Here is a 115,343-nt window from a genome sequence, read left to right as displayed (position 1 = left end):
TCTGCTCGCCATCGACGTCGGCATCGAGGCCCTCAAGGGCAAGATGAAGGTCTTCGGCGAGGTCATCACCTACCTGCCGAGCGCCGACGCGTCCTCCGACGACCGCATCGACCTCGACATCCTGCTGGGGTCCGAGCGCCCGCTCACCGAGATCTCGGATGGCGTCTCGGAGGACGGGGTCACGGTTCACGAGCTGGTGTCCTCGCCGCAGCGGCCCAGCCCCGCGCCGGCCCCCACGCCGCCGCCGGCGGTGACTCCAACGCACGCCAAGGCTCCGGCGCCCACGAAGGCTCCGCCGCGCACGAGTGCCGGTGGCATCGAGGTCCAGGCCCTCGAGGACACCGATCCCGATCCCTTCCCCGACGACCTCACGATCCCCGAGAAGTCGCGACCTTCTTCGGCCCAACCCGAGTTCGAGGACGAGGCCGAAGCCGAGGCGATGAGCCTGCGCAGCCTCAGCCAGACGGTTCGCGTGGACCTGTCGCGGCTGGACTACCTCATGAACCTCATCGGCGAGCTGGGGGTCGTGCAGGCCAACTTCGGGGGCAGCCTCGAGCAGCTGCGGCTGCGCGAGGGCAGCAGCGACGTGCTGCGCGACCTGCAAGGACACCTGCGCACGATGTCCCGCAAGCTCTCGCTGCTCCAGCAGGGTCTGCTCGACGTGCGCATGGTCCCCCTGGGCCAGGTGTTCGATCGGCTCGCGCGGGTGGTCCGCAAGCTCGGGCGCGAGTCCGGCAAGGAGATCCGCCTGGGGATCTCGGGCTCGCAGACCGAGCTCGACAAGCTCATCGTCGAGGAGCTGTCCGATCCGCTGATGCACATGATCCGCAACGCGATCGATCACGGCGTCGAGTCCCGCGAGGAGCGGATCGAGGCCGGCAAGTCGTCGGCCGGCAAGATCGACCTGCGGGCGTTCCAGCGTGGCAATCGCGTGGTCATCGAGGTCGAGGACGATGGCCGCGGCATGGACTGGCGCAAGATCCGGGAGAAGGCGATCCGCAACGGCGTCACCACGGCCGAGCAGGCCGCCGAGCTCGGGGCGAGCGACGTGATCGACTTCATCTTCCTGCCCGGCTTCAGCACCCGCGACACGGTCACCAGCACCAGCGGCCGCGGCGTGGGCATGGACGTGGTCAAGACCAACATCTCGCGCCTGTCGGGCATGATCGACGTCGACACCGTCCTGGGGCGGGGCACCAAGTTCTCCATCACGTTGCCGGTGACCCTGGCCATCATCCAGGCCCTGGTCATCGAGACCTGCGAGCAGACGTTCTGCATCCCGCTGAACTCCGTGCTCGAGTCGATCATGGTGCGCGAGGCCGACATCGTGACGGTCGAGGGGCACGAGGTCATCTCGCTGCGCGGCCGCACGCTCCCGCTGCTGCACCTGTCGCGGATGTTCGATCTCTCCACCGACACCACCTATGCCGACCCCGAGCGGATCTACGTGGTGATCGTGGGCCTGGCCCAGCACCGCGTGGGCCTGGTGGTCGACGAGCTGGTGGGTCAGCAGGACGTCGTCATCAAGCCGCTGGGGGCGGCGCTGCGCTCGGTGCCCGGGATCGCGGGTGCGACCGAGCTGGGGGCCAATCGCACCGTGCTGCTGCTCGACGTCTCGACCCTGGTGGACGAAGCCCTGACCCGCGCCGATCTGGCGGTGGCCTCCGGTCCCGCGGGCTCCGGGCCCTCGCTCCCGGGATCGGGGTCCGCGGGATCCAAGAAGGAGGCTCGCCCCTACCATGGCGCGTGAGAGCAACGACCTTTGGGGCTCGCTCGCCGGCGGCGAGACGATGGCCACCGAGGAGGACTACGAGCACGGCTACAAGCGCGAGGTTCGGCAGGACCTCGAGCAATACGTCGCGTTCAAGGTCTCGGGTGAGTGCTACGGGCTCTCCATCTCCCAGATCAGCGAGATCTCCAAGGTCTTCGACACCACGCCCGTGCCGCGCACCTCCGACTTCGTGATCGGCATCGGCAACGTGCGGGGGAGCGTCATTCCCATCATCGATCTGGCGCTGCGGCTGCGGCTGCGGCCCCGACCGCTGAGCCGCGACGCCCGCATCCTCATCGTCCGCCACGAGGACGAGCTCTATGGTCTGCGGGTCGACGAGGTGCTCTACGTGGTGACGATCGCCCCCGAGGAGCTCGAGGAAGCCCCCGGGGCGATCGCCGGCGCGCGGGGCGAGTACATCAAGGCCCTCACTCGACTCGACGACGACATCCTCATCGTGCTCGAGCTCTCCACCGTCCTGGTGGCACGAGACTTCGTGCGGGCCGAGCTGCGGCCCCGCGCCTTCACGTCGACCAAGGGAGGCCGGGTATGAGCACCATCAAGACCGGGCAGCAGTCGTCCCTGGGCCGCCGCTTGCGGGGCATGGTGGGGACGGGCGCCGACGGGCGCAGCTTCGACGACGAACGCGGCGACTCCGATCACGACGAGCTCAAGCTCGCGGGCTTCTTCGTGGGTGGGGCGCTCTATGGCATCGACATCATGCGGATCAAGGAGGTCATCCAGGCGCGGCCCTACCCGGTGCGCCCGGTGCCCCATGCGCCTCGGATCGTCGAGGGCGTCATCCAGCTCCGCGGCGTCGTGATCCCGGTCATCGATCTGCGCAAGCGCTTTCGTGCCGCCTTCGAGGAGGAGCTGACGCGGCTGAACAAGCTCATCATCGTCAGCGTGCGCGGGCGGATCGTGGGCCTGCGGGTCGACCGGATCGTGGGCGAGCTGCGGGTGCCGGCCGGGGCCCTGCGCCCCGCGCCCTCCATGCTGCGCGGCGACGTCGAGGGCGACGAGCAGGACTTCTTCAGCGGCGTGTGCCGGGTGGGCAACGAGATGGTGTTCGTGGTCAACCTCGAGACCGTCATCGATCCGACCCGGGGCACTCGGACGCCCGTCAAGCCCCCGCCCGCGCAGGAGTCCTCGCCATGAGCCAGCCGCGGATCTTGTTCGCCCACGAGCGTCGTGGGGTGGCCCGCGCCGTGCAACGCGTGCTCGAGCGCGAGGGCTTTTCGTTCGAGCACGCCGCCGACGGGGTCACCTGCGCGCGGCGGCTGGACGAGGTGCGGTGGGCGGGTCTGGTGGTCGACGTGGCGCTGCCCTTCGCCACGGGAATCGCGGGCTACGAGCTGGTCCAGCGCGCCCGCGACCAGTGGCCCGATGCCGGCGCACAGGTGGTGATCCTGGTCGCGTCGGTCTATCGCCACACCAGCTACAAGCGCCGGCCCACGCGGCTCTATGGCGCCGACGACTACGTGGAGATCCACCACCTGTGCGATCAGCTCCCGCGCAAGCTCTACGAGCAGCTGAACGTGCCGGCCATGCCTGCGGTGGAGCAGGCCGAGGCCGAGGCGCGCGAGCAGCTGAGGGTCGAGGGGGACACCCGCATGGACGACCAGCATGCCGATCAACGGCGGCTGGCATCGCTCATCGTCGCCGACATGGTGCTCTACAACGGGGATGCCATTCACGACGCCGGGGACCTGGCCGAGGCCGAGTCCGCGGTGGCCCCGGATCTCGACATCGCCCGCCAGCTGTTCGCCCAGGTGGTGCGGGCCGAGGGTACTGCGGTTCCCGGTGATCCGATCGGCGAGGCGTTTGCGTCGCTGATGGGCGCCATGGGGCGAGGAGGACCAACATGAACGCCCTTCCTGCTGCGCTCGATCGGGCGCTCGCGGAGCTGTCGGCCAAGGCCTGGCGCGAGCGCAAGGCGGCCATCGAACGCTTGCATGGCTACGTACGGAGCGAGGTCGAGCTCAACGTGCTCGAGTCGCTGGCCGAGCACTTGTTCGACCTGTTGCTCGGGGATCAGATCGATGCCCGGGCTGCGGCCCACGAGGTGCTGGTCACCATGGGGGACCGCTGCCTGCGCGTGCTGCACGAGCGCCTCGACACCGCTCCCAACGGCCCGCCGCGTCGCATGCTGGTGGATCTGCTCGGGCAGATCGGCGATCGACGGCACGTGCCGCGGCTGGTCCTCATCATGGACGACGCCAGCGCCGATCCCAACCTGCGGGCATCGGCCGCCGCGGGCTTGGGGCGGATCGGGGGCGCCGAGGCCGAGGGAGCGCTGCGCCGCTTGCTGGAGGATGGCTCGGAGATGCTGCGGGTCTACGCGCTCGATGCTCTGCGAGCGGCCAAGGCCCAGGTTCCCGTGGAGATGATCGAGCCGCTCGTCGACGCGGCCTTCACCCGCAAGGGGTCGGCTGCGCTGCTGGGCCTGTCGGGCGATGCGGGGGCGCTGCCGATCCTGCTGCCGCTGCTCGACGATCCGATGGCCGGGGTCCGGGCCGAGGCGGCTCGATCCTTGCTCGAGCTCGGCGAGGGGCTCTCTGCACGGGGCCGACCGGGGCTGGTGCGGGCGGCGGTCCGGCGGATCGGCGCCACCACCCGGGCCAACCTGCGCGATCTCATCGGCCACGACGATCGCGACGTGCGAGCGGCGGCGATCCATCTGGCGGGGCTGGCCGGCGATGCCGAGGCCGTGGCGCCCGTGCTGGCGGTCATGGACGATCCGCTGCTGCAGGAGCGCGGCTTGTCGCTGGTCGCGGAGCTCGGCGATGCGGCGGGCGAGGCGTTGGCCAAGGCGGTGGGTCAGGTCGAGCCTGCACGGCGCGAGCACCTGTTTCGCATGGTCACGGCGTTGCCCGCCGCGGCGCTCTCGCGGGCGCTGCTCGATCAAATGGTGGCCGCGCTCGAGGATCCGGCCGAGGAGGTGGCCCAGGCCGCGGCCGAGGCACTGGCCGAAGCGGGGACCCGCGCCGCGCTCGGGGGCCTCTACCGGACCATGGCCAACCCCGGTCGTCTGGGAGAGACCGCCGCCGATGCGGTGGCGGCCATCGTCATGCGTCATGGCGAGGGGCACGACGACCTCGACCTCCTCGTGGGCAGCGCGTGGCCGCAAACGGGCGCGCTGGCCCGCAACCTGTCGCGCGTGGTGGGCAAGCTGCGATCGCCCGCGCACGTGCCCCACCTGGTCTCGTTGCTCGGGTCCCCCGACGTGGGCGTGCGGGTGGCCGCGGCGGCGGCCGTGGGCCAGGTCCCGGGCGATCACGAGGGGGCCAACGCGCTGTCGTTTGCGCTGGCCGACGAAGAGGCCCAGGTGCGGGCCGCGGCGTGTCGCAGCCTTGGCCTGCTCAACGCCGGCAAGGCGGTGCAATCACTGTTGAGCGCCACGACCGATCCCTCGCCCATGGTGCGGGCGGCGGCCGTCTCGGCGCTGGTGGCCCTGGACAGCCCGGTCGCGCTGGCGCGGCTTCGCGCCATCATCGTCGAAGATCCCGTGCCCACCGTCGTGGTGCAGGCGATCGGCGGTCTGGGGCACACCGGGCTCGATCAGGATCTCACCATGCTGATGAGCCTGTGCACGTCCGAGGACCACGAGGTGGTCAAGGCCGCCGCGCGGGCGCTCCAGGGCTTCGATGCCCATCGGGCCACGGCCGCGCTGCTGGGGCTCTTGTCCCATGATCGTTGGGACGTGCGCTGGGCCGCGGCCGAGGTGCTCACCGCGCGGCGCGACCTCACCGCGCTGGGGCCTCTGCGGGCCAGCGTGCAGCGGGAGACCGATACGCTCGTGCGCGAGGTGCTCGAAGACGCCATCGCCAAGCTCGAGCAGAGCCAGGGGGATGCCGAGTGACTCGGGGCTCCGACTTCGATCCGCTGGGCCCTCGGGTCCAGATGACGGAGGAGGAGGCGCGCCTCGTCCAGGAGATCATCCACGAGTACTGTGGCCTCTCCCACGGGCTCGACTCGACGTTCTTCCTCGAGCGCCGCCTGGGGCCACGCCTGGATGCCCTGGGCCTTTCGAGCTACCGCGAGTACTACCATTATCTACGCTACGACCCCGCCGGGGCTCGCGAGCTCGAGGACCTCGTCGAGCGCATCACCACCCACGAGACCTACCTCTTCCGCGAGGACTACCAGCTCCAGGCGTTCCGCGAGGAGATCCTCCCCGACCTGCACCATCGCTTCCAGCGGCGCAAGCGCTTGCTGGTGTGGAGCGCGGGATGCTCCACCGGCGAGGAGGTCTACACCATCGCGATCCTGCTGCGCGAGTCCAAGCTCTTCGACGACTGGTTGATCCGGGTGGTCGGCTCGGACATCAGCCGACAGGTGGTCGCAGCAGCGCGCAGGGGGGCCTACGGGCTCTCGAGCTTTCGAACCACCACCGATCGCTTCCAGAGCAAGTACTTCCGCGAGCAGAATGGTAAATTCTATGTGCGGGACGACATTCGCGCGATGTGCTCATTCGGCCAGCTGAACCTCCTGGCCACCGAGCGCTTCGACGTACTGGGGCGCTGCGATGCGATCTTCTGCCGCAACGTGCTCATGTACCTGTCCCAGGACGCGCGTCATCGCATCGTGGAAGCCTTCTTCGACACCCTGAACCCCGGGGGGTACCTCCTGCTGGGGCACTCGGAGAGTCTGCTCAACGTCACGACTCGCTTCGATCTGGTGCACCTGTCCAAGGATTTGGTCTACCGTAGACCGAGCGAGTAAGCCCGGTCGCCCCGGCCTTCGTCCCGAGATGGAATCGCCCCCGCAAAAGCTCCGTGTGCTCGTCGTCGACGACTCGGCGTACAACCGCCAGACCATCACGGCGATGCTCGAGTCCTTGCCCGGTATCGAGGTGGTCGGTCGGGCCATGAATGGCAAGGAGGCCCTACAGATGGCCTTCGATCTCGAGCCCGACGCGATCACGCTCGACCTCGAGATGCCCGAGATGGACGGGTTTGCCTTCTTGCGCCTGCTGATGGCCAGACGGCCCACGCCCGTCCTCGTGGTCTCGGGGTACGCGCAGCGCGAGAACGTATTTCGTGCCCTGGAGCTTGGTGCTCTGGACTTCATCGCCAAGCCCAGTCGTGAGATCTCACCCGACCTCAAGTCGATCCGCGACGAGCTGGCCACGAAGATCGGAACCGTCAAGCGCTTGCACGCCGTCCGCCTGTACAATCGAGCAAAGGCCTTGGCCGCAGTGGATCGTCGCACCACCAGCAACACCTCGTTGCAGTCCACCAAGGCAGCACCGCGCACGCCCTCGGGCATGCCGCCGGCGCTCGTCGTGGGCATCGCGTCCTCCACCGGCGGACCGCCGGCCGTGCAGCAGATCCTGTGCGCGCTCGATGCCAAGGTTCCGATTGCGATCCTGGTCGCACAGCACATGCCCGCCCGCTTCACGCGAGCCTTCGCCAGCCGCCTCGATCGACTGGTCGACTTCCACGTGGTCGAGGCGGTCGATGGGCATCCGCTGTGCGCCGGGACCGTCTACATCGCACCGGGCTCCGCCAACATGGAGATCGAGCGTCCTGGCGACGGACGAGAGGCGCCGATGGTGCGGGTCGTGCCGCCCAACACCGCCAAGCCCGGTCCCGTGCTCACCCCCTCGGCCGATCACCTGTTCAAGTCGTTGGCGGCTCAGTACGGTCGACGCTTGCTCAGCATCGTGCTCACCGGCATGGGATCCGACGGTCGAGAGGGGGCCCGCGAGGCCCGTCGGCTGGGGGGGCGCATCATTGCCGAGGACCCCGACACCGCGGTCATGCCTGGGATGCCCTACTCGGTCATCGAGGCGGGCCTGGTCGACGAGGTGCTCCCGGTCGAGCAGATTCCCGAAGCCATTGCCCGTTTCGTTGGCGAGGCCCGGGGAGGTGGTGAGGGGGTCCGCTAGGGCACCCTCGATGGGGCCTCGGTTGGGCCCCGGTCGAACCCCGGTCGATCCGACGCTTTCCTGCGGGCTCCGCGGTCCGCTGTGGTATGGTGCAACCCGTGAGCCGGGATGAAGCCGACTCCCCGTCGCTACGGGACCAGACCCAGGCCTTCTTGCACGAGTTCTTCGTCAAGGGGCAGGAGCTGATTCGCGAGCTCATCGAGGAGAACGAGCGGCTGCGCTCGAGCATGGCTGCCGCCGATCGCGACGGCCAAGGCGGCCCCGAACTCTCGCCCACCTCGGCCGAGATGGTGGGCAAGCTGATGCGGCAGGTCGAGGCGCTCGAGAGCGAGGTCGGCGAGATCCGTCGCATGGCGGGCTCGGTGCAGAACGACGCGGGGTATCGCGAGCGCTTGCAGTCCCTCGAGGACGAGCACTACAACCTCGCGGCCATGTACGTGGCCTCGGGGCAGTTCCATGCCGCCATCACGGTCGACGAGGTCCTGCGCACCGTCACCGAGATCCTGCTGAACTTCGTGGGCGTGGGTGCCTTCACCCTGTACGTGGTCGACGAGACCCACCAGCTGCTGTTCCCGCTGTGGCGGGAAGGGGGCGACCCGGCCGAGCGCACCGAGCAGTCGCGCCCGAGCGAGGGCCCGCTCGCGGATGCGATCGGCATCGGTCGTGCGTGGCGGGCCGGCGATCCCATGGGGGCGGAGGAGGGGGTGCTGATGCACCTGCCGCTCTACTCGGGCACGCGCCTGGTCGGCGTGCTCCGCCTCGAGAGCTTCCTGCCTCAAAAGTCGGCGTTCGCCGACACCGATTTCGGCCTGCTCGAGCTCATCTCCGGTCATTCCGGCATTGGCATCGAGATGGCGTGGATCCGAGCCCACGCCAAACCGGTGCCTCTCGAGCGGCAAGCCATCGAGCATCTGGTGGGTGGATGACGCGATCCAGTGAACAGGCCAACGCCGGGGGGCGCATGAACGCGCTGGTGGTCGAAGACAGTCCACCGATGCGCAAGATGATCGTGTTTGCGCTGTCCCGGATCCGGGAGCTGTCGGTGACCGAGGCCGACGACGGCGTGGATGCGCTGCGACGCATCGCTTCCACGAAGTTCGACATCATCATCACCGACATCAACATGCCGATCCTCGACGGCCTCAAGCTCGTCAAGCGCTTGCGGGCCGACGATGCCTACAAGGACGTGCCGATCATCATCATCACGACCGAGGGGGCCGAGGAGGACCGGCAGCGGGCCCTGGCGCTGGGCGCCAACGCCTACATCACCAAGCCGATCCAGGCGCCGACGGTGATCAAGCTGGTCCGCGAGATCCTCGGCATGTCCGGTGGGTGAGCGGATGTCCGAGGTGGCGGTGGAGGTGGCGGTCGACGACTACCTCCAGCACCTGACGGTGGAGCGGGGGCTGTCGCGCAATACGCTGGCGGCCTATGGGCAGGATCTGGGGCAGCTGGTGGCCTTCTTGGCCGACAGGGGCGTCACGGAGGTCGCCGCGGTCACGCCGCTCGTGCTCCTGGGGTTTGCGACCGAGCAGCATCGACAGGGGCTGTCGGCGCGCTCCCAGGCGCGGCGCTTGGTGGCGGTGCGCGGGCTGTTTCGCTACCTGCGGCGCGAGGGCATGGTCGACCGCGATCCCGCGCAGGCGCTGCAGCTCCCCCGGTTCGGCGCCCGGCTGCCCGAGCTGCTCAATCGCAGCGAGGTCGAGGCCCTGCTGGCCGCGCCGGGCACCGACACCCCGGGGGGCTTGCGCGACACGGCGCTCCTGGAGCTGATGTACGCCACCGGCTGCCGCATCTCCGAGGCCCTCGACCTTTGCATCCCCCGGCTGCGCCTCGCCGACGGGTTGGTGCGCCTGGTCGGCAAGGGCAACAAGGAGCGCATGGTGCCCCTGGGCGTGCCGGCCCAGCTCGTGCTGACCCGCTGGCTGGAGGAGGGGCGCCCCCTGCTGCTGGCGAGGGCCCGTCGTGCGCCGCGGGAGCAGTGGGTGTTCCTCAATCAGCGGGGAGGTCGGCTCAGCCGCCAGGGATTCTGGCAGCGCTTGGTCCAGCACGCGGCCACGGCGGGCATCGACCGCGCGATCTCCCCGCACAAGCTGCGGCACAGCTTTGCCACCCACCTCTTGGAGGGAGGGGCCGACCTGCGGTCGGTGCAAACGCTGCTCGGCCACGCCGACATCTCGACCACGCAGATCTACACCCACGTGAGCGAGCGGCACGTTCGCGACGCCTACGACCGCCATCACCCACGGGCCTAGCCGGCCGCGGGCCCACGAGACCCTGGTTGGCGCTCGGCCCCGGGGTCGCTTGCCTGGGAGACAGCCGGCGGATTACGGTGAACCGTCCGAGCATGGCCGGTGTGGCGTCGGGCGGAGGCAACCATGAAATCCTCGAATCTCATGATGGGTGTGCTCGCTGCGGGCTCGATGGCGCTCCTGGGTTGTCCTGCGGACGAGCCCCCGAGCAGCGACGAGAGCACGGGGCCGGCCGGCAGCAGCAGCAGCGGCGAGCCCGAAACGAGCACGGGGCCAGGGACCACCAGCACGGATGCCACCACCGCGTCGGTGGATGACACCGCCGGTTCCAGCTCGGGCGAGCCCGAGCCGTGGCCCGAGTTCCCCTGCGAAGGGGCCGATCAGGTGCTCGACGCCAACGTGCTGATCCAGAGCGCCGACGATCTGGCCCAGCTCGATGGGGTTCGCGAGATCACGCGCAGCCTGGTGATCGACTCCACCGATCTGGTGGATCTCGACGCGCTGGGCTGCATCGACCTCGTGGGGGAGAACCTGCAGATCTTCGGCAACACCTCGCTGACCAACGTGGACGGCCTGGTCAACCTCACCGCGATCGGCGGAACCTTCATCTTCAGCGACAACACCGCCCTGACCGACTTCGACGGGCTGCAGTCGCTGACCCGCATCGATGGCAGCTTCAGCTTCACCGACAACGAAGCCGTGACCCAGATCAGCGGCTTCGACAGCCTCGTGGGGATCGAGGGCGACGTCACCATTCGCACGAACGAGTCCCTCACCAACATCGACGGGCTCAAGGGCTTGATGGTGGTGGGTGGAGTGCTCGCGATCACGGCCAACCCCATGCTGTGCATCAGCAGCGTCAATTGCGTGGGCGAGGGGATCGTGTCTCCGCCGAGCATTCCCCCCGACTGGACGACCGTCGCCAACGACGACGAGTGCTGAGGGTTGCGAGGTCCAGTGGCCGCCTCGCCTGGACCTGCCCGTCGAGCAACGGGAGCAAAGCGGACGCAAGGTGGTGTCGGGCCAACCGAGGGGGAGGCGATCGCCACGTGGCTGCGTGGTCGATCGTGCAGTCGGCTGCACGGCGCGTGGATCCTTGGAGCAAGCGCACGCAGAATCGACGCGAGCCGCTTGCTTCGGGCCCCTGCGCGGTTCTAGGGTGGGTCTGGTCAGCCGCCCGTGGGCTGACGTGGAGGGCACATTGAAACACTGGAATTCCATCATGAGCGCGCTGTTGGCTGCGCCGCTTTGCCTTGCAGGGTGTCCGAGCGACGACACTGGCGAGACGGGCGCCAACGACTCTTCCACCGGCGAGCCGGGGACCACCACCACCGAGACTCCCACGACCACGGGCGTCGACTCGAGCACGACCGACGAGCCGACCACGACCGGGGCAGAGGAACTCTACCCCAGCTGTGGCGACCCGACCTTGTCCGAGATCCCGCCGGCTCCCGTCGATTGCGCCGGGGTCGACGGCGTGCTGATGGGCAGCGTCATCATCGAGGATGGTGGCGACGATCCATCCGCCCTCGACGGCATCCGCGAGGTGACGGGAGCGGTGCGGATCAATCGAACCGACCTGACCAACCTCGACTTCATGGCGTGCCTCACGACGGTCGGCGAGGACGTCACGATCTTCGACAACGACTCGCTCACCGACGTCAGCGGGCTGTGGAGCCTCACCGACATCGGGACCGACTTCATCTTCAGCGGCAACGATGCGCTCACCGAGCTCCACGGGCCGCCGAACGTCGAGCGCATCATCGGCAACATCGTCATCCGCGACAACGCATCGCTCGAGCGGCTCCGCGGGTGGCAGACGCTCATCGGCCTCGAGGGCTACACCTTCATCAACGAAGATGGCGAGGAGGAGTTCGCGGGCGGCAACCTCACCATCCAGCTGAACCCGGTGGCGCGCGACATGGCCGGCTTCTGCGGTCTGCTGGTGGTCAACGGCGTGTTCGCCGTCACCAACAACCCCATGCTGTGCCTGGGCAGCGTCGCCGACGTGGGCGAGGGCATCGTGCAGCCCGCCGAGCCGCCCGACAGCTGGAGCATCTCGGGCAGCGACCCGAGCTGCTAGCCCCGAGCGCATCGGCGCGCGTGGCGACGGAGGGCGCCCCATCCCTTGGTTGGGCCCTCGGTTGGGCCCTGGGTTGGGGGCGCCCTTCGTTCGTGGACGACCACTCCGCGCCAGAGCGTCGAATGCGCTGCCTGCGACTGGTCGCGCCGACTTGCCCATCGCAGGCGGGCTCTCCACACTTGCGGCAGCCCTCCCGGGAGTCGGAGGCGAGACTCCGAGCGAACGCCGTGGCCAACATCCTCTTTTGCACCTACCTCGCGATGAGCACTGGGCTCGTGGTCGCCGGAGCTCCCGGGGTCGCCGAGCTCCGCTATGCGGGCATCCTCGTCATCTGCATGATCCTCGCGATCGGCGTGCACGAGTTCGCCCACGCCTACACCGCCCATCGTCTCGGCGACCCCACGCCCGAGTCGCAGGGGCGGTTAACGCTCAATCCCATCGCCCACATGGATCCGATCGGGACCCTGGCCCTGCCGATCGCGCTGGGGCTGTTCTCGAAGGGGATGCTCTTTGGCTGGGGTCGTCCGGTGGAGACGCAGTCGCGGTACTTCACCCGCAGGATCACCATGCGGGGGGGCATGGCACTGGTGGCGTTCGCCGGGCCGCTGTCCAACCTCGTGCAGGCCGCGCTCACCCTGGGGGTCCTGTGGATCCTGTTCGCGACCGGCGTGCTCGATCGGGCCGACCTCGCCGCCGAGATGCATCCGCTGGCCACGCCGCTGCTGGTGTTCTACTCCCTGAACGTGCTGCTGTTCGCGTTCAACCTGCTGCCCGTGCACCCGCTCGACGGCGGCAAGGTGCTGGCGTGGATCCTGGGGCCCAAGTACCAGCACATCGATGACTTCCTGGCCCGCTATGGCTTCGTGATCCTGCTGGTCCTCATGTTTGCGGTGCCCGTGGTGCTGCACAAGGTGTTCGGTCCGGTCATGGCCGGCGCCGAGTGGGCCCTGCATGCCGTGGTGAGCTAGGACCCGGCCGATCGGCGACACGTCCATGACCGATGTGGAGCATCGATCCGCGGCGGCGGATGCCGGCCCCTCGGTGCCGACGGCAGCGGCCGCGGCGCAAGGCGGCGAGCTGGGTACCGATGCCGGGGCCCGCGTGTGCGAGGTGGAGCTCGAGCAGTTCGAGGGACCGCTCGATCTGCTGCTGCACCTGGTGCGACGCCACGAGCTGGACATCCTCGACATCCCGATCTCGTTCGTCTGCGAGAAGTACCTCGAGTACATCCAGTTCATGCAGGCGCTCGATCTCGAGGTGGCGGGCGACTACCTGGTGATGGCGGCCACGCTGGCCTACCTCAAGAGCCGGGAGCTGGTGCCGAGCAACGAGACGGCGCTCGAGGAGGGCGGCGAGGAGGAGGGCGGCCCCGACCCACGGGAGCAGCTCATCCTGCGCCTGCTCGAGTACCAGAAGTTTCGCGATGCGGCCGATCGGCTCGATGCGCGCCCGATCGCGGGCCGCGACACGTTCAGCCGTGGAGGGACGGTGGAGCTGCCGCCGGTCGACGCTGGCCTTGCGCCCATCACCCTGTTTCGGCTGGCCGAGGCCTACCAGCGGGTGCTCGAGCGGGCGCGGATCCACAAGAGCCACGAGGTGGTCATGGAGACCGTCTCCGTGGCCGCGCGCATGGAGCAGCTGACCTCGATCCTCATCGAGCGCAACCGCTTCGACTTCGAGGCCTTGTTCCTCGAGCGCTCCTGGGTCAGCGAGGCCGAGCTTCGCTCGATGCTGGTGGTCACGCTCATGTCGATCCTCGAGCTGGTTCGGATGGGCGTGGCGAGCGTGTACCAGCCGCTGGGGGCGGACACCATCGTGGTCGAGCGCGTGGCGTCGGCCGATGATGCCCGCGAGGCCCTTCGTGGCTACGACGAGTCCTTGAGCTTCGGCGAAGGGACCAAGGCTCCCGAAGCGGCCGAAGGCGCGGTCGCGGCGGGCGAAGAGGAAGAGCAAGAGCAAGAGGAAGAAGAGGTCGCGGCGGTCGAAGAGGTCGCGGCGGTCGAAGAGGTCGCGGCGGTCGAAGAGGTCGCGGCGGTCGAAGAGGTCGCGGCGGTCGAAGAGGTCGCGGCCGACGAAGAGGTCGCGGCCGACGAAGAGGTCGCGGCCGACGAAGAGGTCGCGGCCGATGATGGGCTCGATACGGGCTTGGCCGAGCCGTCTGGGGAGGGTGGCCCGGGGGTGGGCGCGCAGGTCACGACGTTGGACGAACCCGAGGGCGAGGAGCCGGAGGCGGTGGCCCCGTTCGTGGCAGTGGGCGGCCCGGCGCCGGGAGATGCTGGCGCGCAGGCTCGATCCGTTGTATCCGAATCGCCCGCGCCGCAAGCCCCCGTCGAGGGCCTTGGCGCGGCTGCACCGGTCCTCCCGCCGGAGGATGGTGCGTCGGGATCCACGGAGGGCGATGGCCAGGAGCATGGCGAGAACGGGGAAGCTGAAGCGGTCGAAGGCTCGTAGGCCTTCGGACGCCGAGATCCGCGTCGATCCCCGGACCCGTCACGCCTCCGTTGGTGAGCTGGTCGCGGCGCTCGATGGAGAGCATCCGGCCGAGGATTCCGCCGCCATCGAGGCCGAGCCACTGGCGCTGGTGGAGGAGGCGGAGGGGGCCGAGTCGAGCGAGCCGGGTCCCACGCCGCCTGCGTCGGAGGACCCCGAGGGTGGTTCCGACGAGCCGTCCGATGACCTGTCGGACGATGATCCATCCGACGGTTTGGGCCTTCGCGGCTACGAGGACGACTTCAGCCTCGACGAGCCCGCTCCGGAGCCACGGCCCGAGCGGGGGCCCCGGGCCGATGGCGTGGAGTTGTCCGACGAGCTGCCGATGGCGCCCGAGGACGATCTCAGCCGAGTGCGTGGTCAGGCGTCGCCGCGGTTGATGTCGGTGGTCGAGAGCTTGCTGTTTGCCTCCGACAGGCCGCTGACCGTTCGCGACATTCGCCGGGTCCTCAAGGAGCCGACGGTGCGCCAGGTGCAGCTCGCGCTCAAGCAGCTCCAGATCGACACGGCCAAGCGCGGCGTGGTGCTCAGCCAGGTTGCCGGCGGGTTCCGCTTGCGGACCAATCCGAACAACGCCCAGTGGGTCCAACGCATGCTCGCGGGCAAGCCCACCCGGCTGTCGCGCTCTCAGCTCGAAGCGCTCGCCGTCATCGCCTACCGGCAGCCGATCACCAAGGCCGAGATCGATCACGTGCGCGGCGTCGACTGTGGAGCCGTGCTCCGGGTGCTGCTCGAGCGCGATCTATGCCGCATCGTGGGGCGCAAGGAGGAGCCGGGGCGTCCACACCTCTACGGCACCACCGTGGAGTTCCTCGAGTTCTTCAACCTCCGCAGCCTGCGGGACATGCCGGACCTCCACGAGTTCCGCGAGCTCACCGACGAGAGCCGCGCCACGTTGCGTGACGAATTCGGTGAGGACGCCGACGAGGTCGAGGCCGAGGTGCTCGGGCAGGAGGTGCTGCGGTTCGACGACGGCGGCACCGACGAAGCGACCGAGGAGGACGTTGGCGATCCGTCGGAGGCATCGGAAGAGCCCGAGGGATCCGAGGAGTCCGAGGCATCGGAAGAGCCCGAGGCATCCGAGGAGTCCGAGGCATCGGAAGGGCCCGGGGGATCCGAAGAGCCCGAGGCATCCGAAGAGCCCGAGGCATCCGAAGAGCCCGAGGCATCCGAAGAGCCCGAGGCATCGGAAGAGCCCGAGGGAGCCGAATTGGAAGAGCCCGAGCCATCGGACGAGTCCGAGGCATCGGACGAGCCCGAGGCATCGGAAGAGCCCGAGGGAGCCGAATTGGACGAGCCCGAGGCATCGGAAGAGCCCGAGGGAGCCGAATTGGACGAGCCCGAGGCATCGGAAGAGCCCGAGGCATCGGAAGAGCCCGAGGCATCGGAAGAGCCCGAGGGATCCGAGGAGTCCGAGGCATCGGAAGAGCCCGAGCCATCGGAAGAGCCCGAGGCATCGGAAGAGCCCGAGGCATCGGAAGAGCCCGAGCCATCCGAGGAACTCGAGGAGGTGGAATCATGAGCCCCCGCGGACGTCGTCGAGCTTCGCGCAAGGAGGTCACCGAGGCTGCACCGCCCGAGGGGGCGGTTCGGCTGCAGAAGCTGCTCGCCCGGGCGGGGGTGTCCTCGCGTCGAGGTGGCGAGGCGCTCATCACGGCCGGGCGGGTGATGGTCAACGGGCAGGTGGTCACCGAGCTCGGCATACGCGTCGATCCTTCGAAGGACGAGGTCGCCGTGGACGGCCGCGTGATCCAGCGCCAGGCGCCGGTCTACCTGGTGATGAACAAGCCCGACGGGGTGGTGTGCTCGGCCGAGACCACGGTGGACGAGCGCGGGCGACCCACGGTGGTCTCGCTGATTCGAGGGATCGACGAGCGCGTGTATCCGGTGGGGCGGCTGGACTTCCACACCCGCGGCGTGCTGCTGCTCACCAACGATGGCGACCTCGCGGCCCGGCTGACCCACCCGCGCCACAAGGTCCCCAAGACCTATCACGCCAAGTTCCAGGGTCAGCTGCAGCCCGAGGATCTGCAGGCGCTGTCGATGGGGGTCACCCTCGAGGACGGCACCCGCACGCGGCCGCTGGCCGAGATCTCGGTCATCAAGGATACCCAGACCAACACATGGGCCCAGCTCACGCTGACCCAGGGCCTGTATCGCCAGGTGCGGCGGATGGGTGACGCCATCGGCCACCCGGTGCTCAAGCTCATCCGGGTCTCGTTCGCGGGCGTCACCGCCGATGGCTTGCCCGAAGGGGACTGGCGGCTGTTGCGCGATGACGAGGTCGCTCGCCTGCGGGGCCTTGCGGCGGCTCCTTCGAGCATGTAGCTTCCCGCTCCCGCGAGGCCGGTGCCCACCCCTCGCCGCGGCGGTACCTCGGGGCCATCGCTCCCCGCTTGCCCGCCCCATCGTACGGAAAGAAGTCAATGGCCAAGCTCTCTCAGGTCCTGCGCGATCAAAAGCGCGAAAAGCTCATCGACAAGTACGCGGCCAAGCGCGCCGAGCTCCGCTCCAAGCTCAAGGATCCGGAGGTCGACCCCGACGAGAAGTTCGAGGTCATGGAGGCGCTCGGCAAGCTGCCCCGCAACTCCTGCCCCACCCGCAAGACCCGTCGCTGCATGCTCACCGGGCGCAGCAAGGCGGTCTATCGCAAGTTCGGTCTGTGCCGCGTTGCGCTGCGCGACCTGGCCCTGCGCGGTGATCTGCCGGGCGTGACCAAGTCGAGCTGGTAGCCCGACTCGTCGTTGCCACGAAGGAGCTTTGCCGCCATGAAGATGGGCGTACATCCCGAGTATCACAAGGTCCTGTTCGTCGACTCCTCCACGGGCGACGAGTGGACCTCGTTCTCCACCCTCGGCTCGTCCGAGAAGCGCGAGGTCGACGGCGAGGAGATTCCGGTCATCCGCCTGGAGATTTCGGCCCACAGCCACCCGTTCTGGACGGGTCACGCGCGCGAGGTCGACGCCGAGGGGCGCATCGATCGCTTCCGCCGACGCTACGCCGGTCGCAAGACCGGGGGCAAGAAGACCGCCGTCGCAGCCGAAGGGCAGGACTGAGCCCGACGGTGGCCCGTGCCGTCGGCAAGGGCCAAGGGCCCAACCCCAAGAGCGCCCGCCGTCCCCGCGGCGAGGCGCCGTTCGTGACGGGGCCCCAGGCCATCGATCCCGAGCTGGCGCAGCGGCTGATCGGCACCGCGCTGGAGCACGGCGGCGACTTCGCCGACCTCTACTTCGAGTACCGTCGCTCCGCCTCGCTCTCCATGGAGGACGGTCGGGTGCGCACGGCCGGCGGAGGCATCGACATGGGCGTGGGGGTTCGGGTCGTGGTCGGCTCGGCCGTCGGCTACGCCTACGCCGAGAGCCTCGAGCTCTCCGAGATGATGCGCGCGGCCCAGACCGCCAGTCAGATTGCACGGGCGGGGGCAGCCGTGGCGCCGGAGGCCGTTCGCTCCCGGCGGATCCGCAGCTGCTACCCGGTCGAGCACGAGGTGGTCGACGTGGACGGGGCCCATCGCGTGGAGCTGCTGCGGCGCGCCGACAAGGCGGCGCGGGCCCACGACCGCAAGATCAAGCGCGTGGATGCCTCGCTGGCGGCGGTGCACAAGGAAATCCTCGTCGTCACCAGCGACGGGGTGTTCGCGCACGACGTGCGCCCCATGGTCCGCCTCTCGGTGGCCGCGGTGGCGCGTCGAGGCAAGCGCACGGAGACCGGCAGCAGCGGCGGCGGCGGGCGCTTGGGCCTGTCGTACTTCGACGCGCACACGCCCGAGACCCATGGTCGGGAGGCCGCTCGCGTGGCGCTGGTCAACCTCGACAGCCGCCCCGCGCCGGCCGGGACGATGCCGGTGGTGCTCGGCCCCGGCGATTCCGGGATCTTGCTGCACGAGGCGGTGGGGCACGGGCTCGAGGCCGACTTCAACCGCAAGCGAACCTCCAACTACACCGATCAGATCGGCCGGCCGGTGGCCTCGCCGCTGGTTACCGTGGTCGACGACCCGGCCATCGCGGGCTCGCGCGGCAGCCTCAACGTGGACGACGAGGGCGTGGTCCCGCGCGCGCATCGGCTGATCGTGGGCGGCACCTTGCGCGACTACATGCACGACCGCATCAGCGCGGAGTTCTTTCGCAAGAAACCCAGCGGGAGCGGACGGCGCGAGAGCTTCCGTCACGTGACCATGCCGCGCATGACCAACACCCTGATGATGGCGGGGCAGGACGATCCGGCCGACATCATCCGCTCGGTGAAGCGGGGGATCTACGCGGTCAAGTACAGCGGCGGCCAGGTCAACATCTCCAACGGCGACTTCGTGTTCAGCCTGACCGAGGGCTACCTCATCGAGGACGGCAAGCTCACCGCGCCGCTCAAGGGCGTCAACCTCATCGGCAACGGTCCCGAGGCGCTGCGCATGGTGAGCATGGTGGGGCACGACTTCGCGCTGTCCGATGGCATGTGGACCTGCGGCAAGGATGGCCAGAGCGTGCCGGTGGGCGTGGGCATGCCCACCGTGAAGCTCGACCAGCTCACCGTGGGAGGCACGGCGGTCTGATGCCTCGCCCCCGCGCCATCGAGAAGAATCTCGACCGCCTGGCGGACATCGCCACCCGCACGCTCGAGCGGCTGCGCGGCCTGGGAGTCGATCACGCCGAGGTGGCGGTCGGCACCGGCCACGAGCTCGAGGTGAGCGTGCGGCAGGGCGAGGTCGAGCTGGTCAAGGAGGCCGGCAGCAGCGGCCTGTCGGTCCGCGTGGTCCGAGAGGGTCGCGTGGCCACCAGCGCCACCACCGACTTCCGCGACGACTCGCTGACCGCGTTCCTCGCTCGTGCGGTCGAGATGGCCGCGCTCGGCGAGCCCGACGAGATGGCCGTACCGCCGTCGCCCCGCGAGCTGTGCAAGGCCTGGCCCGAGCTCGATCTGTTCGATCCGGCCACCGATCGGATCGGCGCCGCGCGGGCGATCAAGCTGGCCACCGCGGGCGAGAAGGCGGCCCTGCGGGCCGACCGTCGCATCACCACCTCCGAGGGGGCCAGCTTCGGCCGCAGCAGCGGCTGCTCGGTGCTCGCCACCTCGGGGGGCTTCATTGGGCGCAGCGCGGGCACCTATCAGTCGCTGGTGGTGCAGGCGGTGGCCGACGACGACGGGGGCAAGAAGCGCAAGGGCGTGCACTGGACCGGCGGGCGGTTCTTCTCGGAGCTCGAGTCTCCGGCGGTGATCGGCAAGGAGGCTGCACGCCGGGCGGTGGCCTCGCTGGGGGCCGCCAAGATCCCCACTGGCCGCTACCCCGTGGTGTTCGAGCAGACCGCCGCGCGGGCGATCGTGGGACTGGTGGCCAGCTGTGTGCTGGGCGATGCCATCTACCGCCAGCGCAGCTACCTCGCGGGGCGCGTGGGGGAGGCGATCGCCAGCCCGCTGGTGACGCTGATCGACGATCCGCTGATCCCACGTGGTCCCGGATCGCGGGCCTACGACGGCGAGGGGCGCAAGGTGGCCAAGCGGGCGGTCTGCCGCAAGGGCGTGCTGCGCGGCTACCTGCTCGACACCTACAGCGCGCGCAAGCTGGGGCTGCGCCCCACGGGCAGCGCCAGCGGCGGGGGCGGGGTGCCGCACTCGAGCACCAGCAACTTCTACCTCGTACCCGGCCGGGGCACGCCGCAGAGCCTGCTGAAGGGGATCGACCGGGGTCTGTTCGTCACGCGCATGATGGGCTTTGGCTTCGACCCCACCACCGGCAACTTCAGCCGCGGGGCCGAGGGCTTCCTCATCGAGCGCGGCGAGCTGACGCGACCGGTGAGCGAGGTGACCGTCTCGCGCAACCTCGACGAGCTGCTTCGTGGGATCGACAAGATCGCCAACGACCTCGAGCACAAGACGAGCATCGCGGCGCCCAGCTTCCGGGTCGACCAGATGACGGTCGCGGGGAGCTGAGCGCGCGAGCGGCCGGACGGGCCGCATGGCGGTCGGGGCTCCGGCCGATGCGCGTCGCGAATCGGCCGGGACCCGGCGGTCAACGGCGTCGTCGCCGCAGCCCGAGCAGCCCCAGCAACCCGAGCCCCATCCACGGGGCCGGACCCGCGCCGTTGGCTCGGCAGCCGCAGCCGTCGTCGGTGCCGCCGACGCCCGCGGTGTCTCCGTCGGTCTCGGTCTCGGTCTCGCCCTCGGTGCCGTCGGCCGGACCGCTGGCGGCGGTGAGCGTCGAGGGGCCACCGCTGCCGCCCGTGCTGCCGTCGAGTCCGGTGTCGCCCGCGGTCTCGTCCACCCCACCCGGCAGCGTGCAGTCGGCCTCGCAGCCGTCGCCGGAGTCGGTGTTGCCGTCGTCGCACTCCTCGACGCCGTCCTGCACGAAGCCATCGCCGCAGGCCGCGGCCACGCAGGTGGAGATGCAGTCGTCGGTGTCGTCGTCGTTGCCGTCGTCGCACTCCTCGACGCCGTCCTGCACGAAGCCATCGCCGCAGGCCGCGGCCGCGCAGGTGGAGGGGCAGTCGTCGGTGTCGTCGTCGTTGCCGTCGTCGCACTCCTCGACGCCGTCTTGCACGAAGCCATCGCCGCAGGCCGCGGCCGCGCAGGTGGAGAGGCAGTCGTCGGTGTCGTCGTCGTTGCCGTCGTCGCAGTCCTCGAACGGGTTGACGACACCGTTGCCGCAGCACGACACCGGGAGCTCGACCATCGCCTCGGTCTGGGCCATCCCGTCGTCGAGCAGCAGCTCCGCATAGATGAACGGAGTGTCGCCGACGGGCTTGCTGTCGGTGGCGGTGCCGATGGTGACGTCGAGGATCGAGTAGTCGGCCAGGTCGTCGCCGTCCACGTCGAGGCCGTCGTCGAAGGTGGTGAGCACCGCCAGCGAGGTGCCGCCGATGTCGGCCGCGTCGCAGGCGAAGAAGATCGTCTCGCGGAAGCCGGCGGGGCCGTTGTAGGCCCAGGAATGGGTCGCCTGGTCGAAGTTGCTGATCGCGGCGAAGCGCAGCTCGGATCCGGGCGACAGCGTGACTCCGTCGAGCATGTCGCCCTCGCGCACGGCGACGGTGCCGTTGTGGGCGATGAACTCGTCCTGTCCCATGGGCCCGTTGGTGTCGCCCGTGAAGATGTAGTTGCCGGCGTTGTTGATCGAGACCAGATCGAAGGCGCTCCACCCGTCGCCGTCGCCGGTGGGATCGGCCTCGCGCGCCACCAGCACGTCGTCGACCCAGATGAAGCCGTCGCTTCCGGGGTCGCCCTCCATGTTGAGCACGTGGATGCGGTGCATGCCGTCGTCGGAGACCGCAAACGAGGCATCGATGCCGTCCACGTTGTCGTCGAGCACGAACACGTCGATCATGTCGCCGCCCGCGAGCAGCACCTCGGCCGAGGCCACGGTGCCGTCGAGGGTGCGATAGAACACGCGGAAGTCGGTCGTGCCGTCGCCGTTGCTGTCGATGCCCGCCCGCCAGTAGATCGTGCCGTTGCCGTCCATCACGGGCGTGCTGAGGAACGTATAGGTCCCCATGAACCCGACCGCCGGATCGCCGATGGCCGCGAACACCCCCATGTTGGTGTAGAGGCCATCGAGGCCGTCGATGTCGGGCGCGTAGATCCAGTTGCCCGCCCCGTCGCTGCCCACGGCGTCCTCGATGGCGCTGAGCGCGACCGTGGCGTCGTCGCTGCCCGACCACACCACGGCGTTGTCGACCCACACGAAGTGATCGCCGTCGTCGAAGTCGCCCACGAACGCCACTTGACCGGCCGCGTTGACCCATGGAGGACGCACGTTGGTCACGGTGGGGCCGCCGGTGGGGGCATCACCCGCCTGCACCACGATCCGTCCCTGGACCGGGTTGGGCGGCGTGACTCCGGCCTGGGCCGACCAGGCGGCGAGCAGGAGCGACAGGGAGGCCACGCTCGGCGTGATCACGACGAGGGCACGGGAGCCGCGGCGCAAGCGAGAAGGGAAGCGATCGAAGCCATGCATCGCGCTCGACGATACTGCTTGTGGAACCGCGAGCGCGCCCGATTCGAAGCGGAAGACCGAGCCCCCGATGCGCACCCCGCGAGTGCTGTTGGGGGCGCAAGCCGGCCCACCAAAGGAGCCGTCACGCCACGCTCGTCCCGGCTGCCCGGCATCAGAGCCAGCGGTCGACCAGGGGTCGCATGCGCTGCAGCACGTGCTCGTGCATGCGCCCGTGCGATGCAACCACGCCTCGGGGATGGGTGACGCTCGGTGCGCGAAAGTCCAGTGGATCGCCGCGGAGATCGGTGACCCGGCCGCCGGCGGCCAGGATCAGGGCCGTGGGCGCGCAGGTGTCCCACATCTTGGTGTGGCCGGGCGCCTGCACGTAGACGTGGGCGTCGCCGCGGGCCACCGCGGTCATGCGCACGCCCACGCTGCCCACGCTGCGGGCCCGCGCCTCGCTCACCCCGAGCGCCCGGCGGATCGCATGCTGGTGCGACAGCGGGAACATGCGGCCACCGATGAGGAGCAGGTCCTCGAACGAGGCCTCTTTGGGCTCGAGGGGCACCTCGCCGCCACCGGGGAGGCGACGTCGGGCCAGCGCCTGGTCCGGGCCGCGCACGGCCCAGCTGAGGTGGCCTGCGGCGGGCTCGAGCACCACCCCCAGCCGCGGCTCGCCGCCCACGCACAGGCCGATCTGGATCGTCCATCCGGTGCGCCCGCGCGCGAACTCCCGGGTGCCGTCGATGGGATCGACGTACCAGCATCGCACGGGCGCTCGCCAGCTTCCGTCGTCGGCGCTCTCCTCGGCCAGCACTCCGTCCGCGGGGAAGCGGGCGCGCAAGGCCGTGACGATCCGGTCGTTGATCTCGGTGTCGGCCCGCGTGATCGGTCCTCCCCCCATCGGCTTGTCGCGCAGCGCCATCACCTTGGCTCCGCGTCGCCAGTAGGACATGGCGATCTCGCCGCACTCGGCCACGAGCGCGAGGGTGAAGGCCAGCTCCGAATTCAGGGCGGTCATCGAGGGCGCCATGGGCCGAGGGCCGAGAGCAGCGCACTGGCCTCTGCGTCGCGCCCCTCGGCATGCAGGGCGGCCAACAGCCGCCGGGTCCCCTCATTGTAGGCGGCGCCCAGGTCCGCGGTCCACGGGTGCGCCACCGCGGGCGCGTGGTCCAACGCAGGCTCGCCATAGCGCCGCAGGGCCGCGAGATGATCCTCGATCACCTCGGCGGGATCCGGGGGAGGACGGTGCGGCGCGAGGACGCGCCACAGCACGCCCTGGGGCACCACGGGCAGGGTGGACGCCGGGCGCGAGAATACGTTGGCCAGGTAGATCGGGGTGTCCCGTAGTGCGGGATCGGCCCATAGTGCGCTCACCAGCCTCACGGGCTTGTCGACCTCGGGCAGCGCGGGGAAGCGCGTGCGCAGGTGCTGCCGGTACCACGGCTGCGAGAGCAACGAGGCATCGATGTAGATCGTGGCGGGGCCTTCGTGCTGCACGTGCTGCACGAACAGCAGCGGAAAGAGCCGGTGATCGTCGGTACCGATCACGATCGCGGCCCGATCGGGCGCGGGGGTGCGCAGCAGGTCACGGGCGTAGCGCTCGACCCCGGCGTCGTCGCTGGGCAGGCCGCGGGCATCGGTGCGCAGCAGCTGCGTGGCAACGAGCACCGCGGCGCCCGTGCCCAGCACGACGGCGCCGGCTCGGGAGGGCACGCGCTCGCGCAGGCGGGCCGCGGCCACGGCCCACGGCGGGGCCCACAGCAGGATGGTCAGTAGGTCGAAGCGCTCGAGGATCCAAGCCCCGAAGGGTCGCGTGGGATCGATGTTGTGGGCGGCGGGAAACCCGAGGGTGCATCCGAGCACGGTGATCCACAGCCCCCACCACGGACCGGGGGGGACGGTCGCGGGGCGCCGCAGGGCGAGGGCGGCGATCGCCACGAGCACGAGGGCGGCGGCCAGCGGGCTCCCGGCCAGGCCTCCGCTGTGGGCCGAGCCCACCACCTCGACCGCGCGCGCCCACTGATCGAGCACGTGGGGGTCCTCGGCATGCAGGCTCAGCTCGAGCACCCCATAGTCGGCGCGAAGCACGTGATGGAGGAGGCCACCCAGCGACTGGGTGTCACCCCAGCGCCACGGGCCACCGCTGCCGATCGCCAGCGTGGCGTAGGGCAGCAGGCCCAAGAGCCCCGCGCCCACGCCCTGGGCTGCCACCGATGCGAGGCGGCGCCACGAGAACGGGTGGGGCCAGGCCGCGCCCACCACCAGCGGGAGCATGAGCCCTGCGCTCAGGTGATGGCTCACGGCGAGGCCGAACGCGAGCCCCAGCTGCCAGGGACGGCGCCGCGACGACGCGCACAGGCGCAGCAGCAGGGCGCAGGCCAGCAGGTGCGGGCCCCAGACCTCGCTGTCGTTGACGTGCAGCACCACGGGGGATGCGGTGGCGAGCACGGCCACGGCCACGGTGGCGGCTGCACGACCGGCGAGACGAGCCAGCAGGGGCCACAGCACGAGCCATGCCGCCACGCCGGCCAGCGCGCAGGGCCACGCGGCGGCGGCCGCCGGGGTCGCCCCCAGCGCGCGCAGCAGTCGGGCCGGACCGCCCAGCGCGCGCATCCACGGGTAGCCCGAGGGGTGGGGCACGCCGCCCTCGAGCATGACGGTGGCGAATTCTCCCGCGTCACCGGCTTGCACGTGATGCGGGATCGCCAGCGCCGCGAGCAACAGCAGCAGCAGCGCGAGCGCGAGCCAGGGCCACTGCGCACGCCCCCAGTCGATCGCGGACGCGCGCTCGGACGACGGGGTGGCGGCTGGCTCGGCCGAGATGGTCACCGCGGTCGATGGTACGCCGTACGGGATCGACGGGCGATGCAGCGCGCCCCCGTACATGGGGGCCGTGTCATGCTGTGGCCCCCACGCCGCCATGCCTCGCTCGATCGACCTTCGTTCCTCGCTCCTGCTCGTCCTGGCCCCGGCCGTCGCGGCGTGTCCCCAGAGCCCTTCGGGGTTCGCCCCGCCGCCCGGCGAGGTGGGGAGCACGCCGGCCGCGGAGCCCGACAAGGCCGAGTCTCCGCCGTCGCCCGAGAACTCCAAGACCCCGCCCGAGCCGAGCGACGCGATGCTCTCCGCGCCGATCGCCTCGGCCCTGGCCCGTGTGCCGGCCTCGATCGCCGCCCACTACGTGCTGTCGCTGTCCGACGATCGCAACGCGCTGACCATCGATCCCCGCCCCGAGCCCACCCGGCGGGACGTGCGAGCGCGGGGCTTCTCCGCCAAGGACAGCGAGGCCGGCGGCAAGGTCATCACGCTCGAGGGCGGGCCGTTTCGCAACGGAGGCTGGATCGACGCCTCGTTTCGCGAGCGCGTGAGCGGGGCGGCGCAGCTTCGGCGGCTCGTCGAGGCCGGCTATGATCTCGACGAGCGCCGCGAGCTGCTGGTGGTCGATGGCGAGGTCGATCGCAGCCCGACCCTGTTCGCGTTCAGCCGGGACGCGCGCAAGCCCGGGATCGTGGGCGTGTGCTCGGACGTCACGATCCTCGACTTCGGCCAGCCCTCGCCGCCGCGGCCCATCGCGGTGCGCAAGCCCGTGATCTATCTCTACCCCACGACGACCACGCAGGTGCACGTGGGGCTCGAGCTGCGCGGTGAGCTACTGGCCGCCTATCCGGCGCTGCACGACGGCGCCTGGTCGGTCACCGCCGCGCCGGACGGCCGACTGGTGGACGAAGCGACCGGCCGCGAGCATCGCTACCTGTTTTGGGAGGGCTCGAGCACGCAGTGGGAGCTCGATCCGGCTTCGGCCCACTGCGTGCCCGGAGACGAGGCGGCGTCGTTCCTCGAGCGGGTGTGCGAGTCCCATGCGCTCACCGCCGACGAGTGTGGTGACATGGTGACCTATTGGTTGCCCACGCTGGCCCAAAATCCCTATACCGTGATCGAGCTGGTCGACGAGGACGTCTACGGTCGCTACGCGCGACTCGACGTCGAGCCCACGCCCGACACCGTGATTCGACCGTTCATGATCTTCCGGCGTAGCGAGGTCCCGGTGGAGGTGGGTGCTCCTCCGCTGCCACGGCGCCACCGCGGCGGGTTCACCGTGGTGGAGTGGGGCGGAGCGGACCTCGACGCGCCCCTGCCCAGTCCGTGGCGAGCCGAGCTGCGCTGACCCGCTGCTGCCCCGAAATGCGGGGCGTCACCGTGGTCGGCCATCGTTCGCTGGATGCGTGCGGCCCTGGGTCATGAGGAGACGTGAGTCGCAGCGATTCAGTGACAGTGGCACTTTGCGTGTCATTGCATGAATCGCAGGACGAGCGTAGGTTGCCATCGAATCACAGCCACCGTCGTACGAGGGCTGGAACGAAGACAACCCACTTCATCGTGGGAGGCCATGGGTTCATTAGGACCACCCCATGGGCTTCCCGATAGGGAGCTGTTCATGTCCGAATCCCAAGGAACCATCGAGGCCGAGGCGATCGCCAAGCGGCTGGCCACCATCGACGCCCATCGCCTGCATTCGTTGTTGATCCGCTCGACCGCGCTACGCCATCAGGATCTCCTGCGGTCGTGGTCGGCCGCGGTCACCACTCCACGCGAGGCCGAACTCGACCTCGACCTCGAGGCGTTCCTCGATTGGTGCGCAGCCGGGGTCGAGCTGTTCTTGCGAGGGGGGCTGCCTTCGCGCCGCAGCATCGACGATGCCGCTCACCGGGTGATGCTCGCGGCGGTGCTGCGGCGCCACTCGAGCATCTCGGCCGCCGCCGCTGCGCTGGAGACCTCGCGCCGGGCCCTTCGGGCCGCGATGAAGCGGCTGGGACTCTACGAGGCCTGGCAGCAATGGCGGACTCGATCGACTCAGGCCGCGTCCGCGGCCAAGTCCAGTGGCAAGAGTGGCCCATCCGAATCCACCGAGCCCCTGGAACCTTCGGGTACAGAAATACCCTCGTCGGAGCAGGGGGCTCCTACCGTGTGAGGAGATCGTCGAGGGCCAACATGCGGTCTCCCGACCCCGTCACCACCACCGATTCCGGCCGCAGTCGCCGCTCGATGGCCTCGCGCAGGGGGTCGGGGAATTCGAGGGCAGCGCTGGGGACCAGGTCACGCCATCCGACCACCGATGCGTCGAGCCCCCGGGCATCGGCCGGCCATGGGGCCAGGAGAACGGTCCGGCTGGCTCGATCTCGGTCGAGGACGGGCTGGATCCACGGGTTGGCGGTGGCGCAGAGCGCATCGATCTGGGCGGGCGACCAACTCTCGGCCACGGCGATCTCCACTCCCACCAGCAAGCCACCCGTGGTGCCCTCACTGGTCGAGCGCGATGCCGCGGCATCGGGGGCGCGGCCCAGAGTGCGCACGTCGGCCACGGGGGCGCGGAGCTGGGCGAGGGCCGCGGCAGCCGGAGGGCGGTGGGCGGGATCTTCCGCGGTCATGCGTTCGATGAGAGTCCGCTCGGCCTCGGGGATCGCAGCATCTTCGGAGGGCGTGGCGGTAGGTGGTTCCAATCGGCCCAGTAGCAGCGCATGGAACAAGATGCCCACCGCAAAGAGATCGCTGGCCGCGGTGGGCGAGCCTCCGCGTCGGAGCTCGGGAGCGGTCAGCAGCATCAGCTCTTCGAGGCCCCCCGTGCGGGTGGCGGCCAGGCCAGCCAGATGGTGGGCGCCGAACGGCGGCAGCTGCGGACGTCCGAGCGCGTCGGTGACCAGCAGGCTGGGAAGCACTCCGCCATGGACCAGGCCCCGCTCGTGGGCGGCGGCCAATCCCTCGAGCACGAAGGCCACGAGGGCGCGGGCCCGCGGGATCGCATCGCGCAGACCGGGGGGACGGATCGTGCGGCGCAGGGGAGGGCCTTCGGCTCGTGGCAGCACCAGCAAGCCCGCCTCGGACTCGATGCGCAGCACCGGGCGAATGGCGGGATGACCCACATCGGCGGCGGCCACCGCCACCGCCAAAAATCGATCGATCGCGGCGGCCACCTGAGGGTCGATGGGCTCGGGTTGATCGGCGAGCAGCAGGTGGATCTCGACCTCCTGCATGGTGACCCGATCCACGCCGACGTAGGCTGCTCCGGCGATCGCATTGTCCAAGAGCCCCGTGACTCGATAGCGCCCGGGGACGGCATCGTCCGAGGGGCTGGCGCCGTGCCGCTCCAGCACGAGCTGGGCGGCCAGGTCGTGACCCAACGAGCCCAGGGCACGGGCCAGCAGCGCGGCAAGCTCGGCCGACGGGGGACCGGTGCGCAGTGCTGCCTGGGCACGGCGGGCGGCGCCTTCGGCGTCGCCCAGGTCCCAGCCAAGGCGTGCGGCCAGGGCCAGGACCCGCGGAGAGGCGTGGCCCTCGTCCCCGAGCGCGAGGGCCTGCAGCGCGTCACGAGGACGGCCGGCCTCGGCCAGGGCCTGCGCCGCGCCCACGCGATTGCCGGCGCGCAGCAGGGCCTGCGCACGATCCTCGGGCGCGGCGTGGCGGCTCGCGAGCAGCAAGGCGACCTCCATGTCGCGTCGACGCTTGCGCAGCAGGGCGAGCGCGGCTTCGAAGGGCTCGGGCTCGGCCTTCTCCACCATGGCCAGCGCAGCATCGAGGGCCGCGGGGGTCCCGGACTCGAGCGCCACGCGAAGGGCATCCACCGGCAGAGCGGCCGCCTGGTACTCGATGCAGGCCCGCTCGAAGTCCCAGATCTGCTCGCGGACCCAGCCCGCGAGCGCATACCGGCCCGAGGCGGCCAGGTCGGCCGCGAGCGCCTCGTGATCGCCAGCCGTCAGGCGCTGCTGCTCGTGCGGCTCGAGCGAGCCGAAGCCGGGAGGAGGGGAGGGGGCGACCACGCCTCAGGCCTCGCCGAGCCCGGGCGCCGGGAAGGGCGCCAGGAATTCCCGGATCTCGCCGCGAAGCGCGGTGCAGAACGCCTCGTCGGGCTCGCCGCCCTTGGCCGCCGCCTCGGCGATCCCGCGGTCGATGAAGGCCGCCACCTGCTCCATGTGCTCGGTCTTCATGCCGCGCGAGGTCAGCGAGGCCACGCCGAGCCGTACGCCCGAGGGATCGAAGGGCTTGCGTGGATCGAACGGGATCGCGTTCCCGTTGAGCTCGATTCCACCGCGGTTCAGAGCGATGGCGGCGCGTCGACCCGAGATGCCCTGGGCGGTGAGGTCGATCAGCAAGAGGTGGTTGTCGGTGCCGCCGGTGACCAGCGAGTAGCCGCGCGCGATCAGCTGCTCGGCCAGCGCCTTGGCGTTGTGCACCACCTGGTGGGCATGAGCCGAGAACTCGGGGGTGGCCGCCTCGGCGAAGGCCACCGCCTTGGCCGCGGTGGTGTGGTTGTGGGGGCCTCCCTGCAGACCGGGGAACACCGCCTTGTCGATGGCCGCCGCGTGCTCCTTGCGGCACAGGATCAGCCCACCTCGCGGCCCTCGCAGGGTCTTGTGGGTGGTGGTGCTGACCGCCGCGCAGTGCGGCACGGGGCTCGGATGAGCGCCGCCCACGACCAGCCCGGCGACGTGCGCGATGTCGGCGACCAGGTGGGCCCCCACCTCGGCCGCAATCTCGGCGAACGCGGCGAAGTCGAGCGTGCGCGGGTAGGCCGAGTGCCCGCACCAGATGAGCGCGGGCCGGTGTTCCTTGGCCAGGTCCCGCACCTGATCCAGGTCGATGCGGTGATCGTCACGGCGCACGCCATACTGTACCGACTGGTAGTAGATGCCGGTCGCCGAGACCTTCCAGCCGTGGGTGAGGTGCCCGCCCGCGGGCAGCGACAGCCCCATGGTGGTGGCGCCGGGCTTGCACAGGGCCAGCAGCACCGCCAGGTTGGCCGGCGATCCGCTGTAGGGCTGCACGTTGGCGTGCTCGGCCCGAAACAGCGACTTGGCGCGCTCGATGGCGAGGGACTCGAGCGGATCGATGAAATCCATGCCCTCGTAGTAGCGGCGGCCCGGGTAGCCCTCGGCGTACTTGTTGGTGAAGGCGGAGGCGCTGGCCTCGAGCACGGCCCGCGAGACGTAGTTCTCACTGGCGATGAGCCGCAGGCTCTCGCGCTGGCGACGATCCTCGCCGCGGATGAGCGCGGCGACCTGGGGGTCGGCTTGCGCGAGGGACGGATCGCGTGGCGCTTGGGTCATGTCCGCGAACATTCGCGGGCCGTGCCCGGCTTGTCAAACGGCCCTCGTCCTCCCGGGCTTCGCGACCTCGTCTCTGCTCCTTCGCCCGGGCATCCTGCCGGGCTATCCTGGCGCTCGTGGAGATCCACCCTACGCGCGAGCGCTTCGTGGCCCAAGGCGACGGAGGGATCCGGCCCGTGTGGTGCGAGCTGCTCGACGACGGGGAGACCCCGGTGGCCGCGTTCGCTCGCTTGCGTCCCCACGGCGCGACCGGGCTGCTCGAGAGCGTGGTCGGGGGCGAGCGGTGGGCCCGCTACAGCTTCCTCGTGGTCGGGGCCCGGGCGTCGGTGCTGGCCCACGTGGACCACGGCGGGGGGCTCCGGGTCGAGCTTCGGCCCGGCGAGGGGTTCGAGGTGCCCGATGCGTTGCGCCATGGCGACGGCCTGCCCGCGCTGCGACGGATCCTCGCGCACTATCGAGCCGATCCGCAGCCCGAGCAGCCGCCGTTCTGGGGCGGGCTGGTGGGTGCATGGGGGCACGACATGGTGCGCTGCTTCGAGCACCTGCCCCGCCCGCCGACGCGCGGGTCCGCGGCCTTGCCCGCGCTCGATCTGGTGGTGACCGATACGGTGGTCGTGTTCGACAACCTCACCGGGCGCGTGCGCGTGGTGACGTCGGCGCATCCGGACGACGACGGCGGCCCCGGTCCGGCCTACGACGCAGCGCGGCAGCGGCTTGCGCGGGTGCTGCAGGTGCTGCGCCACGAGCCGCGGCGACTGCCCCCGCTGACGCTGCACGAGGACGTGCCGTTCGACGCCGAGCCGGCGGCGCCGTGGAGCCGCGAGGGACACCTTCGCGCGGTGGCGCGCGCCAAGGAGTACGTGGCCGCCGGTGACGTGTTCCAGGTGGTGCTGGCCCAGGGCTTCGAGGTGCCGCGCGACGGGGTGGACGAGCTCGACGTCTATCGGATCCTGCGGGTGACCAACCCCGCGCCGTACATGGTGCTCTTGCTGCTGTCGAGCGGCTCGATCACCGGGGCCTCGCCCGAGGTGCTGGTGCGGCTGCACCGCGACGACCGCACGCTGACGGTGCGACCCATCGCCGGTACGCGCCCCCGTGGCCGCACCGAGGCCGAGGACCTCGCGCTCGAGCGCGAGCTGCTCGCCGATCCCAAGGAACGCGCCGAGCACCTGATGCTCATCGACCTCGGCCGCAACGACGTGGGGCGGGTCGCGGTGGGCGGCACCGTGAGCATGGGCGATCGCTTCGGGATCGAGCGCTACAGCCGGGTGATGCACATCGTCTCCGAGGTCACCGGCACCCTGGCTCCCGGGCTCTGCGCCCTCGATGCACTGCGCGCCACGTTCCCCGCGGGGACCCTCAGCGGCGCCCCCAAGGTGCGGGCACTGCAGCTCATCGACGAGCTCGAGCCCGCCGATCGCGGGTTCTACGGGGGGGCGGTGGGCTACGTGGGGTTCGACGGTGGGGCCGACTTCGCGATCTGCATTCGCAGCGCGCTGGGACTGCCCGATCGCTTTCGCGTGCAGGCCGGCGGGGGAATCGTCTACGACTCGGATCCGAAGGCCGAGGACCTCGAGTGCCGCAACAAGGCCAGCGCGGTGCTGCGAGCGATCGCCATGGCCAAGGCGGGGAGGCAGACATGAGCGAGTCCCGGCGCGAGCCCGACCGTGAGCCCCACCACGAGCCCCACCACGAGCCCCGGATCGTGCGCTACCGGCCCCCGGGAGGGCCGCAGCCGCACGTGCTGGTGATCGACAACTACGACTCCTTCACCTTCAACCTCGTGCAGTATCTGCTCGAGCTGGGCGCCGTGGTCGACGTGGCACGCAACGATGCGATCGACGCGGACGAGGCGATCGCCGCGAGGCCGACGCACCTCTTGCTGTCGCCGGGGCCCGGGCGCCCGACCGACAGCGGCGTGTGCCAGGCGCTGTGCCGCCGGGTCTGCGACGACGTGCCGATCCCCACCTTGGGCGTGTGCCTGGGCCACCAGACCCTGTGCGAGGTCGCGGGGGCCACGGTACGTCGTGCCGATCGGATCATGCACGGCAAGGTCTGCCCCATCGAGCACGACGGCACCGGAGTGCTGCTCGGGCTGCCTTCGCCGATGACGGTGACCCGCTACCACAGCCTCGTGGTCGAAGAGGCCACCCTTCCGCCCACGCTCTTGCCGATCGCGCGCACCGCCGAGGGCGAGCTGATGGCGGTCCGGCATCGCAGCCGGAGGGTCTACGGGGTGCAGTTCCATCCCGAGTCGATCGCCAGCGAGCACGGCCATCGGCTGCTGGCCACCTTCCTCGGGGTGGGAGGCGACCTCGCGACGCGGCTCGACGCGGCCACGCGGGGCTGAGGGGGCCTTGCGCGCACTTCGCGGGATCGGTCGGCCACGATCCCCGTCGAAATTCCTTGGCGGTGGAGGGGAACCTTTCGAGTGTCGACTCCGAGCAAGGCCGGCGTGACCGCGCTGGCGCACGCCAACCCAGAGCCCACGGAGCGCGAGCTGCCGGGGGACACCCTGGCGGCGGCCCAGCGGGGCGAGCGATGGGCCCGACGAGCGCTGGTCCACACCTACCAGGGGCGCGTCCACGCGCTGGTCTGGCGGCTGCTGGCCGGCGCCGGTCGCCAGGATCAGGTGGAGGATCTCGTGCAGGACGCGTTCCTGCGGGTGTTCCAGGCGCTCCCGCGCTTCACGGTGGCCGGGCCGGCCCGCCTGTCGACGTGGATCCTCAGCATCGCCACGCGCGCGGTGATCGACGAGCTGCGTCGCCCTGGGCCGCGCAAGACCCCGCTCGAGGTGGTGGAGGACGAGCTGGCCGGAGGCGAGCGCCCCGACGTGCACAGCGAGCGACGCGCCATGGGGCGGGCGATCGAGGCCGCGGTGGCCTCGCTGTCGCCCGAGGTGCGGGCCGCGTTCGTGCTGCGGGCCTATCACGAGCTCGACTACGCAGAGATCGCGCAGGCGCTCGAGGTGGGCCTGGGCACGGTCAAGTCGCGGCTTTGGCGGGCCCGGGCCGCGCTGCAAGAGCACCTGCAAGAGGTCCGGCAGGAGGCGCGACGATGAGGATCCACGAGGACGACGACGAGCGCGACGAGGACCGCGAGCTCGAGCTCGAGGGGGCACCGCAGCTGCCGGATCGCGAGCTGTTGGCGGCGTGGACGGTGCCCGAGCCGGCGATCGATCTCGCCGAGCGGGTGATGGAGCACGTGGAGGCCGGGCTGCCTGCGAGCGAGACGAGCGAGGAAGGAGCGACGAGCATGGAAGATCGACGACGCGGTGGATATGGCTGGGCGCTGGTGGGCGTGGCAATGGTGGCCGCAGCGGCCCTGGTGCTGGGCTTGTCGCAGCTGTGGCGGAGCGAGCCACGGGTGACGGCCCCGGTGGTGGTGACGGTGCCGGTCGCGGTGCCCGTTGCATCGCCCCCGGCGAGCCATGCTCCGAGCGAGCTGCCGCCGGCTCCGGGCACGCCGGTGCAGACGCCTCCATCCCAGGCCGAGCCCGCGAGCGAGCCGCCCGAGACGACCGCGGAGGCCCCAAAGTCGCCCAAGGCGACCTCGAAGGCGCCCCGGGCCGGTCGGGGCTCGAAGGATCCCTTCGCGCCCAAGGTCGACGAGGCCAAGACCGCCACGCTGCGCATCGGGACCGGGCGTGGCTACGGTCCCGCCAAGGTCTACATCGACGGCAGGTACGTGGGCATGACCCCGATCATGAACGTCAAGGTCGCGCCGGGTCGGCACACGGTGAAGTTCGCGTGGTCCGACGGGGGATCGGAAACCTCGTCGTTCACCGTGGAGGACGGGCAGACCCGAACCCTCAAGGGGCCGATGAAGGCGCTCGAGGACCCGTACTCCCCCGAGTAGTTCGAGTGCCTCGGACGGGGTGGAATCGATGATCGTTTGCCCGCGGTGATCGACCACCGCGGGCGATGCACGTCGTGGCAATCGGCGCGGGAGGGCTCTGGCCCTGGGCTCGCCTTGGTATCCTGAGTGCGATGGGGGGACAGGACGATCGAGCGTTGCTCTTGGCGTGGCAGGGGGGAGACAAGCGGGCGGGCGGCGAGCTCATCGATCGCTACCTCGCCGCGATCCTGCGCTTCTTCCGCAACAAGGTCGGCAACGCGGGCGAGGCCGAGGAGCTGGCCCAGCGCACGTTCGAGGGCGCGGTGGAGGGCGCGCTTCGCTTTCGCGACGGGGCCTCGGTGCGCACGTGGATGTTCGCGATCGCGCGCAACATCCTGCGGCAGTGGGCCGAGGAGACGGCGCGGCGGCGAGGGCGTAGCGAGGAACTCGGGGATGCGTCGGTGGCCGATCTGGGCGCGGGCCCAAGCACGGTGATGGCCAAGCGCCGCGAGCAGCGGCTGATGCTCGAGGGGCTGCGACGCCTGCCGATCGAGTCGCAGCTGGTGCTCGAGCTGTGCTACTGGGAGCAGCTGACGGCCAGGGAGATCGGCGACGTGCTCGGCTGTCCCGAGGGGACCGCGCGCAGCCGCCTGCGCAAGGCCAAGCTCGAGCTGCGGGGCACGCTCGACGAGCTGGCACGCGATGCTGCCGAGCTGCAGTCGACCGTGCACGGGCTCGAGACCTGGGCGCGCGAGCTACGGGCGGCGTGGGGGGCATAGGGCATCATGCGGGAGGTGGGAGAGCATGGGCCCGACGTCGAGGGCGACGGCGGCGAGCCTTCGCGAGATCCGGCGATGGTGGCCGCCCCGCTGGTCTCCACGCTGGGCCACGCGGTGGCACGCCAGCGCATCCGGGCAATGCTGCTGGGCGAGCAAGCCGAGCCGGTGCGGGTCGATCGCTTCGCGCTGCGCCGCGAGCTGGGGCAGGGCGGCATGGGCACGGTGTGGCTGGCCCACGACGCGCAGCTCGATCGCGAGGTGGCGCTCAAGTTCCTGCGACGCTCGACCGAGGGCGATCGGGCCGAGCAGCGATTGCTCGAGGAGGCCAAGAGCCTGGCCAAGCTCTCGCACCCCAACGTCGTGCCCGTCTACGACGCGGGACGGCACGAGGGTCGGGTCTGGGTGGCGATGGAGTTCGTGCCCGGGCGGACGCTGCGGGCGTGGGTGGAGGGGGAGCGGCCGAGCGCGCGGCAGCGGCTCGAGGCGTGGATCGAGGCGGGGCGGGGGCTGGCCGCCGTGCATGCGGCGGGGCTGGTGCACCGCGACGTCAAGCCCGACAACGTGCTGCGCGGGGACGACGGGCGCGTGCGGCTCATCGACTTCGGGCTCGTGCGGCGGGCCGAGGTGGGCGTCGGCGAGGAGGGCATGCAGACGCTGCCGGGGAGCGGCTCGGGGGCGGCCTCGGGGGTCGACGGCGATCGGCCCGCCGCGGAGCCCCGCACGCGGACCGGGGGGTTCGTGGGCACGCCGGCCTACGCGGCGCCCGAGCAGCGCACCGCCGCGATGGCCGACGCTCGCAGCGATCAGTTCGCGTACTGCATGTCGGTGTGGGAGGCGCTGTGCGGGGTGCGGCCGGGTCGGGAGCGGCTGCCCGAGCGCAAGGGCGGGCTGGTGCCGCTGCCCTCGCGCGCACGCATGCCCGGGCGCGTGCAGCGGGCGCTGTCGCGGGGACTCAGCCGCGATCCGGCGCTGCGCTTTTCGAGCATGGACGCGCTGCTCGGCGCGCTCGCGCCCCGGCGGGGGCGGTGGCTGGCGGCCGCGGTGGCCGGGACCGGTGCGCTCGGGGTGACGCTGGGGCTGCTCGCGGCGCCGAGCGAGGCGGTGGCCGAGCCGTGTGCGAACGCGGGGCGAGCGATCGACGAGCGCTGGACGGACGAGCACCGCGGGGTGGTGGCCGCCCACGACGAGGAACTGGCCACGCTGGTCGACGACTGGTCGATGCGCTGGCGCGATGCCGCGCGCCGCGCTTGCGAGGAGGTGCACGTCGAGCAGCTCCGCCCCGAAGCCACTTTGGGCCCCCGACGCGCGTGTCTGCAGGAGCGCCTCGACGAGCTCGACGTGCTGCTGGCGGTCGAGCGCGGCGGCACGCGCGAGCGCCTGCCCGTGGAGTGGTTGGGCGTGCTCGACGAGCCCGGCCGGTGCTTGAGCCCGGCGCTGCTCGAGGCCGATGCGGGCGAGCCACCGCCCGAGCTGGGCGACGAAGTCTCTCGGATCCGACGAGAGCTCCTCGTGGCCCGGTGGGGCATGGACGACCCCAATCTCGAGCGCCGACGCGAGCGCGTGGCCGTGCTGTACGAGGCCTCACGGGGCCTGGGCTTCGAGCCGCTCGTGGGGCACGCGGCGCACATGTGCGGCCAGCTGGCAGCCAGTGCAGGAGACGTCGTCGGCGCTCGACGCTGCCTGGGCGAGGCGCTCGATGTGGGGCAGCGCCATGATCCCGCCTTGGTGATCGATGCGTGGATGGGGTTGCAGGAGCTGGCCATCGACCAACAGCTCGATGCCGAGCTGGCCCAGTGGCTGGGGGAGAGGACCGAGCCCTGGCTGAACCGGCTGCCCGAGGATCGACAACGCCGTGCAGGCGCGGTGCTGCTGCAGGGGCGCATGCACTTGCTGCGGGACGAACTCGCCCAGGCCGAGTCGGCGCTACGAGACGCGGTGGAGCGCTACGAGGCGCTCGGTCCGAGCACGCGCTGGGTCCAGGCCGCCGCGATGCGACAGCTGGCCGTCACGGTGCAGGCGCAGGGACGCAGCGAGCAGGCCGTGCAGCTGCATCAGCAGGCGCGGATGATCGAGACCCGCGAGGAGGGGGCGCAGATCGAGACGAGGGTCGGGGAAGGGATCCTCGCGGAGGGAGTGGCGCTGCAAGGGGCGGGAAAGCTCTCGGAAGCCGAGGACGCGATGCGTCGCGCGCTCGACCGGCTGATGATCGAGTACGGTCCGGGGAGCGTCGGCGTGGCCAATGCCCACGTGGCGCTTGCTGGCCTGCACGATGCCCGCGGCGAGCTCGATCGAATGCGCGAGCGGGCCGAGGCGGCCGATGGGATCCTGGCGGACATCGATCCTCGCCACCCCGATCGGCTGTACTCGCTGGCCGCGCTCGGAACGGTCGCCTATCGCGAGAAGCGCTTCTCCGAGGCGGCAGACGTCTACGAGCGGGCGTTGAGCATCGCGGAGCAGCGGCTCCCTCCCCGCTCGCAGGAGCTCGCATGGAACCGCATCAACCTGGCCGAGGCCCTGCTCGAGATCGGACAGGACCAGCGAGCCGACGGGCTCCTGCGTCGTGCGCTGCCGGTGCTCGAGTCGGAGCTCGGAACGGACCACCCCGAGCTCGCGATCCCGCTCAAGGCCCTGGGGGCGGTGACGCTGACCCAGGGGGATGGTGAGCAGAGCCTGCGCTGGCTCGGTCGGGCGCTGGCGCTGTTCGAATCCACCCCTGGCTCGGTCGTGGAGCAGGCCGAGACTCACTGGCTGTTGGCCAAGGCGCTGCGGGCGGTGGGGGATCTCGATGCGGCGCTCCTTCATGCGCGTCGGGCCGAGACCGACTTCTCCGCGCTGGGTCCTGCGTGGGCCCAGCGGACGATGGAGATCGGGCGCTGGCTCGAGCAGTAGCGAGCGCCGCCGCCGCTCGACCGTTCCACTGGCCCTCACTGGCCCTCGCTGGCCCTCACCGGTGGAAGACGACCGTCGCCGGTCGCTTGACGATGACCTTGGGGTCGTCGGTCTCCTCCCACTTGAGGTACCAGCTCGCATGGGCTTCGCTGGAATCGATGCTTCCGGACGACCCTGCCTCGATCGGGACCTTCTTGCTCGTGCCGAGCCACCAGACCTCGATTTTGCCCGCGCTGGTGGCGTTGTCCACGGTGATCTCCGAACCGCTGGCCAACAGCGGTTGCGCATCCATGGCGCCGGCCCCGGTCACGGTCACGTTCGACTGGCTGGTGTCGTAGAGGGTGATCGTGGCCGGGGTGATGGATTGGTTGCCTTGGATCCCGATGGTCACCGGTACACCGTTGGCCCCGCCGGTGGGGTACTTGTTGGTGTTGGGCAGGGGCGATACGACGGTACCGTCGATCACCACGCTCAGGGCGTCGTTGCCCGTGCGATTGATGACGTCGATGTACTGGTTGGTCGAGGCGTAGACGAAGCTCCGGTCGACCTCGACGGCGTTGCCGTCGAGGCTCGCACGGATCTCGCGATAGGCCCGGTTCGTCGTGAATTCTCCGGCGAAGTAGGCATCGCCGCTGGAGCCCGTCATCGTGGTGGAATTCAGCGCATAGGTGAGCTGCTGCGGGTCGGTGAACACCTTGACGGAGGTCACGGTGTCGTCGAGGCCGACGAAGATGTACACGTCCTCGGTCGCCTGAAGGACCTTGATCTCGTAGCTCACGGGCTTGGGGGGAGCGGAGTCATCGAACGTGAGCAGTCCGACGTGGAGCTGGCTGCCGGTGTCGTTCTCGACCACGGCCACGCAGTAGGGAGACTTGCCCGCGTCCGCGTTGGGCGTCGTGTTCAAGGTCGGCTGGCTGGCGCTGCCCTCGAGGCTTGCGTTGGGGTTGCTGAAGTTGGTCATCGTCGTCGAAGTCCTTTCGGCTGCTCGGGCCGCGTGGCGGCTGTCGGGGCGATGCCCGAATCGATCACCGATCGTCCATCGTCCCCTCCAAGTGCGCACCACCGGCGCGAGCGTGGGTCGGCTTGTCATCTTCGTACGCGCGCGCGCATGATGCCAGGGGCCACCATGCCCGAGCCGAGCCCAGGTCCCGCTTCTGCCACCCGTGCCGGCCTGGCTGCGCTCGCGGCCGGCCGCACCCTCGACTGCGCCGCCGTCGAGGCGATCTTCGACGAGCTGATGGACGGGCAGTGCGATCCCTCGCAGGTGGGTGCGCTCCTGATGGGCCTTGCGATCCGCGGCGAGACCACCGAGCAGATCGCGGGCGCGGCCGCGGCCATGCGTCGTCGCGTGGTGCCGATCGAGCACCGCCATCGGGAGGTGCTCGACACCTGCGGCACGGGCGGCAGCGGGATCCCGCGCCGCAACGTCTCCACCGCCGTCGCCCTGGCGGTGGCCGCCTGCGGGGTCCCGGTGGCCAAGCACGGCAACCGCGGCGCGAGCAGCCAAAGCGGCAGCGCCGACGTGCTCGAGGCGCTCGGGGTGAACATCGCAGCCAGCCCGGCCCAGGTCGGCCGCTGTCTCGACGAGGTCGGGGTGGGCTTCTTGTATGCGCCGGCTCTGCACCCCGCCATGAAGCACGCCATGGGCCCTCGCCGAGCGCTGGGCATCCGCACGCTGTTCAACCTCCTGGGCCCGCTGACCAACCCGGCCGGGGCCACGCGGCAGCTCCTGGGGATCTTCGACCCCCGACGCTGCGAGGACGTGGCGCGGGCCTTGGGGGCGCTGGGCAGCCGCCGGGTGCTGGTGGTGCACGGCTTTCGCCGCGTGGTCCGTGCCGGGCCCGACGCTTCACCCGGAATCGACGACCTCAGCCCCGAGGGCGAGTCCTTGGTGGTGGAGTGGCGCGACGGTGCCGTCCACACGCACGTGTTGACCCCCGAGGCGGCCGGGCTGCCGCGCGTGCCGCTCTCCGAGCTCGCCGGGGGATCCCCGCGCGACAACGCCAAGGCCCTCGTCGATCTCGTGGATGGTGCGCCCGGGCCCTATCGTACTGCCGTGCAGTACAGCGGCGCCCTGGCGCTCCTCGCCGCGGGCGACGGCGAGCTCTCGGCGCTGCCCGAGCACGCCGCCGCCATCGGCCGTGTCCTCGACGAGGGGGCGGTCCGGCGGATCCTCGATGCGCTGGTCCAGCGCAGCCACGCGGGCGGCTGACGTGCGACCGAGGGCCCGCAGCGCACCCAATGCCCGAAATTCGCGGCCTCAGCCCCGATTGGCCCTCGCCGACCGCCTCGCCGGCCGCTCCGCCGACCGCCCCCTCGTCGTCGATCGGCGGTTTGGGCTACGCTTCGACCTCGACGAGCCCAACGCGATGAGCGACGCCGAGCCCACCCACCTCGACCGGATCCTGGCGACCAAGCGCGCGCAGCTGGCCCAGCACCGCCACGATCGGCTCACCGATCGCAAGATCGAGGATGCGCTGGCTGGCCTCGGCCCCACGCGTGATTTCGAGGGTGCGCTGCGCCAGGGCATGGCCCCGCGCATCATCGCCGAGTTCAAGCGCGCCTCACCGTCGGCGGGAGTCATCCGCGAGGGCGCCTCCATCACCGAGGTGGTGCGGGGCTACGTGGAGGCGGGGGCGGCCGCGGTCAGCGTGCTGACCGACTCGCACTTCGGAGGCAGCCTCGACGATCTGGCCCGCGCCCGCGAGGTCTGCCCGGTGCCGGTTCTGTGCAAGGACTTCATCCTCGAGCGCGGCCAGCTTCTCGATGCGCGCCGGGCCGGGGCCGACGCCGTGCTGCTCATCGCCGCCGTGCTGCAGCCGCCGACGCTCAAGCAGCTCATCGAGTTCGCGCATGCGATCGAGCTGCAGGTGCTGTGCGAGGCTCACGACGATCACGAGGTGGATCGGGCCATGAGCGCGGGGGCGCGGGTGGTGGGGGTCAACGCCCGCGACCTGCGGACGTTCGAGGTCGATCCCGAGCTGCCGATTCGCCTGCGGCGCTCGGTCCCCAAGAACTTCACCTACGTGGCCGAGAGCGGCGTGCAGGGTCTCGAGGACCTGCTGCGGCTGCGCGATGCGGGGGTCGATGCGGCGCTGGTGGGTACGGCGCTGATGTCGGCCGACGATCCCGCACGGGCGCTCGCCGAGCTGCTCAACGGTCTCGACGGCGGGCACTGAGCGCCAGGCGGTGGCCCAACACGGACCGCGTCCAGCATGACCCGTTGGGGTCGTGTCGATTTCCTGCAACGAGGACCCCATGGTGGTCGAGTAATGTCCATGTGGATTCCCCCAGGCGCCTCGACCCCAAGCTCGATCTGGTCTTCAAGTTGCTGCTCACCCGCCGGGCGGAGCTGCTCGTCCACATGCTCGAGGGCGTCCTGGGGCGGCCGATCCGTACGGTGACCGTCAAGAATCCCGAGATTCCCGGGGTGTTGGCCAGCGACAAGGGCATCGTGCTCGATCTCCGCGTGGTCCTCGACGACGGTACGCGGGTCGATCTCGAGATGCAGATCCGATTGACCCCAGCGCTGACCTCGCGCTTGGTCTACTACGGTGCCAGGGACTATGTGGACCAGCTCGATCGCGGTGATGCATACGAGCGGCTTGCACCCACGGCCGTCATCGCCTGGTTGGCCGAGCCGCTATTTCCCACGCTGGAGCGTCTGCACGCGATCTTCGAGCTGCGCGAGCGACACACGCAGCTCTTGTTCGGTGACCAGCTCACCATCCATGTCCTACAGCTGTGCTCGTCGTCGACGTCGACGTGCGCGACCGGCTATGATGCCCGGGTCGAGCGGTGGGCTCGCTTCCTGATGCACTTCGACGACGACGCCGAGATCGACCGCCTCGCCGCAGAAGATCCCATGATGCACGTGGCCAAGCAGACGTTGGAGGAACTGTCGCAGGATCCCGATACCCGTCGCCAGGCGCGCGAGCGGGAGGACGCGATCAAGCTGTACCGGATCGATCTCGCAACGGTACGGGCCGAAGGGAGGACCGCAGGGCGGACCGAAGGAAAGGCCGAACTCCTGCTCAGGCAGCTCGGCAAGCGCTTCGGTCCGCTCTCGGCGAGAACTCGGGCGCTCGTGGAGGGGGCCGCGGTCGAACGGCTCGATGCCTGGGCGGACCGTGTGGTGATCGAGCCGACCCTCGAGCGGGTGCTCGAACTCGGGGCCGCGGACATGGCATAGACTCTCGCCGGTGTCCGCTCGCCCGGTCGGTCTCAAGATCTGCGGGGTTGCTCACCCCGACGACGTGGATGCGTGCCTCGCCCACGACGTGGATGCGATCGGTCTGAACCTGTGGCCGGGGAGCCAGCGAGCGCTGACGGTCGATGAGGCCGAGCCCTTGGCTCATCGGGTGCGTGAGAGGGCCTCCAGCCAACGGCGACCGCGGCTGATCGGGGTGGTCGTCGATGCCACCGACCGCGAGCTCCGTGAGGCATTCGAGCGCCTGCGCCTCGATCTCGTCCAGCCGCACGGCGATGCCCCCGTCGAGCGCTTCGCCGCGCTGGGGCTGCCCTACGTCTGGGTGATCCGCGGCACGCCCTCGCTGGCGACGCTCACGGTCCCCGACCCGGCCCCCGCCTGGATCCTCCTCGACGCCCACGTGCCGGGCTACGGAGGGCAGGGGACGAGCACCGACTGGACGTGGGCTGCCAAGGCCGTGCGCGCGCTCGCGCCGACTCCCGTGTGGCTCGCCGGCGGCATCACACCCGACAACGCCGCCCTGGCGATCGAGCGGGTCGCCCCGGCCGGCCTCGACGTGGCCTCCGGAGCCGAGCGTCCGGGCCAGCCTCGCCGCAAGGACCCCGCCGCCATTGCGGCCCTGGCCTCGATCTGCAAGAACCCTCGGGCACCATGAGCCCGCCCGTCGGACCGTCGCTGCAATTCGGCCCCTATGGCGGCCGCTACGTGGCCGAGTCGCTGATGCCAGCGGTGGAGGCCCTCGGTCGCGCGTGGCCCGAGGCCTGGGACGACCCGAGCTTTCGCGCCGAGTACGAGCGGATCCTGGCGGAGTACGTGGGCCGGCCCTCGCCGCTGACCCCGGCTCCCCGCCTCGCAGCGGCGATCGGCGCCGCGCAGGTCTTGCTCAAGCGCGAGGATCTGAACCACACCGGCTCGCACAAGATCAACAACTGCGTGGGGCAGGTGCTGCTGGCACGGCGCATGGGCAAGCGCCGCATCATCGCCGAGACCGGCGCGGGCCAGCACGGCGTGGCCACTGCCACCGTGTGCGCCTACTTCGGCCTGCCTTGCGTGGTCTACATGGGGGCGGTCGACGTCGAGCGGCAGCGCCTCAACGTGTTCCGCATGCGTCTGCTGGGCGCACGGGTGGTCCCCGTGCACTCGGGATCGGCGACCCTCAAGGACGCGATCAACGAGGCCCTGCGCGACTGGGTCGCTCATGTCGATGACACCCACTACGTGATCGGCTCGGTCATGGGCCCCGATCCCTACCCAACCATGGTCCGCGAGCTGCAACGGGTGATCGGGATCGAGGCCCGCCGGCAGGCCCTGGAACTCCTGGGAGCACTGCCCGACGTGGTGGTGGCCTGCGTGGGCGGAGGCAGCAATGCGATGGGCATCTTCAGCGGCTTCCTCGACGACGCCGAGGTCGCGCTGGTGGGGGTCGAGGCGGCGGGCGAGGGCCTGCATGGCAAGCATGCCGCCACCATGACCAAGGGGCGCCTGGGCATCTACCACGGCATGCGCAGCCTCGTGCTCCAGGACGACGACGGCCAGCTCCAGGAGGCCCACTCGATCTCGGCCGGGCTCGACTATCCCGGGGTCGGGCCCGAGCACGCGATGCTGCGCGACACGGGCCGCGCCCGCTATGTGAGCGTGACCGACGAGGATGCGCTCGAGGGGCTGCGGCTTCTGTCGCGCACCGAGGGCATCATTCCCGCGCTCGAGACGGCCCACGCCGTGGCCGCGCTGCCGCGGCTCTGCGCCGAGGATCCCTCGCGCACGCTGTTGCTCAACGTCTCGGGCCGCGGCGACAAGGACATGCACACGGTCATGGCGCGGGCCGACGCCGAGGACGAGGTCGACGCATGACCCGCGAGGATCGGATCGCCCGGACCTTCGCCGATTTCCGGGCAAGGCGGCGGGCCGCGCTGGTCGGCTACCTCACCGCGTTCGACCCCGATCGCGAGACCTCCTACGCGAGGATCTCGGCCGCACTGCGGGCCGGCGTCGACGTGCTCGAGCTCGGAGTGCCGTTCTCCGATCCCACCGCCGACGGCCCCGTCGTGCAGGGCGCCATGCTGCGTGCCCGGGCGGCCGGGGCCACGCTGGCCGGGGTGCTGCAGCTCGCGACGCGGCTGCGGGCCGAGCACCCGCAGGTGCCGATCGTGCTGTTCTCCTACGCCAATCCGCTGCTGCGCCTCGGCGAGGAGGTGGGCGCCCGCTTGTCCGGCGCGGGCATCGACGCCGCGCTGGTGGTCGACCTGCCGGCCGAGCACGCCGCCGAGCTGCGGGAGCCGCTGCGGGCCGCTTCTGTCGGATGGGTCGGCCTCGTGGCCCCCACCACTCCGGCGCAGCGCTTGCCGGGGGCGGCAGCGGTCGCCACCGCGTTCGTCTATGCGGTGACCCTGCGCGGAGTGACGGGCGCAGCGCTCGATGCCGATCGCTCGGAGCTGTCCGACCAGCTACGCGCGCTCCGGGCTCACACCACGCTGCCGATCGCGGCCGGCTTCGGCGTGCGCACCCCGCAGCAGGCCGCCACCCTGGCGCGCCACGCCGACGGGGTGGTCGTGGGCAGCGCGCTCATCGAAGCCTCGCAGCGGGGCGAGGACGAGCTGGTCGCCACCGTCGGATCGCTCGCCGCTGCACTCGCACGCGAGGAGGCGGGTCCGTGATCCGGTCAGCGGGAGCCCAACGCGAGCCGAGCCGTCGCGACCGCGTTGCGCAGCTGGGGGTCCTCGATCGCCTCCATCGCCGCGATGGTCGATCGTTCGGGCTCGCGAGGCAGACCGGCGATCACTGGATCGGGCACGGGCTCGGGCGCGGGCACCACCTCCACCTCGCCCACGCGCAGCCGCAGCCCCTGCAGCTTCGCGTGGGGGCACGCGCGGCGCAGCTTGGCCAGCAGGTCCTGGCGAAGATAGCTCAGCTCGTGCAGCCACTGATTGTCGGTCACATGGATCACGAGTCTTCCGTTGCCGAGCCATGCGGGCCACGCGACCTCTTGCAGGTGTCGCGGCACGACCCGCGACCACGCGTTCTGCAGCTGCGCCAGCTCGATGCGGTCGCGCGGAACGGTCTTGAGGATCTCCCGCCACGCCAGGTCGGAGGCCCGGGTGGCGCGTCCATGGTTGTCGCGCTTGGTGGTGGGGCGCGGCATCGAGCTCCAGCTTGCCACAGTCGCGCGCGCGCGGCTGCCTCCGGGGCGGTTCCTGCGGTCCGCGTGGCCGTCCGCAGGGCCGTGCGTGGTGCGGGCCGGGCCGGCACGTGGGGCCTCTGCGCGGCGCTCTGGGGCTGCATGCCGTCGCAGGGATGGCAGCGCACCGATCAACGTGCGTGCGAGCCCGAGGCCCCGGCCATCCTCTGCCTCTCGCCGGAGTCCGAGGGCCCCTACGAGCTGAAGGTGGCCGATCGCGTGGTCCTCCCCGGAGAGTGCGTGCAGGCGCCCTCGTCCGCGGCTAGGGGGCGCCTTCGCGTGGCGCTCCATGCGTCGGGGGCCGAGGTCGCCACCCCCAGCGTCCGAGTCGGAGCCGGCCAGCGTACCGAGATCGAGGTCACCCAACAACGGCGCGGGCCGGGAGTCGCGGTCGTCGAGCGTCGGCGCTGCGATGCTCGCGTGCCCACGCCGGGTGGCTCGCCCTGATCCTGGTGAGTCGCCGCGGTACTCGAGGGCGGGTCGCCATGCGCAGTATCGGCTGGTGATGAAGCGCAGCGAGGACGCGAGCAAGGGGCCGTCGCTGCGCTCGGTGACCATTCGCGGGCAGCGCTGGATCGGTGCGAGACGAGCGCAAGGGTCGAGGTGCTCATCGACGCCTGCGCCGGAGCCCGAGCGCGCCGAGCCATGCGAGCCACCACGGCGATGCAGGCTCGCCGCGCGTGCGGCAGCCGCAGCCCTTGCCCTCGTCGTCGCCCGAGGCATCGGGAGGACCCGAGCTGCCGTCGGTCGGCGTCGGCTCGGGACCCTCCGTCGCATCCGCGCTGCCGCTCGTTGGGTTGGATCCGCTGGTCGACGGCCCCGTGTCGTCCTCGGGGCCCGTGCCGGTGGCGGGCGGGGGATTGCCGGTGTCGTCGGCCGTCCCGTCGCCCGAGTCGCTGCCGCCGGGTGGCTCGGGCGGATCGACGTCCTCGATCGTGTCGCCCTCGACCACGTCGTCGATGTAGATCACCGGCACCCCCGGATAGTTCACGTTGCCGCGCAGCAGGCCGATCTGGGCGAAGTGCGGGTTGCCGTCGGCCAGCGTCTTGGCCGAGGCCGCGGTCACCACCTGCTGTCCGTCGAACCACACGTGCACCAGGCCCACGCCGGGATCCTGGGACCACAGCACGCACATCGAGATCCGGTGCCAGACCCCCGGCGTGAGCACGTCCTGGGCGTTCCAGTGCTCGGTGTAGCTCGGCTGCTGGGTGATGAAGCGGATGTCGTCGCCGTTGGTGTTGAACGCCATCATCTGCTGGTAGCTGTCTTGCGACTCCCAGTAGCCCAGCGTGTGCCCGGGATCCTCGGGCAGCGTCTCGGGGAGATGGAAGCTCCAGCCGAAGCAGGTGGTGGCGCCCTCGGCCGTGCGCGCGGCCTCGGGCAGGTGCTGCAGCTCGACCCTTCGCAGGCCGTTGGGCCACACGGCATCGTCGTGCAGCTCGATGCGTGCGGCATGAGCCCCTTGCAGCACCATGTCCTGCACCACGGTGGCGTAGTCGGTGCCGCCCACGGTGCCGTTCAGCACGAAGTCGAACTGCGACAGGTCGCCGGTCTCGAAATCCCCCGTCCAGGCCACGGCCGCGGCGGCGGGAGTGGACGCGAGCGCAAGGAGCAGAGCAGGGGCGATCGTCGAGCAGCGCATGATTCACGAAAGCCCGAGCGCGCCGCGGTGTCAACCGTCGAGCGTGACGGGTCAATCGTTGCCGCCCACCACCCAAAGGAGACGTCGAACGTGGCGGATCGATCGTTGCCGGTGAGCCACCGCGCTCACTCCCAGCGTCCCTGCGCCTCGAGCCGGGCGAGCAGGGCCTCCAGCTCCCGTGGACCGAGCCCGAAGAGCTCGCGCCGACGCTCCTCGGTCAGCTCGATGCGGAGCGCGCGGCACAGCGACTGCACACCCTGTCGCAGGCCCTGCGTCCGCCCCCGCTGCTCGGCCACCACCAGCGCCCCACGCTCGTTTTGGATCGCGATGCCGGCGAGGATGTACGCCTCCCACTCGGCCTTGGTGAAGCCCGCCGTGCGGGCTGCCTCGAACGCGTCGATGAATGGGTGCTCGGCCAGCACCTCCGGCACGACCGACAGCTCGTCCGCCTCCCGAAAGAAATACGCCCACTTCTCGATCATCGTCTGGGGCGGGCGGCTATCGTCGTACTTGGGCAACTCGAGGAAGACGAAGCGGATCTGTCCCAGGCCGTTGGCGCGGGTGTGCTGCTCGGACATGCTCCAGCGGCTGAGCATCGGGATCTTGCGCTCGCCATCGTCGGGCCACAGCTCGAAGTCACAGATGGTGATGCCCACGACGTCGCCGAGGTTGGGGTAGAGCTCGCCGCGGGCGATCTGGTTGACGTAGGCCTTGGCCACGTTGTAGACCACGCGCTTTTCGAAGCCCTCGACCTGCAGCACCTGCATCTCGACCACGTAGACCACACCACGCGCGTCGGTGCACTTGACGTCCACGATCGAGAGCTTCAGCTCGTCGACGACGGGGCGCTGCTCGGGAGCCAGCAGCTCCACCTCGGTGATGCGGTGCGCTTGGTCGAGCTCGAGCACGTCGTTCAGGAAGGCGATGAGGACGTCCTTGTGCTCGTCGGAGCCGAAGATCCGCTTGAACGCGAAATCGGTCTTGGGATCGGCGAACGTGGGGCGGGGCATGGCGTCCTCGGGGGCAGGCTACTCCACCCGGACGGCGCGGTCCGCGGCTACACGGCCACGCGGCCGACTATTCCGCTGCGACCGGCTCGGGGTCGACCACTGACACCGGCCGCCCCAGCTCGTGCAGGTATCCCATGCAGTCTGCGAGCGCGCTCGCGAACCCGCGGTAGTCCCGATACACCAGCCCGAACTCCTCGCAGGTGCGGCGCACCACTGGGGAGATCACGGGATAGAGGTGCACCGGCATGCTCGGGAACAGGTGGTGCTCGACCTGGTGGTTCAGCCCGCCCGAGATCCAGTTCGTCCAGCGCTTGCCGGCGCCCCAGTTGGCAGTGCCCATCACCTGCTGCTCGGCCCAGTGCGCGCCGTCGACCGGCACGAGGTCCCGCTGCAGGTGATTGACGATGAAGATCCCCTCCATGTAGTAGGCGGCGATCGCCAGCATCACCAGCGTGGAGAGCAGGCCGTGCAGCGGCCCGATCAGCACGACGGGCACGGCCACGTGCATGCCGAACCACAGGCTCTTGAACACCGCGACCTTGGCCCACTGCCCGCTCGACACGTGGAACGGCGCGTGCGTGGCCCGGCCGCGGGCGAGGTACACGAAGTCGGTCAGCACCCACTTGACCAGCCCGAAGCTCATGCCGATCGCCAGGCCCACCGTCTGGATCCGGTGCCAGGGCTTGCGCGGCAGCGCCGGGTGGAAGCGCAGCAGCGGAAAGCCGATCTCCGCGTCGTTGTCGAGGCCCGTGACGTTGGGGTGGCAGTGGTGCGAGAACTGGTGCTCGACCTTCCAGATGTAGCTCGAGCCCCCGATGAGGTCCATGGTGGTGCCCACCGCCTCGTTCAGCCACGGGCGCCGGCTGACCGCGTGGTGGTTGCCGCTGTGCATGACGAAGCCCAGCCGCGCCATCATCAGGCCGCCGACGATGGCCGCGAGGTACGAGGCCTCGGTGGCCCGAAACCACCATGCGACCAGGAACACCGAGACGAGCACCACGGACTCCACCGCGACGATCCAGCCCCCGCTCTTGTGGTGCAGGCCGCGCTCGGCGAGATGCCTGGCGACTCGCTCCCGGAGCGTGTCGACGAAGGTCGGATCGCCGTAGGATTGCCGTTCCTCTGCCCTCAGGGAGCCCACGTGCCGGGCTCGCCGGGGCAGCACGCGCTGCGCCCGGCCAACGCCGGAGCCCAGGTGGTACGACTCGAAGAGGGTGGTGGCGTGCCGGCCCGCCCCGAGCGTGAGGATCGAGCCGCCCGGATGCTTCGCCACGAACTCGGTGATGTCGTAGACCTCGCCCCGAACCTCGATCCAGTACGTGCCATCCCGGCCATCGTGGCGGGCGACCTCTTCCATCGTCAGCGCGGGGGTCGACGCGGGGGTCTGCGTGGGCGTGTCCAAGACGGGCGGAGCATCGCACGACCCGGCCGGTCGTCCGGACCGGCGCGAGGTGCGGCCTCACACGTCCACGCCGGCTGGGTTCAGGTGTGCGTTACGCCCACTTTGAGCTGATTTGTGCTCGTGGGCCCTTGCGTCCAGCGGCCGACATGACAAGACTATGCGCCGCGCTTCGGTGCGCCATTGGCGCAGTGGTTCCACCCGGGATCCATCCATCCGGGACCGCAGCGCCTGCTTCCCGGCCCCGACGGGCCGAACCAACCCGACGAACCAAACCGAGCATCAGGGGGCGAGACGGCACATGGGTAGCGAGGAAGACAAGACCCGTCCGATCACCATCGAGGCCAAGGAGCTCAGCAAGCGCTACGGCAATTTTGCGGCCCTGACGAAGGTCTCCTTCGAGGTCCGCATGGGCACGGTGGCGGCCTTCCTGGGCCCCAACGGCGCAGGCAAGTCCACCACCATGCGCATCCTGACCGGGTTCCTCTCGCCCACGTCGGGCAAGGCCAAGGTGCTGGGGCTCGATCCCACCCATGCCGAGCAGCGCCGCGAGCTGGCCTGCAAGCTCGGCTACCTGCCCGAGAGCGGTCCGCTCTACCGCGAGATGACCCCGTTCGAGTCGCTGGGCTTCTTTGCCGACGTGCGGGCGGTGCCAAAGCCCCTCGAGGCGATCGAGCGCGTGGTCGAGCGCTGCTCGATCGGCGAGGTGCTCCACAAGCCGATCTACAAGCTCTCCAAGGGCTTTCGACAGCGCGTGGGCATGGCCCAGGCGCTCTTGCACGATCCCGACGTGCTGATCCTCGACGAGCCCACCTCGGGCCTCGATCCCCTGCAGATCCGCGACGTCCGCGGCCTCATCCGCGAGCTGGGCAAGGACAAGACGATCCTGCTGTCCACGCACATCCTGCAGGAGGTCGATGCAATCGCCGACGAGGTGATCATGGTCAGCGAGGGCCGCGTGGTGTTCACCGGTACCGTGGCCGGGCTGCGCGGCGACAGCACGCTCGAGAAGCGCTTCTACGCCCTCGCCGAGGCGGCCAAGGAGCTCGGCGAGGCCAAGAAGAAGGCCGACGAGAAGAAGGAGGTGGCCTGATGCTCGACTTCAAGGTCGTGAGTGCGATCTTCCGCAAGGACATGCGCGTGTACCTGGGCAACCCCACCGGGTACGTGTTCATCACGTTGTTCATCGTCGTGGCGCAGGCGGTGCTGATCCTCCGCGAGGAGTTCTTCGCGCGAGGCCTGGCCGATCTGGCGACGCTCAACGAGTGGATGTCGGTCATCCTGATGATCTTCGTGCCGGCGCTCACCATGAACGCCTGGGCCGACGAGCGACGCTCCGGCACCGACGAGCTGCTGCTGACGCTGCCGGTTCGAGACGGCGAGGTCGTGCTGGGCAAGTACCTCGGAATCCTGGGCATGCTCACGCTCTCGCTGCTGCTGACGACGATCGGACAGCTCAGCGTGCTGTCGGTCCTCGGCGATCCCGACAAGGGGCTGATGTTCTCCACGATCGCGGGCTACTGGCTCGTGGGGGCGTTGTTCGCCGCCATCGGGCTCATGGCCTCGATGCTCACCTCCAACACGACGGTGGCCTTCATCCTCGGGGTGGTCGGCTGCCTGATGCTGGTGCTCGCCGGGACCTTGCCCTGGGCCTCCGGCCTGGTGGGCGTGGTGCTGTGCACGCTCGTGGTGATGCTCGTGTGGTACGCGGCGCGAGGGACCGCCGACTGGATGGGACTGGTCGCGGCGGGGAGCGCCGCCCTGCTGGGGCTCCTGTGGCTCTCGCGAGGGATCGCGATGGTGACCGAGCAGGGCGAGGAAGCCGCGGCACCGTCGGCGGACGGCGCGGTCGAGTCGAGCATCGGTGATCGCTTCTCCGAGCTGTTCGGCTCGCTGTCGGTCACCGAGCACTTCACCAGCTTCGGCGAGGGCGTCATCCGCATGGGCGACGTCCTCTACTTCGCGGGAGGCACCGCCCTCCTCTTGTATCTGTGCGCGTTCTTGCTGGGAAGGAGGAGCTGGTAGCCATGGCGCTCGCATCCCGACACGAAGGATTGATCCGCGTCCTCGCACTCGGCGTCATGGTGGTCTCGGCCACCTACGTGGGCCACCAGCTGCAGGCCCGCGTCGACGTCACCGAGGAAGGCCTGTCGCAGCTCACCCCCGAGACCCTCGGGCTCATCGGCAGCATCACGGCCGAGCGCCCGGTGATGGTCCACGCCTACGTGAGCGACGAGGTCCCGGCCGAGTACTCCGAGGTTCGCTCGCGCTTGCTGAACATCCTGCGCGAGATGGAGAACTCGGGCGGTCCGGGCCTGCAGGTCCGCATCGTGGCCCCCGAGGAGTTCTCCCCCGAGGCCGAGGAGGCCATGGAGAAGTACGGGATCCTCCCGCAGGTCCTCGCCGAGCGCGAGGGCGGTCGCGTCGAGGCCAAGCCCACCTTCCTGGGCCTGGCGTTCGTCAGCGGCCCCCGCGAGGAGGTGGTCCCGTTCCTCAGCCGCGGGCTCTCGGTCGAGTACGAGATCGCTCGCGCGCTGCGGGTGGTCACCCAGGACGGCAAGAAGGTCGTGGGGGTCCTGCGGACCGATGCGCCGATCATGGGCAACTTCGACATCCAGACCCGCCAGCAGCAGCCGGCCTGGCGCATCGTCGAGGAGCTGCGCAAGCAGTACGAGGTCCGCAGCCTGAACCCCACCGCGTCGATCCCCGACGACGTCGACGTGCTGCTCGTCCCGCAGCTGCCCAGCCTCACCCAGGAGGAGCTCGACAAGGTTGGCGAGTACATCGACGCCGGGCGCCCCGCGCTGCTCACCGTCGATCCGTTCCCCACCTTCAACCCGGGCCTGGCGCCCAGCCAGCCCAAGCCCAACCCGCAGGGCGGCATGGGCGGGATGATGGGGGGCTCGCCGCCGCCACCCCCCAAGGGCGACTACCGGGGGCTGCTCGAGCGGGTCGGCATCGAGTGGGCCGACGACAAGATCCTCTACGACACCGAGAACCCGCACCCGCAGTTCGATCGCGTGCCCGAGCAGGTCGTGTTCGCCCAGGGGCCGTTCACCGGCGAGGCCGTCGACCCCGTGGTCTCGGGCCTCGAGGAGGTGGTGGTGCTGTTCGGCGGTGAGCTGCGCAAGTCGGCCAGCTTCGGCGGGACCTTCACGCCGCTCGTCCACACCAGCCCGCGCTCCGGGTACAACCTCTTCACCGACATGGTCAGCGAGCACCCGCTGTTCGGGCTGCAGATGCTGCCGCCGCCCTACACCGCCTCGCCGATCGACGGCCAGCACCACGTGCTCGCGGCCCGGGTCACCGGCGGGGGAGGAGGCACGGCGGTCGACGAGGGGGCGCAGCCGCCCAAGGATCGCAACGTGATCGTGGTGGCCGACCTCGACCTGTTCCACGACCAGTTCTTCCAGCTGCGCGAGCGCGGCGGCGACACGGACGGCGACGGGCTCATCGATCTGCGCTTCGACAACGTGACGTTCCTTCTGAACCTCGTCGACTCGCTCGCGGGAGACGACCGCTTCATCGAGCTGCGCAAGCGCCAGCCCAAGTTCCGGCGGCTGACGTGGATCGAGGACGAGACCGAGGGCGCGCGCAAGACCCTCGAGGAGGAGCGCACCAAGGCCAACGAGACCGCCAAGAAGGAGCTCGAAGACGCCCAGAAGGCGCTCGACGACGCGGTGGCGGCCATCCGTGCCCGAACCGACCTCGACGAGACCACCAAGGAGGTCATGGCCAAGGCGGCCGAGGCGGCCGAGAACCGGCGGCTCGAGGTCAAGGAGGGCAAGATCGAGCTGGAGAAGGCCAAGACCATCAATCACATCGAGACCCAGACCAAGCGCAAGATCGGCGAGGTCCAGGACCGCGTTCGCCTGCTGGCGGTGGTGCTGCCCCCGATCCCGGCGCTGGTGCTCGCGGGCCTCATCTTCGCCCGCCGGCGTCGCCGCGAGGCGGAGTCGATCCCCAAGAGCCGGAGCGCCAGCGCCTGAGCCACGAAGGCAAGACCCAGGGAAGGAACCAGCCGATGAACCGCATGACAATCATCATGGTCGCCCTTGCGCTCGGCTCTGCCGCCACGGCGTGGTCGATGCGCCCGCAGGAGCTGCCCCCGGTGCAGTTCGAGGACACGGGCGAGGCCCTGTTCCCCGACTTCACCGATCCCACCATCGCCACCGCGCTGTCGGTGGTGGCCTGGGACGAGGACGAGGCCAAGGTCGTCAGCTTCGAGGTCGAGCAGAAGGAGGGGCGCTGGGTGATCCCCAGCCACAACGACTACCCCGCCGACGGCACCGAGCGCATGGGCAAGGCGGCCGCCTCGTTCATCGACGTCGAGAAGGACCGCTACTACGGCGACGACCCGGCCAATCACGCCGCGTTCGGGGTGCTCGACCCCGACGGGCCGGAGGGCAAGGGCGACGAGAAGGGCCAGCGGATCACGATCAAGGATGCCTCGGGCACGGTGCTGGTCGACATCATCGTCGGCAAGCAGATCGAGGATCGCATGGGCTACTACTACGTGCGCATGCCCAGCGGCGACGGCAGCAAGCGCGTCTACGGCACCAAGCTGTCGCTCGACATCAGCACCAAGTTCGAGGACTGGATCGAGAAGGATCTGCTCGACGTCGATCGCGACGACTTCATCTCGATGATCTACGACCCGTACACGGTCGACGAGGTCGAGGGCAAGGTGACCGGCTTCAACCCGATCAAGGCCCAGGCCTCCGATCCCACTGCCAGCAGCAAGCAGGAGTGGCAGTCCTCCGAGGGCACCGAGGTGCCCGAGGGCAAGCAGCTCGACAGCATGAAGGTGCGCCAGATGCTCACGCAGATGGCCAACCTCAAGATCGTCGGCGTGCGCCCGCGGCCGCAGGTGCGCAACATGATCGAGCAGCAGATCCTCGCGCAGGACATGAAGCGCAAGGGCTTCTTCATCGTGCCCACCGCCGACGGCCGCGCGCAGCTCTACGGCAACGAGGGCTCGCTGACCGCGATCACCGAGGACGGGATGGTCTACTCGCTGCTGTTCGGCGAGGTCACCTACGAGTCGGGGATCTCGCTGTCGGCCGGCGTGGCCGCAGATCCGGCTGCCTCCGACGACCCCGACAAGGGCGTGATGGAGGAGGGCGTCGAGCCCGAGGAGGGCGAGGGCGACACCAACAAGACCGCCAGCCGCTTCCTGTTCGTCGACGTGGTCTACGACGACTCGCTCGATCGCACGCTCGAGAAGACCGACGTGGTCGAGGATCCGGCCGCGCCCGCGACCGACCCCGAGGAGGCCGCCAGGATCGCGGCCGACAACGAGACCAAGAAGCAGGCGGGCAAGGAGCGCGAGGCCAAGCTGCGCAAGCGCTTCGATCAGTGGTTCTATGTGATCTCGGACGCGAACTTCAAACAGATCCACAAGGCGCGCGACGAGATGTGGAAGGACGGGCCCGCACCCGCACCCGTGCCGACCGACGGCGGCGAGGAAGGCTAGCGGGCGTGGCACGGCGCGGCAGCGGATTGCGGGGGGCGCTCGGCGGACTCGTGGGCGGCTTGACGCAGTCCGCTGCGACCGCCGTGCGTCGGACGCTCGGCCGTGGCACGCCGTACGAGAGCGGCGAGCACATCTCCGCTCGCGTGCCCGAGTGGGAGCGCGAGGAGCCCGTGGGCCTTTGGGATCCCACGCGACGCCTGCTGCAGTCGATCCGCCGCTATCAGCACTGGAAGCAGCGTGGAGGCGTGGTGGGGCAGGTGGCCTCGCGCGCCTGGGTGATCCCCCACCGCTTCTGGAGCTCGGTGCTCGCGGTGGACATCCCCATCAATGCCAGGCTCGGCGGAGGGCTCATCCTCCTGCACGGGCAAGGGGTGGTGATCCATCCCGAGTCGGAGATCGGTCCCAACTGCTTGATCGCGCAGGGCGTCACGCTCGGGGTCAACGAGCGCACGGGTCGGGCTCCGCGGCTCGGTGGACGCGTCGACGTGGGGCCGGGCGCCAAGATCCTCGGCGGCGTGACGATCGGCGACAACGCCAAGATCGGCGCCAATGCGGTGGTGCTCAAGGACGTGCCCGCCGGAGCGCTCGCGGTGGGGATCCCGGCGCGGATCCTCGAGGGACGCGGACACGTTGCTTCCGGTGATGGCAACGATTCCTCCGACGAGTGAGCGAAGAGGTCGACGCGACGCGAGCGAGGTGTGTCCCTTCGACACGATCGCGCCCCCGCCGCGAGCCGAGCCCGCCGAGCCGCTTGCCCGCTTCGGTCCGCGGGTGCATAACCCGCCGCAGGACGACCGGCCATGGCGGATGCCGCGAGCATGCACGAGCAACCCAAGCTCTCCTGGAAGGAGGGCTTGTATCTCGTCGGTCCGGACCCGCTGACATCGCCGTACTACTCCTCGGGCGCGCTCATCGTGGCCGGGGTGGGCTACGCCACTCCGGCGTTCCAGATCGGCCTCTACGCGCTGCTGTTCCTGCTCGCGCCCCTCTACATCGAGGCGGTGCTCTTGACCCTGTCCAACGGCGGCACCTACGTGATGACCCGCTACGCCCTGTCGCACCTGGGCAAGCTGGCGATCATTGCGGCCGCCGTGGTGGGGGTCATCATCTCGTTCTCCTACGTCGCGACCGCGATCGTCAGCCTGCTGTCCTACAGCGACTACGTCACGTCGCTGGTGGGAGGGCTCGCCCGCGGGCGGGTGGCGGCGGCGATCGGCCTGTCGGTGCTGCCGGCGCTCGGCTTCGGCGTGTGGGTGATGCCGGGGCAGTGGCGCCGCACGGTGACCACGGTGGGCCTGACCTCGGTGCTCGCGCTGGCGCTGTCGTCGGTGTTCCCCGCGGGGGTGGTGGTGATGCTCGCCCCCCTGATGCTGCTGTTCTCGCTGAACAACTACGGCCTCAAGGAGAGCGTGCGGGTCAGCAAGACGATCTTCCTGATTAATTTGGGGGTGATGGGCCTGACGATCCTGATGGGCCTGCTCTACCTGCTGCTCCACGGCGGTCAGTGGGACCACTTCATGTCGGGGGCGACCTTGCACGCGGCGGTGGTGGAGGCCCAAGCCGCGCACACGGCGGCCGCCGAGCACGGCCTGGGCCACGAGATGGGCAGCTTCCTGCCGGGCTTTGCCACCCTGGGCGCTGCGCTCATTCCCGCCGCGCTCGGCTCGTCGATCCTCGGCGCCTCGGGGGTCGAGTCGGTCATGAACATCCCCGAGGAGCTCGAGGATCCGCGTCGCGACGTCCGCCGGATCTACATGTGGATGCTGAGCATCCTGCTGGTGATCGGCGGCTCGCTGTCGCTGCTGGTGTTCATGGTGCTGCCGCCGGCCCAGCTGGTGGGGGCGTCGGGCTACCTCTTGGCCGTGCTGGGCAAGGTCAGCGTGACCGGGGTGACCGGCTCGGAGACCCTGGGCCAGGTGTGGAACGTGGTGATCGTGGCCAACGCGGCGCTGATGCTGCTGGGCGCCACCAACACCGGCTTTGCCGGGGCGCGGGGCCTGTGGGTCACCATGGCGCGCGACAGCCTGCTGCCGCGGCGGGTGCTCAACACCAACGAGCGCGGCGCCTTCGCGCGGATCAACCTGCTGATGCTGGTGGCGATCTTCATGCTGGCGTGGGAGGGCGACGCCGACGTGGAGATCCTCGAGCGCTGGTACGGCGCGACCTTCGGCCTGGTGATGTTCTCGGGGGTGATCGCGTTCATCCTCTTGCGCCGCTACAAGGGCGACGACCCGCGGATCTACTGGGCGCCATGGAACCTCAAGATCTCGGGCGTGCGCACCCCGGTGGCCGCGCTGGTCGGGGTGGTGTTCCTCAGCTTTGCGCTCCTGGGCCTCTACTCGCGCTACGCCGAGCAGATCAAGAGCTTGCAGGTGCTGCTGTCGTCGGTGGCGCTGCTCGTGGGCCTGGTGCTGATCAGCTACAACCACCGGCAGCTCATACGTGCCGGCTACCGCTACTTCCGGCGGGTGATCGAGACGGTGGAGGGCGACGCGATCGAGACCGGCGAGCGCACCATCGTGGTGGCGGTGGGCGGGGTCCGCATGGGGCGGCTCATTGCGCAGGCCGTGGCGCTGGCCCGGGCCCAGAGCCGCACCACCGGGATCCCGTACACCCAGGTGGTCGTGTTCCACATGACCCGCTCGGTGGGACGCGAGTACGTCTATCGCGTGTCGCGTGACTCGCTACGGCCCGCCGGTATCGAGGGCAACGCGGTGCGGATCCATACGGAGCTGACCGAGCTGGCCCCCAGCGATCTGGCCATGTTCCTGGCCCTGGTCCCCGAGACCAAGCCCAAGGAGGGCGAGGCCGAGCCCAGCCGCCTGCACCAGGCCATGGATGCGCTGGTCGAATTCCACGAGCGCCACGGATTCCGCGGCCACATCGTGATGATCGGCGACTATGGGGTGAGCGACGAGGACGTGCAGGACCTGCAGGACCGGCTCGAGGGCTCGACCCTGGTCACCGTGCCCGTGTCCTAGCCTACGGCTCGTCGTCCTCGGGGGGGAACGAGGCCAGTGCCTCGGCCGCGAGCTGCCCAGGGGTGGGAGAATCATCGGGCACCAGTCCGATGGGGCAGTCGAAGATCTCCTCACAGGCGTCGTTGATGTCCTGGTCGGCCTCGTCGCTGCAATCGCCGCGCAGGCTCTTGATGGTCGAGCCGCACGCCTTGCCCTCGTCGGGGTCGTACTCGCAGTTGAAGTCCTGCGCGATGTCGTAGGCGTTGAGGAAGTCGGTGTAGGTCTCGTCGCGGCACCGCTCGAGATCTCCGCCGTACCGGTCCTCGAAGTCGGCGCGCTGACACTCGGCGAGGCGCTTGCAACTGTGCTTGGCGGTGGTCTTGGCGAACGACTCGACATCGCCATAGCAGCCCGAGAGCAGGGCCAGCGAGCTGAGCAAGGAAAGGGCCAGGAAGGGGGTGCGTGATGGCTTCACGGTACCCCGACCATATCAGCTCGCCCGGGCTCCGTCTGCCGTGAGCGGCCCGGACGCCGGCATGTCCGCAATGACCGTCCCGTGGCGTCTTGGGCCACGCACGCTTGGTTTCACTCCAGCCGTGGGCTTCGTTTACCCCCGCGGCCGTTTGGCGCTAGCGTTGGGGGACATGAGCGAGACGCCCTCCCCCAAGGACGGAAGCGCCGCACGAGGTCGACGCTGGCATCGCGCGATGGTGCCATCTTTGGGAGCGGTGCTCGGTCTCGGCGCGTGCTCGCCCGGGGTGCCCGGCCCCGGCTTCCTCGGCGAGGACGACGAGCTCGAGCTGTGCCAAGGGGAGATCGAGGTCCCCGACCCGGCGCTGCGCGAGGCGTTGCTCGACGTGGTACGCCAGCCCGATCCGCCCGAGGATCTGCCCCCCGATGCGCCCGACCCCGAGCCGGTGATCCTGGCCCAGTACCTGCGTGCGATCCGAGGGCTCAACGCACCCGGCCGTGGCATCGCCGATCTTCGGGGGCTCGAGTGTGCCCAGGGGTTGCTCAGCCTCGGGCTGGCCGGCAACGAGATCACCGACGTGACTCCGTTGCTCGATCTGACCGGGCTCGAGCAGCTCGAGCTGTCGGACAACGCGATCACCAACGTGGAGGCGCTGGGCTCCCTGCATCGCCTGACGCGGCTGTCGCTGCCGGGCAACGGCGTGAGCGACATCGGGCCGCTGTCGGGGCTGACCCGGCTCGAGGCGCTCGACCTGGCCGACAACGAGATCGGCAGCGTCGCCCCGCTGTCGGGGCTGACCGAGCTGGCGGTGCTGGTGCTGTCCAAGAACGCGGTGACCGACGTGGGGCCGCTGTCGGGGCTGACCCGGCTGTCGGGGCTCGAGCTCGACGACAACGAGATCGGCACGATCGAGCCGCTGTCCGGGCTCACGCGCCTTCGCTACGTGGATCTCGACGGCAATGCGATCACCAGCCTCGAGCCGCTCGCGGATGCGGTGGAGATGCGCGAGCTCGAGGCGTCTCGCAATGCGCTGACGAGCCTCGAGGGGGTCGAGCGCATGGTGCTGCTGACCCGCATCGTGGCGCAGGAGAACGAGATCACGTCGACGGTCCCGGTGCGCGAGCTGGCGCTCCTGTCCACGCTGGACCTGGGCGACAACGCGGTCGTGTCGATCGACGGCGTGCAGGGGCTGCACGACCTTCAGCGCCTGCTGCTGGCGATCAATCGAGTCACCGATCTCTCGCCGGCGACGGGTCTGCCGGAGCTGCGCGATCTCGACGTGCGCTACAACGAGGGGCTCTCCGATCTGAGCGTGGTGGGCACGCTGCCGCTCCTGGGCTCGCTCGCGGCGGGAGGATACGAGCAGACCCAGGACCTCTCGGCGCTGGCGGGGCGGCAGGTGCTGCGGGCGCTGACGTTCGTCGAGGGCCGGACCGGCGACCTCGGCTTCTTCGCCGAGCTGCCGGGGGTGGAGTCGGTGAACTTCACCGGGACCCCGCTGACGGGAGCCCAGCTCGGTCAGATCGCGCAGGCGGCCACGCTGCAGACGCTGGTGCTCGATTCCACGGGCATCGACGATCTCACCCCGCTCGCGCCGCTGCTGGTGGTCGAGGTCCTCAGCGCGCGCAACGACATGCTCACGCGGGTCGACACGCTCGCGGGCTGGGAGGGGCTACGCACGGCGCGGCTGTCGGGCAACCCGCTGACGAGCCTCGAGGGCGTCGAGCTGCACACGATCCTCAGCGAGCTCGACATCAGCGAGACGACGCTGGCCGAGCTCGCGCCGCTCGTGGCCAACGAGACCTTCCGGCGGGGCGACACGCTCATCGCGGTGGAGACGGGCCTCGACGAGGGCGACTGCGCCGACATTGCGGCCCTGCAGAGCCGCGAGGCGGTGGTGCAGACCGATCTTCAGTGCCCGTGAAGGTCGCGGAGCCCGAAGCGCCGAGGCGCCCTCAGGGGCGCCGAGCGTGCCGTCAGCCGGCGTCGCCCATTCCGAGGTCTTCGTTGACGTCGAACCCCGCACATCGTCCCCGTGTAGGCGCGGACGTCGAGATCGGAGAACGCATTGCCGCTGTTGGCCGAGGACACGATGTCGATCTGACAGCGACCCTCGATGTCGCCGCGGAAGGTGACGTCGCCGACGTAGCTCCACTCGAGCGTGACCGCCTGGGCGTCGGTGTCGGCATTGACGTCGAGCGCGTAGTGCAGGTCGCCGCCGATCTTGGTGCCGTCGACCTTGCAGCGGCGGAACGCCACGTCGAGGTCGAACTCGATGGCCAGACCGGCGTAGGTGTCCCAGCCCTCGACGTCCCCGATCTCGGCATCGAGCGACGCCGCGCCGTCGAGCTTGAGCTTGCCGCCGTTGGGGCAGTCGACGTCGACGTCGAGGCTGATGCTCCCGGTGACGTCGAGCAGGGCGGGGTCGAAGGCCGCGCCCCGGAATGCGAGCCCGGTGGGGCGGCCGTCCTCGACGGCGGCCTGGAGCCCCGCGGGGACCCCGGTGCCGAGCAGGCCCATCACGGCATGCATCCCGCGCTCGGCGTCGTCTTGGCCTTCCACGGCGCCGCAGCCGAGCAGGGGGAGGGTGGTGAGCAGGGCAAGGGGAGCGAGCCGAATGCGCATGGCGATGTCCTCGAGGCCCCGATGGTCTCACAAAGCGGCGGTGTTGGGGCGGCCCGCCGGTCATCCCTCGCGGCGCCAGAGGCCGGGTCCCCGTGGCTGTCGATCGAGCTCGCGCATGCGCAGGGCATAGTGTCGGCGGCGCTCGGCTTCGCTCGCGTCGCTCGGGTCGCTCGCGTCGGACGGCGTGGGGTGGGACCGGGGGTGCACGGCGATCCGGCGCGCGAGCCAGGGCAGGCGACCGTCGTCGCGAGCCCACAGCTCCCGCTCGAGCCACGCGGCGGCCTCGGTGAGGGCCGGGCTCGCGTCCTCGGCGGTGGCCTGATCGAGGAGCACCACCAGCGCGTCGGGCCGCGCGCGCACGAGCAACAGGGCACGGCCCAGCGCGTAGCTCCGCGCCAGGTCGGCCTCCCGGGGAGCGCGCTCGATCCAGGCGGCGGCTTCGCTGGCGATGGCCTCGGGGCGGTCCCATGGCATGGGCACCGTGCGCAGGGGACTGGTGCCGAACTCGGGAGGCGGTGGGGACCGGCTACGCGCGCGGGCGAGCCGAGCGTCGAGCAGCGCCAGGTACTCGCTGCGCTCGGCCCGGGCCATCGCGTCGCGGAGCAGCTGTTCCATGGGGCGAAGGCCGGGTCCCTCGGGGCGCACCGCCTCCTCGATCGCCTGAGCAATCGCGAGGTCGACGAAGCCGAGGTCGAGCAGGCGGTCGAGCACGGCCGGAAACGGCCGCAGGCGGTCGATGGTCCAGGCGGGGCCGCTGTGCTCGCCGTAGTACCGCTCGATGCGGCCGCGCGGGCCGTCGCGCTGGACGTAGCGACGGGCGTCCTCGAGCTCGACCGACAGCCGCGCCGCATCGGCGTGGTGGGGGCTGCCCTCGAGCGCGGTCACCAGCGAGGCCAGGCTCGGCTCGAGCTCGCGAAACAGGCGAGCGAGTCCGGCCACGCGCCCCTGCCAGTAGCCGTGGCAGAACAGCCGGCCGTGGTGGAGGGCCCGGCCGGCGAGGAGGCGAGCAAAGGGCTCGGGTGGCCGGTCCATGCTCACGCCGAGCTGCTGGGTGGCCTGGAGGTAGACCTTGGCCAACAACGCCTGGGCCCGGGTGCGGTCGGCGTGTGACAGGCCCCGGGTGGTCACCACCGCATGGGCGCGCCGCACCTGAGCCAGCACGTGGTCGTCGATCGGGCTGACCACGGCCCGGCCGGGATCCTCGAGCGAGGACGCGGGCGGCACCGCAGCCGCGTCCTGGGCGACCAGGCGAGCGAGCCCCTGGAGCGCGGGGTGTGCGGCAAGCGCAGGTGCGAGGGCCGCGGCCTCGTCGGGGCTTCGCACGGCCAGCAAGGCGGCCCGCGCCACGACGGGGTCGAGCGGACGAGACGGACACAGCCACGCCAGGAGCACCGCATCGGGGCCACCCTCGCGCGCCAGGGCAGCCAGCGCATCGCAATCGGTCGGCAGGATCGGGTCCGCAGCCACGGGCAGGCGGGGGTCTGGGTCCGACCCGGGCAGGGCCGCGGCCACGGGCGTGGTGGCGGGCGGTTCGTCGACCGGAGAGGGCTCGTCGGGGCGTTGGCACCACCACGCCAGGGCGAGCGCGACGAGCCCCAGACCCGCCAGCAGCGGACCGGGGGACGACGGCCAGCGCCGTGGGGCCGTCATCGCTCCATCGTTGGCCACGGCTCGGCCGTCGCTCGACCGTGGTTCGGCCATCGCCCGGCCTACGTCTCGGCTATTGCTCGACGAGGCGCCGGATCACCTCGCGCAGCCGGTGCACGCCGCCCACGTCTCGGGCCTGGAACTCCAGGCCGACGCCGTCGGGATTGTTGGTGTTGCGCACCGTCGCCATCACCTCGAGCGCGCGCTCGCTGCCCGGAGGCGTGATCTCCACGATGACCCCACTGCCGGCGCCCGGTGGATTGCGGGTGAGCAGCAGCGCGCCGCCCTCGGAGATCTCCGAGAGCGCCGCCATGAACGACTCGGTGTCGCCCTGATGGCGCCAGCGCACCTCGACCATCACGGGCAGGCGTACGTGGCGTCGGCGCGCGGTGAGCTGGAGCTCGCCATTGCCGACCCGCTGGAGGAATTCCAGTTTGCGCCACTCGCTGCCCGTGCAGCGCAGGATTCCGCCCGCACGGACCCTCAGGCGAGGGCGGGCCGCATGCCAGTCCTTGCCGATCGCACGGACCATCATCTTGCCCGGAAGGCCGGGAAAGTACGTCTCCAGCAGGACCTCCTCGCCGGGCTCGAACGAGTCGGTGGTGAACACGGTGAGCGCGTTGGGCTCGCCGGCCGAGGACATGGCTTCGACGAAGGACTCAGCGGAGGGGTAGTGGCAACGAATCTTGCGCAAGTTGGACTACGTCTCCGAAGGGGGGGCGTGAGGGCGAGCGTAGCATACGCAAGCCGCGCCCCGCTGGCCGGGTGGTCGATTAAATTGGGCCGCCGCGAAGCGACGACGGCCCAAGGAAACGACGTTGGGGATCGTCGAGCCGAATCGACGAGGATCACGGCCTTGGCTCGCTGGCTAGTATAGTGCCGGCCATGACGGATAATGCGCCGTCCGATCCATCCACGTGAACGATCCCACCGAACCGTCTTCTCCCTCGCAGTCGACATTGCCGGCTCGACCGGTGGTGCTCGTGCCCACCTACAACGAGCGCGAGAACATCGACGCGATCCTCGATGCGATCCTGGAGGCGCAACCGAGCGCCCACGTGGCGGTGATCGACGATGCGAGCCCCGATGGAACCGGCGCCATGGCCGATGCGCGCGCCGCCGCCGATCCTCGGATCCACGTGGTGCACCGGGCCCGCAAGGAGGGCCTGGGCCCGGCCTACCTGCACGGCTTTCGCTGGGCGCTGCAGCAGCCGGCCGGCTACACCCACGTGTTCGAGATGGACGCCGACTTCTCGCACGACCCCGCCCATCTCGGCCCGATGCTGGCCAAGGCACGGGCCGGCGCCGACGTGGTGGTGGGCTCGCGCTGGGTGCCGGGCGGCGGGATCGAGGGATGGAGCCACGTGCGGCTCGGAATCAGCTACGGCGGCTCGTTCTATGCGCGCACCGTGCTCGGGATCGGGGTGCTCGATCTGACGGCCGGGTTCGTGTGCTACCGCCGACGCGTGCTCGAGGTGCTGCCGCTGTCCGAGGTGCGAAGCCGGGGCTACGGGTTCCAGATCGAGATGAAGTACCGCGCCCTGGTGGCCGGGTTCTCGCTGGTGGAGCACCCGATCGTGTTTCCCGACCGTGTGCGTGGCGAGAGCAAGATGTCGCTGCGGATCGTGCTCGAGGGCGCGACCGCGGTGTGGCGCCTGCGACGGACGCTGCCCCGGCCGCCGTCCACGTGATCGCGGCCCACGAGCGAGACGAGGGCGGCTCGTGCGCCCGTGGGCCCGCACCGGCGCCCGATCGCGGTCCCGACGGCAGGCGGTCTGGCGGGGAAGCGCTCGCTCTGCTACCGAAGCGGCGCGCCGCCGATGTCGACCAAGGTCCTGCTGTCCACGCATCCCGAGCCCCTCGATCCCGAGCACGCCAAGATCAGCGTGTTCGACCGCGGGTTCCTCTACGGCGACAGCGTCTACGAGACCATGCGCACCGCGGGGGGGCAGCCGCTGGAGCTGGTCCGTCACCTGGCCCGGCTGCGCCGCAGCGCCGATGGGATCGGGCTGCGGGTTCCGTTCTCCGACGAGCAGCTCGCCGACGCGATCGCGCGCACGCACGCCGCCACCGCAAACGCCGAGAGCTACGTGCGCGTGGTGGTGTCGCGCGGCTCGGGGCCGGTGGCGCTCGATCCCCGACACAGCGAGGAGCCGCTGCTGGTGGTGCTGGTGCAGCCGCTGGTGCTGCCCACCCCCGCTGCGTACGAGCGCGGGATCTCGGCCGTGATCGTGGGCATCACCAAGGTCGGCGGCACCTCGCTGGACCCCACCATCAAGTCGGGCAACTACCTCAACAACATCCTCGCGCTGCGCCAGGCGATCGCGGCGGGGGGCGAGGACGCGATCATGTGCAACCCCGAGGGCGCGGTCTCGGAGGGGGCGACCAGCAACGTGTTCATGGTGGCGGGGGGGCGGCTCGAGACCCCGCACCTGCGCACGGGCCTCTTGCCCGGCATCACGCGACAGCTGGTGTGCGAGCTCGCGGCGTCGCTGCACGCCCCGGTGGCCGAGACGACGATCATGCCCGATCACCTGCGCGCCGCCGACGAGGTGTTCCTGACCAGCTCCGTGCGCGGGATCATGCCGGTGACGCTCCTCGACGGGGTGCTGGTGGGGGACGGGGCCGCCGGCCCGCTCACGCGCCGGCTCCACGACGCCTATGAGGCCTACGTGGCCGCGGCGGCGGTCTCCGCCCGGTCCTGACCCCGACCGACGACGGACCCATGCGTGCTCGATGCCCACGAGCCGCGCCGGGCCCCGGGCACGGTTTCGCCCCGTTCCGATCCGGGCTACTCTCCCCGACCCTTACTCCAAGACGAAGAGCGCAAGAGGACCCAAGTGACGCCGATCGAGATCTGCCAGCACCTCGGCAACGAGCACATCGACGCCTATTACGGCGAGCTGTCGGGCAAGGAAGTGCGCGCCGTGCTCAAGGCCGGCGGCACCAGCACCGGAGTGCCCAAGACCGCCTACACCAAGGCCGCCCGCCTCAAGGCGTGGCGCAAGCGCTTCGACGGCGAGCTCGAGGGCGGCAACGGACAGCTCGCGCTGGCGCTGCTCATCGAGTGGCTGATGCGACACCATCGGCAGATGCTCGTGGACTACCTCGACTTCCTGGGGGTGACCCACCGCGCGGGTGAGACCGACGAGGACTTCTGCGAGACCAACCCCCCGGACAAGCTGAGGGAAGGGGCCACCATGCTGCTCTCCAAGTATCCGGCGCACCACGTGGCCACCTACCTGCTGCTGGTGGGCAACCTGCAGAACACGCGGGTGTTCGAGCAGACGCCGCAGCTGCTGGTGGCGCTGGGGATGAGCGAGGCCGATGCGGATGCGCACGTGGCGCAGAGCGTGGAGGCCCACGGCGCCGCGGGGGCGGCGGCCGACGCCTAGACCTTCGGGGCCTGCCGCGATGGATCGCCTACCCATGCTCCGACAGCTGGCCGCGGCGCGGCCCCATGATCCGTTCCCGCGCTACGGCCTGGCCATGGAGCTGGCCAAGCGCGAGGACCACGAGGCGGTGGCGGTGTTCGAGTCGCTGCTCTCCGATCACCCGGCGTACGTGCCCAGCTACCTGATGTTCGGCAACCTGCTGCTCGGGCGCGGGGAGCGGGCGCGGGCGGCCGAGGTGCTCGACCGCGGCATCGAGGCCGCCTCTGCGGCCGGGGACGCCCATGCGCTCGGCGAGCTGCAATCGGCTCGCGCGGAGCTCCCTTGAGCCCGCCCACGCTGCCGCGCATGGTGTTCGCCAGCCCGCGCAAGCTGCCGCGGGTCGGCAGCCTGGTCGGCCGCGTGGTGGTGCTCGACATCGCGTTCGCCTCGCTCTCGATCGGCAAGGGCTTCGACAAGACCACCGGCAAGCTCATCGAGCAGCTCGGGCCTCGCCTGGCCCGCTGGGTCGATCACCACGACCATCCCCTGCACGTGCGCTTCGCCGGTGACGAGCGCTTCGTGCTGTGCACCAAGGCCCAGCACGGCGCATGCCCCGAGATGATCGACCCGGCGCTGGTCCAGGCCACGGGCCCGGTCGACACCATCGTGTGCCACTTCGATCTCGATGGGCTCTACGCCGCGGCCAAGTGGATCCTCGGGGGGGTCGAGCCCTATCCCGGGGCCGACGACGATGCGCGAGCCATCGACACCCGCATCGGCCGGGCGAGTCCCGAGGCGGCGAGGATCGACGAGGCCCTGCGGGCGCACTGGCTCGACGAGACCCTCAAGCTGCGGATCGTGCGGTACCTCGTGGGGGGGCTGCGGCCGGGGATCGAGCGCGACAGCATCGTGGCCGCGGCCGAAGACTTCCACCGCATGGCGAGCGCCGCCCGGCGCCTGGCGGAGCTCTACGTGGTGGAGGGCGGCGTGGCGTTCATCGAGGTGGGCTCGTCGACTCCGCCCTTCGACAAGACCGAGCTGCTGCTGCTCGGTCAGGCCAAGGCCACGGTGAGCGTGGTCCTCGACGCCGGCAACGCGACCATCGCGGCGCCGTTCGAGAGCGGGCTGGACTTCGTGGAGCTGCTCGAGCTCGGCGGGGGCATGCCCACGCGGGTCAACATTCCGCGCAAGCGAGTGGCCGAGGCCTTGACCAAGATCCGCGCACGGCTGCGGGCGCGCGACGAGGGCTCGTCGTGAGCGCCTCGAGGGGGTGAGCATCGTGTCCCGGTGCCGTCACCTCGGGGCGGTGCGAGCGGTGCTCGGGCTCTGGAGCCTGGCGTTGGCGCTGTGGCTCTGCCTGCTCGCGACGGGCTGCGGGCCGCGTGAGGGGCTGCCGGTGCGGCACTGGCAGCTCGGCGAGCACGAGCTCGTGGTCCCGGGGCACGTCGACCCGGGCCTCGTGGAGGAAGACCAGCCCTATGTGCTCCGCGCCCGCGTCACGCTGCCGAGCGAGCTGCGGGGGCGTGCGGTGGCCTTCAGCCTGCCGCTGTTCGAGGCCCCGCTGTCGCTGTGGGTCGACGAGCACGAGATTCCCATCGACGTGGGCCGTGGCTACCGCGAGGCGGGGCCGCGGCGCTGGACGATCCCCGCCCGGGACACCGAGGATGGCGAGCTGTTCCTCTCGCTCGTCGTCGAGCACACGTGGGTCAAGAGCGCGTGGTTCAACACCGTGCCCGTGCTGCTGCCCTCGGGACGACCCGATGCCCGCGCCGATCGGGTGCGGGTGTTCAACGTCTACGTGGGCTGGATGGCGATGGGCCTGCTGGTCCAGGTGGGGGTGACGTGCCTGGTGATCTTTGCGCTGGATCGCCGCCGACGTCCCTACCTGTGGTTCGGGATCCAGGCCGTGAGTGCGATGTCGTATCCCGGCTTCACCTCGGGGGTCTCGGTGGGCGTGTGGGGGCGCTGGGACCTGCTCGTCCTGGAGCTGGGCCTGGTGGTCGCCCTGGGTGCGTCGCTGCGGTTCACCCACGGGATCTACGGCCTGGGGCGGGTGCCGCGGTGGCTGTGGGCCTCGCTGGGGATTGCGGGCGGGGTGTCGTTGGTGGTGTCCGATCCCTTTCTGGCCGCGACCACGAGCGCTCGTGCGGTGGCGACCGCGGTGGCGCTCTGCATCGTCCATCAGCTCGTGGTCCTCGCTCGGCTGTACGCGCGGCAGCCCGAGCACCGGGTGAGCGTGGCGCTGCTCGGCTGCGGCTGGGGGGCGCTGGCGGCCGGCACGTGGGTCGACCTGGCCGACTGGCTCCTGGGGATCGAGATCCTGGGGGGCGTGCGACCGGCCTGCCTGGGCCTTGCGCTGTTCGGGATGTTCCTGTCGCTGGTGCTCAGCCGCCGCCACACGCTGTCGCTGTCGCAGGCCGACGAGCTGAACGCGGCGCTCGCCGAGAAGATCGAGCAGGTGGAGGCCCAGCGAGCGCACGCCGACGCGCTCAACGAGGAGCTGCGGCGCCAGATCGCCGATCGCTCGGCGCAGCTGTTCACCGCGCTGGCGCTGCTCGAGTCCGGGGACGCGGGCGTGGGCGCGCTGCCCCCGGGGACCGAGGTCAATGGTCGCTATCGCATCGAGCGGGTGCTCGGCTCGGGGGCCATGGGCATGGTGTACCTGGTCACCCGGCTCTCCGACGGCTCGCGCTGGGCGATGAAGATCGCCAACGAGCTGCGCGGCGTGACGCTGGCCCGGCTCGCGCGCGAGGCCCACATCGCCAGCAAGCTGCGCCACGACAACGTGGTGGAGATCCGCGACATCGACGTCTCGACCCGAGGCTTCATGTACATCGTGCTCGAGCTGGTCGAGGGGCAGAGCCTGCGCGAGCGACTGCGGCAGCAGGGGCCGCTGCCGCTGCCCGAGGCGCTGCCGATCCTCGAGCAGCTCGCGACCGGGCTGCACGCCCTCCACCACGGCTCCATCGCGCACCGCGATCTCAAGCCCGACAACGTGCTGCTCACCGAGCGCGACGGAGCGCTGGTGGTGAAGATCGCCGACTTCGGGATCTCGCGGCTCGGTGAGCTCGAAGAGCCCTCGCTGGTGCGACCACGCCGCCGGTCCACGACGGCGGCGAGCGCCTCGGCGTCGCTGCAGATGGTGACCGGAGTGCTTCGGACCGAGGGGGAGGCGGGTGAGGCCGGGACGGTGGTGGGAGGTGCGGCCGTCGAGCGTGACGCGGATACCGTGGAGCTACGCGAACCCGGTCCGGTGGACGAGGCCTCGGTGGTGCGCGTGACGGTGGTCGGCTTCGACGAGGACGGCATGCCGTCCTCGCTGCCGACGTTGGGGGGCGGGGTCGAGATCGGTCCTGGTCCTGGTGCCGGTCTTGGCACTGGAACGCCATCGAGCCAGGACCTGACCGGAACGGGCATGTTGGCTGGCACCCCGCACTACGTGGCGCCCGAGCTGGCGCTGGGCGGGGCGCGGGCCGATCCGCGCGCCGATCTGTTCAGCTTTGGGGTGGTCGCGTTCGAGATGCTCACCGGCCGGCGACCGTTCGACGAAGCGGTGTCCACCCGGCTGCTGCAGCGTCGGGCGGTGGACGACCTGCCGGCGCCCTCGCTGCCCGACGAGCTTGCGGTGGTGGCGCCACTCGTCCTGCGGTGCCTCTCGTTCGATCCGGCGCACCGCCCCACGGCGAGCGAGGCGGCGCAGGCGCTACGCCGGATGATCCATGAGACCGAGGAGCCGACCGGGTCGAACGAGCCGACCGGCCCGACCGCGCCGACCGGACCGACCGGGCCGACCGAGCCGACCGGGCCGACCGGGCCGACCGGGCGAAGGAGCGGCGACTGAACCCGTTCGTGGCGTGCGTGCTACCGTGCTCGCGGTGGCCGAGCGCACCCATGTCTGCCCGATCTGCGGCACCACGGGATTGCCGGCGATGTCGCGATATCCCGCCTACGTGTGCCACGGCTGCGCGGCCAGGGCTCGATCGGCCGACGGGCGCCCGCTGCGGTTCACCAACCAGGGGGCGTGGGGAGGCTTCCTGGCCGCCTATGCCGACACCGACGAGCCCTATCCCGGCGGGGGGCGCTGCTGGATCGATGGGATCGCCTGCATCGCCGACGAGGCCCGCTTTGGAGGAATCGTGGTGCAGGTGTCGGCGGGCGCCGATGGCTCGAGCCCGCCGATCCAGTGACGGACGCCGCGATGCGAGCGTGCCGGTCGTGGAGATGCGCTTCAGCGTGCGGGTAGCGAAGCGAACCCGATGATGCCGTGGTCGCTCTGCAGCCGCGCGATCAGCTCGGCCTGCCCCTCGGCGTGGTAGCTGCTGCGAACGAGCGGTCCGCTCTCCACGTGCACGATCCCGCGGGCCTGTGCGTAGGCGCGCAGCTCGGCGAACTCGTCGGGATGCACGTAGCGCTCGATCGCGAGGTGTCGCTTGGAGGGCTGCAGGTACTGCCCCAGCGTGAGGATGGTGAGCCCGAGATCCGCGAGCTGGTCGATGACCTCCTCGAGCTCGCTGCGCGTCTCGCCCAGCCCGAGCATCAGCCCCGTCTTGGTCAGGGCCCCGCGGCGGCGTGCATGCTCGAGCACGGCGTAGCTGCGATCGTAGCGGGCCTGCACGCGAACCTGCCGGGACAGCCGGGGGACGGTCTCGAGGTTGTGGGCGAACACGTCGGGCATCGCATCGAGCACCGTGTCGACGTCGCGCAGGTTGCCCTTGAAGTCGGGCACCAGCACCTCGATGGTCATGGTCGGCGCGTGCTCGTGGCAGGCGTGGAGGGTGCGGGCCCAGATCCCCGCGCCGCCGTCCGGGAGATCGTCGCGATCGACCGAGGTGATCACCGTGTGGTGGAGCTGAAGCTCGGCGAGGATCTCGGCCACGCGTCGCGGCTCGTCCTCGTCGACGGGCAGGGGCCGGCCGGTGGCCACGTCGCAGAACCGGCACGATCGCGTGCAGATGTCGCCCAGGATCATGATGGTGAGGGCCCGGTTGTTCCAGCACTCGCCGATGTTGGGGCAGCTGGCGCTCTGGCACACCGTGTGGAGGGCGAGTTCCTTCACGCGCGCGCGCAGATCGTGGTACCCGGTGCCGCCTGGCATGGGCACCCGCAGCCACCGGGGGTGGCGGCGTCGCTCGCGAGCGGGATCGTCCGCGGGGGCGGTGCCTTCGGCAACGACGGGCAAGTGGCGGCTCACCTGGTGGGAGTAGCACGATGGCTGCGCGATCTCTACGAGACGGTCATCTTCGCGCGGCGAGCGGCCGGGTCGAAGCATCCGAGCGTCTTGCCCTCCGTGCCGCTGGGGGGAGACACTCCCGTGCAGAAAGGACCCCCGATGCCTCGTACGATCACCGACTCGGAAGGCGCGACCAACCTCGCGAAGGTGATCGCCTCCGACCTCTCGCTCTACAACGAGGCTGCGATCGAGCAGGGCCTGCGGAGCGGCCAGCCGCTCGCCAACCTCGACGACCAGCTGCTGGAGGCTCGGCAGCTGTTCTTGCACCGCGTGGCGGCCCGCCTCGATCCGATCCCGACGCTGATCGCACGGGTCACCGAGGTGCTCGTCGAGTGGGCGAGGGCGCGTGGTCTACCGACCGAGGGGTTGGCCCCGGCGCTGCACCAGGGGTTGTCGCGTTCGAGCGGCGCGGCGGCCCTGGTGGTGGTGGCGGGCGATCGAGACCTGGTGGGCAGCACGGTCCACTTGCGCGATGGTGTGCAGCTCGTGGGTCGTACGCCCGAGGCGGACCTGCGGCTCGACGCCGAGTCGGTCGCGCCCGAGCACGCCCGGCTGTTCGTCGATGGCGATGTGGTGGAGGTCGAGAACGTCCGCGGCAGCTCGGGCACGCTGGTCGACGGGGAGAGCGTCCGTCGCACCACCGTGGAGGTCGGCAGCAAGATCCAGGTGGGCGAGGTGATCCTGCAGCTCGTTCGCGTGGCGCGCTGAGGCGGGCAAGCTGGTTTGCACCGCTCGCCCGAGGCGGCTGCGGGCGAGCGGCGAGCAGCGCATCGAGAGGCCGACCCAATGCCCCCCTTGGGGGCAAGCTGGTTGCACCGCTCGCCCGAGGCGGCTGCGGGCGAGCGGCGAGCAGCGCATCGAGAGGCCGACCCAATGCCCCCCTTGGGGGCAAGCTGGTTGCACCGCTTGCTCGAGGCGGCTGCGGGGGCATTTACAGGTGCATGGACGCGCGCACCTGCTCGTGCTCCTGGGCCTGGCGCAGGACCTCGAGCAGGCGCTCGTTGCCGCCGGCGGGCATGCGTACGTCGAGCGTGATGTAGAGGTCGCCCGCGTCGCGACCGGGGACCTGCACGCCCTTGCCTCGCAGGCGCAGCTTCTGGCCGTTCTGAGCGCCCGCGGGGAGCTTGAGGGTGACGGGGCCCCAGGGGGTGGGCACGCTCTCGATGGCGCCCCCGCGGTAGGCCTCGTAGGCCGACACCGGCAGGCGCAGGTGCAGGTCGTGACCCTCGCGACGCATGTGCTCGTGCGGGCGCACGTGCACGGTCAGGATCACGTCGCCCGCGGGCTGCCCGGGACCGCCCTGGCCGCGCAGGCGCAGCTTGCCGCCGTCGGGCACGCCCTGCGGGACCTTGACGTCGAGGGTGCGGGCCTGGCCCCCCATGTCGATCCGTAGCGGGACCGAGACGCCGTGGAGCGCGTCCATCAGCGAGACCGTGATCTCGCCGCTCACGTCGGCGCCGCGGCGCGCCGTCGGGCGGCGCGGGGCTCCGCCCGGGCCCGGGCCGCCGCGAAACAGCGCCGACAGCAGATCCTCGAAGCTGGTGGCCCGTGCCTCGCCGAAGTCGGAGAAGCCCGCTTCGCTCCCAAAGCCGCCACCGAACCCTCCAAAGCCGCCCTGGCGCGCGCGCGCGTAGGCTCGGGCCTTGTCCGGGTCGAAGCCCTGCGTGAGGCTCACCTCGCCGAACTCGTCGTAGAGCGTGCGCTTGTCGGCGTCGCCGAGCACCTCGTAGGCGGTGGAGACGTCCTTGAACCGCTCCTCCGCCTCCGCGTCCCCCGGGTTGCGATCGGGGTGATACTGCCGCGTCAGCTTGCGGTACGCCTTCTTGATCTCGTCGGCCGAGGCGGTGCGGCTGACCCCGAGGTGCTGATAGAGGTCCTTCACGATGCGCACGGCATGTTAAGCTGGCGCAAAGCTCGCGCAAGCTCGCGATCGCCGCAACCTTCCCCAATGTCGCCTTTAATGGCACTGAGACGGGCCCACACGGAAGCGAAGGAACGAGCCCGATGGACGCGCACGCCCCCATTCCCGAGCTGCCGGCCGACCCGGCCGCGCTGCGCGAGCATCCCTACGCCGAGCTGCTGCCCGGTGTGCAGAAACCCGGGCGCTATCTCGGCGGCGAGGAGCAGCAGATCGTCAAGGACCACGCCGGTCTGCGCTGCCGCTTCGTGCTGGCGTTCCCCGATCTCTACGAGGTGGGGATGAGCCACCTGGGCACGCGGATCCTCTACGACTTGATCAACCGCCAGCCCGACCTCGTGTGCGAGCGCGCGTTCAGTCCCTGGGGCGATCTCGAGGAGGGGCTGCGCGCGCGCGGGCTGCCGCTGGTGAGTCTCGAGACCCATACCCCGCTGCATGCCTTCGACGTGGTGGGGGTGAGCCTCCAGTACGAGCTTTGCTACACCAACGTGCTGCTCAACCTCGAGCTGGGCGGAATCCCGCTGCGCAGCGCCGATCGAGGGGACCACGATCCGATCGTGCTGGCCGGCGGCCCCACGGCCACGCACCCCGAGCCGCTGACCCCGTTCGTCGACGTGGTGCTGGTGGGGGAGGCCGAGGAGCTGCTGCCCACGCTCCTGCGGACGATCGGTGACCTGCGCGGCGGCGGACGGCCGCGGGCGGAGGTGCTGGCCGCGTGCGCGCGCCTGCCCGGGATCTACGTGCCGTCGTTCTATCGCGTGGCGCTCGATCCTCGCACGGGCCTGCAGGTGGTGGTGGGCCGCACGCCGCAGGGAGAGGCGGCCGGAGCCCCCGAGCGCGTCGAGCGGGTCTGGGTGCGCGACCTCGATCAATTCCCGTTTCCGCAGCGCTTCCCGGTGCCCTACGCCGAGGCGATCTTCGATCGAGCGTCGGTGGAGATCACGCGCGGCTGCACCGAGGGCTGCCGCTTCTGCCAGGCCGGCATCATCTACCGGCCGGTGCGCGAGCGCAGCCCGGAGCAGGTGATCGACGCCGTGCTGGGGGGCGTGGACGCGGCGGGCTTCTCCGAGACCAGCCTCACCGCGCTCTCCACCGCCGACGTGTCGTGCATCGACCCGCTGATCAAGGCGCTCGTGCCTCAATTGGCGAGGCGCAAGGCCAAGCTCGGGGTGGCGAGCCTGCGCGCCTACGGCCTGTCCGGTGAGCTGCTCGACGAGATCAAGCGCGTGGGGATCAACGGCCTGACGTTCGCGCCCGAGGCCGGGACCCAGCGCATGCGCGACGTGATCAACAAGAACGTCAGCGAGGAGGACGTGCTGAGCTCGGCTCGCCGCATGTTCGAGCGGGGGTACGACCGTATCAAGATGTACTTCATCATGGGCCTGCCCACCGAGACCGAGGCCGACGTGGCCGGGATCGTGCAGACGGGCGAGCGCGTGCGCGACGTGGCGCGGTCGATGGGGCTGCGACGCATGCCCCAGATCACGGTGAGCGTCTCGCAGCACGTGCCCAAGCCGCACACCCCGTTCCAGTGGGCGGCGATGGACTCGATGGAGGACCTGCACACCAAGGTGCAGCTGCTGCGCGAGCTGGCGCGTCGCGGGAAGGTCGGGCTCAAGACCCACGACGTGCACGGCAGCTGGCTCGAGTGCCTGTTCGGTCGCGGCGATCGGCGCCTGGGCGAGGCGCTCGAGCACGCCTATCGGGCCGGGGCGCGCTTCGAGGGCTGGCGCGAGTGCTTCTCGTTCGAGCGCTGGCTCGATGCGCTGGAGGCGGCGGGGATCGATCCGACCGTCTACACCCGCACGCTGCCCGTGGATGCGCGTCTGCCCTGGGATCACATCGACGTGGGGATCGACGAGGGCTTCTTGGCCGACGAGTACCGCAAGGCGCTGGGGAGCCGCACGAGCCCTCCGTGCGGCAAGCCGGCCGGCGATCAGGTGCATCATCGCGCGCTCGAGTCGGCGCAGGCCGATCGGCGGCGGCTGGTCTGCTACGACTGCGGGATCGCGTGCGACATGACGCAGATGCGAAGCGAGCGGATCGACAGCCTACGCCTGCTGTCGCGGCTGCGGGAGCGCCAGGGCTCGGCCGACGTGCCGCCGCCAGCCCCCGAGGGGGCGCCCGATGACGGTGCGGTGGAGGTCCCGCTGTCGCGGCTGACGGGGCGGCTGGCACCGAGCCGCCTGGCCGACGACTCGGCGTTCAAGGAGAGCGCCGAGGCACCGCACTCGCGGCTGCGGCTGGTGTTCGCCAAGCACGGAGCGATGCGGTTCCTCGGGCATCGCGACCTCCTGCGAGTGATGCCCCGGATGTTCCGGCGCGCCGGGATCGAGCAGGCGTTCTCGCGGGGCTTCAACCCGATCCCGCGCATGAGCTTCGGGCCTGCGCTCGCGCTCGGGGTGGGGGCGCTGGCCGAGGTGGTCGACGTGGACGTGCTCCTGCCGCGCTCGGCCGAGGATCTCGGCGGCATGCTGAGCACGGAGGAGCGCGAGACGATCGCGGGCCAGCTGCTCGAGCGGCTGCGTGCGGTGGCGCCTCCGGGGCTGGTGCTGCGGTCGGCGCGGCTGGTCGGTCCCGACGAGCTGCGCCTGGGGCAGCTGGTGGCGGCGGCCGACTATGCGGTGACGCTGAACCCGGAGCAGGCCCAGGCCCTGGCCGCGCGGCTCGCCGGGAGGCTCGCCGAGCCCACGCTGGCGATCGAGCGGGTCAGCCACAAGAAGTCGCGCCGCGGGAACAAGCGACGGCCGGGGCCGCGCAGCCCCGAGGTCGCCACGGTCGATGTGAAGGCCTCGCTGATCCATGCGCGGCTCGATGGCACCACGCTGCGCTTTCGTCTGCGGGTCGACGCCGAGGGCGGGGCGCGACCCCGCGAGGTGGTGCAGGTCCTGCTCGGCGAGCGGCTCCCCGATCACCTGACCACGCGGCAGCGGCTGCTGGTGCGCAAGGATGGTGCGCTGGTGAGCATCGAGGACGCCGGGGTGTGCCTGCGTCCGCCCACGCAGCCGCGGCCGCGGCCGCCGGAGGCGGGCGAGGCCTGCCGATAGGTCCCGCGCCGCCGCCAGGCCGCGCCGCCACCCTCGCGATCAGGACAGCGGGTGTTCGAACTGCGGCGGCTTGCCGCGCAGCATCGCCTGGACGCCGATCTTCGACGAGCTGCCGGCCAGGCTCCGTGCCGCGCCCCGAGCTTCGATGGCGCCACCATCGGCCACCTCGGCGCCGTTGGCATCGATGATCGTGGAGACCAGCAGCGTGCGCAGCTCGGCGTCGAGCGGTACGCCCGCCTCGTTGGTGGTGGCGACGTCGGTGCTCACCTGCACGGTGGCCGGGCCCTCGCGGAAGGCAGGCATGGGCACCGAGCCAGCGGCGAGCCCGGCCGCGAGCTTCATGCTGGCCGCGGGCAGCTCGGGAATCGGGACCACCTGCGACACCAGGCCCCACTGCGCCGCCTCGTCCACGCCGAACCCGTGGCCGGTGAGCAGGATCTCGTTGACGCGCGACCAGTGGGTGGCGTCGACCAGGCGGTGCACGTAGTGGCAGCCACCCAGGCCCGGGATGACGCCGACCGTGGTCTCCGGGAACGCGAGGCGGGTGCGCTGACCTGCAATGCGAGCGTGGCACGACACCGCCAGCTCGAGGCCACCGCCGAGCACGCGGCCGACCAGCGCGGCCACGGTGGGCTTGCCCCCGCGCAGCTTGCCCAGGGTCCGCTTCCAGCGCTCGATGAGCGCGAGCGCGGCCTCCTCCTTGCCGAGCACGGGGACGAACGCGTCGAGGTCGGCGCCGTGCCCGAATTCCTGGCTGTAGGTCCCGTCGGGGGCCAGCACGATCGCCTTGACGGTGTCGTCGCCGGCCAGGCGATCGTAGGCGCGATCGAGCTGCGCCACGAAGGCGTGGTTCAGGGTGGTGCGCTTGAGCGACAGCAGGCCCACGCCGCCGTGGACGGCCGTGCCCACGTAGACCTCGTGCCAGGGGGCGGCATCCTCCGCGAACACCCGGATCGGGGCGACCTGGTCCGCATGGGTGATGCCTCGACCTTCGACGAAGCGGGTGACGAGGTCGCGGGCCGCCTCGAACCCGAGCTCTTCGACCAGGGCCGGGGTGCCGGCCCGGAACGCCAGCGCGTTCTCGCACAGGAAGTTGAGTGCATCGACCGTGGCGACCTGGTGCGCGACGATGCCGGCGGTCAGCGACAGCAGCATGCCCAGCATGCGATCGCGAACCTCGGCAAAGCGCTCGGGTGGGCAGGTCTGGCCGCGCTCGTAGGGCCACTGCTTGCTGGGATCCTCGATGTAGGGCTTCCAGGCGTCGGGGATCGAGAACAGCGTCGAGTCCACCTCGCCCCCCATCAGCTCCATGCAGTGGGCCGAGAGGTAATTGGCGCCGGGGATCAGGTTGTGCACGAAGAACGGCGAGGTGCCGAGGGCCTTCTTGCACACGTCGTCGATCTGCGCGGGGTGCAGGCCCGTGTCGGCATGGATCCGCACCGCCTCGAGCATCATCCCGCAGAAGATCCGATCGGCCGCGAACGCGGGCACGTCCTTGACGGTGATGAGGTTCATGCCCAGGCCGGCCAGGAACCTGCGCACCGTCTTCAGCTCGCTCTCGCCGGTCACCGCTCCGGTCGTGGGGACCTCCCACAGCTTGTTGGTCAGGTGGGGGAAGAACGGGTGCATCACCCCGCAGCGCTCGGCCCCCGGCAGCCCTTCGAACAGCATGGTGGAGGGGAACCCGCTGGTGGCCGAGAAGATGAACGCCTCGGGATCACGGGCTCGCACGCTGCGATAGAACGCGTGCTTGAGGTCGAGTCGCTCGGGGATGGCCTCGAACACGAAGCCCACCGCCAGGTCCTTGGGCAGGTCGTCGATCCCGCCCTGGACCACGCGCACGTTGGCGACGATGGCGTCGATCTCCTCGGGCGAGAAGCGCTTGCCGAAGGCGGCGCGCAGCCGGTCGGGCGCCTCGTGGACCGCGGGCGACAGATCGAGCGCGACCACGGGTACCCCGGGCTTGGCCATCAAGCGCGCGAACTGTCCGAGCTTGCCAAAGCCCACGTTGCCGCACGCACCGGCCACGACCACGGCGCGCACGGGGGCGTCGTCGCGGGGCTGGAACAAGGGGCGGAGGGTGGGATCGGAGAGCGATGGCATGGCCGGAGGATAAGGGGACCACGCGGACCGGAAGGGAGAGCCCGGGTCCCATGCGGTTGAGGTTCCCCACGATGGCCAACCATTGGTCGGCGCGTGGGAGCGTGCGTCGAGGAGCGCAGCCCGACGATCCATGGCCAGGCCGAGGCATGCGTCGCCGATGAAGTGATCTGGCGTTCGAGGTGGCGAAGGGCGGGTCGACCAGCGTCGACGAATCCCGACTCGGCCGAGGTCCTTGGCGGCGTGGCGCTCGAGCACGGGGCGGCGGGGTCGTCCCGAGCGCTGGACCGAAGGGTCCAACCGCCTCGTCTCGCCCGCGGCGACGCCGATGGTCCGGCGTCCGGGTCGCGAGATCGCCCAGGCCGGGCACGCGCGACCTGCGATGGCCCCCCACGCCGAGCCTTTCAATCAAGATGTTGAAATCACTGAACTATCATCGGTTTCGGGTCCGCTCTGCGCCGTGCGATCCAGCGCTGAACCCGCTTGGTCGTCTCTTTTGGAATCGGGGCGGCCAGGAGATGTTATGCGGGCCCGTGCGAGCGCCGCCAAGGATCGATATCCTGCCGGCCTCCCACTCGGACGCAGGGGGACGAGCTCCCCCGGGACAAAAACCACCGGAGATGATCACGATGAAGTTCGCCAAGGTTGCCCTCGTTGCCCTGACCGCGCTCGCCTTCACGGCCACTGCCTGCGACAAGAAGGAAGAGGCCAAGAAGGAAGAGGCCAAGAAGGACGAGAAGAAGGACGAGAAGAAGGAAGAGGCCAAGTAGCCTCGATCCCTCGATTCGGCCGAAGCGGGCGCTCTTCCATCGTGGGGGGCGCCCGTTTCGCCGTTCGAAGGACCGGTGATCGACGGCCGAGGTCCAAGAGGACGCGCGGGCGTGCTCGGGGGTGGCGAGGGCTGCTAGGGTCCGCCCGCTCATGCGTCACGACGACCGCACTCCCGACCAGCTCCGCCCGTGCTCCATCGAACCGGGCTTCATCGGCAAGGCCCTTGGCTCGGCCCTGATCGCCACCGGCGGGACCCGGGTGATCTGCACCGCCAGCCTCGAGGAGCGCGCGCCCGCGTGGCTGCGCAACGGTGGCTGGGTGACCGCCGAGTACGTGATGCTGCCCGGAGCCACGTCGCCGCGGGGGCGTCGGGATCCAGGTGGACGCGGCAAGGAGATCCAGCGGCTCATCGGTCGCTCGTTGCGAGCGGCGGTGGATCTGACCCGGCTGGTCGGTCCCGAGGGCGAGGCGCTCTCGTTGGTCGTCGACTGCGACGTGATCGAGGCCGACGGTGGCACGCGGACCGCCTCGATCACGGGCGGCTGGGTGGCGCTGCGTCTGGCGCTCGATCGCTTGCTCGCGCAGGGCCGACTCGGTGCCGATCCCATGCGCGCCGCGGTGGCGGCGGTGAGCGTGGGGCTATTGGCCAGGCACGACGGCGGCGATCCGCTCGCGGTGCTCGACCTCGACTATCCCGAGGACAGCACCGCGGTGGTCGATCTCAACGTGGTGGCGCTGCCGGGGCAGGGGAGCGTCTCGTTGGTCGAGGTCCAGGGGACGGGCGAAGGCGGCAGCTTCAGCCGGGCCCAGCTCGACACCATGCTCGACCTGGCCGAGATCGGCATCGCCCGACTGCATCGGGCCCAAGAGGAGGCGCTCGATGCCGCCGGCTGAGGGAACCGTGGACTCGGGCCTGGATCCGGGACTGGATCCGAACCTGGATCCGAGCTGGCGGCCGCGGCGGCTCTGGGTCGCCAGCGGCAATCCCCACAAGGTCGACGAGCTGCGTCGCATGCTCGCAGCCGAGGTGCCCTCACTGCAGGTGCTGGGGCTGCGCGATGGTTCGCCAACGTGGGGGCCGGTGCCTCGGATCGACGAGACCGCGGACGACTTCGCCGGCAACGCGAGGCTCAAGGCCGAGGGCATTGCCGCCTGGCTGCTCGAGCACGGCGAAGACGGGCACTCGGTGGTGCTGTCCGACGACTCCGGAGTCTGCGTGGACGCGCTCGAGGGGGCGCCCGGGGTGTGGAGCGCTCGGTTCGCCGGGCCGGGGGCCAGCGATGCCGACAACAACGCCAAGCTGGTGCGCGAGCTGCAAGTCCGTGGCCTCCAGGCCAGCCGGGGGCACTATCGCTGCGTGCTGGCCCTGGCCCGGGTGGATGGTCGGCGCTGGCCCGACTCACCGGGTCCGTCGCGGCTGTTCGAGGGCCGCTGGGACGTGGAGTTGCGGGTGCAGCGGCGAGGGGCCGGGGGCTTTGGTTACGACCCCCACGCATGGTTGCTCGACGCGCCGCCGGGTGGTCGCACGCCCGAAGGTCGTACCGTGGCCGAGCTGTCCCCCGACGACAAGGCCGCGCGCTCGCACCGAGGCCAGGCCATGCGGGCGCTGTTGGCGTGGTTTCGGGGGTGAGAGGTCCTTCGCCTGGACCACGGCGCGGGGCTCGGCTAGATTCCTGGCCGCGACTTTCGGGGTGTGGCGCAGTCTGGTAGCGCGCCTGCTTTGGGTGCAGGAAGCCGGAGGTTCGAATCCTCTCGCCCCGACCACGCATTCTCGCCCGCCGCTCGCGGGTCCTTGGCGGCGCTCGAGACCCCGAGCCCGCCCCTCTGCGCCCTTCCTTGCCCCTCCTTGCGCCCCTTTGCGCCCATAGCTCAGCTGGATAGAGCGCCGGCCTTCTAAGCCGGATGTCGGAGGTTCGAGTCCTCCTGGGCGCGCCCTTTTGTGCGATGCCTATGGGCGGTGCGACGAGCGCCGGGCGCTGCTCCGGGCCATGCTCGAGCGTGAGGACGTCACGATCATGGTTCCGTATCCGGTACTTGCGGAGCGTCCGCTCTCGGGGCGGGATGGCCATCGGTGCATCGATGGGCTGGAATTCGTGCCCTTCGAGATCAGGGCGGCGAAGATCCTCGCGGACGAGATCGGCGCCAAGGCAGCGCTGCGGGACGAGCGACCGCGACGGCGCCGTCATCGACTGAAGTACGACGCGATGATCGTGGCAACGGCAAAGGCGTGGGGCGCCGGCTGCATCCTGTCCAACGACGTGGACGTCCGCCGCATGGCGCGGATGATCGAGCTCGAGTGCCTGGACTGGCCCGAATTCGTGACACCGGCTCGCAGCGATTGCTGAGGGAGAATTCGAAGATCTTCGAAGATCTCCTGCAACGCCCGCGCTCGGTGGCCGATGAAGGGAGCATGAGCACCCCCATCCCCCTTCGTCCCGAAGCGATCACCCATGCCCTCGAATTCGTCCGCTGGCTCGGCCAGCGGGCCGAACACGAGGCCTCCTCTCGGCTCTCCCGCGAGCTGTGGATGGTCTCGATCGAGGCCGCCCTGGCCCGGCGCCACTTCTCGGTGGTGGCCACGTTGCTGCAATCGGAGCGGTGGCTCTCGCTGTCCGAGGCCATGGCGGACCTCGGCCGCGTGGTCGAGCTGGTCCGTACGCCTGGTGGCCCCCGCGCGGAGCCGTGGCTCGTCGACGTCCTGCCGCGCCTCGATCGTACCGGCCAGGCGATGACTCGGGCCTGCGAGGTATTGACCATCGCCGAGCGTCATCGCCAGCTCGCACACGAAGGGTCGCCGCCGCTGCCGCGCGAGCGCGGAGGAGTCGTCCGGGTGCTCGGTCGAGTGTTCGGTGCGCTCGACATGATCTTGCAGGGCGAGGATGGCTGGCGGTCGGTGACCGCGAGGCTCGAACACGCGCTGTGCGGCCTGGTCGAGCTGGTCGAGCTGGCCGATCTGGTCGAGCCCGTCGAGACGCAGGCCGAAGCGCCGCTCGAGCTCGATCCGTCCGTCGTCAAGCATGCGCTGCACGAGGCCCACGAGGCGGTCGCGGAGGCGATGTTGCTCGCGTTGGGGCAGCTCGCGATCGAGGGCAACGACGACGGGCGAGCCGCGGCATCCCGCATGGCGTCGTAGCGCTCGGACCCGAGCCGGTGGCGGAGGCTTCCTTGCCTTCCGCCACCGCCGCGCTCACGCGCCCGGGGTGGGCCGCAGCGCTCGCGCCAGCCGAAGATGGCGCTGCACCAGCGGCCGCAGCTCGGCGAGCTTGGTGTCGAAGTGCTCCTCGTGCTTGCCGATCCGCAGGAAGATCTCGTGCAGCCGTCGCTCGAGCGCCGAGGTGTCTCCGTCGCGGGTCAGTCGGGCCGTTGCGCCGGCAGTGGTGGCGGCGAGGCGCGCGATCGCGTTCTCGATCTCCCGCCGTCCTTCCACGAGCCGCTCCACGATCCGCTCGGCGAGCGGCTCGGCGAGGTGCTTGGCCGACAGCACCTCGCCGACCGATGCGCAGGGGGTTCGCTCGCGCTCGGCCCACGCCTCGCGCCACGCCTGACAGCGGTCCTCGAGGGCGGCGAGCTCGGCTTCGATCGATTCGGGAGTGGCGGCCATCGCCGGCCATCCTACCGTCTGTGCGCGGTCGAGGGCACGGCCCGCCGTGGTGCAGGCATGCTCGCGGCCGTTTCCCCCGTCGTGGGTGCCGCCCCACGACGCTTCGCTCGCTTGGCCCGAACCTCGTCCACCGCCAGGATCACGGCCGCGGTGATGGCCACCGCGCTGCCGATCCCGATGAGCGCGAATCCACCCGCATCGGTGTTCAGGATCCACAGGCAGGGAACCTCTCTCGGATCGCGCAGATCGGGGCACCGGTGATCCACGCCCACCAGTGCACCGCCCGTGCCCACGGCCGCCACGCCCAGCCCCAGGCCGATGGCCGAGGCCCAGCGCGGCAGGATCCGCTTGGCGGGGAGGGGACCGTCCGGCGGGTATGGGTCTGGCTCGGGCTCGGGCTCGGGTCGTCCCTCGGCCTCGAACGACAGCTCCATGCGTTCCCCGGGCTTGGTCACGATCTCGCGGCGCATCACCGGGATCCCAGGGGCGACCGCCTCGATCCACACGCGATGGGGACCGGCCGGCAGCTCGGCGCTCCCCTCGAACGCTTGCTCGTCCACCAGCACCCGGCAGGGCATCGTGCAGCGCACTTCGAGCACTCCCGGGGGGACCTTGGCCGCCGCGGCGACGCGCTCGTCGTACAGGGCGACCAGGGACGGCCCGAACTGCGCCGCTGGCAGGGGCTTGCCCCGGGCGATCCGCAGGGCACTGTCGATGGACTCGCTTGCCTCGGCGTGATGGTCCAGCACGAGGTGAGTGCGGGCGAGCGCGAGCTGGGCATAGACGCGAGCCTGCTGGGCATAGTCGTCGTGGGCCACCAGCGGCGCGACGTCGGCCATGGCTCGCAGCGCAGCCTGGAGCACCGGCACGGCCGTCTGCGGGCTCTCGGTGGCCAGTGCCTCGGCGTCGAGCAGATCCTCGACGACCGTGTTGCGTCGCGCTCGATCCGCCGAGGACATCGGCCCTTCACCGCGCGAGAGCACGGGCTCCGTCTCGCTCGTCGCCGGAGGCTCGGCCAGCCGCGCCAGGGCGAGGGCGGGCGCGGGCGCGGGGGCAGGGGACCGCCTCGGGTGCAGCGGGAGCGCGGCCGCGGTGGCCGACGGGAGCGCAGGCGCCAGCGCCAATGCCGGGGCCAATCCCCACACCAGGCGCCGGTGCGCGACCCTGGTCATGGACCCTCCATCGTGGCCGACGCCGCCGAGGGCGTCGACCCCTCGAGGGCGAGCTGCCCGCAGGCGGCCGCGATGTCGTCGCCCCGAGGCGTGCGCACGTGGACCTCGAGCCCCGCACGGCGGCACGCTTGCACGAACGTTCGCACGCGGTCCTCGCTGGGGCGGCGAAAGGGGGCCCCGGGGTGCGGATTCCACGGGATCACGTTGAGGTGTCCCGCCCCTCCTCCACACACGTCGCGCAGCAGCCGGCCCAGACGGCGCGCATCGGCGGGCTCGTCGTTGACCTCGGCCAGCAGCACGTACTCGAAGGTCACGCGCCGTCGCTTGGGCGTGGGCATGCCTCGCACCGCCTGCAGCAGCGCCGCGATGTTCCAGCGGGTGTTGATCGGCATCACTCGATCGCGGACCTCGTCGGTGCTGGCGTTGAGCGAGATCGCCAGGCCGACCTCGCGACCCAGACCCTCGCGACCGAAGCGCTCGATTGCGGGCACCAGGCCCGAGGTGCTCACGGTGATGCGGCGACCGGCGATCGCGGCGCCACGCTCGTCGGTGAGGATCGACAGCGCGCGCTTGACCTGCCCGTAGTTGTGCAGCGGCTCGCCCATCCCCATGAACACCAGGTTGGTGATGCGAGCGACGTACCTGGCTCCTTGCTCGGCGGCCTCGCTCGCCAAGAAGTCCTGGGCGCGGTAGACCTGATCGACGATCTCCCAGGTGGCCAGGTTGCGCTCGAACCCCAGGGTGGCGGTGGCACAAAAACGGCAGGTCAGCGAGCAGCCGACCATCGACGACACGCACTGGGTCAGGCCGCGGCCGTCGTTGGGGATGAGCACGCTCTCGATCGCATGACCGTCGGGGGTGAGCAGACGGAGCTTGCGGGTACCGTCGCGCGAGCGCTGGACCGCGTCGACGGTCAGCGCCGGCAGGCTCGCGTGCTCGTGCAGCCGCACCCGGTCGGCGCGGCCGATGTTGGTCATCGCGTCGAAGTCGGGCACGCGGTGGCGGTGCAGCCACTCGAAGATCTGCGTCGTGCGAAACGCAGGCCCCGGCAGGTGCTCGGCCATGAAGCGACCGAGCTCCTCCCGGGGCAGGTCCCGCAGCGCGGGCCGGGCGGGCTTGGGGAGCCCACGACGGGGAGGCCGGATCGCGACCAGCTCCCCGTAGGAGCGATCGGTGGCCGCGGGGGGCATGACCAACTACGCGAGCTCGAGGCCCGCGAAGAAGTACGCGGTCTCGAACGCGGCGGTCTCCTCGGCATCGGAGCCGTGTGAGGCGTTGCGCTCGATGCTGGTGCCGAAGTCGCCGCGGATGGTGCCCTTCTCGGCCTTGGTGGCGTCGGTGGGGCCCATCAGATCACGCCAGCGCTTGATCGCGTCGTCGCCCTCGAGCACCATGGCCACGATCTTGCCCTCGGTCATGAACTTGACGAGGTCACCAAAGAACGGGCGCTCCTTGTGGACGTAGTAGAAGCCCTGGGCCTGCTCGGTGGTCAGGTGCAGGGTCTTGAGCGCGAGCACGCGAAGGCCCGACTCCTGGATGCGGGCAATGATGGCGCCTTGGTGGCCGGCGGCCTGGGCATCGGGCTTGATGAGGGCGAGGGTCCGTTGCATCGGTGTCCTTGGTGTCGGTTCGGAAAGAGAAGGATGATGGATCTCGTGACGCGCAGCGTCGACACCGCGCGAGCGCGCGGACGCTAGCAGAGGCCATCCCTGGTGTCACCGCGGGCTGCACCCTCGACGCGACGCCGGCGGGCTGAGGCGATCTCGCTCACGACGGTGCTTTGCCGCGGTCTCCGCCCGAGCCGGTGCGACGGCCGGTCGGCGCGTAGACGGCACCCACGAGGTCCTGGGAAGGCGGTCGAGTGGCCGGGGCACGGATGACGCAGACCCCGCAGCCCTCGTGGCTCCACCCCCCTTCGCGGTAGCGTGCCGCTGCCATGACCGCCCCGACGACGAGCAGCCCCAGCGTCGACCTCTCGGACTTCGCGCACCTGCACCTGCATACGCAGTACAGCCTGCTCGACGGGGCCATCCGCACGCGCGACCTGTGCAAGACCGTGCACGAGCGCGGGATGAAGTCGGTGGCGGTGACCGACCACGGCAACATGTTCGGCACCCTTCAGTTCTACGAGGAGGCCAAGAAGTACGGGGTCAAGCCGATCCTGGGCTGCGAGGCCTACCTCAGCGACGGTGACATGGATGCGCGCACCGATCGCAAGAACTACCACATCGTGCTGCTGGCCAAGGACAACGAGGGCTTTGCCAACCTGCAGCGGCTGGTGAGCTTCGGGTACCTGCGCGGCTTCTACTACAACCCGCGGATCGACCGGAAGGTGCTGCGCGACCACGCCAGGGGCCTCATCGGCCTGTCGGCGTGCCTGTCGGGGCACGTGTCGCGCCTGCTGCTCGCCGACAAGATGGACGAGGCCCGCGAGCGCGTGCTCGAGTACAAGGACATCTTCGATCCGGGCTGCTACTTCCTCGAGCTGCAGCCCAACGGCCTGGCCAACCAGGAGAAGATCAACCCGTTGCTGGCGCAGCTGGCCGAGGACTGCGGCGTGCCGCTGGTGGCCACCAACGATTGCCACTACGTCAACCGCAGCGAGGCGCACGCGCACGAGGTGCTGATGTGCATGGGGCAGGGGCGCACGCTCGACGACCCCAAGCGCATGAAGCACGACTGCGACGAGTTCTTCATCAAGACTCCACAGCAGATGGAGCCCTACTTTCGGCAGTACCCCTCGGCGCTCGAGAACGCCTGCCGGATCGCGCAGATGTGCAACGTGGAGCTGGATCTGGGGCGCCCCGAGCTGCCCGACTTCACGCTGCCCCAGGGGGTCGAGGACGACCTGCCGGGGTACCTGCGGCGCGTGACCGAAGAGGGCCTTCGCAAGCGGCTGGCCGCGATCCGGGACTCGGGGCGCACGATCGACGAGGACGTCTACCGCCAGCGCCTGGACTACGAGCTGCGGATCATCGAGCAGATGAAATTCCCCGGCTACTTCCTCATCGTGTGGGACTTCATTCGGCACGCCAAGAGCGTCGGGGTGCCGGTGGGACCGGGCCGCGGCTCGGGGGCGGGCTCACTGGTGGCCTACTCGCTGCAGATCACCGACCTCGATCCGCTGCGCTACGAGCTGCTGTTCGAGCGCTTCCTCAACCCCGAGCGCGTGTCGATGCCCGACTTCGACATCGACTTCTGCATGGATCGGCGCGACGAGGTGATCCGCTACGTGATCGACCGCTACGGCGAGGATCACGTGGGCCAGATCGCGACGTTCCACAGCCTGAAGGCTCGCGGTCTGGTGCGCGACGTGTGCCGGGTGATGGGCTGGAGCGTGGCCGAGACCAACGAGCTGGCGAAGCTGATCCCCGAGGGGCCCAAGGTCACGCTCTCGGCGGCGATGACCGACCCCGAGCCGCTCAAGGCCCAGGCCAAGAAGGACCCGTCGCAGGCCGGCAAGCTGCGCGACACGATCCAGATCGGCGATGCGGCGCTCAAGCTGCGGATGCGGGCGCAGGCGGACACGCGCGCTCGCGGGGTGCTCGACATCGGGACCTCGCTCGAGGGCCTCAACCGCCACGCGGGCATGCACGCGGCGGGCATCGTGATCGGCAACCGGCCGCTGTGGGAGCACGTGCCGTGCTTTCGGGCCGACGGCAAGATCGTCACCCAGTACACCATGGGCGACGCCGAGAAGGCGGGCCTGGTCAAGTTCGACTTCCTGGGGCTCAAGACGCTGACGGTGATCAACACCGCGGTGCGGCTCATCAACGAGGGCGGCCTGCACGGTCTGCCTCGACCGTTCGACATCGAGTCGATCCCGATGACCGACGCCGGGGTCTACGAGATGATCAGCCGCGGCGACACCACCGGGGTGTTCCAGCTCGAGTCGAGCGGCTTCCGCGAGCTGCTCGGACGCCTGCGGCCCGACCGCTTCGAGGACATCATCGCCGCGGTGGCCCTCTACCGCCCCGGCCCGCTCGAGGGTGGCATGGTCGATCAGTTCATCGACTGCAAGCACGGGCGACGCGCGGTGGAGTACCCGCATCCGCTGCTGGCCGACGTGCTGGCCGAGACCTACGGCGTGTTCGTGTACCAGGAGCAGGTGATGCAGGCGGCCCAGGTGCTGGCTGGGTTCTCGCTGGGCTCCGCCGATCTCATGCGTCGCGCCATGGGCAAGAAGAAGCCCAAGGAGATGGAGTACCAGCGCGGCTTGTTCGTGGAGGGCTGCGCCAAGCACAACCAGATCGACGCCAAGAAGGCCAACGAGATCTTCGACTTGATCGACAAGTTCGCGGGCTACGGCTTCAACAAGAGCCACTCGGCCGCGTACGGGCTCATCACCTACCAGACCGCGTTCCTCAAGCACCACTTCCGGGTCGCGTTCATGGCGGCGCTGATGACCTGCGACAAGGACAAGAACGAGAACGTGGTCAAGTTCATCGCAGAGGCTCGCGGCGCGGGGATCGAGGTGCTCCCGCCCGACGTCAACGAGTCGGGCATGGACTTCTCGGTGGTCAAGCAGGCGCCTGCGGTCGAGGGCGAGCCGGGCGAGCCGGGCGAGGAGCCAGGAGGGTCAGTCGAGCAGCAGATCCGCTTCGGCCTCGGGGCCGTGCGCGGCGTGGGCGGGGCGGCGGTCGACTCGATCCTCTCGGCGCGACAGGAGGGCGGGTCGTTCGCCAGCCTCTACGACCTCTGTCGCCGCATCGACCTCAAGAAGGCCAACAAGCGCACGCTCGAGGGCCTGCTGCGCGCGGGCGCCTTCGACAGCATCGCGGGCGACAGGGCGCGCGCGCAGCTGTTTGGCGCGATCGAGAGCGCGGTGGAGCAAGGGCAGGGGGCGCAGCGCGATCGAGAGAGCGGGCAGCGCGGCCTGTTCGACGCGCTGCTCGGCGACGGCGGAGCGCCGCAGGTCTACGCCGAGGAGTACCCCGATTGCGAGGAGTGGAGCCCCAAGGAGCGCCTGCTCGGCGAGCGCGAGGCGCTGGGCTTCTATCTCACGGGCCATCCTCTCGATCGATTCCAGCAAGACGTCGAGAGGTTCGCGACCACCAACATCGGCAACCTCCGCAAGGACATGCACGGCAGCGAGATCGTGGTGGCCGGGGTGATCTGTGACTTCCGCGAGGTGCAGACCCGCAGCGGGCGCGGCGCGATGGGGTTCTTCCAGCTCGAGGATCAGTACGGTCGGATCGAGGTGGTGGTGTTTCCCAAGACCTACGCGCGGGTCGACGAGCAGGCGGGGCTGTCCGTGTCCGAGCAGCTCGAGCAGGCCGGCGACGAGCCGGTGCTGGTGGCCGGCAAGATCGAGGCCGAGACCGGCGACGACGGCGAGGTGCAGCGCTACAAGCTGCTGCTCGAGACGGTGCAGCCGCTGGCCCAGGTGCGGGCCGAGCGAACGGCCCGGGTGCACCTGACCCTGCGGCAGGATCAGCTCACCGACAAGAAGCTGCTGCAGCTCAAGCAGATCGTCAGCGACCACTCGGGGCAGTGCAAGATGGAGCTGACGGTGCTGGTGGAGGACCGCTTCGCCTCCAACATCGTGTTCGGCGACGAGTTCTGCGTGAGCGCAGACGAGGGGCTGCTGCTGGCGCTCGAGCGTCTGTTCGGCAAGGGGGCGGCCCGGTGCGGGTGAGCCCCTCGCGCTGCTCTTGGTCGTGACCGCCGTGGGGGGCGGGTCACGGCATGGGGATCACGGCCCACGACACCATGGGCTCGGCGTCGCCGCACGGCAGCCGCTGGGCCTGGACCGATGCGAACGAGTGGTCGGTTCCACTCGCGTTGGGGATCATGATTCCCGTCTCCTGGCCGGGAAGCACGTCGAAGCCATCGATCGTGAAGCGAAGGAACGACGGTCCGGATTGCTCGCAGCACGCGTGGTCGAGCGAGATCGTGTCGCACTCGCAGAAGATCGCGTCGACGGGATCCGGAACGGCCGCGCCGAGCAAGCTGGCGCCGTTGGGAGTGGGAGGCGTGGATGCCGTCGTGGCGAGCACGTAGGGGGTGTCGGTGTCCGGATCGTGGATGGTCAGCGCACCCCACCGGCAGCGCATCTCGGTCTGCCCCAGCGATGACGTGCTCTCCACGGTCAGGCACGTGTCCCCCGGAATGTGCTCGCCGAGCGGCAGTGAAGGGATCGCGACCGTGTGGAAGTCTCCGAAGCAGGGGTCGCACCCCTCGTCGCATTGCTCGAGCACGACCTCGTCACCGTTGATGGAGGACAGCCGCATCGGCACTTCATCGAAGCCCACGGGGCACGTGCCACCGAAGCTCGCCGGATCACCGAGCGCGATGATCAAGCCCTCGGTGGGCTCGAGATCACAGGTGGCATCGTCCGGGAGGTCGGTCGGAGGGTCGGTGGTGTCGTTGGTGTCGGAGGTCGCGTCGGCCACGGTGACCGAGGCGGATCCGGTCGCCGCGGTCGTGGCGGGCGGCATGTCGCTCGTGCTGGATTCGCCATCCGTGGCCGAGCCCCCCTTGCCATTGTTGGAGTCCTCGCCGAAGGCGGGGTTGGGGTCCGAGCACGCCGTGCAGAGCAGGCCAATGAGCAGGAGCGATCGCATGAACCCGACGATAGCGCTCGCTGCCCCCAGGGACACGACGAACTGGCCTCGTTGCCCGCAGAACGACGCTCTGACGTGGTGAGACCCCGTCGGGCCCTGGGTGTGGGGGACACGCGCGCTCGCGCGCGCCAGAATGCGTGCCATTTCGCGCCCCTCGTGCATGCACGAGCCCGTCGCGAGGGCCGCTCGGCCGATCGCGGTATGGTGGGCCATGGTACGCGGCTTCGTGCTCCTCGCGTCGTTGGCCTCCATCCTCGGGGCGCTCGCCTGCGCCAAGCCCGACAGCGTGGCGCTCGGTGGGGCGTGCAAGCAGCAGGTCGAGTGCAAGGATCCCGCCGACACCTGCATGACGCTGGGCACGGAGTCGCTGTGCACGCTGGCGTGCTCCGCCGAAGCGGCGTGCCCCGACGGCTACGCCTGCGCGCGCATGGACGTGCGGGTGGAAGGGGAGGATGGCGGAGGAAAGGCGGGTGCGCAGGGATACTGCCTGGCCGAGTCCCGCGTGGGCTCGCACGTCGCGACCATCGCCCCGAAGGGAGACGGCAGCGGCAAGGGCGGCAAGGGCAAGAAGGCCAAGGGCAAGAAGGCCAAGGATCGATGACCCGCGCTACGCGAGCGCTCGTGCCACGGCCTCGACCTCAGTTCGGCGCTCTCGATCGTCGTCGACGCCCGCGCTTGCGCTTGCTCTTGCCGGTCTCCTCGCCTTCGGCCTCGTCGGTCGAGGGCGGGACCACGCCAGCGCTCGTGAGCGAGGCCGAAGGATCGGGGCCCAGCGGCGGGAGCCCCAGCCGCCCGCGTGCGTCGTCGGGCAGTCCGACGAAGGTGGCGAGCTCGTCGAGCACCGAGAACCGCAGCTGCTGATCGAATTGCTCGGGGTCGCGGGCGAATCGCGCGAGGTTGCGTCGATAGACCGCAAGGCCGGTGAGCTGGGGAGGCGGCGGCTCGGTCTCCTCCGCTCCATCGAGCAGCATCCCCGGACGCCCCGCGAGGGCCAGCACGGCCACGCGGGGGTCCACCCCCTCCATCACCAGCTCCGGCGCGGGGGCGTCGCGCACCATCACCGTCAGGGGGATGTCGACCAGCGCCCCAATGATGGGCTCGGGGCACTCCTTGACGACCTGCACCACGCGTCGGTGCACCAGGGCGAAGCTGGGGACCCAGTCGGGGACGGGCAGCTCGTGGTCGAGCTCGAGGGTCTTGAGCGCAGCCACGCTGGCCTCGGGGAGTCGGCTCGCCCGAAAGTGGGCCTCGCTGACCAGGCCCCATGCATCGGGCTCGCCGGGGTACCAGCGCAGGATCTCGGTGAGGCTTCCCGTGGGGGTCTCGGCGTCTCCGAGGTCGAGCCGCATGCGCGCCAGTCGAAACGCGAGCTGGAGCGCACGACCGATCCGCTCCACGCGTTCCTCTTCGTCGAGCTCCTCGTCGCCGTCGCGGCGCAGGTAGAGCACGGCGACGGCCTTGTCGTCGTCGGGATCCTGGTCGTCGAACTCGTCGAGCAGCTCGGGCTGGGCTGCGAGCCGCAGGGTGCTCATGAGCACGGCTTCCTCGTCGAGGGTGGCCAGGCGCCGCCGCGGCTCGACGAGCAGGCCCAGGCTCAGCTCGCACTCGGCCGCCACCAGGTGCAGGTCGAGGCGATCGAACGGCGACAGCACCTCGAGCTCGAGGGCGTCGCTGCAGTAGCGCAGACCACGAGCCGGATCGTCGAGATCGTAGAGGCACACCTGCGCCGCGGCCGTGTAGGGCTCGAGGTACTCGGGGTCGAGCTCGATCGCTCGCTCGTACCAGCGCAGTCCGTCGTCGGCGTTGCCCTCGGCCAGCGACACCGCCCCCAGCAGCACGGCGGCATCGGGATCGTCGGGGCGGGCCTCCGCCGCGTGCTCGGCCGAGGTTCGTGCGGCTGCGTGATCACCGCGGTCGAGCAAGGCCCAGCCGCGGTCCAGGTGCGCCGCGTAGCGACTGGCCTCGCCAAAGCCGAAGTCGTCCGAGTCCTCCGCGTCGCGGCCCTTCATCCGGGATTCATATAACATGCCCCGGGACGTCGACCCCGGCCCGGGGCGTCGTCCAGGTCCGACGGTGCTGCGCTCCTTCCCTCCCTCGCCTCGTCCGGCTGCTGCGCTCCGCGCCGCTGCGCGAGTGCTGATGCTCGTGGCCCTCGGGGTCGCGTGCGGCGGCGCGAGCTGCCGCACCGGCAATTCCAACCGGCCCCACCCACAGGGCGATGCGCACGCACTCGATGGCGTTCCGGCCGATCCTGGCTACCGAGACGCCTGGGACCGGTTGCAGGCGGCCCATGAGGTCGATCCGGGGAGCGACGAGGCCCGTGCATTGGCGGACGAGCTGCTCGCCGGGGACCCGCCGCTCTCGGTGCGGCTGGCCGCACTGCGAGCCCGGGCCGAGCACGCCTACCTCCATCAGGATGACTCGGTGGCCATCGCCAGCGCCGACGCCGGCCTCGCGGCGGTGCCCCCGGATCAGGCCACCGGTGAGCCACCCCAGGTCTTGGTCGACCTGGCCCATGTGCGGGTTCGGGCGCTGGTTCGAGGGGGAGATCCGATGATTGCGCTCATGGCGCTGGACGAACCCCTCGTAGGCGCCCGTGGCGGCCTGCCCGGCGCAGAGGCCCAGGGCCTGCGGGCGATGGCCCTCGATCGCAACGGGGATCTCGAGGCGGCGGTGCCGGAGCTCGCCCGGTGGCGCGAGGGCCTGACGGACGACGACCCCACCGCCCTTTGGGTGGAGCAACGGCTGGCACAGCTGTCCTCCGGCCTGCCACCCGAGGCGTTGGCGGCCATGGTGGCACGGATGCCGCCGTCGCCCGGGCGGGCGTGCCTGCAGACCCGCCTGGGTGAGCCCGTTGCGGTGGGCATGCCTCCGTGGGTGGCCTCGTGTGGAACGGCGTCGGGCGGGATTGGGCTGCTCTTGCCCCGTAGCGGTCCGTTTGCGGCATTTGCGGACGAGCAGCTGGCGGCGGCGGTGGCGGCGCTCGAGGTGGTGGCTCCCGATGGCGCGCAACCCACGCTTGCCTGGCGTGACAGCGGCTCGACCGCCAAGACCTCCCTGGCGGGCGCGCGGGCGCTGGTCGACCAAGGAGCCCGGGTGTTGGTGGGGCCCATCGGTGCCAAGAACGTCAAGGCGGTGGCCACGGAGGTCGATCGGCGGGCCCTGGTCATCGTGCCGGGGGAGGGCAGCGGTGAGGCGGTCGGGGTTGCGCCCAGCCTCGAGGATCGGGTCGAGGCCCTGGTGGATCGGGCGCGGGCCGAGCGGCGCGACCGACTGGTGGTGCTCGCGCCCGACAACGCCTACGGACGCCGTGCGGTCAAGGCGGTGCAGGCCCATGCCACGGGGTTTTCGCAGTCCCTCGTGGTTCGGATGTACCCACCCGAGACCACCAGCTTCGGCCCCCACGTGAACCCGGTGATGACCGCGCTCAGCGGCAACGCGGCCCTGGTGGTTCCCGATACCCTGGTACGGACCGAGCTGGTGGTGCGCCAGCTGGCGAGGGCCGGCCGCATGCCGGCCCGTCCCGACGTCCCCGGCTTGATGGTGCTGGTCACGGCCGAGGGCCTGTCGCCCGATGCGCTGGCCCGTGGCCGCGATGTGCTCGACGGCGTGTGGGTGGCACCCGCGGCCGCTCGGGGGCCCGACGCGGAGGCGTTCGAGGCGGCCTACACCCGGCTCCAGGGCCAGCCGCCTGGTGATCAAGCGCTCCTCGTGTTCTACGCACTACAGCACGCGGTTCTGGGCCATCCAGGCCCAGGTGCACGCAAGACCACCCTGACTCGGGTGAAGGAGGGGAGGCTCGTTGTCGAGCCGGCGGGACCGCAGTAGGCCCCGGCCCTCGAGGGGGGACGGACCGCCTCGGGAGGCTCGGACGGACCGGGCGAGGGGATCCGATGGGCCTCACCTCGTGCCGGGTCCGAGGGCGGTGGCCGAGCTGCTGGTCCACGCACCGGGGCGAGTGGAGGTGTTGTGGCTCGACCGGCGGCGCGAGGGCACCGAGCTGCACGAGCAGGCCAAGGCCGCCAACGTGGCCGTGGAGCTGGTGGAGGGCCGCGAGCTCGCCCGCAGGGGCCCCGAGCTCGATTGCCAGGGCGTCTTGGTCCGCGCCCGCCCGCCCGCGTATCACGACCTCGAGGACCTCGTCGATGCCGTGCTCGAGGCTCCGGCCGAGGCCGGACGCCGAACGCTGCTGGCCCTCGATGGTGTGCAAGATCCGCAGAACCTGGGGGCCATCATCCGAACCAGCGAGTTCTTCGGGGTCAGGGGGCTCGTGTGGCCGCGCGACCGCGCCGTGTCGGTCACGCCGGCGGTGGTGCGGGCCTCCGCGGGCGCGAGCGAGCGGCTCTCGTTGTCACGGGTCGTCAACCTGGCCCGAGCACTCGAGACCTGTCGAGATCGTGGGCTATGGGTGCTGGGGACGGTGGCCGAGGGCGGAGAGCCGCTGCCCCGGCTGCTGGCCGAGGACCGCGTGCCCGATCCGCTGGTGGTGGTGATGGGAGGGGAGCACGGAGGGCTGCGTCGGCTGACGCGTGCGCGCTGTGACCTGCTGGCGACCATCCCGGGTCGCGGCGGGGTGGCGTCGCTCAACGTGGCCGCTGCGACCTCGGCCGTGCTGGCGCTCCTCGGTTGACCCCAGCGAAGGGGCCCACACTCGGTCGAGCGGCCGGCCAGGGCCACGACACGGCGGCTTGCTCGCGAGCGTCGCCTGGCGCCGCGGGGCCGCGGCCGTCCCGTCGTCGGTGATGCGAGGCCGATTGAACCCGCCTTTGCTCCAACGTAACCTTGCGCCTCGATGTCCAGGGGCGGAGCTCGGCCGGGGTGCGCGACCCGGCGGAGACGCGACCGATGCTCGCATCGTCTTGCGTCGCGCCGCGATCCTCCCGTGGCCACTTCGCCCTCGCCCGCTGCCTCGACCTCGGCGCTGCTCCGCTGAGGCCGTCGTCCCTTCCCTTCGCTGCTCTTCCTTCCTCCTCCGCCCGCCGAGATCCGACATGGCCGACCTCCGCTCCGCACTGCTCGACCACCTCCTCGCCGCCGACGACTCGACCCGACAGGCCCTGGCCGACACCCTCGAGGGTACCGAGCTCGCTGCCGCTCGCCTGGAGGCCAAGGATGATCCCGCCTCGGTCGACGCGGTGTGCAAGGTGCTGGGTGCGATGGTGCTGCAAGATGCACCGCAGGGCGACGTGGTCGATGCGGCCAAGGCCGCGGCCCAGCGAGCCCCTCGCGACGAGCGGGGCAACGCGGTGGCGCTGCTGTGCGGCACCGTGATCTGGCGGCGCAGCGGCCAGGCGCAGCTGGCCGAGCCCTACTTCCGTCGGGTGCGACGCAGCGAGCCGGGCCACCCCGACGTGCTCGGCTTCTATCGCGACCTGTTCGCGGGGGAGTCGGCGGGCACGCAGCTGATGCAGGTGCTGGTGCAGGCCCGCCGCGCCGCCATGGACTCGGAGCAGCGCTTCGGGCTGGCCGAGGAGATGGCCAAGCTGGCCGAGGAGCGCCTGGGCAGCAGCGATCGCGCGATCGAGGTGTGGCGCTCGGTGATGCGCGAGGACGGCTACGACCCGCGGGTGTCCGCCGCACTGGAGCGCCTCTATCGCGACGGGGCCAAGTGGACGGCGCTGGCCGATCTGCTCAAGGAGGAGCTCGACCGCATCGAGGACGGCCCGCAGGCGCAGGAGGCCCGGATCGCCAAGCTGCTCGAGATCGCCGAGCTCTACCGCGATCGCCTCAAGCTCGACACGATGGCGCTGGCCACCCTCCAGCGGATCCTCGACATCGATCCCCGGCACGAGCCCAGCCTGCAGGCGCTGGCCGATACCTACGCCGCGGCCGGGCGCTACAACGATCTACTGGGGGTGTACTCGCGGCGCATCGATGCCGCGCGCGAGGCCGATGACGCCGAGCATCAGCGCCAGCTGCTGCTCGGGGTGGCCGAGATCTGGCTCGAGAAGCTGGGCAATCCCCAGCGAGCGCTCGAGCCGCTGTCGCAGGTGCTCGAGCTGTCCCCCGGGGATCGAGGCGCTCGCGAGCTGCTGGCCCGGATCCACGAGCAGCGCCGCGACTGGCGGGCGCTCATCGCCCTGCGCCGCGAGGAGCTGGCCGAGCGCGCGGGGCAGGAGGCGCTGGCGCTGCGCATCGAGCTGGCCAAGCTGGCCGAGGAGCGGCTGGGTGACCGTCGCGAGGCGATCGCGGCGTGGAACGAGGTGCTGCGTCACCACGGAGACGAGAGCACCGCCCTCGATGCGCTCTCACGCCTGTACGAGCGCGAGTCGAGGTGGGCGAGTGCGGCCGAGATCCTGCATCGCAAGGTGGCCACGCTCGAAGACCGCGAGCTGACGGTTCGCGTGCTCGTGCACCTGGGGCACCTCTACTCCGATCGCCTGCAGAGCCGCGAGGACGCCACGCGCGTGTGGGCCGAGGTGCTGCGGCTGTCGCCGGGGCACGACAAGGCCACCCGGCGATTGAGGGATGCCTACGTGGCGGCCGAGCGCTGGGACGAGCTGACCGCGCTCTACGAGGCGCAGGGGCGCTTGTTGGACGTGGTCGAGGTGCTGCAGAGCGCGGCCGATCGCGTCAGTGACACCGACGCTCGCGTGGCGCTCTACCGCCGCGTGGCGGCGCTGTGCCAGAACCGGCTGGGGCAGCCCGAGCGCGCGCTCAAGGCCCTCGAGCGCACCCTGGCCATCCAGCCCGACAACCTCGCGGTGGCGCGCGAGCTGCTGCCGATCTATCGCGAGCAGCGCAACTGGGCGCGGCTGATGAGCACCTACCAGGTGCTGCTGCGGGCGGCCCAGACCGACGAAGAGCGGCTCGAGCTCATCGCAGCCATGCAAGAGGTGGCCGAGCACAAGCTCGGCTCGCCCACCCTCACCCTGCACTGGGCGGCCGAGGCCTACCGCCTGCGCCCCGCCGACGAGCTGCTGCGCCAGCAGCTCGAGGGCGCGGCCGAGCGCGCCGATGGCTGGGACGAGCTGACCTCGATCTTCGAGCAACGGATCGCGGCGCAAGGGGTGGCGGACGACGAGCGGCTGGCCTTGCTCGACAAGCTCGCGGTGATCGCCCGTGACAAGCTGTTCAAGCCCGATGACGCCCAGCGCTACTTCCGGCGCATCATCGAGCTCGATCCCAACAACGCCGACGCGATGGGGGCGCTCGAGCGGATCTACACGGGGACGCGCCGCTGGGAGGACCTGTGCGAGGTCTACCGGCGTCGGCTCGAGGTCACCCCCGACGCCGACGCCCGGCTCTCGACCCTGCGCAACCTCGCCAAGATCCAGGAGCAGCAGCTCGGCGATCTCGACGGCGCCACCGAGACCTATCGCCGGATCCTCGAGCACGCGCCGCAGGATCCCGCGGCGCTCGAGAGCCTGGCTCGGATCTATCGCAACCGCGGCCACTGGGCGCAGCTGGCCGAGATCCTCGAGCGGCAGCTCGCGCGGGCGAGCAGCGACGCGGCTCGGGTGCCGCTGATGTTCGAGCTGGCCCAGATCCGCGCCGTGCGGCTGCAGCAGTCGCAGCCCGCGGTCGAGGGGCTGCTCGCCGTGCTCGAGCTCGAGCCCAACCACCGGCCGGTGGTGCAGGCGCTCGAGGAGCTGCGCCAGAGCGATCCCTCGGTGAGCCTCCCGGTGATGAAGGGCCTGCTGCCCTACTACCGCCGCGTCGAGGATCGCGTGCGCGAGGCCGAGGCGATGGAGGTGATCATCGCGGCCGAGCAGGACGCCGACGCGCGCAAGCAGCAGCTCGAGCAGCTCGCTGCGATCTACGAGCGCATGGAGGAGCGTCGCGCCGATGCACTGCGGATCCGGGTCGAGCTGTTCCTCGCCGATCCCTCGCAGTGGCAGGGGCGGCAGATGCTCCAGCGGCTCGGCGCCGAGCTGCAGCGCATGCACGACGTGGGCGAGGCCTACGAGCAGGCGCTGCGGGGCATGGCCAAGGAGGCGGAGCTGGCCGAGGCCGAGGGGCGCACGCTGGCCCGCGAGCGGGCCGGGCTGCGCCGCGACCTGCTGCTCGAGCACGCGGCCATGCTGCGCGACGCCCTCGGACGCCCCTCCGATGCCGAGCGCAACTACGCGATCGTGCTCGAGCAGGACGAGACCCACCAGGGCGCCTACGAGGCCCTCGAGGCGCTCTTGCGCGAGCGGCAGGCCCCCGCCGAGCTGCGGGCCCTGTACCGCCGCCGCGTCGACGTCACCTACAACCAGCGCGAGCAGAAGGAGCTGCTGACGCGGATCATCGACCTGTCGCGCAACGTGCTCGGGGATCGCCAGACGGCGATCGCCACCGCCGAGGAGCTGCTCGACCTCATTCCCGACGACCTGCCGACGATCGAGCTGCTCGCGCAGATGTACGGCGAGGGCCAGGAGCCTCGCGATCACGAGAGCCTCGAGGAGATCCTGGGACGCTGGGCCGAGCTGTCGCGCGACGGCGAGCAGCGGCGCAAGCTGATGGTGCGCCGCGCCGCGCTGCGCATGCAGTTCCTCGGCGACGCGTTCGGGGCCGTCGACCTGCTCGGGCAGGTGCTGGGGCAGGACCCCGACGATGCCCAGGCGCGGCGGCTGCTCGAGGAGCTGCTCGACATCGCCGAGGTGCAGCTGCCGGCGTGCGCGTTGCTCGAGCCGATCTACAAGCGCCACGGCAACCACGAGGGGTGCATTCGCATCCTCCACGCCCGGCGGGCCCACGCCGAGGAGATCGGGTCGGTCGACGAGGCGGTCACCCACCTGATCGAGATCGCGAGGTTGCGCGAGCAGGAGCTCTCCGATTCCACCACCGCCTTCGACGTGATGCGCGAGGCGTTCGCGGCCGACGTGCGCCGCCGGGACACGCGCGAGCACGTCGAGCGCCTGGGGCTCGCGCTCGATCGCCCCGCCGATCTGGTGGAGGTGTGGCGCGGTGCGCTGACCGGCGACGCAATGCTCGATCTCGGGCTGCGCATCGACTTCACCCATCGCATCGCGGTGCTCTACGACGAGCGGCTGCGCGATCAGGAGGCGGCGCGCAGCGCCTACGCGGAGCTGTTGGCCCTCGACCCGCCCGACGCCGGGCTGGCCCAGCGCGCCGTGGAGGCCCTGTGCCGGCTGCACCTCGAGGCGGGGGACGGCGTGGCGCTCATCGAGGCCAAGCGGGCGCTGCTGCGCTTCATCGATGCCCAGGGCGATCAAGTCCGGATCCGGCTCGAGGTCGCGGCCATCCAGGAGGATCTGGGCGATCGCGTCGGCGCGGCGCTGACCCACAGCGAGGTGCTCGACATGGAGCCGGACGACGTCCGCTCGCTCGATGCCCTCGAGCGCCTGTTCCTCGAGGAGCAGGAGTGGGAGCGGCTTTGCGAGGTGCTCGAGCACCGCATCGGGGTCACCCCCGACGCGCGCGGCCGGGCCCCGCTGTGGCGGCGCGTGGGCGAGATCCAGCGCGATCACCTCGGCGATCCGCACCGGGCCATGTCGGCGTTCCAGTCGGTGCTCGATCTCAAGGTCGGGCGCGAGGACACGACCTACGCGCTGTCGAGCCTGGTCGAGCTCAACGAGAAGCTCGAGCGCTGGCCCGACGTGGAGGAGGGCCTGCGTCGCCTGACCGCGCTGGCCGACAACGACGAGGAGCGGGTGCGGCTGCTGTCGCGCACGGCCGAGGTGGTGGGGGCGCACCTGCAGCGCTCCCAGGACGCGCTCGAGCTGTGGAAGCGGGTGCTCGACCTCTCGCACCGCGACGAGCGGGCGCGGCAGGCCGTGCTGGCGTTCACCGCCGACGACGACACGCGCGAGCGGGCCATGCGGATCCTGATGCCGCTCTACGAGGCCGATCAGGACTGGCCGGCCCTGCTCAAGCTCGAGGAGCTGCAGGCGCGCAAGCAGCCGTCGGGACGCCGTCGCCTCCAGGCGCTGCTCAAGGTGGCGTCGACCCAGGAGGAGCGGCTCGGTGATCGCGAGGGAGCGTTCGGGGTGCTGTGCGAGGCCATGGCCGAGGCGGCCGATCAGCCCGAGCTGTCGGAGATCCTCGACAAGGTCGAGCGGCTCGGCGCGGCCGACGAGCGAGCCGAGGCGCTGCTGACCGCCTACGGACAGACCGTCGATCACATCCTCGATTCCGATCTGCAGCAGCGGGTGCTGCGGTCGATGGGGCAGGTGGCGCTCGGACGGCTCGGTCGCCTCGACGAGGCACGAACCGCCTACGAGCGGATCCTCGATCTCGCGTCGGGCGACGTCGATGCCACCTCGGCGCTCGAGAGCATCTACGTGCAGCAGGACGACTACGAGGCGCTCGCCAAGCTGTTGGTCGATCAGGCCGATCGCAGCGACGAGGGCGAGGCGCGCGACGAGCTGCTGCTGCGCACGGCCGAGATCCATCGCGTCAACCTCGAGCAGCCCGAGGAGGCGATTCGCCTGTACGAGCGGCTCTCGTCCACGGCGCTCGAGCGACCCATGGTGCAGGAGGTGCTCGAGCCGCTCTACGAGGCGACCGGGCGCTACCGCGAGCTGGCAGCCCACCTGAATCGCAAGCTCGGACGGCTCGAGGGCAAGGCGGCGGTCGACACCCGACTGCGGCTGGGGCGTCTCTACGGCGAGAAGCTCGAGGACCCCGAGGAGGGCATTCGCCACCTCAGCACCGCGCTGCGCATGGATCCCGATCACGCGGTGGCCACCGAGGAACTCGGGCGCTACCTCGAGGACCCCACCATGCGGGGGCGCGTGGCCGAGATGCTCGAGCCCGTGTTCGCCGCCGTGGCCGATTGGCACCGATTGATCCAGATCCAGGAGATCCGGCTTCAGGAGGCGGCCGACGAGCACGAGCGCGTGCGGCTGTTGCTTCGCATCGCCCAGATCGAGGAGGAGCAGCTCGAGGATCTCGACAAGGCGTTCGAGAGCTACACCCGTCTGTTCAAGGAGCAGCCCGGCGAGCGTCGGGTGCGGGATCAGCTCGCACGGCTCGCCGGCGTGCTCAGCCGCGTCGATCGCTACGCGGAGGCGCTCACCGAGTACGTGACGGTACAGGCCGCCGACGACGACGGCGAGGAGGTGCTCGAGGTGGTGCGCGAGGCGGCCGATCTATGGTCGGGCTCGCTGCGTCAGCCCGAGCGCGCGGTGCCGCTGCTGCAGCGGCTGCTCACGGCCCGACCCGACGGGGCCTCGATCTTCCCCGCGCTCGAGTCGGCGCTGACCCAGGCCGAGCTGTGGCCGCAGCTCGGTGAGGCCTACTGGCGCGAGGTCGACAGCGCGCTCGAGGAGGGGCGGCAGATCGAGATCCTGCGCAAGCTCGCCACGCTGGCGCAGGAGATGCTCGAGGATCCGGCCGAGGCCGGGCGTGCCTACCAGCGGATCCTGGAGATCCAGCCCGAGTACGACCTCGCGCGCAACCGCCTCGAGCAGATCTACGAGGAGACCGAGCGGTGGGCCGATCTGGTCGACCTGCTGCGCGATCGCGTGGATCGTACCGAAGAGGTACTGGCCCGCCTGGCCATCGGCACGCGCATCGCCGACGTGCAGGACCACTACCTCGACGATCCCGATGCCGCCGTCGACACCCTCGAGACGATGCTCGGGGAGGTCCCCGACGAGCCCGAGGCGGTGCACCGGCTCGAGCGGATCGCCGACCAGCGGCCGGCCTTGCGTCCGCGGATCCTCGCGATCCTGCGGCCGATCTACGAGCGCCAGGGCAACGTGCGGCGCATCGTCGAGATCGACGAGTGGCAGCTGTCGCAGACCGAGGACCCCGTGACGCGCCACGAGCTGTATCGCGAGATCGCGTCGCTGCTGCTGGGCTCGGTCCACACCCAGGAGGCGGCCTTCCGGGCGCTGTGCCGGGCACTGTCCGAGGCCGGCCCCGAGGACGCGCTGCAGCAGCTCGACGACGAGGCCGCGCGGGTCGCCGATGGGCTGGGGCTGAAGATCGCGCTGTCGGAGGCCCTGGTGTCGGCAGCCGGCGGCACGCCGCTCGAGAGCGACCTCGATCGTCGTCTCGTGCTCCTGGTGTGGGCCGCCCAGATCCAGTTCGACGCGGCGGAGCCGGCCGCGGCGGCCGAGATCCTGCGCAGTGGCTTGGAGCTGCTGCCCGAGCACCAGGCGGCGCTGCTGCTGCTCGACCAGTGTCTGCAGCAGCTGGGCTTCCACGAGGAACTGCGGGAGATCCTGGTCACTCGCGCTCGCGTGGCCACCGAGGACGAGGATCGGCTGGCGCTGCTGCGCCGGCTGGCGATCCTGCTCGAGGACGTGCTGGCGCAGGGGGAGGCGGCCGAGCAGGCCTGGCGTGACCTCCTGGACATCGAGCCCAACGACCGTGAGGCCATGCAGCGGCTGGCGCGGGCGTACCAGGCGCGCAAGGCGGTGCCCGAGCTCGTCGACATCCGGCGGCGGCAGATCGAGTCCAGCGACCAGGCCTCCGAGCGCCGCGAGCTACGCATGCACCTGGCCATCTTGCACCGAGAGGAGCGCGACGATCGTGCGGCCGAGATCGACGTGCTGCGCGAGCTGCTGCTGGAAGAGCCGCACGACGACGAGGCCCTCGCGGCCTTGATCGACGGGTTGGTGGCCGAGCAGCGCTTCGCCGAGGCCACCGAGGCGCTCAGCGAGCGTGCGGCCCTGGCCAGCGATCGCGACAAGAAGGCGGGGCTGGTGCTCGATGCGGCGCGCCTGTTCAAGGGCCCCCTCGAGGACGTCCCCAGCGCGCTCGAGCGCTACGAGCAGGTGCTCCAGATCGCGCCCGGTCACGACGGAGCGCTCGAGGATCTGGTGGGCCTGGCCGAGAACGAGGACTGCTACGAGGCGGCGGGCAACCTGGCGATGCCGCAGCTCGAGCAGGTGGGGCGCTCGTCCGAGCTGGCCGACGTGCTCGCGGCGCGGGCCGAGCTCACCCAGGATCCCGACGATCGGATTGCGGCGCTGCGACGGCTGGCCGAGGTTCGCCTGTCGCGGCTGTCCGACGTCCCGGGCGCGCTGGTGGCCCTCGGAGTGCTGCTCGACGTGCTCGAGGCCGCCGAGCTCCCGCCGGTGCTCGACCAGGCGGGGCAGCTGGCGGTGCAGCTCGGTCAGGGCGCCGCGCACGTCGACGCCCTGTCCGCGCGTGCGGCCAACGCCGATCGCGAGCCCGAGGCGCGGGTGATCATCGCCTCGAACGCGGCGCGGCTGTCCGAGGACGTCCTCGGAGACAACGAGCGTGCGCTGGGGCTCTTGACCCCGCTGCTCGAGGAAGGGCTGGCCACCCTGGCCGTGTGCGCCGAGGTGGAGCGCCTGGGGCGGTCCGTGCAGGCGCCGGCGGCGGTCGAGCAGGCGCTGCGCGAGGCGGTACGCCTGTCCGACGACGACGCGCAGCGGGCCGAGCTGCTGGTGCGGCTGGGCGAGGTGCAGCTGGTGCTCGGCGATCGGTCGGGGGCGCTCGAGTCGTATCGCGACGCCTTCGATGCCGGAGGTGGAGCCGCGGCCATCGGCGGGCTCGAGCAAGTGCTGGCGCACACCGAGGGCAAGGCCCCCGACGGTCTTCTCGACGCGCTCGATGCCGCCTACGTGAGCGTGGAGGATCGCGCCGGTCAGGCGAGGGTGGTCGATCGCCGGCTCGCGCAGGCCGAGGAGGGCGATCGCCTGGGCTTGCTCGAGCAGCTCGGCACCCTCTACGACGCGGGCGGCGGGACTCCACAGCAGGCCCTCGACGCCTGGGGGCGGCTGTTGGCCCTCGATCCCGAGTCGGCCACCGGTCTGGATCGCGTGCTGGCACTGGGTCGCGAGCACGGACAGCTGCCGCGGGCCGTGGAGCTGATGCTGGCCGCGGTCGAGGGCGGGGGAGACGAGGGCAGGGCCGACGGGCGCCCCACCGCGCCGCTGGCCTTGACCACCGCCACCGTGCTGCTGCGCGAGCTCGACGAAGGTGGTCGAGCGCTCGCCGTGCTCGATCGGATCCTCGAGGACAACCCCGAGCACATCGAGGCGCTCGAGCGACGGGTCGAGGCGGCCCGCGCCGTGGGCGACCCCAACGTGCTGCACGACGCGCTCACCCGGTTTGCCGCCGTGCAGCCCGGTCCCGACGCCGCGGCCGCGCTGTGGGCCGAGGCGGCGGGGGTGGCCGAAGGGCCGCTCCACGATCCGGCGCTGGCGATCGCCGACCTCGAGCAGGTCATCGCGCTCGACGAGGGGCATGCCGAGGGTTGGTCGCGGCTGCTCGCGCTGCTCACCGCGGCGGGCGATGCAGAGCGCCTGGCCGATGCGCTCTCGCGCCGGGCCCTGATCGCCGAGGATCCCGATGAGCGTCGCGACCTGCGGATGCGCCTGGCGAGGGTGCTGGTCGACCCGCTCGATCGGGTCGACGACGCCATCACCACCTACCAGGACATGGTGGCGGATCAACCCAACGATCGGGAGGCGCTGCAGGAACTCGAGTCCCTGCTCCGTCGGCTCGAGCGCTGGGACGACGTGCGCGATACGCTGGAGCGACGGCTCGAGGTGGGCTTGAGCGTCGAGGTGCGGGTCGATGTGCTGTTCGAGCTCGCGCGGGTGGCCGAGGAGCGCCTCTCCGATCCGGGCGAGGCCATCGAGCGTCTGCAGCAGGTGCGGCTGGAGATGCCCGGTCACGTCGAGGCCGGGGCTGCGCTCGAGCGGCTGCTCGCGGCCGAGGAGCGCTTCGTGGACCTCAGCGAGATCTTGCAGGCGCGGATGGATCGCCTGCGCAGCGAGGGCGACGTGGAGGGGCACCGCGCGACTGCATCGCGGCTGGCGGCCCTGCTGGCCGAGCGCCTCGACGACAGCGAGCGTGCCGAGAGCATCCTGCGAGAGCTGCTCGAGCTCGATCCGGGCTACGTGCCCGCGTTGTTGTCGCTGGCGTCCGTCTACGACGCGCGGAGCGACGACGACGGCATGCGACGCACGCTCGAGCAGGCCGCGGCGCTCGATCCCCAGGGGGCCGAGGGCGCGAAGCTGCAGCTACGCCTGGCCAAGCTCAGCGAGGACGAGCCCGCCAAGCGTCGTGAGCACCTCGAGCGCGCGCTGGTACTCGACCCTGGCAACCAGGAGGCCGTGGGCGAGCTGATGGCGCTGGCGCGGGCCGAGGAGCGCTGGGATCAGGTGGTGCACATGCTGGAGCTCCGGGCCGCGCGCGAGCCCGATGACGCTGCGCGGCGCAAGCTGGTGCTCGAGCGGGTCGATCTCATGCTGGGCGAGCTGCGTGATGCCGACGCGGCGCTGCGCGTGCTCGCCGAGCTCTACGAGCAGGTGCAGGAGGACGTGAAGGTCAACCGTCGGATCGCCGATGGCTTGTTCATGGCCGAGCGCTACGAGGAAGCCAAGGGCATGTATGCGTGGCTGGTCGAGGTGGTGCGCCAGGGCAAGCGCAGCAAGACCCTCGCCCACCACCTCACGCGCCTGGCTCGGATCACGCTGCGCGAGGGCGACCAGGGCTCGGCTCGCGAGATGCTGCTCGAGGCCTACCGCATCGACACCACCAACGTGGAGACCCTCGTTGCCCTGGGCTCGATCTACGAGGAGCAGGGGCAGTGGAAGGACGCGCTCAAGATCTACCGCACCATGCTGCTGCAGAACGCCGACAAGTCCAGCCGCCTGCGCCGCGGTGACCTCTACGTGAACCTGGCTCGCGCCCACGTGGCGCTGGACGAGAAGCCCAAGGCCCGGGCGATGCTGCGGCGCGGGCTCGAAGAGGACGCCGAGCACCCCGAGCTCAAGACGCAGCTCGAGGCGCTCGAGGCCTAGGCCGACCAGAGCGCGATCGTGAGTGATGACGAAGGGCTCGCAGCGGCCGGGTCGAGCGGCAAGGGGTGGCTTGCCCGAGCCGTTGCGGATGGAGCGGTTCAGCGAGGCGTACCTTCGCGCGCTCGCGGCGGCCGAGGGGTTGTCGGTCGTGCGCGAGGAGGACGACGTCGATGGCGTCGACTTCATGGTGGCGGCTCGCGGTCTGCTGGGGCCGGCCGCTGGACGGGTCCTGCGGCGGTCACCGCGATTGGCGATCCAGCTCAAGTGCTCGCAGCGTCACCAGCCCGTCGATGGAGTGCTCGAGCACGACCTACCCGTGAAGAACTACGACGAGCTGCGCTCGCGCCGCTACGCGATCCCTCGCATCTTGGTGGTCGTTTGTGTTCCACCCGACTGGGCGCAGCGGCTCACATGGAGTGTGGACGCGCTGACCCTCCGTCGGGTGGCGTTCTGGGCCTCCTTGGTGGGGCTCCCGGCGACCACGAACCGGCGCACCTGCCGGGTGGAGCTTCGTAGTCCATTGTACCCCGGGGAGCTGACCCGCATCCTCCACGTCGTGGCTCAGGAGCGCCGTCCATGAAGTTGGTGACCGCGGATCTCGCCGATGGCTCAGCGCTCGATCCCGGGATGGTGCTCGCCCACCTTCGGGCTGGCGAGTGGGAGCAGGTGGACGAGCACCATCTCGACGGGCGGCATGTGGTGACGCTGTTCGAGCACCAGCGGCGACCCGAGGTCGAGGTTCACGTGCCGGTGTGGCAAGAGGCTCGCGACTACTCCCGGATCCTGGCCGAGGCGATCAACACGATTGCGGCCGCCGAAGGGCGTTCTGCGGCCGCACTATTGTCCGAGCTACGAGCGGGGCGGTCCGACGTGCTCAGCATCCACGCCGGCGAAGGAACGCTCACGCTCCTTCGGGCCACGGCCATGCTGTCTGCAATCCGAGCGCTCTACGCAGCGGCCACCCGCGGACTCGGATACGGACTGCGCGCCGCGGGAGGCTCGCCGTTGGCCCCCACGAATGGCCTGCTCGATCGAATCACGCTCGAGCTCGGCGAGCCTGGTCATCGGATCGTTCGAGCGAGCGTTCCCGTGGTCCTCGAGACCACCGCGCTGGGATCCCATGCCGCCGAGCGAGGACCCGTACGGAGCGGCAGACGGAGCACCGAAATCGTTGCCACCCTGCTCGATGGCGTCGCGCGAGCCACCCGCGGCCGGTCGGTCCAACGCGTGGCCGAGGAATTGGTCGCGCTGGGAGCAGGGCCCGCGTCGTGCAGCGCTCTGGCCTCGGTGGGCGGTCCGCTCACGTTCGAGATCACCTGGGCGCTCGCGATGCCGCGCGCTCGCGTCTCGCCCGTGACCCTCACCCAGGCGCAGCTGACTCGACTGGCTCGGGCGGTGGAGCGCATGCCGCCGGCCGCTTCCGGGTGACCGGTGCGGGCGGTGGACGCTACTCGCCGTCGAGGGTGAAGGTCTCCGGGTGCAGGTCGAAGCGCTGCAGCCAGCGGTGGATCTGATACGGGTCGCGGCTCATGGCCCTCGCAACGGCGTCGGTGTCACCCTGGTGCTCGGCCAGCCGCTGCACGAGCTCGGCGCGGAGGCGGCGGACGTCGTCGGGATTCTCGGGCAGCCCGTCGTCCTGGTCGAGGATCTCGGCCAGCGCATCGGCGGTGATGGTGCCGTCTCCGCTGGAGAGCAGGCTGGCCGTGGCCAGGGTCTGGCGGAGCTGGCGAATGTTGAACGGCCAGGCCCGCATCAGCATGCGACGGAATGCGTTGGAGGTGATGCGGATCTGCCGCCCCTCGCGTTGCAGGGTGCGGATCGCGGCCCGGGTCAGCAGCCCCATGTCCTCGCGACGCGCCCGCAGCGGAGGCAGCTCCGCCACGAAGCCGGCCAGGCGGGAGTAGAGGTCGGGGCGGAAGCGGCCGGTGTCGACCATGCGCGACAAGTCGTGCAGCGTGGCACAGACCAGGCGCACGTCGAAGCTGCGGGGATCGTGCTCGCCGACCCGGGCGGCACGCCCCTCGGTGAGCGCCGACAGCAGCTTGCCCTGGACCGCGGGCGACAGCTCGCCGAGCTCGTCGAGCATCAAGGTGCCATCGTTGGCCTCCTCGAACAGGCCCGATCCACCGCCGGCCCCTCCGAACAGCACCTGCTCGACGCGGTCCTCGGACAGGGCGCCGAGGTTGGCCATCACGAAGGGGCCCCGTCGCCCGCTCACCTGGTGAATGGCGCGGGCCAGATACTGCTTGCCGGTGCCGGTCTCCCCGCGCAGGACGATGGGGATGGACGAGCGCGCCAGCCGGTGCAGCGTGCGGTGGATGTGATGCAGGTGCGGCGAGCAGGTGCCGGTCGGGTCGAGCTCGGAGAGCTTGTGGCTGCGAAGCTTGCGGAGCCCCACCTCGCGCACCGTCCAGAACGAGCGGCCCACCTCGAACACGTCGGCCGGGCGCAGACGCACCACCTCGTGCAGGCGCTCGCCGTTGACCAGCGTGCCGTTGCGGCTGCCCAGGTCGCGCAGCGAGAACTGCAAGCCCGAGGCCGTCTCGGTGACGCGCAGCTCGGCGTGCTGGCCGCTGACCCAGCCGAACGGGATCCCCACCCGTACGCGCGAGCCTTCCTCGCTCACGGACAGCCCATCCGACGACTCGTCACGGCAGAACACCACGGTGTTGGCTCCGTCGAGCGGGATCACCCGACCCGACGTCGCGAACTTGTCCTCGGGCGAGCCGATGCAGATGAGCCAGGCCCAACGTCCCCGACCGGGGTCCTCGCTGGGCTCGTCCTCGACGAGGGTGTCGGTGAGGGGAGAGATCATGACCGGGCTGGGAACGAGGAAGGGAACGAGACGGGGATGATCACTGCTTGACGCACTGATCGTCGATCTGGTTGTTGCAGTTGTCGTCGTAGCCGTTGCAGATCTCGGGCCCCGGCTGGACGTCTTGCACGCACCGGACCTTGCCGTTGACGCAGGTGTTGGTGCCCTTGGCACACACGCCCGCCTTGCCGGTGCTGCACTCGAGCTCGGCCTTGGGTACGGCGTCCTCGTCGATCTCCCCGTCGCAGTCGTCGTCGAGGCCGTTGCAGGTCTCGGCGCTGGGCGAGACGATCTTCGCGTCGCACTCCGACTTGGTCCCGTCGGCCGAGCAGTGCCACTTGCCCTGGGTACGGCACACGCCCTTGGCGTTGGCGAACTCGCACAGCGCACCGTCGCGCTCGAAGCCGTTGTCGACGATGCCATCGCAGTCGTCGTCGGCGCCGTTGCACAGCTCGGCGGTGGGGACGATCTGGCTGGTGCACTCGCCGAGGGTCCCGTCGTCCTTGCACGTGCGCTGGCCGCCCTTGCAGACCCCTCGACCCAGGCTTCCGTCGGGTCCGGTGTAGCAAGGCTCCGCCATGCCGGGACGGCACTCGGTGTTGCCCTCCTCGCGCCGGCGCTTCTCGAGCATTTGATCCGACGTTGCGCAGGCAAAGCCCACCAGCAGGCCGAGGGCGGCGCCGAAGCCCAGCGGGACCCAGCGGGTGTCACGCCGCACGCCGGGGGGCTCCGCGCCCGGGGGGGCGCCGGGCTGGTCGCTGGCTCCACGGCTGCGGGGGGCAAGGACCCGCGCGCCCCCTGGGGGGGCACCGGGCCGACCGCTCGAGGTACGCGGGCTGCGGGGGGCAAGGAAGGCTCTTGGCTGGCGCGAGCGTTCGCGATCGGCTGCCATGGCCAGAGCATACACCCCTTGCTATGGTCGCCGCACGCGGTGTCGCTGCTCGGCAAGGTCTACCTCGGCGTCAGCCTGGCGTTGTTCTTCATCGGGGTGATCTGGGCCTCGAACACGCTGCAATCCAATTCGGCGTGGGTGGGGATCGTCCTCGCCGTGCCCCGGCTCGACCTCATCGAGCCGCTCCCCCGCGTGCGCTACGAGGTCAACCTCGCCGTGCTGCTCGGCGGGTGGGTGATCGCGGTGGGTTTGCTCGCGGTCCTGGCCATGCGTGCACCCTTTCGCATTCGGGGAGCCGCCCTCGTACAGCGACGGATCCGCGAGCTCGAGCGGGAGGTGCTCGAGCTGCGCACGCTGCCCCTGCGCCAGCAGGAGGAGGACGAGATCCTCGCGGCCGAGGCTCACATCGAGGCCGGGACCAAGAAGGTGATGACCGAGAAGCTCCAGCGCGAGCTGGCCCGGGAGCGCAGCGCCACCCGGGGAGAGTCTCGAAGCTCGCGGGACGAGCCGAGGCTGTCCCTCGATCGCGAGCCTCCAAGCCGCTCGCGCCCGGGAGGGTCGGGGCCATGACGATCCTGCTGTTGGCGCTCTTGTGCGTGATGGCGGGATTTGCCGGGGGGTGGTGGTACACGGCCCCGCGCCGTCAGGTGACCGAGGCACTGGCGCGGCGCAGCCGGGTGCTCTACGAGCTGGCCGAGGGCGACGTGGACAACGTGGCCCACGAGCTCGAGCGCGTGGCCGAAGTCGAGCCCGGCGAGTCCACCGTGTTCCTGGCCCTGGCCGCCCTCGATCGCCGACGCGGTCGCATCGAGCGGGCGAAGGCGATCCACCGTACGGTGCTGGCCTCGGCCACGTTGCCGGCCGAGCAGCGCGTGGCCGCCCTGGTGGGCCTGGGCCGCGATCTACTGGCCCAGGGCAACGAGCGGGCCGCGGTGGGGGCCCTGGTGCGCGCGATCAGCCTGGCGCCGCGCTCGGTGGCCACGCTCGAGTCGCTGGCCAAGGCGCTCGAGCAGGCCGGGGCCTGGGAGCGCGCGGCCGCGGCCTGGGAGCGGCACGAGAAGCTGGTCGAGGGGCGGCGTCGGCGCGAGAGCAAGATCGGGCGCGGGCATGCCCTGGCCGGTCAGGCCGACGTGGCCATGTCGGAGGGCGACGATCGCAAGGCGCGCAAGCTGGTGGAGCGGGCGGCCGAGCTCGCCCCCGACAGCAGCCACGTGTGGACGGCCAAGGCCCGCGTGGAGTCGGCGGTCGGCGAGCCCGCGCTGGCCCTCGAGGCGTGGCAACGCGCGTGGGAGCTGCTGCCCGCGGCCGCGCACATCGTGGTGCCCGAGGCGTGGCAGTGGGCCGAGGAAGAGGGCGTGGTGGCCGACCTGATCGAGCGCATGTTGGCCTCGCTCCGCAGCACGCGGGCGCCCGAGCTGGTGGTGGCGGTGGCCCCGAGGGTGAGCCGGCAGCACCCCGAGCAAGCCGCGGCGGCGCTCGAGCGGGTGGCCGAGGAGAGCACGGCGGCGAGGCTGGAGCTGGTGCGCCTGCGTCTGCTGCGAGGGCAGCGCGACGCCGCTCGCGAGGCCGCGATGGGGGAGGCCGCGGCCCTGCGGCTCTCGTGCCGTCGCTGCGGGGTGAAGATGACGGCCTTCCGCTTCCGCTGCCAGTCGTGTGGTGCGTGGGACAGCGCCTCGGGCGAGGGCCGCATGCCCGCGGTGGGACCGCTGGCCGGCGTTCGCTTCGAGGCCGAGAGCCATCCGGAGGCGTAGCAGCATGTCCGAGCAAGAGCAGCCGCAAGCCGCCGGATCGCGGTCGGGCATTCGCAAGCGACCCGACACCATCCTGGGCGTCCTGCGTCGCTTCGGGCGGCTGTGGGGCTTCTTGCTGTTCGCGATCGCGGTGGTGGTGCTGTTTCGCGGCATCGTGCTCCCGTTCGTGTTCGGGTTCCTGGTCGCCTACCTGTTGGCCCCGATCATCGCTCGCATCGAGCGCTGGACCGGTCGAGCCCTGGGGATCGTCGTGGTGTACCTGGGCATCGTGGGGATCACGGCGGCATTCGTCGGGTTCCTGGTGCCCGCGGTGGTCCACGACCTGGCCAAGCTGCGCGATGGTCTGCCCGCCGCGGCGGCCGAGATCAACGACAAGTGGCTGCCTCAGGCCTCGGAGTGGGTGGACAGCACCTTCAGCGAGTGGACCAAGCCCAAGGACGAGCCCGAGCCGAACTACTCCACCGAGATCAAGGCCGAGCCCGGTCGCGACGGCTCGTGGCAGCTCGATCTGAAGGACGTGCGCCTGCACGTGGAGCAGCGGACCGATGGCACCTGGGTCATCGGGGCGCCCCAGCCCGAGCCCGATGCCCCCGATCTCGGGGAGAGCCTGCGAGAGCTGCTGTCGAGCCAGGGCACCGAGCTGACCACCGAGGTCGCGCTGGTCGTGCGCTCGGTGGTCACCGGCGTCTTTGGCTTCCTCACCAGCTTCGTCATCACCTTCATGATCGCGGCGTTCGTGCTCATCGACGTCGATCGGGTCAACCGCTTCGTGCGCTCGCTGGTGCCCATGGAGTACCGCGGGGAGTTCGAGGAGCTGTGGGCCAGCATGAACAAGGGCCTGGGCGGCGTGGTTCGCGGCCAGCTGCTCATCTGCCTGGTCAATGGAGCGCTCACGTTCCTGGGGCTGGTGATCTTCGGGATCAAGTACAGCTTCCTGCTGGCGCTCTTGGCCGGGATGTTCAGTCTGATCCCGATCTTCGGCACCATCATCTCCTCGATCCCCATCGTGGTGATCGCCCTGGTCTCGTCGGGGGAGGAGCTCAGCTTTGGGCCCGCCATCGGCATGCTGGCGTGGATCTCGGGGATCCACCTGCTCGAGGCCAACGTGCTCAATCCCAAGATCATCGGCGACTCGGCGCACATGCACCCGGTGATCGTCATCTTCGCGTTGCTGGCCGGTGAGCACGTGTACGGGCTGACGGGGGCGCTGCTGGCGATCCCGGCCGCGAGCCTGGTCCAGGCCGCGTTCATCCATGCCCGCCGCCACTCCATCGAGTTCGCGCGCGATCCGGAGTCCCTGGAATGACCGACCCCGCGACCCTGCCGTCCACGCCCACGACCCCACCGTCCACGCCCACGACTCCACCCGGTGGGCCTGGCTCGCTGTTCCTGTTCGACGCCTACAACTTCGTGTTCCGGGCGTACCACGCCCTGCCCATGCTCAACGCGCCCGACGGCACGCCCGTCAACGCGGTGCACGGCTTCGTGCGCATGGTGCAGGCCACCCGTCGCGACTTCCAGCCCGAGCTGGTGGCCGCCGTGTTCGACGCGGGCGGTGACGGCGGGCGGCGGGCGCTGCTGCCCGCCTACAAGGCCAATCGTCCGCCGGCCCCCGAGGAGCTGCGGCCCCAGTTTCCCCTGGTGCGCAAGGCCGTGGATGCGCTGTCGATCCCCCGCATCGAGGATCCCGGGTTCGAGGCCGACGACGTCATCGCCAGCTACGCACGCGCGGCCCAGGCCGCGGGCATGCGGGTGATCATCGTCTCGAGCGACAAGGACCTGATGCAGCTGTGCGATGCGGGCGTCGCGGGCGATCCGTCGGAGGGCGGCCGACCGCCGATCTATCTCTACGACACCATGAAGGGCAAGCTCGTGGGCCCGGCCGAGGTCGTGGAGAAGTTCGGCGTTCCGCCCGCGCTGCTCGGCGACCTACTCGCGCTCACGGGTGACAGCTCGGACAACGTGCCGGGCGTGCCCGGGATCGGACCCAAGACCGCGGCCGAGCTCTTGCACGAGCACGGCTCGCTCGAGGGAGTGCTCGCGGCGGCGCCGTCGATCAAGCAGAAGAAGCGCCGCGAGCGGCTGGTGGACCACGCCCAGGACGCTCGAACGTCTCGCCAGCTGGTGGCCCTGCAAGAGGTGCCGCTGCCGACGCCGCTCGAGGCGCTGGCCGATCGGACGCCCGACGACGCGGCGCTGCAGGCGTTCTTCGAGCCGCTCGGGTTCAAGATGGTGCTGCGCGAGCTGGGCTCGGCCGGGAGGGCTGCCCGCGCCCGATCGATCGGCGACGACGAGGAGATCGGTGTCGTCGAGCTGCAGATGGTCTCGGGCTTCTGCCCGGCCGGCGATGCCCACCGGCTGCTGCTGGCGGCCGACGATGCTGCGTTCGCGGCCTACGTGGCCGCGCTGGCCAGCGCCGAGGCGGTGGCGGTGCATCTGTCGCTGTCGAGCAAGGATCCGCTCGAGGCCGAGATCGTGGGGGTGGCCCTGGCGGCGCAAGGGCTCGAAGGCGAGCTCGCACGGCCCGTGTACGTTCCGCTCGCGCACGGTCAGGGCCTGATGGACGGCAAGCAGCGCGAGCGCGAGCCGGTGCTCGCGGCCCTGCGTCCCGTGCTCGAGGCCGAGTCTCCGCCCAAGTTCGCGCACGATCACAAGCGCTTCGCGCTGGCCCTGCGGCGGGCGGGCATCGAGCTGCGGGGGGTGACGCTCGACCCCATGCTGGCGTCGTACGTGCTCGATCCGGCCCGCTCCGCGCACACGCTGGAGTCGCTGGCCAAGGACGTGCTGGGGCACCCGCTGCGGCCGGCCGACAAGGTGCTGGGCAAGGGCCGCAAGGCGGTGGCCCTGCGCGATCTGACGTTCGTACCCGCGGCCTCGTGGCAGTGCGAGAAGGTCGACGTCGTGCGCACGCTGGGGGTCGACCTGCAGCGGCAGCTCTCCGACGCCGGCAAGGCGCTGCGCAAGCTCCACGACGAGGTCGAGCTGCCGCTGGCCCGCGTGCTCCTGCAGCTCGAGGAGCGCGGGGTCGTGCTCGACCCGCAGGTGCTGCAGCGGCAGTCGGCCGAGCTGGCCAAGCAGATCGCCGAGATCCAGGCCCGGGTCGATGAAGAGGCCGAGGAGCACGTCAACCTCGACTCGCCGATCCAGCTGCAGGAGCTGCTATTCGAAAAGCGCGGGCTGCCCAAGGGGCGCAAGACCAAGACCGGCTACAGCACGGACGCCAACGTGCTCGAGGAGCTGGCGATGCTCGACCCCATCGTCAAGGACATCCTCGAGTATCGCAGCCTCACCAAGCTCAAGGGGACCTACCTCGACAGCTTCCCCAAGCTCATCAACGCCCGCACGGGGCGGCTGCACACCAGCTACAACCAGGCGGTCGCGGCCACCGGGCGGATCTCGAGCACCGATCCCAACCTGCAGAACATCCCCATTCGCACCGCCGAGGGCCGCAAGATCCGCGACGCGTTCGTGGCCCCGCCGGGGCGGATGCTGGTTGCGATCGACTACTCGCAGATCGAGCTGCGGGTGCTCGCGCACCTGTCCGGCGATCCGGGCCTGCGCTCGGCGTTCATCGACGACGTCGACGTGCACCGCCGCACCGCGGCCGAGGTCTTCGACGTGCCCGAGGGCGAGGTCACCTCCGAGCAGCGGCGGATCGCCAAGGCGGTCAACTTCGGCGTGATCTACGGCCAGACCGCGTTCGGCCTCGCGCAGCAGCTGGGGATCCCCCGCGGCAAGGCGGGCAGCTACATCCGGGCCTACTTCGAGAAGATTCCAGGCGTCGATCGCTACATGAGCG

Annotated in this window: 92 protein-coding genes and 2 tRNA genes (2 of these 94 running past the window's edge); 69 read left to right on the top strand and 25 right to left on the bottom strand. The window is 70.7% G+C overall.

Annotated features, from left to right (window positions below):
• From OEB96_RS34525 to OEB96_RS34430, 20 genes are all read left to right on the top strand, one after another.
• Window positions 1-1,750 carry the 3' portion of a chemotaxis protein CheA gene (locus OEB96_RS34525; RefSeq protein ID WP_266221107.1) on the top strand. It extends 527 nt beyond the left edge of the window, so 1,750 of the gene's 2,277 nt are visible here — the last part of the coding sequence; its start codon lies beyond the left edge, outside the window; its stop codon occupies window positions 1,748-1,750.
• Window positions 1,740-2,324, top strand: coding sequence for a chemotaxis protein CheW (locus OEB96_RS34520; RefSeq protein ID WP_266221106.1), 585 nt, complete (start codon window positions 1,740-1,742; stop codon window positions 2,322-2,324). The genes OEB96_RS34525 and OEB96_RS34520 overlap by 11 nt, the downstream gene beginning before the upstream one ends.
• Window positions 2,321-2,929, top strand: coding sequence for a chemotaxis protein CheW (locus OEB96_RS34515; protein ID WP_266221105.1), 609 nt, complete (start codon window positions 2,321-2,323; stop codon window positions 2,927-2,929). The genes OEB96_RS34520 and OEB96_RS34515 overlap by 4 nt, the downstream gene beginning before the upstream one ends.
• Window positions 2,926-3,639: a DNA-binding transcriptional response regulator gene (locus OEB96_RS34510; RefSeq protein WP_266221104.1), complete on the top strand. Its 714-nt coding sequence runs from the start codon at window positions 2,926-2,928 to the stop codon at window positions 3,637-3,639. Before OEB96_RS34515 ends, OEB96_RS34510 begins: the two co-directional genes overlap by 4 nt.
• Window positions 3,636-5,633 (top strand): HEAT repeat domain-containing protein, encoded by a 1,998-nt coding sequence (locus OEB96_RS34505; protein WP_266221103.1) that lies wholly within the window; start codon window positions 3,636-3,638, stop codon window positions 5,631-5,633. Before OEB96_RS34510 ends, OEB96_RS34505 begins: the two co-directional genes overlap by 4 nt.
• Window positions 5,630-6,496, top strand: a complete 867-nt coding sequence (locus OEB96_RS34500; protein ID WP_323137463.1) for a CheR family methyltransferase — start codon at window positions 5,630-5,632, stop codon at window positions 6,494-6,496. The genes OEB96_RS34505 and OEB96_RS34500 overlap by 4 nt, the downstream gene beginning before the upstream one ends.
• A 28-nt stretch (window positions 6,497-6,524) precedes the next feature.
• Window positions 6,525-7,664 (top strand): chemotaxis-specific protein-glutamate methyltransferase CheB, encoded by a 1,140-nt coding sequence (cheB, locus tag OEB96_RS34495; RefSeq protein WP_266221102.1) that lies wholly within the window; start codon window positions 6,525-6,527, stop codon window positions 7,662-7,664.
• 98 nt (window positions 7,665-7,762) lie between these two features.
• A complete protein-coding gene (locus OEB96_RS34490; RefSeq protein ID WP_266221101.1) occupies window positions 7,763-8,590 on the top strand; it encodes a GAF domain-containing protein in 828 nt (275 codons plus the stop codon).
• Window positions 8,587-9,000: a response regulator gene (locus tag OEB96_RS34485; protein ID WP_266221100.1), complete on the top strand. Its 414-nt coding sequence runs from the start codon at window positions 8,587-8,589 to the stop codon at window positions 8,998-9,000. Before OEB96_RS34490 ends, OEB96_RS34485 begins: the two co-directional genes overlap by 4 nt.
• A gap of 4 nt (window positions 9,001-9,004) precedes the next feature.
• Window positions 9,005-9,919, top strand: coding sequence for a site-specific tyrosine recombinase XerD (gene xerD, locus OEB96_RS34480; protein WP_266221099.1), 915 nt, complete (start codon window positions 9,005-9,007; stop codon window positions 9,917-9,919).
• A 123-nt stretch (window positions 9,920-10,042) separates the two neighbouring features.
• A complete protein-coding gene (locus tag OEB96_RS34475; protein WP_266221098.1) occupies window positions 10,043-10,858 on the top strand; it encodes a receptor L domain-containing protein in 816 nt (271 codons plus the stop codon).
• A gap of 280 nt (window positions 10,859-11,138) precedes the next feature.
• Window positions 11,139-11,999, top strand: coding sequence for a receptor L domain-containing protein (locus tag OEB96_RS34470; protein WP_266221097.1), 861 nt, complete (start codon window positions 11,139-11,141; stop codon window positions 11,997-11,999).
• Between the two features lie 227 nt (window positions 12,000-12,226).
• Window positions 12,227-12,967, top strand: a complete 741-nt coding sequence (locus OEB96_RS34465) for a site-2 protease family protein (RefSeq protein WP_266221096.1) — start codon at window positions 12,227-12,229, stop codon at window positions 12,965-12,967.
• 25 nt (window positions 12,968-12,992) lie between these two features.
• Window positions 12,993-14,450, top strand: a complete 1,458-nt coding sequence (locus tag OEB96_RS34460) for a segregation and condensation protein A (RefSeq protein WP_266221095.1) — start codon at window positions 12,993-12,995, stop codon at window positions 14,448-14,450.
• Entirely contained in the window at window positions 14,410-16,011 is a 1,602-nt protein-coding gene (gene scpB, locus OEB96_RS34455; protein ID WP_266221094.1) for an SMC-Scp complex subunit ScpB, read from the top strand. Before OEB96_RS34460 ends, scpB begins: the two co-directional genes overlap by 41 nt.
• A complete protein-coding gene (locus OEB96_RS34450; protein WP_266221093.1) occupies window positions 16,008-16,817 on the top strand; it encodes a pseudouridine synthase in 810 nt (269 codons plus the stop codon). The genes scpB and OEB96_RS34450 overlap by 4 nt, the downstream gene beginning before the upstream one ends.
• A 98-nt stretch (window positions 16,818-16,915) precedes the next feature.
• Complete coding sequence (rpsN, locus tag OEB96_RS34445; protein ID WP_266221092.1) at window positions 16,916-17,221, top strand: 30S ribosomal protein S14; 306 nt, start codon at window positions 16,916-16,918, stop codon at window positions 17,219-17,221.
• A gap of 36 nt (window positions 17,222-17,257) precedes the next feature.
• Window positions 17,258-17,545, top strand: coding sequence for a type B 50S ribosomal protein L31 (locus OEB96_RS34440; RefSeq protein WP_266221091.1), 288 nt, complete (start codon window positions 17,258-17,260; stop codon window positions 17,543-17,545).
• 8 nt (window positions 17,546-17,553) lie between these two features.
• Window positions 17,554-19,035: a TldD/PmbA family protein gene (locus OEB96_RS34435; protein WP_266221090.1), complete on the top strand. Its 1,482-nt coding sequence runs from the start codon at window positions 17,554-17,556 to the stop codon at window positions 19,033-19,035.
• Window positions 19,035-20,411 carry a TldD/PmbA family protein gene (locus OEB96_RS34430; protein ID WP_266221089.1) on the top strand — a complete coding sequence of 459 codons (1,377 nt, stop codon included), beginning with the start codon at window positions 19,035-19,037 and terminating at the stop codon, window positions 20,409-20,411. The genes OEB96_RS34435 and OEB96_RS34430 overlap by 1 nt, the downstream gene beginning before the upstream one ends.
• Window positions 20,412-20,490: 79 nt before the next feature.
• On the opposite strand, the gene OEB96_RS34425 is transcribed toward OEB96_RS34430, so the two are convergent.
• From OEB96_RS34425 to OEB96_RS34415, 3 genes are all read right to left on the bottom strand, one after another.
• Window positions 20,491-22,371: a DUF7453 family protein gene (locus OEB96_RS34425; protein WP_266221088.1), complete on the bottom strand. Its 1,881-nt coding sequence runs from the start codon at window positions 22,369-22,371 to the stop codon at window positions 20,491-20,493.
• 208 nt (window positions 22,372-22,579) lie between these two features.
• Complete coding sequence (locus tag OEB96_RS34420) at window positions 22,580-23,428, bottom strand: 3'(2'),5'-bisphosphate nucleotidase CysQ family protein (protein ID WP_266221087.1); 849 nt, start codon at window positions 23,426-23,428, stop codon at window positions 22,580-22,582.
• A complete protein-coding gene (locus OEB96_RS34415; RefSeq protein WP_266221086.1) occupies window positions 23,425-25,239 on the bottom strand; it encodes a protein O-mannosyl-transferase family in 1,815 nt (604 codons plus the stop codon). Before OEB96_RS34415 ends, OEB96_RS34420 begins: the two co-directional genes overlap by 4 nt.
• 91 nt (window positions 25,240-25,330) lie before the next feature.
• Here OEB96_RS34415 and OEB96_RS34410 point away from each other — a divergent pair, with 91 nt between their 5' ends.
• A complete protein-coding gene (locus tag OEB96_RS34410; RefSeq protein ID WP_266221085.1) occupies window positions 25,331-26,572 on the top strand; it encodes a hypothetical protein in 1,242 nt (413 codons plus the stop codon).
• A 270-nt stretch (window positions 26,573-26,842) separates the two neighbouring features.
• Window positions 26,843-27,376 carry a hypothetical protein gene (locus OEB96_RS34405; protein WP_266221084.1) on the top strand — a complete coding sequence of 178 codons (534 nt, stop codon included), beginning with the start codon at window positions 26,843-26,845 and terminating at the stop codon, window positions 27,374-27,376.
• Here the strand turns inward: OEB96_RS34405 and OEB96_RS34400 are convergent.
• On the bottom strand, window positions 27,366-29,219 hold the full coding sequence (locus tag OEB96_RS34400; RefSeq protein ID WP_266221083.1) for a protein kinase family protein: 1,854 nt from the start codon (window positions 29,217-29,219) through the stop codon (window positions 27,366-27,368). The genes OEB96_RS34405 and OEB96_RS34400 overlap by 11 nt on opposite strands.
• 3 nt (window positions 29,220-29,222) lie before the next feature.
• Window positions 29,223-30,506 (bottom strand): serine hydroxymethyltransferase, encoded by a 1,284-nt coding sequence (locus OEB96_RS34395; RefSeq protein WP_266221082.1) that lies wholly within the window; start codon window positions 30,504-30,506, stop codon window positions 29,223-29,225.
• 116 nt (window positions 30,507-30,622) lie between these two features.
• Here OEB96_RS34395 and OEB96_RS34390 point away from each other — a divergent pair, with 116 nt between their 5' ends.
• The 6 genes from OEB96_RS34390 to OEB96_RS34365 all read left to right on the top strand — a co-directional run bounded on the left by OEB96_RS34390 (window position 30,623) and on the right by OEB96_RS34365 (window position 38,011).
• Window positions 30,623-32,149 carry an anthranilate synthase component I family protein gene (locus OEB96_RS34390; protein ID WP_266221081.1) on the top strand — a complete coding sequence of 509 codons (1,527 nt, stop codon included), beginning with the start codon at window positions 30,623-30,625 and terminating at the stop codon, window positions 32,147-32,149.
• Entirely contained in the window at window positions 32,146-32,856 is a 711-nt protein-coding gene (locus OEB96_RS34385) for an anthranilate synthase component II (protein WP_266221080.1), read from the top strand. Before OEB96_RS34390 ends, OEB96_RS34385 begins: the two co-directional genes overlap by 4 nt.
• 81 nt (window positions 32,857-32,937) lie before the next feature.
• Window positions 32,938-33,567: an RNA polymerase sigma factor gene (locus OEB96_RS34380; protein ID WP_266221079.1), complete on the top strand. Its 630-nt coding sequence runs from the start codon at window positions 32,938-32,940 to the stop codon at window positions 33,565-33,567.
• A complete protein-coding gene (locus tag OEB96_RS34375) occupies window positions 33,564-34,364 on the top strand; it encodes a PEGA domain-containing protein (RefSeq protein WP_266221078.1) in 801 nt (266 codons plus the stop codon). Before OEB96_RS34380 ends, OEB96_RS34375 begins: the two co-directional genes overlap by 4 nt.
• Window positions 34,365-34,495: 131 nt before the next feature.
• Complete coding sequence (locus tag OEB96_RS34370) at window positions 34,496-35,122, top strand: RNA polymerase sigma factor (RefSeq protein ID WP_266221077.1); 627 nt, start codon at window positions 34,496-34,498, stop codon at window positions 35,120-35,122.
• Window positions 35,123-35,128: 6 nt separating this feature from the next.
• The gene (locus OEB96_RS34365; protein ID WP_266221076.1) at window positions 35,129-38,011 is read left to right on the top strand and encodes a protein kinase domain-containing protein; all 2,883 of its coding nucleotides are present in this window, start codon (window positions 35,129-35,131) and stop codon (window positions 38,009-38,011) included.
• Window positions 38,012-38,066: 55 nt separating this feature from the next.
• Here the strand turns inward: OEB96_RS34365 and OEB96_RS34360 are convergent, their stop codons facing one another.
• Window positions 38,067-38,972, bottom strand: a complete 906-nt coding sequence (locus tag OEB96_RS34360) for a hypothetical protein (RefSeq protein WP_266221075.1) — start codon at window positions 38,970-38,972, stop codon at window positions 38,067-38,069.
• A 165-nt stretch (window positions 38,973-39,137) separates the two neighbouring features.
• Between OEB96_RS34360 and trpD the strand changes: the two genes are divergently transcribed.
• The 6 genes from trpD (at window position 39,138) to trpA (ending at window position 44,875) form a co-directional block, all read left to right on the top strand.
• The gene (gene trpD / locus OEB96_RS34355; RefSeq protein ID WP_266221074.1) at window positions 39,138-40,223 is read left to right on the top strand and encodes an anthranilate phosphoribosyltransferase; all 1,086 of its coding nucleotides are present in this window, start codon (window positions 39,138-39,140) and stop codon (window positions 40,221-40,223) included.
• 157 nt (window positions 40,224-40,380) lie between these two features.
• Window positions 40,381-41,190 (top strand): indole-3-glycerol phosphate synthase TrpC, encoded by an 810-nt coding sequence (gene trpC / locus OEB96_RS34350; protein ID WP_266221073.1) that lies wholly within the window; start codon window positions 40,381-40,383, stop codon window positions 41,188-41,190.
• Between the two features lie 101 nt (window positions 41,191-41,291).
• Window positions 41,292-42,203, top strand: coding sequence for an Rpn family recombination-promoting nuclease/putative transposase (locus OEB96_RS34345; RefSeq protein WP_266221072.1), 912 nt, complete (start codon window positions 41,292-41,294; stop codon window positions 42,201-42,203).
• Window positions 42,204-42,213: 10 nt separating this feature from the next.
• Window positions 42,214-42,876: a phosphoribosylanthranilate isomerase gene (locus tag OEB96_RS34340; RefSeq protein WP_266221071.1), complete on the top strand. Its 663-nt coding sequence runs from the start codon at window positions 42,214-42,216 to the stop codon at window positions 42,874-42,876.
• A complete protein-coding gene (gene trpB, locus OEB96_RS34335) occupies window positions 42,873-44,072 on the top strand; it encodes a tryptophan synthase subunit beta (protein ID WP_266221070.1) in 1,200 nt (399 codons plus the stop codon). The genes OEB96_RS34340 and trpB overlap by 4 nt, the downstream gene beginning before the upstream one ends.
• Window positions 44,069-44,875 (top strand): tryptophan synthase subunit alpha, encoded by an 807-nt coding sequence (gene trpA, locus OEB96_RS34330; RefSeq protein WP_266221069.1) that lies wholly within the window; start codon window positions 44,069-44,071, stop codon window positions 44,873-44,875. The genes trpB and trpA overlap by 4 nt, the downstream gene beginning before the upstream one ends.
• 5 nt (window positions 44,876-44,880) lie before the next feature.
• On the opposite strand, the gene OEB96_RS34325 is transcribed toward trpA, so the two are convergent.
• A complete protein-coding gene (locus OEB96_RS34325; RefSeq protein ID WP_266221068.1) occupies window positions 44,881-45,360 on the bottom strand; it encodes a DUF721 domain-containing protein in 480 nt (159 codons plus the stop codon).
• A 138-nt stretch (window positions 45,361-45,498) separates the two neighbouring features.
• Between OEB96_RS34325 and OEB96_RS34320 the strand changes: the two genes are divergently transcribed.
• Window positions 45,499-45,843 carry a hypothetical protein gene (locus tag OEB96_RS34320; protein WP_266221067.1) on the top strand — a complete coding sequence of 115 codons (345 nt, stop codon included), beginning with the start codon at window positions 45,499-45,501 and terminating at the stop codon, window positions 45,841-45,843.
• A 160-nt stretch (window positions 45,844-46,003) separates the two neighbouring features.
• On the opposite strand, the gene OEB96_RS34315 is transcribed toward OEB96_RS34320, so the two are convergent.
• From OEB96_RS34315 to OEB96_RS34305, 3 genes are all read right to left on the bottom strand, one after another.
• Window positions 46,004-47,038, bottom strand: coding sequence for a heparin lyase I family protein (locus OEB96_RS34315; RefSeq protein WP_266221066.1), 1,035 nt, complete (start codon window positions 47,036-47,038; stop codon window positions 46,004-46,006).
• 125 nt (window positions 47,039-47,163) lie between these two features.
• A complete protein-coding gene (locus tag OEB96_RS34310) occupies window positions 47,164-48,048 on the bottom strand; it encodes an Rpn family recombination-promoting nuclease/putative transposase (protein ID WP_266221065.1) in 885 nt (294 codons plus the stop codon).
• A 67-nt stretch (window positions 48,049-48,115) separates the two neighbouring features.
• Window positions 48,116-49,450 carry a fatty acid desaturase gene (locus OEB96_RS34305; RefSeq protein ID WP_266221064.1) on the bottom strand — a complete coding sequence of 445 codons (1,335 nt, stop codon included), beginning with the start codon at window positions 49,448-49,450 and terminating at the stop codon, window positions 48,116-48,118.
• 298 nt (window positions 49,451-49,748) lie between these two features.
• Here OEB96_RS34305 and OEB96_RS34300 point away from each other — a divergent pair, with 298 nt between their 5' ends.
• The 6 genes from OEB96_RS34300 (at window position 49,749) to OEB96_RS34275 (ending at window position 57,904) form a co-directional block, all read left to right on the top strand.
• Window positions 49,749-50,540: an ABC transporter ATP-binding protein gene (locus OEB96_RS34300; RefSeq protein WP_266221063.1), complete on the top strand. Its 792-nt coding sequence runs from the start codon at window positions 49,749-49,751 to the stop codon at window positions 50,538-50,540.
• Window positions 50,540-51,472, top strand: coding sequence for an ABC transporter permease (locus tag OEB96_RS34295; RefSeq protein WP_266221062.1), 933 nt, complete (start codon window positions 50,540-50,542; stop codon window positions 51,470-51,472). Before OEB96_RS34300 ends, OEB96_RS34295 begins: the two co-directional genes overlap by 1 nt.
• A 2-nt stretch (window positions 51,473-51,474) precedes the next feature.
• Complete coding sequence (locus OEB96_RS34290; protein WP_266221061.1) at window positions 51,475-53,436, top strand: GldG family protein; 1,962 nt, start codon at window positions 51,475-51,477, stop codon at window positions 53,434-53,436.
• A 35-nt stretch (window positions 53,437-53,471) separates the two neighbouring features.
• A complete protein-coding gene (locus OEB96_RS34285) occupies window positions 53,472-54,923 on the top strand; it encodes a DUF4340 domain-containing protein (protein WP_266221060.1) in 1,452 nt (483 codons plus the stop codon).
• Window positions 54,924-54,928: 5 nt separating this feature from the next.
• Window positions 54,929-55,591, top strand: a complete 663-nt coding sequence (locus OEB96_RS34280; RefSeq protein WP_266221059.1) for a serine O-acetyltransferase — start codon at window positions 54,929-54,931, stop codon at window positions 55,589-55,591.
• A 132-nt stretch (window positions 55,592-55,723) separates the two neighbouring features.
• The gene (locus OEB96_RS34275; protein WP_266221058.1) at window positions 55,724-57,904 is read left to right on the top strand and encodes an APC family permease; all 2,181 of its coding nucleotides are present in this window, start codon (window positions 55,724-55,726) and stop codon (window positions 57,902-57,904) included.
• A gap of 1 nt (window position 57,905) precedes the next feature.
• Here OEB96_RS34275 and OEB96_RS34270 read toward each other — a convergent pair whose 3' ends face one another.
• Window positions 57,906-58,358, bottom strand: coding sequence for a hypothetical protein (locus OEB96_RS34270; RefSeq protein WP_266221057.1), 453 nt, complete (start codon window positions 58,356-58,358; stop codon window positions 57,906-57,908).
• A 232-nt stretch (window positions 58,359-58,590) separates the two neighbouring features.
• Here OEB96_RS34270 and OEB96_RS34265 point away from each other — a divergent pair, with 232 nt between their 5' ends.
• On the top strand, window positions 58,591-60,279 hold the full coding sequence (locus tag OEB96_RS34265) for a leucine-rich repeat domain-containing protein (protein WP_266221056.1): 1,689 nt from the start codon (window positions 58,591-58,593) through the stop codon (window positions 60,277-60,279).
• On the opposite strand, the gene OEB96_RS34260 is transcribed toward OEB96_RS34265, so the two are convergent.
• Genes OEB96_RS34260 through OEB96_RS34250 form a run of 3 tightly spaced genes read right to left on the bottom strand, consistent with a single transcriptional unit; the run spans window position 60,267 to window position 63,270 of the window.
• Window positions 60,267-60,980 (bottom strand): hypothetical protein, encoded by a 714-nt coding sequence (locus OEB96_RS34260; RefSeq protein ID WP_266221055.1) that lies wholly within the window; start codon window positions 60,978-60,980, stop codon window positions 60,267-60,269. The genes OEB96_RS34265 and OEB96_RS34260 overlap by 13 nt on opposite strands.
• Before the next feature lie 60 nt (window positions 60,981-61,040).
• The gene (locus OEB96_RS34255; RefSeq protein WP_266221054.1) at window positions 61,041-62,681 is read right to left on the bottom strand and encodes a hypothetical protein; all 1,641 of its coding nucleotides are present in this window, start codon (window positions 62,679-62,681) and stop codon (window positions 61,041-61,043) included.
• Between the two features lie 19 nt (window positions 62,682-62,700).
• Window positions 62,701-63,270, bottom strand: a complete 570-nt coding sequence (locus OEB96_RS34250; RefSeq protein ID WP_266221053.1) for a PilZ domain-containing protein — start codon at window positions 63,268-63,270, stop codon at window positions 62,701-62,703.
• A 274-nt stretch (window positions 63,271-63,544) separates the two neighbouring features.
• On the opposite strand from OEB96_RS34250, the gene OEB96_RS34245 reads away from it, so the two are divergent.
• The 7 genes from OEB96_RS34245 to OEB96_RS34215 all read left to right on the top strand — a co-directional run bounded on the left by OEB96_RS34245 (window position 63,545) and on the right by OEB96_RS34215 (window position 70,188).
• On the top strand, window positions 63,545-64,318 hold the full coding sequence (locus OEB96_RS34245) for a polyprenol monophosphomannose synthase (protein WP_266221052.1): 774 nt from the start codon (window positions 63,545-63,547) through the stop codon (window positions 64,316-64,318).
• Window positions 64,319-64,447: 129 nt separating this feature from the next.
• Window positions 64,448-65,332 (top strand): aminotransferase class IV, encoded by an 885-nt coding sequence (locus OEB96_RS34240; protein ID WP_266221051.1) that lies wholly within the window; start codon window positions 64,448-64,450, stop codon window positions 65,330-65,332.
• 135 nt (window positions 65,333-65,467) lie between these two features.
• Window positions 65,468-66,022 carry a hypothetical protein gene (locus tag OEB96_RS34235; protein WP_266221050.1) on the top strand — a complete coding sequence of 185 codons (555 nt, stop codon included), beginning with the start codon at window positions 65,468-65,470 and terminating at the stop codon, window positions 66,020-66,022.
• 34 nt (window positions 66,023-66,056) lie between these two features.
• Window positions 66,057-66,347 carry a tetratricopeptide repeat protein gene (locus OEB96_RS34230; protein WP_266221049.1) on the top strand — a complete coding sequence of 97 codons (291 nt, stop codon included), beginning with the start codon at window positions 66,057-66,059 and terminating at the stop codon, window positions 66,345-66,347.
• Complete coding sequence (locus OEB96_RS34225; protein ID WP_266221048.1) at window positions 66,344-67,258, top strand: hypothetical protein; 915 nt, start codon at window positions 66,344-66,346, stop codon at window positions 67,256-67,258. The genes OEB96_RS34230 and OEB96_RS34225 overlap by 4 nt, the downstream gene beginning before the upstream one ends.
• A gap of 22 nt (window positions 67,259-67,280) precedes the next feature.
• Window positions 67,281-69,842 (top strand): serine/threonine-protein kinase, encoded by a 2,562-nt coding sequence (locus OEB96_RS34220; protein WP_266221047.1) that lies wholly within the window; start codon window positions 67,281-67,283, stop codon window positions 69,840-69,842.
• Between the two features lie 34 nt (window positions 69,843-69,876).
• Window positions 69,877-70,188, top strand: a complete 312-nt coding sequence (locus OEB96_RS34215) for a hypothetical protein (protein WP_266221046.1) — start codon at window positions 69,877-69,879, stop codon at window positions 70,186-70,188.
• A gap of 41 nt (window positions 70,189-70,229) precedes the next feature.
• Here the strand turns inward: OEB96_RS34215 and lipA are convergent, their stop codons facing one another.
• Complete coding sequence (lipA, locus tag OEB96_RS34210) at window positions 70,230-71,192, bottom strand: lipoyl synthase (RefSeq protein ID WP_266221045.1); 963 nt, start codon at window positions 71,190-71,192, stop codon at window positions 70,230-70,232.
• Window positions 71,193-71,330: 138 nt separating this feature from the next.
• Here lipA and OEB96_RS34205 point away from each other — a divergent pair, with 138 nt between their 5' ends.
• A complete protein-coding gene (locus OEB96_RS34205; RefSeq protein WP_266221044.1) occupies window positions 71,331-71,939 on the top strand; it encodes an FHA domain-containing protein in 609 nt (202 codons plus the stop codon).
• Between the two features lie 223 nt (window positions 71,940-72,162).
• On the opposite strand, the gene OEB96_RS34200 is transcribed toward OEB96_RS34205, so the two are convergent.
• A complete protein-coding gene (locus tag OEB96_RS34200) occupies window positions 72,163-73,113 on the bottom strand; it encodes a DnaJ C-terminal domain-containing protein (protein WP_266221043.1) in 951 nt (316 codons plus the stop codon).
• A gap of 122 nt (window positions 73,114-73,235) precedes the next feature.
• Between OEB96_RS34200 and OEB96_RS34195 the strand changes: the two genes are divergently transcribed.
• A complete protein-coding gene (locus OEB96_RS34195) occupies window positions 73,236-76,196 on the top strand; it encodes a TIGR03960 family B12-binding radical SAM protein (RefSeq protein ID WP_266221042.1) in 2,961 nt (986 codons plus the stop codon).
• A 39-nt stretch (window positions 76,197-76,235) separates the two neighbouring features.
• Here OEB96_RS34195 and OEB96_RS34190 read toward each other — a convergent pair whose 3' ends face one another.
• Complete coding sequence (locus OEB96_RS34190) at window positions 76,236-78,299, bottom strand: 3-hydroxyacyl-CoA dehydrogenase/enoyl-CoA hydratase family protein (RefSeq protein ID WP_266221041.1); 2,064 nt, start codon at window positions 78,297-78,299, stop codon at window positions 76,236-76,238.
• 626 nt (window positions 78,300-78,925) lie between these two features.
• On the opposite strand from OEB96_RS34190, the gene OEB96_RS34185 reads away from it, so the two are divergent.
• From OEB96_RS34185 to OEB96_RS34155, 7 genes are all read left to right on the top strand, one after another.
• Window positions 78,926-79,066, top strand: a complete 141-nt coding sequence (locus OEB96_RS34185) for a hypothetical protein (RefSeq protein WP_266221040.1) — start codon at window positions 78,926-78,928, stop codon at window positions 79,064-79,066.
• Window positions 79,067-79,217: 151 nt separating this feature from the next.
• Complete coding sequence (rph, locus tag OEB96_RS34180) at window positions 79,218-79,961, top strand: ribonuclease PH (protein ID WP_266221039.1); 744 nt, start codon at window positions 79,218-79,220, stop codon at window positions 79,959-79,961.
• On the top strand, window positions 79,948-80,697 hold the full coding sequence (locus OEB96_RS34175) for a non-canonical purine NTP pyrophosphatase (protein ID WP_266221038.1): 750 nt from the start codon (window positions 79,948-79,950) through the stop codon (window positions 80,695-80,697). The genes rph and OEB96_RS34175 overlap by 14 nt, the downstream gene beginning before the upstream one ends.
• Before the next feature lie 57 nt (window positions 80,698-80,754).
• Window positions 80,755-80,831, top strand: a tRNA-Pro gene (locus OEB96_RS34170).
• 94 nt (window positions 80,832-80,925) lie between these two features.
• Window positions 80,926-80,999: transfer RNA gene (locus OEB96_RS34165), tRNA-Arg, on the top strand.
• A 5-nt stretch (window positions 81,000-81,004) separates the two neighbouring features.
• Window positions 81,005-81,412, top strand: coding sequence for a PIN domain-containing protein (locus OEB96_RS34160; RefSeq protein ID WP_266221037.1), 408 nt, complete (start codon window positions 81,005-81,007; stop codon window positions 81,410-81,412).
• A 65-nt stretch (window positions 81,413-81,477) separates the two neighbouring features.
• The gene (locus OEB96_RS34155) at window positions 81,478-82,200 is read left to right on the top strand and encodes a hypothetical protein (protein WP_266221036.1); all 723 of its coding nucleotides are present in this window, start codon (window positions 81,478-81,480) and stop codon (window positions 82,198-82,200) included.
• A gap of 54 nt (window positions 82,201-82,254) precedes the next feature.
• Here OEB96_RS34155 and OEB96_RS34150 read toward each other — a convergent pair whose 3' ends face one another.
• Genes OEB96_RS34150 through ndk form a run of 4 tightly spaced genes read right to left on the bottom strand, consistent with a single transcriptional unit; the run spans window position 82,255 to window position 85,450 of the window.
• The gene (locus OEB96_RS34150) at window positions 82,255-82,668 is read right to left on the bottom strand and encodes a hypothetical protein (RefSeq protein ID WP_266221035.1); all 414 of its coding nucleotides are present in this window, start codon (window positions 82,666-82,668) and stop codon (window positions 82,255-82,257) included.
• A gap of 11 nt (window positions 82,669-82,679) precedes the next feature.
• Window positions 82,680-83,840: a hypothetical protein gene (locus OEB96_RS34145; RefSeq protein ID WP_266221034.1), complete on the bottom strand. Its 1,161-nt coding sequence runs from the start codon at window positions 83,838-83,840 to the stop codon at window positions 82,680-82,682.
• Complete coding sequence (gene rlmN, locus OEB96_RS34140) at window positions 83,837-85,030, bottom strand: 23S rRNA (adenine(2503)-C(2))-methyltransferase RlmN (protein ID WP_266221033.1); 1,194 nt, start codon at window positions 85,028-85,030, stop codon at window positions 83,837-83,839. The genes OEB96_RS34145 and rlmN overlap by 4 nt, the downstream gene beginning before the upstream one ends.
• Before the next feature lie 6 nt (window positions 85,031-85,036).
• A complete protein-coding gene (gene ndk, locus OEB96_RS34135; RefSeq protein WP_266221032.1) occupies window positions 85,037-85,450 on the bottom strand; it encodes a nucleoside-diphosphate kinase in 414 nt (137 codons plus the stop codon).
• Window positions 85,451-85,776: 326 nt separating this feature from the next.
• Between ndk and dnaE the strand changes: the two genes are divergently transcribed.
• Window positions 85,777-89,478, top strand: coding sequence for a DNA polymerase III subunit alpha (gene dnaE / locus OEB96_RS34130; RefSeq protein WP_266221031.1), 3,702 nt, complete (start codon window positions 85,777-85,779; stop codon window positions 89,476-89,478).
• A 43-nt stretch (window positions 89,479-89,521) separates the two neighbouring features.
• On the opposite strand, the gene OEB96_RS34125 is transcribed toward dnaE, so the two are convergent.
• The gene (locus OEB96_RS34125) at window positions 89,522-90,406 is read right to left on the bottom strand and encodes a hypothetical protein (RefSeq protein ID WP_266221030.1); all 885 of its coding nucleotides are present in this window, start codon (window positions 90,404-90,406) and stop codon (window positions 89,522-89,524) included.
• A gap of 211 nt (window positions 90,407-90,617) precedes the next feature.
• Here OEB96_RS34125 and OEB96_RS34120 point away from each other — a divergent pair, with 211 nt between their 5' ends.
• Window positions 90,618-91,007 (top strand): hypothetical protein, encoded by a 390-nt coding sequence (locus OEB96_RS34120; protein WP_266221029.1) that lies wholly within the window; start codon window positions 90,618-90,620, stop codon window positions 91,005-91,007.
• 37 nt (window positions 91,008-91,044) lie between these two features.
• On the opposite strand, the gene OEB96_RS34115 is transcribed toward OEB96_RS34120, so the two are convergent.
• Window positions 91,045-92,415, bottom strand: a complete 1,371-nt coding sequence (locus tag OEB96_RS34115) for a tetratricopeptide repeat protein (RefSeq protein WP_266221028.1) — start codon at window positions 92,413-92,415, stop codon at window positions 91,045-91,047.
• Between the two features lie 64 nt (window positions 92,416-92,479).
• On the opposite strand from OEB96_RS34115, the gene OEB96_RS34110 reads away from it, so the two are divergent.
• The 5 genes from OEB96_RS34110 to OEB96_RS34090 all read left to right on the top strand — a co-directional run bounded on the left by OEB96_RS34110 (window position 92,480) and on the right by OEB96_RS34090 (window position 107,514).
• On the top strand, window positions 92,480-94,234 hold the full coding sequence (locus OEB96_RS34110; protein ID WP_266221027.1) for an ABC transporter substrate-binding protein: 1,755 nt from the start codon (window positions 92,480-92,482) through the stop codon (window positions 94,232-94,234).
• A gap of 79 nt (window positions 94,235-94,313) precedes the next feature.
• Window positions 94,314-95,036, top strand: a complete 723-nt coding sequence (rlmB, locus tag OEB96_RS34105; RefSeq protein ID WP_266221026.1) for a 23S rRNA (guanosine(2251)-2'-O)-methyltransferase RlmB — start codon at window positions 94,314-94,316, stop codon at window positions 95,034-95,036.
• A gap of 361 nt (window positions 95,037-95,397) precedes the next feature.
• Window positions 95,398-106,086: a hypothetical protein gene (locus OEB96_RS34100; RefSeq protein WP_266221025.1), complete on the top strand. Its 10,689-nt coding sequence runs from the start codon at window positions 95,398-95,400 to the stop codon at window positions 106,084-106,086.
• A gap of 88 nt (window positions 106,087-106,174) precedes the next feature.
• Window positions 106,175-106,666, top strand: a complete 492-nt coding sequence (locus OEB96_RS34095) for a DUF4365 domain-containing protein (protein ID WP_266221024.1) — start codon at window positions 106,175-106,177, stop codon at window positions 106,664-106,666.
• Window positions 106,663-107,514 carry a hypothetical protein gene (locus OEB96_RS34090; protein ID WP_266221023.1) on the top strand — a complete coding sequence of 284 codons (852 nt, stop codon included), beginning with the start codon at window positions 106,663-106,665 and terminating at the stop codon, window positions 107,512-107,514. The genes OEB96_RS34095 and OEB96_RS34090 overlap by 4 nt, the downstream gene beginning before the upstream one ends.
• Window positions 107,515-107,533: 19 nt before the next feature.
• On the opposite strand, the gene OEB96_RS34085 is transcribed toward OEB96_RS34090, so the two are convergent.
• Window positions 107,534-108,901, bottom strand: coding sequence for a sigma-54-dependent Fis family transcriptional regulator (locus OEB96_RS34085; protein ID WP_266221022.1), 1,368 nt, complete (start codon window positions 108,899-108,901; stop codon window positions 107,534-107,536).
• 40 nt (window positions 108,902-108,941) lie between these two features.
• On the bottom strand, window positions 108,942-109,619 hold the full coding sequence (locus tag OEB96_RS34080; RefSeq protein WP_266221021.1) for a MopE-related protein: 678 nt from the start codon (window positions 109,617-109,619) through the stop codon (window positions 108,942-108,944).
• 192 nt (window positions 109,620-109,811) lie between these two features.
• Between OEB96_RS34080 and OEB96_RS34075 the strand changes: the two genes are divergently transcribed.
• The 4 genes in view from OEB96_RS34075 to polA are tightly spaced (at most 4 nt apart) and all read left to right on the top strand, a layout consistent with a single transcriptional unit that may run on beyond the window.
• Complete coding sequence (locus OEB96_RS34075; RefSeq protein ID WP_266221020.1) at window positions 109,812-110,363, top strand: hypothetical protein; 552 nt, start codon at window positions 109,812-109,814, stop codon at window positions 110,361-110,363.
• Window positions 110,360-111,544, top strand: a complete 1,185-nt coding sequence (locus tag OEB96_RS34070) for a tetratricopeptide repeat protein (RefSeq protein WP_266221019.1) — start codon at window positions 110,360-110,362, stop codon at window positions 111,542-111,544. The genes OEB96_RS34075 and OEB96_RS34070 overlap by 4 nt, the downstream gene beginning before the upstream one ends.
• Window positions 111,545-111,548: 4 nt before the next feature.
• A complete protein-coding gene (locus OEB96_RS34065) occupies window positions 111,549-112,850 on the top strand; it encodes an AI-2E family transporter (RefSeq protein WP_266221018.1) in 1,302 nt (433 codons plus the stop codon).
• Window positions 112,847-115,343 carry the 5' portion of a DNA polymerase I gene (polA, locus tag OEB96_RS34060; RefSeq protein ID WP_266221017.1) on the top strand. 374 nt of this gene lie beyond the right edge of the window, so 2,497 of the gene's 2,871 nt are visible here — the first part of the coding sequence; its start codon is at window positions 112,847-112,849; the stop codon falls past the right edge of the window. The genes OEB96_RS34065 and polA overlap by 4 nt, the downstream gene beginning before the upstream one ends.

This window comes from Paraliomyxa miuraensis, from assembly GCF_026337845.1.
Taxonomy (GTDB): domain Bacteria; phylum Myxococcota_A; class Polyangia; order Nannocystales; family Nannocystaceae; genus Paraliomyxa; species Paraliomyxa miuraensis.
This window is presented reverse-complemented; position numbering and strand designations above follow the sequence as displayed.

What these genes read in the sequence shown, in the direction of transcription:
- OEB96_RS34520 (WP_266221106.1), top strand. Translation starts at nt 1,740, where the DNA reads ATGGCGCGTGAGAGCAACGACCTTTGGGGCTCGCTCGCCGGCGGCGAG.
- OEB96_RS34515 (WP_266221105.1), top strand. Translation starts at nt 2,321, where the DNA reads ATGAGCACCATCAAGACCGGGCAGCAGTCGTCCCTGGGCCGCCGCTTG.
- OEB96_RS34510 (WP_266221104.1), top strand. Translation starts at nt 2,926, where the DNA reads ATGAGCCAGCCGCGGATCTTGTTCGCCCACGAGCGTCGTGGGGTGGCC.
- OEB96_RS34505 (WP_266221103.1), top strand. Translation starts at nt 3,636, where the DNA reads ATGAACGCCCTTCCTGCTGCGCTCGATCGGGCGCTCGCGGAGCTGTCG.
- cheB (WP_266221102.1), top strand. Translation starts at nt 6,525, where the DNA reads ATGGAATCGCCCCCGCAAAAGCTCCGTGTGCTCGTCGTCGACGACTCG.
- OEB96_RS34485 (WP_266221100.1), top strand. Translation starts at nt 8,587, where the DNA reads ATGACGCGATCCAGTGAACAGGCCAACGCCGGGGGGCGCATGAACGCG.
- xerD (WP_266221099.1), top strand. Translation starts at nt 9,005, where the DNA reads ATGTCCGAGGTGGCGGTGGAGGTGGCGGTCGACGACTACCTCCAGCAC.
- OEB96_RS34475 (WP_266221098.1), top strand. Translation starts at nt 10,043, where the DNA reads ATGAAATCCTCGAATCTCATGATGGGTGTGCTCGCTGCGGGCTCGATG.
- OEB96_RS34470 (WP_266221097.1), top strand. Translation starts at nt 11,139, where the DNA reads ATGAGCGCGCTGTTGGCTGCGCCGCTTTGCCTTGCAGGGTGTCCGAGC.
- OEB96_RS34460 (WP_266221095.1), top strand. Translation starts at nt 12,993, where the DNA reads ATGACCGATGTGGAGCATCGATCCGCGGCGGCGGATGCCGGCCCCTCG.
- scpB (WP_266221094.1), top strand. Translation starts at nt 14,410, where the DNA reads ATGGCGAGAACGGGGAAGCTGAAGCGGTCGAAGGCTCGTAGGCCTTCG.
- OEB96_RS34450 (WP_266221093.1), top strand. Translation starts at nt 16,008, where the DNA reads ATGAGCCCCCGCGGACGTCGTCGAGCTTCGCGCAAGGAGGTCACCGAG.
- rpsN (WP_266221092.1), top strand. Translation starts at nt 16,916, where the DNA reads ATGGCCAAGCTCTCTCAGGTCCTGCGCGATCAAAAGCGCGAAAAGCTC.
- OEB96_RS34440 (WP_266221091.1), top strand. Translation starts at nt 17,258, where the DNA reads ATGAAGATGGGCGTACATCCCGAGTATCACAAGGTCCTGTTCGTCGAC.
- OEB96_RS34430 (WP_266221089.1), top strand. Translation starts at nt 19,035, where the DNA reads ATGCCTCGCCCCCGCGCCATCGAGAAGAATCTCGACCGCCTGGCGGAC.
- OEB96_RS34420 (WP_266221087.1), bottom strand. Translation starts at nt 23,428, where the DNA reads ATGACCGCCCTGAATTCGGAGCTGGCCTTCACCCTCGCGCTCGTGGCC.
- OEB96_RS34410 (WP_266221085.1), top strand. Translation starts at nt 25,331, where the DNA reads ATGCCTCGCTCGATCGACCTTCGTTCCTCGCTCCTGCTCGTCCTGGCC.
- OEB96_RS34405 (WP_266221084.1), top strand. Translation starts at nt 26,843, where the DNA reads ATGTCCGAATCCCAAGGAACCATCGAGGCCGAGGCGATCGCCAAGCGG.
- OEB96_RS34395 (WP_266221082.1), bottom strand. Translation starts at nt 30,506, where the DNA reads ATGACCCAAGCGCCACGCGATCCGTCCCTCGCGCAAGCCGACCCCCAG.
- OEB96_RS34385 (WP_266221080.1), top strand. Translation starts at nt 32,146, where the DNA reads ATGAGCGAGTCCCGGCGCGAGCCCGACCGTGAGCCCCACCACGAGCCC.
- OEB96_RS34375 (WP_266221078.1), top strand. Translation starts at nt 33,564, where the DNA reads ATGAGGATCCACGAGGACGACGACGAGCGCGACGAGGACCGCGAGCTC.
- OEB96_RS34370 (WP_266221077.1), top strand. Translation starts at nt 34,496, where the DNA reads ATGGGGGGACAGGACGATCGAGCGTTGCTCTTGGCGTGGCAGGGGGGA.
- OEB96_RS34365 (WP_266221076.1), top strand. Translation starts at nt 35,129, where the DNA reads ATGCGGGAGGTGGGAGAGCATGGGCCCGACGTCGAGGGCGACGGCGGC.
- OEB96_RS34360 (WP_266221075.1), bottom strand. Translation starts at nt 38,972, where the DNA reads ATGACCAACTTCAGCAACCCCAACGCAAGCCTCGAGGGCAGCGCCAGC.
- trpD (WP_266221074.1), top strand. Translation starts at nt 39,138, where the DNA reads ATGCCCGAGCCGAGCCCAGGTCCCGCTTCTGCCACCCGTGCCGGCCTG.
- trpC (WP_266221073.1), top strand. Translation starts at nt 40,381, where the DNA reads ATGAGCGACGCCGAGCCCACCCACCTCGACCGGATCCTGGCGACCAAG.
- trpB (WP_266221070.1), top strand. Translation starts at nt 42,873, where the DNA reads ATGAGCCCGCCCGTCGGACCGTCGCTGCAATTCGGCCCCTATGGCGGC.
- trpA (WP_266221069.1), top strand. Translation starts at nt 44,069, where the DNA reads ATGACCCGCGAGGATCGGATCGCCCGGACCTTCGCCGATTTCCGGGCA.
- OEB96_RS34325 (WP_266221068.1), bottom strand. Translation starts at nt 45,360, where the DNA reads ATGCCGCGCCCCACCACCAAGCGCGACAACCATGGACGCGCCACCCGG.
- OEB96_RS34320 (WP_266221067.1), top strand. Translation starts at nt 45,499, where the DNA reads ATGCCGTCGCAGGGATGGCAGCGCACCGATCAACGTGCGTGCGAGCCC.
- OEB96_RS34315 (WP_266221066.1), bottom strand. Translation starts at nt 47,038, where the DNA reads ATGCGCTGCTCGACGATCGCCCCTGCTCTGCTCCTTGCGCTCGCGTCC.
- OEB96_RS34310 (WP_266221065.1), bottom strand. Translation starts at nt 48,048, where the DNA reads ATGCCCCGCCCCACGTTCGCCGATCCCAAGACCGATTTCGCGTTCAAG.
- OEB96_RS34300 (WP_266221063.1), top strand. Translation starts at nt 49,749, where the DNA reads ATGGGTAGCGAGGAAGACAAGACCCGTCCGATCACCATCGAGGCCAAG.
- OEB96_RS34295 (WP_266221062.1), top strand. Translation starts at nt 50,540, where the DNA reads ATGCTCGACTTCAAGGTCGTGAGTGCGATCTTCCGCAAGGACATGCGC.
- OEB96_RS34290 (WP_266221061.1), top strand. Translation starts at nt 51,475, where the DNA reads ATGGCGCTCGCATCCCGACACGAAGGATTGATCCGCGTCCTCGCACTC.
- OEB96_RS34285 (WP_266221060.1), top strand. Translation starts at nt 53,472, where the DNA reads ATGAACCGCATGACAATCATCATGGTCGCCCTTGCGCTCGGCTCTGCC.
- OEB96_RS34275 (WP_266221058.1), top strand. Translation starts at nt 55,724, where the DNA reads ATGGCGGATGCCGCGAGCATGCACGAGCAACCCAAGCTCTCCTGGAAG.
- OEB96_RS34265 (WP_266221056.1), top strand. Translation starts at nt 58,591, where the DNA reads ATGGTGCCATCTTTGGGAGCGGTGCTCGGTCTCGGCGCGTGCTCGCCC.
- OEB96_RS34260 (WP_266221055.1), bottom strand. Translation starts at nt 60,980, where the DNA reads ATGCGCATTCGGCTCGCTCCCCTTGCCCTGCTCACCACCCTCCCCCTG.
- OEB96_RS34255 (WP_266221054.1), bottom strand. Translation starts at nt 62,681, where the DNA reads ATGGCCGAACCACGGTCGAGCGACGGCCGAGCCGTGGCCAACGATGGA.
- OEB96_RS34250 (WP_266221053.1), bottom strand. Translation starts at nt 63,270, where the DNA reads ATGTCCTCGGCCGGCGAGCCCAACGCGCTCACCGTGTTCACCACCGAC.
- OEB96_RS34240 (WP_266221051.1), top strand. Translation starts at nt 64,448, where the DNA reads ATGTCGACCAAGGTCCTGCTGTCCACGCATCCCGAGCCCCTCGATCCC.
- OEB96_RS34230 (WP_266221049.1), top strand. Translation starts at nt 66,057, where the DNA reads ATGCTCCGACAGCTGGCCGCGGCGCGGCCCCATGATCCGTTCCCGCGC.
- OEB96_RS34205 (WP_266221044.1), top strand. Translation starts at nt 71,331, where the DNA reads ATGCCTCGTACGATCACCGACTCGGAAGGCGCGACCAACCTCGCGAAG.
- OEB96_RS34195 (WP_266221042.1), top strand. Translation starts at nt 73,236, where the DNA reads ATGGACGCGCACGCCCCCATTCCCGAGCTGCCGGCCGACCCGGCCGCG.
- OEB96_RS34190 (WP_266221041.1), bottom strand. Translation starts at nt 78,299, where the DNA reads ATGCCATCGCTCTCCGATCCCACCCTCCGCCCCTTGTTCCAGCCCCGC.
- OEB96_RS34185 (WP_266221040.1), top strand. Translation starts at nt 78,926, where the DNA reads ATGAAGTTCGCCAAGGTTGCCCTCGTTGCCCTGACCGCGCTCGCCTTC.
- rph (WP_266221039.1), top strand. Translation starts at nt 79,218, where the DNA reads ATGCGTCACGACGACCGCACTCCCGACCAGCTCCGCCCGTGCTCCATC.
- OEB96_RS34175 (WP_266221038.1), top strand. Translation starts at nt 79,948, where the DNA reads ATGCCGCCGGCTGAGGGAACCGTGGACTCGGGCCTGGATCCGGGACTG.
- OEB96_RS34155 (WP_266221036.1), top strand. Translation starts at nt 81,478, where the DNA reads ATGAGCACCCCCATCCCCCTTCGTCCCGAAGCGATCACCCATGCCCTC.
- OEB96_RS34150 (WP_266221035.1), bottom strand. Translation starts at nt 82,668, where the DNA reads ATGGCCGCCACTCCCGAATCGATCGAAGCCGAGCTCGCCGCCCTCGAG.
- OEB96_RS34145 (WP_266221034.1), bottom strand. Translation starts at nt 83,840, where the DNA reads ATGACCAGGGTCGCGCACCGGCGCCTGGTGTGGGGATTGGCCCCGGCA.
- rlmN (WP_266221033.1), bottom strand. Translation starts at nt 85,030, where the DNA reads ATGCCCCCCGCGGCCACCGATCGCTCCTACGGGGAGCTGGTCGCGATC.
- ndk (WP_266221032.1), bottom strand. Translation starts at nt 85,450, where the DNA reads ATGCAACGGACCCTCGCCCTCATCAAGCCCGATGCCCAGGCCGCCGGC.
- dnaE (WP_266221031.1), top strand. Translation starts at nt 85,777, where the DNA reads ATGACCGCCCCGACGACGAGCAGCCCCAGCGTCGACCTCTCGGACTTC.
- OEB96_RS34125 (WP_266221030.1), bottom strand. Translation starts at nt 90,406, where the DNA reads ATGCGATCGCTCCTGCTCATTGGCCTGCTCTGCACGGCGTGCTCGGAC.
- OEB96_RS34120 (WP_266221029.1), top strand. Translation starts at nt 90,618, where the DNA reads ATGGTACGCGGCTTCGTGCTCCTCGCGTCGTTGGCCTCCATCCTCGGG.
- OEB96_RS34115 (WP_266221028.1), bottom strand. Translation starts at nt 92,415, where the DNA reads ATGAAGGGCCGCGACGCGGAGGACTCGGACGACTTCGGCTTTGGCGAG.
- OEB96_RS34100 (WP_266221025.1), top strand. Translation starts at nt 95,398, where the DNA reads ATGGCCGACCTCCGCTCCGCACTGCTCGACCACCTCCTCGCCGCCGAC.
- OEB96_RS34095 (WP_266221024.1), top strand. Translation starts at nt 106,175, where the DNA reads ATGGAGCGGTTCAGCGAGGCGTACCTTCGCGCGCTCGCGGCGGCCGAG.
- OEB96_RS34090 (WP_266221023.1), top strand. Translation starts at nt 106,663, where the DNA reads ATGAAGTTGGTGACCGCGGATCTCGCCGATGGCTCAGCGCTCGATCCC.
- OEB96_RS34085 (WP_266221022.1), bottom strand. Translation starts at nt 108,901, where the DNA reads ATGATCTCTCCCCTCACCGACACCCTCGTCGAGGACGAGCCCAGCGAG.
- OEB96_RS34070 (WP_266221019.1), top strand. Translation starts at nt 110,360, where the DNA reads ATGACGATCCTGCTGTTGGCGCTCTTGTGCGTGATGGCGGGATTTGCC.
- OEB96_RS34065 (WP_266221018.1), top strand. Translation starts at nt 111,549, where the DNA reads ATGTCCGAGCAAGAGCAGCCGCAAGCCGCCGGATCGCGGTCGGGCATT.